We start from the raw sequence: 115,343 nt of genomic DNA, 5'->3' as shown, positions 1-115,343 counted from the left end.
TCAGCGATACCGGAAATAAAGTTCGCCTTTAGTAGCAAGGATCCCCATTAAAGATAGCCAACTTGCCTATTTAAGAATAGGAGTGTCAATTTAAATGATGCGTTCCTAGGCACTACTCTTCTTCTAAAATAGCGTAATAATATTCATCCCACCATTCATTCCCATGTGGTATACACTTCCTGAAATAGCCTTCTCTTCTCATTCCAATCTTCTCCATTACTCGATATGATGGGGTATTTTGTGGCTGACATGTAGCTATAATCCTATGTAATTTCATTTCCTTAAAGCCATATTTCAAAGTAGCTTTTGCTGCTTCAGAAGCATATCCTTTATTGAAATATTTAGGATTGAACACCCAACCAATCTCATATGTATGCTCACCAAAATATTTATGAAAGACTATATGGCCAATCAGAATATCTTTATCAATTAATACTACAGGAAAGTTTTTAGCGTTTTCACCAATGTTTTCATTCACAAAGTTTCTTGTATTTTCTTCAGTAAAGACCCCTTCAGGTATGTATTTCATAACATTGATATCTGATGTATACTCATGAACAGCTTGCCAATCTTTGAACTCAAATTTTCGTATTAATAATCTTTCTGTTTTTATAAACATTTACTTTTCCCCCTCAAAAAATTGCAACTATATTTAAACTCCACTTTCAAGGTGAAAATACGGGCCAAACAAACTATCTTACAGCTTGAATTTAGAAACTTTAGGGGTAATGTTTTGACAAATATATTATATAACAAATATTAACATCCACGGGATTTGTTTTTGAAAATTATGCGAACTAAGAAAGAAAGTAGTTTTTTCTTAGATATTATTGTTAATAACTGATGGTATCATTATATTTCATTCTGCAACTTATTTAGAAAAGCTATGTACATTTTGAAGAAGTTCTTCAATAAGTTTTGTTTTTTCATTTACCTTTGTGGCATATGTGAAATCACCATAACAATATGGATACCTAAAATTATTTTTATTTTCACCACAAGTATACATGGCTGGATTTTGATCAACTTTCATCTTAGAAAATTTTTTGGCCGAATCCTCCGAGTGTTGTTTAACTTCTTGACTAGCAATAAAATCAATATACCCTGGCCCCATATTATAACTTTGAATAATTGTATCTATGCTAACATCTTTGTCCGTTCCATATTTGTACATTTTAGCAAAGTGCTTTACCCCTTGTTTAATGCTCAAGCTTGTCTCTTGAATTTCATTTGGCTTTAATCCAAGTGATTCGGATGACTGCATAGGGTCGTTTCCCTCACCTCTACTCTCTTGATACATAATTCCTAATAAAATTGGTGTTTTCTCTCCTAAATTATATTTTTCTAATTCTTTTTTTAGGGTAGACTCATATTGCAATACACGTTTTTCGGTGGCTTGCGCTTTATTTTGTTGAATATTGGTTTTATGATTAAAATATAGCATTCCAAGTATTGTTCCTAAGCCTAAAATACTAATAAGGAACGCTTTTATAATTTGATTTTTACTTGTATCCTTCATATATTCCTCCTCGTATAAGAAATTCAATTTTTCAAAGGTAATTGGTTATATACAAACTATGTAATGAACACCTATCTCCCGCCCTTTTTAGACTCATACATCAATACTTTAAGGTTTCAAGTTTAATATAAAAATTTAAAGATAAGGTAAAGATAAGATAAAGATAAGATAAAATAAAATAAAAGGTATTTTTAGCGTACTTTAAAAGATATTGCTACAAACGGATATATGGCACAACTTGTTGATATGAATGGATTTAGTGATAATTGAAAGGTTATTGTACAAGTTATTAATTATGGAGATATTATTCCAGAAGATTTAACCTATCTTTTCAATATGCTTTATATAAAAACTACAACATAACATATAATAAAAAACGGCGAACCCTCAACCTAGAAGAATCCACCATCACAAATAAATGATTATTTCACACCTAGTTTTTCTTTTGCTTTCTTCGGGAGCTCGTCTTCCTGCACTTCCTCCCAAGCTGTTACACCTTTTTATCTGAATAATATACACGTAGGAATGCTTCTTTACGAAGATTCTTTTGTGCAATAAATTCTAACTCTTTTTCTTTACCTTCCTTATCAAAACCCGATAATGTATATTCATACTCCTTTCGCGTCACTTTACCATCCATAGATTTTGAAACCCCTCCTTTTCCATCCATGGCAATTTAAACGTAATATTCACCTTTACCAATACAATTGATATCACACCCAACTAAAACACTTGCAAATACAACTTCCTTATTTTTTACGTACCTGTGTATTTTTATCTTTTTACTCACTTTTATTTTTCTTTCTTAACTAACTTATTTAAGATAATCTCATATAAATTAATTAACGAATTAATGCTATTTGCGACATAAAAAAAGAGAGGCGTCTGCCCCCTAATGATTAGGCCTACGCTACCTTCTTTCTTCACCTTCCCATAGAATTTGTTAACATTATCATCCTTCTCCTAACTAAGATCTTTTACTTTTACTAATTTCATATGAGAAATTCCCTTCAAATGTATACACCAAGAATGAGATTTGATAGAAGATACTTGTCTTCATTTTGACTTTTCCAAAATACGAATAATATACCATTCGTTAATAGTCTGATTCGACTTTCCTTATTGAAACTGGAATATTTAGTAAAATGAATTAAACACGCAAATAACTTGATATCGTATCTCATGATTTTTAAGAATGATTCTGTTTTTCATTGTAGTAGTAAAGTTGTTTATCTCATATTGAATTACCTTTCATCTTTCTTACAAGCTCGCAATATTTTTGAAAATACAGTTTATAAAGCCGAGAATTATTATTTTTTGAGAGATAACATTGAGGAGTTTTTCATATGCACTGTACTATACGGTACTAGATTCCCGTACAGATTTCATTTACAATTCATTGTATTTTCTCTACCGTTCACCAAGTTAAAATGGAATAAATTACCTTTTCATTATAAGGGCCCCGATATAACAATGGAACGTGTGCAAGGCCTAACTTTTTACACCATGCAACTGTTGCATCCCACGATAAACATTCATTTTTCTCATTCCATATTGAAAAGACATAAAAATAGGACGTCAGTGCTATATAGTGAATACTATGACAAGCATACACATTTTCACCACATATCCGCCAGCCTTCTGGAATTCTATACCCCATATTAGTGATATGGCTATAAAAGTATAAAAACTATTAACAAAGCATCTTAATGTTTATGAAATGCTTTGTTAATAGTTTCTCTTCTCCCTAATCTCCTGCGAGACTATATTTTTTTATTGAAATTTTCCATATCTTATTTGATTTATTTATTCTGTAACACCAGATTGGGTTACTTTTACATCAGCTGTTACACGAAAACGTAAATGTTTATAGGATTCTTCCCATTCTTGACTGTTCCATTTTCTTACGTGAGTTCTACCAAGCTTTCTAAGTCCTATAGGATCTGTGTCTTTTTTAATAAACCTCTTTATCAATGTAGTTGCTTTTTTTTCTATTTCTTTTTCCATAATTTTTTCTAATTTTTTTATTTCTTTAGGATTATCTAGATTTTTTGTTTTTGTAAATTCTTGAATTTCAGCTTTAACTTGAATATGAGCATTTACGAATGGATGCTTACTATTCCCCTCCATCTTATATTTTGTTCTAGCTTTTATATTCTCTATCGTGGCATAAGTGTTTGAAGAACCAGGTAGTTTGAATTGGTATGTACCTTGTTTAAAATTATCTGTCAACAATTTAAATACAAATAAATCTTTAGGGTTCACTTTATCAACCATTTTACATCTTTTAAAAAGTGCTATTCCATTTAACTCCAACACATTCCCTTTTTTAGATATCATCGGTAAATAGGAATCTCTCGCATCATCATCAAGTTGATTTAAAAACATAAAAAAGTTTGTTTTTGGTTGCGTTCCATTGTTCATATTTTGCTCCAGTAAAGAGGATAGATAAGAAGCAATTTCTTTTTCTTTAGAATAGTTCCCCTTTAATAGTGATTCCCCTTTTACATTTGTAATTGCTAAATAAATTGCATTTCCTACACTAGGATTGCGGTTCAAAGTCTCTAAAATTTCCTGCATTCCCTTTTCAATTATTTTTTCATTAAAAATAATAACACGCAATTGCCCCAACTCTAGAGGTCCAGAAGATTTTTCGGATGCTCTTGCAAGAACTTCTCTACCAGTCTGGCCTGATGCTGAATAGATTTTTGTTTCACCTTCCCCGCCTCCTTTATAAGCTGAAATCGCAAAGGTTCCTTTTAGCTTACCTTCTGCTTCAGTATCATATGCCGCAACTTGAACTAAATCAATGTCATCCACAATTTTTGTTTTAGCACAACCTATTAAGAAGACACCCAATATAAGGAAAAGTATCCAGCGCTTCATATTTATCTCCTTAACTTTATTTTGGCCGTTTGAATTAGCCATAGTACAGGTAGGTATACATATATATATACAAAGCCAATTTGACCTGTCCAAGTATTTAATAAGTTAATTTTATTACGGTTATTCAAGAAAAATGACAAAATAAAGATGAATAGGATGATAACTGGCAAAACATATTTTTGCTTTATTCCCAGTGCCTCTTTTATACCACGACTTACTCCCCATAATGTAAAGGAAACATTCGGTAATATAAAAAAAGCCCAAACAGAAACAATAATGTATTCAAACCGCTCTATAAAGGGAAATTGTATAATTTTAATCATGCTTAAATATGCCCATATCGCGTTCGCAAGTTGCTTTTCACTAAAAAACGCAAGAGTTAAAATCATAAGGTATGTGTAGACAATAGTCGTTACTAAATTTGCATAGTGCGCATATTTTTGAGACGTTCTTGCCTTTTTAATAAATGGATAGTACAACAATAACATTTCAAATCCAAAAAAACTAAACATATTTCCTTTCATTCCTTTCATAATTTCTAGGAATGAATGCTGTGCAATTGGAAATAAATTCTGGAAATCTGCATACTGCAAAGGATAAAAAAATGTGAAGATTAGAATGCTTGGGATAACGATTCCAAAGAAGCCGATTCCGGCAACTACACGAAATCCTCCAGTCACAATGTAATAACATAGACCCAAAAACGCCCCCGCTATAACCCAAGATGAAATTGAAGGAAACATCCAAACATGTACTACTTCGATATAAGTATGTAGTGTTGTTGCACCTAACAATACAATATAGGATAAAAAAATGAAGTTGAGCAATCCACCAATCCATTTTCCAAGTACGTTTTGATTGATTGCAATGATGTCTCCATTGCCCTGATTTAAAATCTGATATATGATCCAAATCATAAGATTAACAGATATTCCAAAAAGTAGCGTGCTAATCCACGCATCATTTCCAACTAATTTTGCACTAATCCTTTCAAAACCAAGCATACCAACTCCCATCTGTATAGTAATAATTAAAAAAAATACCATATATGGAGAGACTTGATACTCAATTGGGATCTGTTTCATAATGCTCCTCCCTGTTAAATTCAATCATCAAAATCATTTCTTGATAGTATTTTATTTTTCTCTACCTCTTCTGGATTAAAGCGAAAACGCTGTTTAGACCTTGAAAAAATAGGACGTCGAAACATCGCTGAGATCGGCATACGTATAATACTGTCTTTCCAATCTGTAGGGCGTGTAGGATAAAAAGGAAACAAATAAGGACGTCTTAATGATTCTGTACGTAATAAACGTGCTAAAAGCAAAGAGCTTGTTAAAACAATTCCTAATAAGCCCAATAGGTGTGCAGATATTATAAAAGGAAAACGAATTACTCGAATTGTATTACCAATACGATATATTGGTGCTGTAAATGAACTAAGAGCTGAAAGTGCAACAATGATAATAAGTACGTTACTTGTAAGACTTGCTTCTACCGATGCTTGTCCAATCACAATACCACCTACTATACCGACAGTTAAACCCACTTTAGTTGGTAAACGTGCCCCCGCTTCTCTCAGTAATTCAATTGTTATTTCTAAAAAAAGTGCTTCAATTAATGGAGGAAAAGGTACTTTACTTCTCGATATGATTAACGTTTCAAGAAGTTCTTTTGGGATAAGCTCGTAATGATATGTTAAGATCGAGACATATAATGGCGTCGTTAAGACAGAAAATATAAAAGCAAAAAGCCTTAATAGACGAAAAAAAGAGGCTATAATCCAAGGCATGGTGTAATCTTCTGTCGTAGAAAAAAAATCAATTAATGTTGTTGGAAGAGTGATGGCATAAGGCGAGCCATCTACAAAAAGTGCAATTTTCCCTTCTGCTAATACAGCTGCCACACGGTCCGGACGTTCTGTATTCAAAAATTGAGGGAATATAGAATTCGGGTTGTCTGCAATTAACTGCATCAAATAAGTACTATCCAAAACATGGTCTGTTTTTATTTGACTTACCCTTTTTATAATTTCTTGTAGATTTTGATCATTTACAATTCCCTCAATAAATACAATCGCAACAGTTGTGTTAGAGAGAGATCCTACTTTCAATTCTTTCATTTGTAAATAAGGTGTTGGAAGCTTTCTACGTACTAAATTTAAATTTACATCTAAATCTTCGACAAATGCGATTTGCGGACCCACAATATTATATTCAATTTCAGCTTTTGTAATATCCCTTTTTTCTTTCTTTGACACATTTACTAACAAACAATTTAATTTATCTGTATCGAACTGAATAAGTATATAGCCATTTAAAATACTATCCTGAATATCTTCCATTTGATTTGTTATTTTTGAATTCTCAAAAGGTAAGACAGAGTGAATATCTTGTAACGAATCGAAGCTCTTCTCTTTTATATAAGTCAAAACCTCTTCATGAAATATATTTACATCGATTAATGTTCTAAAATATGAAATGACTATAGAGGAATTATTAGAAGCAATTTCCAACGTTATAAAATCTTTAGATTTTTTTAGTAATTGCATTAATTCCTGCAAAGATTTTATAGAGTGAACAGGTACTTTTTCATGTGGTTTCAATTGATAATACCCTTCCTTTCAAAAAGAACCTATATATAGTTTTTAGAAATTTCTATTTTAAAAATGAGGGATATTTATATGTCAATATGCTCATTAAAAATAATTCCTTTTTAACTAACTTAACCAAAATTAGTTAAAAAATGTATTACAAGTAAAAAATTGAAATGTCTCCAAGAAAAATTACAATATTAAAAACATCCTTTCTTTTGGTTCTAAAGAAAGGATGTTTTTATAACAGGTTTTTTCAAGTGTCTATTCTATAGGGTACATTTACCAGTATTCTTCTCTTTATTATTTCATTAAGTAACATTAGCATTACATTTTGTATGGTTTCTTAAAAAATTTCAGTAAAAAGAATATATTAATTTTGAAGTGTACAAATAGGTAGCGTGACTTCAACTATAGTCCCCTTATTCACTTCACTCTCAATAAATACCTTTCCCTGATGTGTTTCAATGATTTTATAACAGATCATTAACCCTAAGCCAATCCCCTCTTCTTTAATACTATAAAAAGGTTCTCCGAGGTATGGTATACGTTCTTTTGGAATCCCACACCCTTGATCGATAAAACGAATACTTACTTGATTATTATCAAGTATATTTAATTGAATGAGAATTTCTCCTCCCATCGGCATAGATTCAATTGCATTTTTTAATATATTAACAAATACTTGCTTTAATTGATTTCCTTCACATGAAATCAATGGAATACCAGGGTTAAGATCGATTCTAAATTTTATATTATGCATCATTGCTTGAGGTTGTAGTAGCATTAAAACTTGATCCATTAGCACACTAATGTTATTAGGTTGCATTTTTACCACCTGTGGTTTGGCTACCGCCATAAATTCAGTTGTAATGCTCTCTATACGCTCAATCTCTGATGATACTATATTAATATAACCCTGATTATTCTCACTTTCCGTTGATTTTAGTAATTGCATGAACCCTTTCATTGCAGTTAATGGATTATTAATCTCATGAGCCATTACAGTCGCTAATTGTCCTACAACAGCAAGTTTTTCAGATTTTCGTAATAATTCTTCTGTTTTTAGCCGTTCAGTGATATCACGAGAAATACTTAGGAAAACTTTTTTACCATTTAAGTTAAAAACACGAACACTAAACTCAGTTGTTATTACTTTTCCTGTTGGAAAAACATATTCATCTTGCAAAGTGAAGGAAGTTTGTCCTTTTTTAATTTTTTCTAATAACCTTACGATCATTTGAGAATCTTGTGGTACTATATTTGAAAATGATAATGAGAGCAACTCTTCTCTACTATATCCAAACCTTCTACACCCAACAGGGTTTACCTCAATAAATCGACTTGGAGCATTCTCTTCATTCAGCTCTACTACATATACCGCATCAGTTGCTTGTTCGATTAGTGCACGGTACTTCATTTCACTATCTCTTAATTGCTGGTGTAATCGATGTCGTTCTCTTTCTGCTTGTTTTCTTTCAGAGATGTCTCTACATATTGCTGATAAAGCTATCACATTTCCTCTTACATCTAGTATAGGGGAAACTGTCAGACTAACATCAAGAAGACTCCCATCACTCCTTTGTCTAACAGTTTCTAATCTAGTAACCACAGATTCTCCTGTTAGAATTTTCTGAATATTTCTAAGCGATTCTTCCATTAAAAAATCTGGTACACAAGGTAATCTCTTACCTATGATTTCTTGTGATGACCACCCAAATATCTTTTCATAAGCTTTATTCGCTTGTAAAATATGCCCTTCTCGATCAGAAATGGTAATAGCATCTAGATTGTGCTTTATAAATGATTCCAATAATTCTTTGGTAGCGCTTAATTCTGATTCTACCTTTTTCCTTTCGGTTATATCAACTGTAGAACCAACAACTTCAATAACTTGTCCATTTCGTTTAATCGGCCTAAGCGCAATAAGAATAATAGTTTTATCATTTGGCCAAGGTAATTCAAATATAATTTCTTTTCCTTCCCATGCCTGAAGATAGTACTTCATCAATTGTGGAACTAAATGTGGAGGAACAATAGAAGCATCAATAGTACGTAAGCTTTTTCCTACCACCTGTTCAGAATAAAACCCGTTTTGATAATAAAACTGTCCATCACATAAAGTGTGTATAAAGTGCTTACCCACTTTTTTAAATTTAAAAATTCCTCCTTGAAGCTCATGTACGGTATCTGCAAGTTCTTGCTTCGATTTTTTTAATTCTCGATTCATTTTAGATAAGTCCTGTGTTAAATGATACAATCTCTGGTAGGCTTCCATAAGAAATAGCCCAATTAAAAGTCCTAACGCTATATATAATAGGCCTCCTGTGTAAAGTAATGTAGTATTAAATAATACGCCAACTAACCACTTTATTCCAATAAAAACAGAAAAATATAACGATGCACTTTTAAAAGGATGTAGTTTTTTAAAATAAGTTTTAAAAGTAGAAAATAGAATCCCCATACCTAAATAAGCAATCACAGGAGGTTCCCAATACCCTCCAGTGTAAAAGATGCGCATTACAATTATGCTAATTAACGTAATCCAACCAGCAATACGACCAAAGTAAATAAAAGATAGAATAAGAGGAACAACTCGAAGATCGTAGGAAAATCCCATGTATGGAAAAGAAAAGAACATTAACGTAACTGCAATAATCCCTCCATAGAGCTTTTCGAAATATCGACTAGAATTAATTGTAAACACTTGAATAAATATTGCTGCGCTAACTAATAAAGAAAAAATAGAAAGGTTGATGAAATAATCTTTAATAATCATGTAATGTCCCTCCTTGCATTAAGTGTATTCGACAAAAAAGCTAAAAATCCTACAAATTGTATAAACAGTTCAAATGCATAAATTTTAAACTAGGATAAAATCTGGAAAAGTAAATAAGGAGCACAGCAGATGAGATATTTTAATGAAAAATAGTTCAAAAAAGATAATAGTAACCGTTGACTACTATTATCTTTTTTCTTTAAGTTATCGTAATACGTATGAAATTCTAAGGGACGTGGTATGTCATTTCATCAAACAATGATTATATGCTGAGTCATGAATATAGAAACTTCAACAGTAATTTTTGAAAAATAACATAAAAAACAAAACTATCTTTGAAAATGAAAAAAATCTATATAAATGTCAACTAATCTATGTACAAAAACGTTCACTTAATTTTGCATAAAGTCACTCCACTTAGGAAGCTAAGTAGTTCTTCAAGGTCGATAAGAACACCTGTAGATGCTTCAGGATAACTACATAATTGTATGAGTAATGTACTTGAAACCTTTCGGTAAAACCATACACATAATACAACTAACTCCTTGGTTCAATATTTACTTTTTCGCTGAACAAATTCTTTTTCTTGAGCAAAATATTCTAGGATATAAGGAGATTTTTCAATTAACTTGGTGTCTAGTTTATTCTCCAGCTCCAATTACTTCGTTACTTTCAGATTCAGTTCATTATATTTTGTACTTTGTCTTTATACACAACATATTCTTTACCATCCACTACTGCTACTACCGCAAATTCATCATTTGGATTGAATGAAAGCCAATCAGCCCACATGTTAGTATTAGCCCCTCCACTCCACATATTATGAACAGTGTTTTTAGTTAAATTCATAACTTTATAAGACGCATTTGGCGCATTTGTTCCAGTCTTTATTTCAAAAGTGTATGCGTTATGAATTTTTTTATAAAAGTAAAAAACGTTTGATGGACGAAGCTGATTCAAAAAATCCTGTTCTTTTTTCTCTGCAATTTTTATCCCTTCTTGCAAAGTGACAACATCTGTTTTTAATGTTTTCCAACTGTTTTTCGCTGCATTCAAGCTGGGGGTTAAGAATTTATATTTATTTTGATCAGCTTTTTGATCAGCTTTATCAATATGTCCCAGTACACCCGAATATTGAGAATCTAAATCCTCCCATTGCGTAGACATATAAGTAAGAGCAGTGATAGCACTATCAAGCATACTATGCATATCACTAATATTATGAAATGCAACTCCAACTACACGATTCAATGTTATTTTATAATCTACAGTCTGACGTAATTTTGCTAATTCAGGTTCTAGCCAACCTAACTTACCTCTTGCATCACCTATCATTATGCCACCAGCAATCAAGGTTGGAATAAAGGGGATTTTCACCATGTCTAAGCCCTTAGATTCTATGTCTTTCTGATATTTTACTTGTCCTAAAAGGTCCTCTAGACGCTTTTGGTCAGCCTCTACATCAGCACCTTGGTTTTTTAAAATCGATTGCAATGTCTCTTTATGACTTCCAAATGTTCTAACATCTTCTCCAATAGCATTTTTTAATTGAATTAATTCTTCTTTTAATGCTTTTGCAGACTTTTGATTTTGTTGAATTCCTCCCTGTAAATCTGTGATCCCTTTTTTTAAAGTATCTCCATTTCCAGTATTGATCGCCTCTACTAATGTTTCATAATAATTTTCAAATTTTGTATCGTATTCTATAATGCCTGTCAATGTATCAAAAAGCTGTTTTTTTACTTGTGTATTCCATGTAACAGCATGTGCTCTTGCATTCTTTTGATCTTGTACAATTTTACTAGGTAAATCTGCATTTCCATTAATAGTTATTCCTTCAAAACTCACATCTGGATTATTAATTAGCAAATAAGAATATTCATTCATAGCTTTTGCAAATAAACCAGCATCTTGCAAAGCTTTTTTCATCTGTTCTTCATTTGCTGAAAGAGATATATTTTCATTGTTCGTTTGTTCAATTTCAATTGCAAAAGTTTCTAGTGGTATGACTGCATAAGTAGTTGTTATAGTTAAAAACGCTGATATAGCGAGTAGTTTATTAGGGATTTTTTTCATCATTTCGTATTCCTCCTATATAAGGCATGGTTTCAAGTTCTAATCTTATTAAAAAGCGATGTCTTTCAAAATGATTTCTACATCTTTTATCAATATCGTTTGAACTTTCTTTAGCAGCCTTCAAATCATTAAGTATTAAAGAAAATGTATATAATCTACTTCAAATTAACCGATTCTGTTACAAATTTAAAAAAAGCAATTAAACTACAAGGTTATTTTTTATTCGAATCATACTTATATATAATTGAAAGGCGAAGTCTTTAATGAGACTCCGCCTTTCTGTTATATAAGGATTTATTAATTATTACTTTTCTGTTTAACAGTGTAATCATAGACTTTCTATGTTTTAGTTCACTTTACAACAGAATTAATATTTCCCTATTTTTGTGGAGTAACAGTTTCCACTTTTAATTCCTTTATTCCTTCTTTTAATGTAACAGCATCTGTTCGTAATGTTTTCCAACTGTCTTTCGCTGCATTTAAATTAGGTTTTAAGAATTTAAATTTATTTTGATCGGCTTTTTGAGCTGCATTCTCAATATGCCCTAGAACGCCCGAATATTGAGAATCTAAATCATGCCACTGCGTGGACATATAAGTAAGAGCGTTAATAGCATCATCAAGGGCCTTGTGCATTTCATTAATATTACTGTAAGCAACTCCAACTACACGATTTAAGGTTACTTTATAATCCACGGTCTGACGTAATTCTGCTAATAAAGGCTCTAACTTACCTAAATTATCCCTTGCTACTCCCACTATAATACCGCCAATTATTGGTAGACCCAAAATAGCGCCCTTCATTACATTAAACCCATCAGATTCTAATTGTTTATAATAGTTTACTGATCCTAATACTTCTTCTAGACGCTTTTGATCGGCATCAACATCTGCACCTTGATTTTTTAAAATTGACTGCAAGAGCTCTTTATTACTTCCAAATGCTCTAACATCGTGTCCAATAGAGTCTCTTAATTTAGTTAATTCTTCTATTAGTTGTTGTGCATACTTTTGATTTTGTTGAATTTCACCTCGTAAATCTGTAATCCCTTCTTTTAAAGTTTCTCCATCCCCTGTATTAATCGCCTCTATCATTGTTTCATAATAATTATCAAATGTTGTATCGTATTCAACAATACCATTCAATGTATCTAAAAGCTGTTTTTTTACTTTCGTATCCCAAGTAACGGCATGTGCCCTTGCATTCTTTTGATCTTGTACGATTCTACCAGGTAAATCTACATATCCATTAATGGTAATTCCCTCAAAATTCACATCAGGATTCTTAATTAACATATAAGAATAGGCATTCATAGATTTTGCAAATAATCCAGCCTTTTGCAAGGTCTCTTTCATTCTCGCTTCATTTGCAGAAAGAGCCGTATCTCCATTGTTCGTTTGTTCAATTTCACTTGCAAAAGTTGTTACTGGTGAAACTACATTAGCAGTTGTAATAGTTAATAGCGTCGATACAGCGAGTAATTTGTAAGGGATTTTTTTTATCATTTCATTTTCCTCCAATTTAGGTTTTAAATTTCAGTTCTACTCCTGTTTAAAAGCAATATCTTTTGAAATGAATTCTGCATCTTTATGAATATCATTCCAACTTTCTTTAGCGGCTTTTAAATCATCTGGTATTAAAGAGAATTTGTGGTCTTGCATAGAATCGATATTATCCAGTAAATCTGTATAATTTGCGCCCATTGTATTCCATTGCTTTTGAATATTTGTTAGAGACAATATCGCTTGATCTACAGTCTGATATAAATATGCCAATGTTTCTTTCGCGTTAGTAAGTGAAAGAACTGCTTGATTAGCACGATCTGCTTTCATACTTAATTCTCCGATTTTGTTAGAAATTTCATTATAGGAGTCCATATGCTTAGATGCTGTGACACCAGCCGCAGTTCCTAGACCGATACCAGCTGCACCAAGAGCCGAGAGTCCACCAACAACAGCCGGTGTTGCTGTACCGCCAGTTACAACAATAACTACCGCTCCTCCAATAGCTGCAATAACTAAAATAGCTGCTCCCAATCCACCACCAATTGACCATGCTAATACATCATCAAAATGTTTTTTCTGAGTAGAACGAAGTTGCTCAATTTCAGCTTGAAGTTGTGGAATCGTTGCCTGTTGACCTGCTAATATTGCAGTTAATCCACCTTTCCCATCTGGACCACCAACATTATTTTTAAAATCTGTAGAATTTTGATATAGTTTTCCTTTGAAGTCTTGTAGCATCTTAATCACATCTGTAACTTCTTTTGAATTTGTATTGATTGTAGTAATTAAATCATTTATACCCTCTTTTAGACCTGCCTTATCTTTCTTTTGTACAGTTTCTACTAATGTGTCGTAATAATTTTGAAATTGTTCATCGTAATTTACAATATTACGAGCAGTTTTTTGAATCTGTGGCTTCGCTGTATCTAACCAGTAATTCGCATTGATTCGTGACAGCTCTTGATTAAGGTGAATATTTTTGAGCAACTCTCCCCCCTCTGACCCTAAATCGATATTAGATAAATTTACATTTGGTTGCTTAATCATTGTTTTTGCATATAAATCCATTACTAGAATATGAGACCCTGTTTCAGCCAATGCTTTCTTCAGTCCTTCGGGTCCTAATGCATAATTGCCTACTTTTTGTTCTTGAGCGGTCGTTTCTTGTGCAAATGCATGAATAGTGTTACCGGTAGTAGCAGTTATAACAGTTGCTAATGTAGCTAAAGTTAGTACTTTGAATGGAAATTTTTTCATGACTATTCTCCTTCTTTCGCTAAATGCTTATAATCTTTATGAATTCCCCAAAAACGCAATATTAAAATTTATATACTTGTTCTTCAAGGTAACTTATTACATTTTTTAATTGTCTTAATGTATCTTTTTGAGACTGCTCGTTAGTTGTATCAACATTAGTAGATAATTTTGTAATGCTATTTTTTATTAGATTTAAATCTTCTTTATAGCGCTTTAGTAGATCCAGTTCTACATCTACTTGATTTGCAAACGTATGCAAATCATTTTGTGTAAGAAGAAGCATTGATTTTTGTAAATCAGCTATTGATAGTTTCGTTGTTAAATCATATATTTTTTGATTTTGTTTCTCTAAATCATCTAAATATGCTCGCTGTTCTGCTGTTAATTTATTTACTTCAGCAAAAACACCAAATGTTTTCTTAATCTTTTCGGTATCAATGACCTTCATCAGGTCATACTCTTGTGTTTTTGCTGCGGCTGCGGCTGCTATTTCACCTTGTTTGCTTTTCTCAATTGCTTCACGAGCTGCTTTTTTTGCTGATTCAATCTCTAGAGCAGTTTTACCTTGTTCTGTCGCTTCTTGCGCCGCTTTTTTCTCCGCTTCTAGAATAGAGTTGTTAATTTCTTTTCCTTTGTTATACGCTGCCACCCCTGCTTGAGCAGCTGGTTCAATAATTTCTTTTGAAAGACTATAAACTTCTTTGAATATAGCAAATCCCTGTTCATTTAAAGCCCCTGGTATTAATGCAATTTGCTGTAAATCATTTTGAATTGCTTTTTTGGTATTTAATATTTCATTTTTTAACTGATCTATTTTTCCTGTTCCATCTGTACTTAGTATGCCTTGCGCAGTTGCCACATTAGTATCAAAATCTTTTAATTTTTTATCAAGCTGTAATTTAAGATCTGTTAATTCATTGATTTGTCGTTGCGCATTTTCTTGATTCGTCATAGCCATTTCTTGAAGTACTTCAAGTCTATCCGAAAACCCTTCTCTATCTTCTTTATTGTCTACAAACGATTTTAATGTCGGGTAATAACTATTAAATTTTGTTACAAATCCTTTACTTTTTGAATTTAATAGAATTAACTGTGGATAGAGTTCCGATGACCATTCCTTCATATCTTGTTTGATTAGGAATTGATTGGTATTTAAAGCTGGGACTTCCTCTAGCTGTACATTAGGACTCATTAAAGATTGATCAATATACGTTTGGATTAATTTAGATTGCGCACCTAATTTTCGTAATGATGAAGAAATATCCATGTTTTCTTGTTGAGTTTCTGCTTGAACGATTGGTGTTGCGAGAGTATTGATAGGAATAGTTGCTCCAGTTACAATGGATGTTATTAAAAATCCTGTCATTATTTTAGTTTTCATTCCGTACACTCCTTTACCATTGTTTTTATAACTTAATTCATATAACTTGTACGACCGCTCTCTTTGTAAACTGGAGAAGAAGGAGAAATCTTTCAGATACGTTAATATCGTTGTTTTTTACTTCTAATAGGATGTAAGGATTTTATTTATCTCTCATTTCGATACTCTATTTTTTAAAATATAAATAACAAAAATTTATTAACTATATTTGAATCAGGCACCCTATGAGTAGTAAATTATTAATTCTTTCCTAAAGTTGCGGTTTAACTTACAGAATCGTGAGGATCAATAAACCAATGCTTACAGTTAATCTTGTCATAACATTGTTTAATTTCAATTTGATAATATCCCTCTTAGTTTTGTCAGCAAACTCCTTACTAGACAACAAAAGGTGAAATTATACTGTACATTGCTTATACTTTTATTGCGGAATAACTTCACTTTTGTTATGCAGAAACTTAGAACAAGTTTATTACCAATTTGATTCTTGACCTCTCATAAACAAAAAGACTATTCAGAAAAATATCCCCAACATAATGTTACTTATAACTTCACTATAATTCCTATTAGCGTAACCTTCTCCTTTCTGTCTGGTCATACCAGTTATGTTGTTCATTAAAACATTAAATTTTTAATGCGTAAATAGAAAAATTTTGTCGATTATGCTCGATAATTTACTGCTAAATAAAAATATGAACCGAAAAAAATTATATAAATATAGTTATTTGTAAATTTCATTTCTGTAATTGTAATGATTACAAATTAATGTGTATACGGTTAAAAATAACTATTTTAGCTCAACCAAGAAATTTTATTTTAGAAAAAATACTTATAGAATAATATAATAGGTTTTTTTATACTTTTTTACCTTTATTTAGTTATGTATAATTGCATAAAATGTAGATATATTTAGTAATATATGTTATATTATTGATTTTTTTCACGAGATATCCTAATATAAACATTAATAAATATCCAATATGAAGATATTAGTCTATAAACTTATCATCGTTATAAACATAGGTTTTAAATCACAAAAAAGCTGCAAAACTTCCTTGGAACACTTTGCAGCCTTCTGTATTTTTATTTCCTTTAGCAAAATAACGGTTAGTGTATTTTTTCAAATTAACAATATGGTACAAAGATTTCCATTGAGCTTTTGCTCACATATGTGTTTATTAAATCTTCAAGAGCTATTTGTTTGAGCTGACGTCAGACTAGTGTTTATCTAAAATAAAACTATACCTATAAATTCAGCACATGATTGTTATAAAAATTGAAACTGTTCCGCTAACAAGATAATATCAGGTTAATCTCATACGTCTATTTGAATACAAGTTCTTTTTCTAGACAAATCACAAACTCTTTCTAGCGTAATAAGTTCAGTATTTTCATCTTTTGGGATACTTACACCCATGTTTAAGTCTTTACATTGGAGACAGTAGATAACAAGCTTATATTACTGTATATTTTTCACGGTACTGCCTAGGAGTCATACTAGTGATTTTTTTGAAAACTCTTATAAAATAACTTTGGTCATTAAAGTTAAGCCAAGCACAGATATCTGATAACGAATAAGTAGTGAGTGTTAATAATTTCTTTGCTTCTTCCACTCGTTCCCTTTGAATATATTCGCTTAAAGTAATTCCCATTTCTTTTTTAAATAGTTTAGACAGATAAGTAGGCGTAATTTCTAAATGATTAGCAAGTTCATTCAGAGATATTCCATCGTAAACATTTTTATTAATATGTTTTATACATGTAGTAACCGCGTAAGAATACTTTTTTGCATTGTATTCTTTCACACGATCTGCAAAGGTACGTAAAGCATCCCCTGACAATCGCTTTACAGATTCTACATTATCTAATTGTTCCAGGGTTTGTATATATAAAATACTATGAGCAAAAGCAATATCTGGTGGCAGGTTTCCTTCTATTGCATATCGAGTGGCTAAGGTAATCGCAATAATTCCAAGGTTTTTTTGATTCCTGAGCGGATCCTCTATTAGCATAAGTTCAACATCTTCTTGTGAAACCGCATACATATACTGTATTAACTTTTTTTTATTTCCTTCTTTAATAGTCGAAAAGAAATCATTTACTAATGCCATATTGTGCGTTTTAGGTTTGTTTTGTCGGCGTTTTAAAATATATAAATCCGGTTTCACAATTTTATTAGGAACTTCCTCTAGTACTTTATTTTTTTCCAAGACAATATCTACATCTAACTTTTCATTGAAAATCATGTAATGTAATAAAATTCCCATATCAATTAATGTAGTTTTTTTAATCTCAGATAAACACTGATAATAGGCAAGTCTTTCTTGAATGTTATCATTTGATTTAAATTCTTTCTGAAATTTTATGATCATATCATCTGAATCTTTTGGATGTATAGTAGGACCGATTATAATAGTCCCTTTAATATCATCATGATTTTCTATATGAATTAGAACAAAATTTTCAAGATAGTTGTTACTTCGGAAAAGTGGCAAGTTAAAGGGATCGTTTTCTTGATAAATATCAGTAAGATGTTCTTCTTTTGAAGAATAAAAAGGACTACAAACATTATCAGATGTAGAATGATATAAAATTTTTCTGTCTGCAGATAAAATATGTACAGGGGCATTAAATGCTTTATGTGCAAGATCACATAAGTGTTGTATATCGATAGAAGTATTCATTACATTCTCCTTTATAGATCCATAAAATATATTCTGTTATATATAATTCACGACAAATAATACTATAAAATATCAAATTAGTACAATTCACAACAAAATATTACTATATCTTTTTTATAAAAATCATATATTATTTAATTGTAGTTAGCATCTAAATATCAGAGTAGATAAGTAAACGAAATAAGCTAAGTTCTTTTCTTAATTCTACAAGATATAATTATTGAACTTGAGAAAACAGTGAAGTACTACAAAATACAGTGGTAGTCAATGCGAGGACCAAGCTGGAAAAAGATTTAAAATAAAGCGAAAGTAACAGGAGATACTGTACCACCGCAAGAAACAACAGTCAAAGTTCCAATTCAATCATTTATACAAATTGAATTCAAAAAATAAATACTGCTAATTTAAATATGAAACTGAAAAACTATTTTGCTCCAAATTTTAGAAAAAGATAATAAAGAAGTCGTGAAATCGGAAAAAGATGAAAGCGATACGGCTATTTTTGAAACACTATGTTTTGAAAAGTACAAGGTGGAGGAAATTCAAGTGCTCAATTAAACATTTAATTGAGAGAAAGGTCTTTTCATCAACTAAAAATAAAAATAAAAAACGAATGGAATATTCAAAAAATGACACTATATTACTGGTCGTAACATTAGTTTTACTTTCCACAAAAGAGGAAAAAATATAGAGACTTTACAAATACTAAGAATAGCAAACTAGATAGTTTTATTACCACATCACATAAAGTGAAACTTTAATCAGTGGGGGTTTTGTTCATCCCCCACTGATTATTAGCCCACACCAATCGGGCTTTTACGGGCAGTAAGACTCCCACCTAACTTCTTTGCTTCCGCTGAATTTTGAGGTGGGGTCTTACTGCCCGGCAAATAGCGAGATAAACTTATTAATAATTTCCAAATACAATAGTTGTTAATCAACAAAAAACTTCAATAACCAAGGTGCACAGTAAATTGACCTCAAATCAATAATTACTACAATATCAGGTTTTGCTTATTCTATAAAAAAGAAATATCACTTAAAAACTATTCCTTTATATCGATTTAGACATAAAACATTTTATTATATCGGCTTAAGTATTATGGAATTAAAATTACAAATAACATCAAAACCCTTTTAAGGGCTTATACATCGTTCGTATCGAATTTATCACCTTTCGATACCTATGTCATTAACACAACTAAAAAAGATTATTACAAAGGAATCTGAGAGGTTTTTTCAATTTCGAAATTTATTTTTTGTAAATTAAAGGAAAAATAATCCGTATATATACGGATTATTTTCTTAGTGTAATCTGTATTGACCTGTTAACTGTTTTTCAGCCATTCAAACTAAGCGTTTTGTAATCTCTCCACCGATTCGAACCATTTGCAGATGATGTGATGTATCAGGTCCCAGTGTGACTCTTAGTTCAAAAGCAATTTCATACTTCATTTGCTCAATAGTACTTGTAGTAGCAGAAATAAGAATTTCATTTGTATTACTTTCGTATCTTTGAATATTTATAAATAACATGTGCCTAATTATGCTATTTACGTATGAGTAACCTAATTTCTTCTAGTATTTTTATGGGAACCCTTTCCCTCCCCTTATTCCACCAATTAAATTTGAAACACAAATGTACATTGCATTCAATATAACAATAAAAGCTACAAAAGCAACGAATTAAGTACTTTAAAGTTAAGTGTTTAAGCTTGAAGTACTTAATTCTTTTTCCAGATAAAGCATACATTATATCTTGATGCTTTATTGTCCTCTTATAATTATGTGGTATCGGGAATTTATTTCGGTGTTCTTTCATTATAATTAAAGTTTGAAGCTCTATGCTCAATACTTTTGCGAGAACATGATAGTTATATCCATTGTTTAACAGAGAAATTATGTCATAAAACATAGTTTTTCCGCCTACTAATTTTACTAATCTATTCTTTAACTCATCCCTTTTTTCTTTAGCTTCATTAATTTCTAACAACATGGATTTTTTATTTGTTTGCTTAATGTATTGAGTATATAACTCTGGGAATTCTTTTTGGACTTCTTTGTTTAATACTGGTTTATATTTAATCATATAAGTAACTTGTAACAATGAGCGTTTTAACAAACTATCTTCAATGAGATACGCTACTTTATTAAATAAATGTACATATTCCTTAATATTGGAATAACTATTAAAATGAGCTAATACTCTACTTTTTATACTAAAAGCCTTGCCTACATAAATAATATTGTCATTATAATCTTTAATGAAATAAATACCACTATCAGATTTTTTCAATTTATTATCCAATTCTTCTATACTCATAAAATGCAATTCACTCATACTTCTCTCTCCTTAGCGGTTTTAAATCGTAAAAAACAAGCAAGGTTTCTAAAAAAGTACTTAGCTGCCCTAGCATCTCTTATTTTATCTCTTGCTAAATGTCAAAAAACTGTTTCTATGTTACTCAACTATCAATATGATTATTAATAAAATTTTCGATCGTTATTATCTCGCAATTTTATCATGTAATTTCGAGATCGTTTCCTCATTTAAATTACTGTGTTTTATCGAATAAAGGAAATATATTACTACCCCAATAGTAATCCAAATACTAAAGTACACCCATGTCCTTAACGGTAAATTTAGCATTAAAAACACACAGCATACAATTGCAACGCATGGTAATACAGGTACAAAAGGTACCATAAATCCACGTTTTAAATTTGGGTGTGATTTACGAAGGATAATAACTGATAGACAAACTAACGCAAACGTCACCAAACTACCGATATTAACTAAATTAACTAATTCTTTCAAATCAATAAACCCAGCTATTATAGAGCTCCCAATTCCTGCCAATCCAGTTATAAAAGTGGGTGCTCCAGTTTTCTTATTAACTTTCGCAAATGATTTCGGTAACAATCCATCACGACTCATTGCAAAGAATACTCGTGTTGCCGCATACATATTGGAAAAAATAACAGCCATAAGGCCAATTACAGCACCTGCAGCAATTGCACCAGCGACTTTTCCTTGTCCTACAACTTCCATTACATAAGCCATTGCCTCAGGGACATTTAATTCTTTATAGGAAACCATTCCTGTCATAACAAGGCATACCATAACATAAATAATTGTACATATGATTAATGATGCAATAATACCGATCGGAAGATTACGTTTCGGGTCTTTTACTTCTTCTGCTGAAGTTGCTAATATATCAAAACCCGTAAAAGCGAATAAAATAGCTGCTCCACCCGTAAAGACTCCACTTAAACCGTATGGTGCAATTGGTATCCAGTTCATTGGTTTTACATAGAATATACCAACCGTAATAAACAACAAAATCATTCCAATTTTAATCGATACCATTGTATTATTGATTCGTTTACTTTCCCTCGTACCACGGGATAACATCCATGCTAATATCAATGTAATGATTACCGCTGGTAGATTCACAATACCACCATGCGAAGGAATCGTTACTAGAGCTTTAGGTATCTCTAATCCAAATCCCTTTATTAAATTGTGGAAATAGCCTGTCCATCCAGCAGCGACAGCCGCTGTTGCCACGATATATATTAACAGCAATGACCAACCTACTAGATGAGCAACAAACTCACCAATTGTTGCATATGAGTACGTATATACACTACCAGACGCCGGGAGTGTAGAAGCAATTTCCGCGTAACATAATGCTATAAATCCACATATAATTGCCGCAAGTATAAATGAAAAAACAACTGCTGGACCAGCATTTCTTGCTGCTACTAATCCAGTTAACACAAGAACACCCGTTCCAACTATCGAGCCTACCCCTAACATAATTAAATCAAATGCTCCTAATGTTTTCGTTAAAGTCTTGCTTTGATTATGCTCTAACAATTGTGTAACGGATTTCTTTTTTAGTAAATTACTCATATTTTCTGTATCCCCTTTAAAATAAGGTTTGTTCTTCTCGTTAGTGTTGTATATAAATTTACTTAGTTATTAACTAGCCTCATAATATTTCTTTTACATTAAATAGATTTGAAATATTATATAAATTCGCTTCTCACTTACTAGTTAAACTAGACATTTCCATAGATTTTTGCGTACAACGTTTCATAGCTGAAATGATAGCTGTTCTTAAACCTTTTTCTTCTAGCGTTACTACAGCTTCTATCGTCGTTCCACCTGGAGAACAAACCATATCCTTCAATTCACCTGGATGTATTCCTGTTTCCAATACCATTTTTGCAGAACCTAATACAGCCTGAGCCGCAAATTTATAAGCTTGTTTTCTCGGCATACCGCCAAGTACAGCAGCATCTGCCATGGCTTCTATAAACATATACACATATGCTGGAGAAGAACCACTAATAGATGTAACAACATCCATTAGTTTTTCATTTATGACCTCCGTCTGGCCGAAAATATTAAATATGTTCAGTACCTCTTTTATATCTTTTTCTGTAACCATTTCATTAAAACATAACGCAGACATTCCTTCTCCAACAAGTGCCGGTGTATTAGGCATTACTCTAACAACTTTCAACTTTCTACCAAATTCATTCTCAGTGCTCTTAATACTTTTTCCTGCAGCAATAGTTACAACGATTACATCATTTTTTATTTGATCTTTTATTTGGTTAATTACCGATGAGTATAAATCTGGTTTGATTGATAAAATTAAAATGTCAGCGCTGTTAGCGACTTCATTGTTGTTAGTAGTTATAGTTATGCCATATTCATTACTAGCATTTTTTAAATTAATGACATTTAAATCTGAACAAATTATTTGATCTGGAGAAACTATATTTTTTTTAATCATCCTACCTATCATAGCAATACCCATGTTTCCACATCCGATAAAACCTATTTGTTTATTCATAATAATTTGCTCTTGCTCCTTCTACTCTAAATTTTATTGATTTTGAAATTATTATTCTAAATAAGGGCTATTACAATTACTTGGTTTATCAATAGAATTTCAAAATTCTCCTTCCTATATAGAGCTTACATATACCTCTAATAACTTCTTTGCTTTCGCTGAATTTTGAGGTGTGAGTCTTACTGCCCGGCAAATAGCGGGATAAAATCATTTCTTTAATCTATAATAAGAAGGACATAAAAAAACAAAAAGTTACAAAAATTTTCAAATTAAAACTTTTATAACTTTTTGTTTTGATTCAAATATAATTTCAATTAAGGTATCTCATCGTTTTAAACTTGACGCTCCATAATCTTGTATAGTTACATTTATATGATATTTAATCGGTACTTTACTAAATGTTTGATCCCAATCTTTTTTGACTTTCTCCCATGTTCTCGGGTGTTTAATTCTTAATTGGTTGCCAAAACCCGCAATATCGACTTGATATTCTTTTTGTATTTTTTTTGTAACATGATGTACTAAGTGCTTTACTTCTTTTTCAATAGCTTTTTCTTCCTTTTTTAAAAATTCATTTTCAAAATCTTTTCCTGATTGCATCCAATTTTCAGACAAACGCCCTACTGATTCAATGTTTACATCAAAGGAAATATTATTTCCGTTAACATGTGGTATGATTTTGCTTTTTATTGACTTTATTTCGTATATAATGAGTTTCTTTGATTCTTTATCAAAAGTTTTTACCACACCACCATTCCTTTTTCCGTTTATCCATACTACTCCTTCCAATTCCTGTTCATTTAAAAAGCCCATCAACTTTTTTGTCTTCCCTTTAATTACAGCAGCTCCTGCAAATTTTGTTTCCCCTTTTATCGAGATTACATTTTGCAAAAGAAAACTGGACCCTGACCGCATCTTTCCTTCCAATTTAGCGAGCGATACAGGAGGTAAAATCCTTGTTGTTCTATTTCTATTATCTGCAATTCCAGACAAACGAAATGCTGGAATTTCTCCTTTTTTGTTTGATTCCAGTACCTCCTTCGCTAGCCCCTTGCTAATTAAGAGCATACAGCTAAGCCGAACTTCATTGTCACGGAGATACTGTTCAAGTAATTGTTCTAAACTGTATGTACGTACAAGACTATCACTAATAACAATGTTTTTTAAATGTGGGCTGAACATTGTGCTCTCTCTTTTCAATGAAAACTCACGAACAATTTGATGAATGGAATCACCTGTCTCAGAAACATTAATATAACGTTTTTGTTGTCCATTTCCTTTACTTTGTGCTTGCGAACTAACAATTTGATAAGTAGCTGTTATAAGATTTCTTTTAGGATAACCTCCTTCCTCATCCTCTTTCTCAATTGTTGAATCCTTCCCTTTATCTAGTGCTATACCTGCAGTTAAACTCAACTCTTCTACTTCTTTACTGCTCCAACATCCTGTTAAAAATAGAAGCAAAAGCGTCCATAACAAAGCAAAATAGAACCGCATATAATTAAATTTATTTTTCACACTACTCCTCCTTTTAATCGCGTAATAATAAGAAGAAGCAGTGGCAGTAAACCAAATAAAAATAAAGCAGCATTACCGAGCATATCCCCCAATTTAAGCAAGTCATTTATATTTTTCGAAGTCATAGCAATGATGTAAATGATTGGAATCAAAGCAAAAATAAACGGATGAATACTCTTTTTAAAGAGTTGCGCTAATCCTAATGCAGCTGCATAATAACTAATCGTATAGGTAGCAAATATTTGCATAATCCATATTACAAGCAGTAAAGATTCAAAACGTTCAAATATCAATCCAGAAATTTCAAAACTGCGCATAAGGTCAATTGTCGGCCATGTTCTTGTTACAACCCCATCAATTGATAATGCACCAATGACCATTACAACAGTTATTACATAAAAGATTAACGGAATAGAAATTCCAACTAAAATAGCTTTTACTGCTTTATTTCGTTGTTCCATAAATACCAAAAGAATTAACATAATTTCAGGACCTGTATATGCGAGAGACGTTGTTTTTATCCCATCTAATACTGGTTTAATTCCCAAACCTAATACGGGACGGAGATTATCTATCTCGAATATTCCGATGCTCATAAAGGAAATGATTAAAAAAATAAAAACAGTAATAGGAAATATTATTTCAAACATCCGTGCAATTGAATTAATACCACTCATAATCAAATAGAGACCTATCCACATAAAAGGCATAACAATAGCCCATGTGGGGGTTCCTTCGAGCAAAAAAAAGCTTATTACTTCTGCCATTGAACGAATTTGAAATGCTGAAGTTGTAAGAAAATACCCTATAATAAGAAAACTAAGCAACCTGCCTATCCATTTCCCTACAATATCTTGACTGTATTGGTAAAATGTTTTTTCTGGAAACTGCTGACTTAATTTGACCATAATTACTCCTGAAACCATTGCCAGTATTCCACCTAATATCACACTTATCCATACATCTGGTGTTTTCACTTTTTCCACAGATGCTCTAGGCAGAGTGAGAATTCCTGTCCCAAGTATGTAATTTACAATAATAACAACTGCCTGTGAAGTTGTTATTCGGTCTTTAAGTTTAGTAATCACTGAAGGCCACTTCCTTTCGTCATCAGCTACCTTTTGCGGATATTTTTTTTGGTATGCATTATTTTTGGTCGACGTCTCATTATTTTTAATGGCATGCGAACCATAAAATCTTTCCAGTCACTGAATCGATATGGAACAGCAGGACTGGTATAAGGAACGCCAAAACTTTTCAGTTTCACTAAATGACTGCAAAGTAAAAGAAAGAAGAGAATAACTCCATACAAACCAAATATCGCAGCACAAAACATAGCTACAAAACGAAGAATGCGTAACGTAATTCCTACACTATATTGTGGAATAGTAAAAGAAGAAATAGCTGTTACCGCAACAACGATAACCATTATTGGACTAACAATTCCTGCTTCTACGGCAGCCTGACCAATTATTAAACCGCCCACAATTCCCATTGCAGGTCCAATTGGTTTAGGCAGACGTAAACCTGCTTCTCGCAAAACTTCGATAGCTACTTCCATAATTAACGCTTCTATTAAAGCGGGAAAAGGAACTCCTTCTCGCGATCCGATAATAGAAATAGCGAGCTTAGTGGGAATTAATCCTGGATGAAATGAAATAAAAGAAATATACAGTGCTGGAGCAAATAATGAAACAAAAGCTGTCATGAAGCGTAATAAGCGGAGAAGCGTACCAGGAAGCCACCTTTCATAATAATCTTCTGGTGATTGCAGCAGCATACTAAATGTAACTGGAGCAATTAAAACAAATGGTGTTCCATCTAACAAAATAGCTACTCGACCTTCCATTAAAGCACTAATAACACGATCAGGTCGTTCTGTATTTTGAATCTGTGGAAAAGGACTTAGATAATTATCTTCAATGAGTTGCTCTATATAACCAGATTCGAGTACACTGTCTATGTCAATTTTCTGAATTCTGTTTTTTACTTCATCCACCAATTCTGTACTAGCAAGATCTCTAATAAATGCGACAACTAACTCTTTCTTTGCACGTTCTCCTACTGGTAGCTTTACTAATGATAAACTCTCATCCGCACAATGTCGTCGCAAAAGTGAGGTATTATCACTTAATACTTCAGTAAAACCGACCCGTGGCCCTCTGACTAATGCCTCCGATACTGGTTCTTCAATGTTTCGTTTATTTGCTTTTGTTGTACCAAGAATAAACACATCTGCTAAACCATCAATTAAAAGAGCTGTTGAACCTATCAATACTTTGGGTATTAAATCTTTTATGTAATGGACTTCTGCTACTTCACTAATTGTAAGAACTTTATTTTTAATATATTCTTTTGAAACAGTCCCCTCCACATAAGAAGATTCATTTTTATATTCATCAGAAAAATCATCCATTAGTAATTTCATAATATGTTTGTCAATTATCTCTTTATCTGATAGGCCATCAACAAAAACGATCCCAGCCTGAATATCTGTGCGTCCAATATTAAACTTCCGAAAGCGAACATCAGAATTATGTCCGATTTGTTGCTTTATAAGTTCTAAGTTAGAGGCAAAATCATTTGTGAAATGAACGATTGCATTTTGAGAAGGTTTATGCTCTTGTTTCGTTTTACTTTGAATATTATTTTTTTTCACTTGTTTGTCTCTTGACTTCCACCAACTCATTCTTCCCACTCTTTCTCTGACATACGAACCCAATGAAAAACTCTTGAGATAGTATACGGAATTAAAAACAAGATAAAAGCTTGTACAAAGACTTTCCAATCTGGAAGATAAGAAGTAATTATGTTCCACATTTTTATCACCCAATTTATATACTCTGCTAGGATTGAGATTTCTAAAAAACGATATGTACTTAATAAAAAATAACGATAAGATTAAAGAGCAGAAAAGCGAGACATTATGCTTGTTTAGTACCAATAACCTAATTAGTATAAAAACATTTCTGACCTAAAATACCATTTCCAATTATAATTTGTTAAATATTATCTCCTTTTCCGTTATTTATATGCCCGCATTTGAATTTCAAATAATATAAGGATCAATGATATTTCCTCTTAAAGAAAAAAAGATGCTAGAAGATAGCATCTTTTTTTAAATTCAACTTACTATGTATTTATATTTTATTGTGAAAATACTCGTTTTTTTAATGAATATTAATGTTTAAAAAAATAAAAAATACATATTCTTTTGTTCTAAGTTCATACACTTCTACCAAATCGATACGGAATTTTCTGATTTTAAAACTAATATGAAATAAAGGAGAATAAAAAGAAAAACTATTATCAATCTATCAATTGAAAATAATACTTAGCAAGAGTTTATCATCTTAACTCCAAGTGTATTCGTTTTGCTTCAAAATAAAGAACTTGAATAAATTTTTTCGTATCAATACGAGCAGGTAATGTTGGTTCATTATTCAATTCTGTCATCTTTCTCCTTACGGTAGTAAAATCAAAAAATCTAGAAGCATAATTTTCGAACTTCGGGTTTAAAAAATCAGTAAGTCCAAGGGATGCTAAATGGTTTAATGATTGATAAATTGCTCTCCGAATCCGTTGTTTGGAAGCTTCTATGAACCTTTTTAATTCGGCATCTTCAGCTGAATCCCCAAGTTTTTTTTGAGCCAAATTCATAAAAATCTCTTTTAGTGAGGGAAAGCCTTGTTCCAACGTGTTATCTTGTTCATATTTATATAAATAATCTAGCATATCCATTAAATCTTTACTTCCACTTTCACTGGCTATTCCTAATTCAGACAAAAGAAAATGAATGGAATTTTGAAAATGATTAAAAGTATTTAAATGTTTTTCATTACGGTATTTTTCTTGCGCACTTGAATTACTATCCAATTTTAGTACCATATTAAGCGATTCTTGAATGTTTTTTATTGATTTTTCCAAACGAATTCGTTCAATGACTTTCCGAACAACTGTTAATACTTCAATCCGGTTAATTGGCTTAATAATATAGTATTCAACACCAAGCGAATAAGCTTCAGCAATTAATTCTTTTGATTCTACTTGAGAGACCATGATGATTTTCCCTTTAAACGAAGGGTTTATTTGACGGATTGTTTTTATTCCATCTTGAATCGGCATTAACAAATCGATAAATAAAATGTCTATATTTTTAAGGATTAGCATTTGTTGCTCTAAAGATAAACCATCCTCAGCTTCACCTATAACCTCCCCAAGATCTTCATCCTCGATAATTTGAGCCAACATTGAGCGAACCGCTTTTTCATCATCTACTATATAAAAATACATAGAATCACCCTTTCGAAATTATATGATCAATCCCTAATCTAATTATAAAAATTGATCCTTTTCCTTCGGTTCTGTCCTCAAGCGTAACATCACCTTCAAGTTGTTCGACCATTTCTTTAACATACGATAATCCGATACCTGTCGATGGATTGCCTAAATCATCATATTTAGAAGTAAACCCAGGCTCAAAAATTGAATCTTTATATTTTGAAGAAATACCAGGACCATTATCGCCTATTTGAAATTCAACAAAATGGTGGTCTTTATTAATGTCAATTGTGATGGTTCCCATACCTTGGATAGCTTCTACAGCGTTTGTAACGATATTATTTATAATAGATAAGATTGTGTAAATATGATAATGAGGATGCACACCATCAATTTTATACACAAATTGGATGTCTTTCTCTAGCAACCGTGCATATTTCGTATTTGCCCGTATAATGATATTTACTAGTTCATGTACAGACATATAATCTGTAAAACTTTCATCAGAAATTAGTTTTGAAAGCCCCGCAAAAATACGTTGGTTATCCTTTTTAACGTCATGGACCTCACCAGCAATTTGTAATGCCTGTTGCCTTAAATCCCCAAACTGAAAATCCATCTGTTTGTGCTCAAAAGAGTCTAAGGTTTTATATAAATCATAGGATTTTTTTGTTATATTCTCAGCATCTTGTAATGTTTTTTTTAAATGAACAGCATCTTCATATAAATTAGAGATGAGCATGAGCATGTGTTCATTTTGTTTCTTTATGTGTCTCTCCCTTGATTGCGCTTCATACAATTTCATCATATTGAAAAAGCTTAGAACTATAAAACTATGGGAACATGCGATAACAATGATCTCATTTATTGCCTCGGATGTGATTGATGTTTTTAATACGAAATATTGAATCATTAATTCCACACAGTCTGACAGTATTTCAATCATGCAACCAATAAAACCAATCATTAGTGGTTGATGATAAAAACGTTTAATTTTTGCTAAATGAAAGAGATACGAATAAGTAAAATAAAAGAAAAAACTAGGATAGTGAGTATGAAAAGCGGCTAGCCAATCCATATTTCCCTTTATAATGACATCCATTGAGATACGAAATACTACAACGACTATCGCTGTTAAAAAACCCGGTAAAAATGCTGGAATTCTTCGAAACAATAACAAAAAAAAGAAAAATGTTGGTGCACCAAAGCTCATTCTAAATGTTTCATTTAAAGGAAATGACTTTATTTCACCTACTAAGGGTACTGTAAGTATCATTAAAACGAGAATATAGATGTCTTTTTTTACTAAATTACTAAGATTCAAAATAATCACTTCTCACTTTCGCCTAACAGTCAGTATACAAACCTATTTGCATTAATACAATACTTACTCTATTTTTTTCAAAAACTGATAAATAAGATATAAACGAAAGTATTATAGATTGTGAGTATTCATTACACCCTTCTACTTTAGAAAGATACTTTATAACTCAAAAATGTTCAGACACAATATAAGGTCTGAACACTTTTGGAATCGTTCTTACACCAAAATATCTGTGCTCCTTTTTAAAATATACTTAAATCCCATTCTTTTGCAATATGTTCTAACAACATAATTCCTGGTAAACTATTCCCATATTCATCAATGGCCGGTCCGTAAATACCAATACCACATCCATCTTGGAACGATAAATCCTTCCTAGATTTTGAGGGAACAAGTGTCATAATTCCGCCGGATACCCCACTCTTAGCTGGTAATCCAATGAAAGCAGCAAATTTTCCAGAAGCGTTGTACATTCCACAAGTAAGCATTAAAGCTTTTGTTAACCTAGCTACTTCTTTAGGGAGCACTTGTTCTTTGCGAATAGGATGATATCCATCATGTGCTAGTATAAGCCCTATTAAGGCAATATCTTCAGTATTTATTTCAATCGAACATTGTTTTAAGTAAACCTCTAGTGTCTCCTCCACATCTGATTCTAGAAAACCATTCTCCTTTAAATAGTATGCTAATGCTCTATTACGATGAGCGGTTTCCCATTCTGATTGAAATACTACTTCATTAATAGCGGGACGCTTCTCTATCATTTTTTCAATTAATACGTATAGAGATTCTAATTTTTCTTGCACCGATGTCCCTGGCAAAAGTGAAGCTATCGTAATCGCTCCAGCATTGATCATAGGATTAAAAGGTTTTCCTGGTTTATGTATCTCTAAACGAATAATTGAATTAAAGGCATCTCCAGTTGGCTCTACGTCAACTCGTTCTAATACATAAGAAATACCACGACTTAAACAAGCGGCTATAAAACCGATTACTTTTGATATACTTTGTAATGTGAAAGGTATCTCCCAATCTCCTGATTTTATCATTGTTCCATCTGGCTTTACTATACAAATACCTAACTGCGATACATTTATTTCCCCCAGAGCGGGAATATAACTGGCGCTTCGTCCCTTAGCTGCATACGCTCGATAATGAGCTACCCATTGATCTAAGCAAACTTTTTCTTGCCCCTCAACTTGAACGCTAGATTCCTTTATCATTTAATCATATTCCCCCGTACTATTAACTTTATATAGAATGATTTTTTCTTTACTATAATCAATACTATTTGCACTAGAACCAAGAAAAATATTCAGACATATTGCAGTCTGAATATCCTTCTTATTACACACTTTTCTTTTTTGAAGTTTTCTCATAACTATCCCAACATTCAATATTTTCAAGCCCTTTAATGTTTTCTTTATAAAAAATAGGATCTTTACCAGCTTTTTTCTGGTTTATATAATCTTGTAACGCCGCAAATGCTACTTTTGAAAGTAAGGTAATAGCAATTAAATTAATAATAACCATAAAGCCCATAAATAAGTCCGCTAAATCCCATACAATTTGAATCTTTGCAACAGAACCAAATACAATCATAGCCAACACACTTATTCTGTATATCATTAACCACACTTTACTTGTATGTAAGAAGCGAATGTTTGTTTCACCATAATAATAGTTGCCAATTAACGCACCAAATCCAAATAAAAAAACAAAGATAGCAAGACAACCCGATGCCCAAGAACCGATGTGTTCACTTAATGCTGCTTGTGTAAGTGCAATACCATTTAACCCCGGTTGTTTATATGCATCAGACAGCAAAATAATAAAGGCAGTGCTAGTACAAATGATCAGTGTATCCGTTAATACACCAAATGCTTGAATCAGTCCTTGTTTCACCGGATGACTTGTTGTTGCTGTTGCGGCAACGTTTGGTGCACTTCCCATACCAGCTTCATTTGAGAATAAACCGCGTTTAACTCCATTCATAAGTGCTGCACCAATTGAACCGCCTGCTATTTGTTTAAAACCAAATGCGTTTTGAACAATAAGAGAAAGAACTTCCGGCATTTTTGATATGTTGGTAACTACAACAAATAATGCAACTCCAATGTATAATACCGCTAAAAATACCACCTTGTATTCAGCCATCTTTGCAATACGTTGTACACCACCAAAAATAATCGCAGCGAAAGCAATGGCCATGATTATCCCAACTGTTAGACGATCTGTACCAAATGAGTTTTGAAAAGCAATTGTAACTGTATTTGATTGTACTGAATTGAATACAAGACCAAAAGTAATTGTGATTAAAATAGAGAATAATACTCCCATCCAACGTTTATTCAACCCTTTTTCCATATAATAGGATGGACCACCACGGAAACCAGTTTTATCTTTTACTTTATATATCTGTGCTAATGTGCTTTCGACAAAACTGGATGCTGAGCTAATAATAGAAATAATCCACATCCAAAATACAGCTCCAGGACCACCTAATGCAATTGCAATCGCAATTCCTGTGATATTCCCTGTTCCAACGCGGGCTGCCATACCAATACAAAACGCTTGAAAAGGAGAGATTTGATCTTTAGAACCACTTTTCCCCTCCATTAATACACGGACCATCTCTTTTAACATTCGAAACTGTACAAAATTCAATTTAAATGTAAAATAAATTCCGCAAATAACAAGCATAATAATTAACAATTTAGACCATAAAAAATCATTTGTTGATCCGACTAAGTCTAAAAAAAGCCTTTCCATATCATCACTCCATGCCAAATTTTGTATATCATAATCTATATAAAATCACCTATATTTCCTGGTATAAATACCTCTTTTATATTCAAATACAACAAGGATAAAAATTTTCTATATTAATCGGATTGGCCTGTTTAAGCAAACATCACAACATGTAACCGTAAAACTGAAATTTTGAAGTACTTAACGCTTATACAAACGGATGCTCTACCCCTTTCTGCAAACTAATATTTTTATCCACTAACATTGTTGTACTATTATGTTTGTTTCGTTTACCGGTGATTTAAATCATAATAATCAATAGTGGTTAAGTGTTTTTTTGTTAATTGTCTCAAGAACATGGAAATATCTCCTTTCTCACTACTAATCTCAAAAATAGGCTAGGTAAAAACTTCGCGAAAAATCTATAAAGCGCTTTCACTATTCAACTAAGAAAACCTTGTCTTTAATTTATAATTAAAAGTACAGAATGTTACGAAAAAGTACAGATTTTTATAAAAACAAAAAATATTTTAAGTTTTTTTCATCTAAAAAACACTGAGATTTTGTGAATTTTATACAGTATCCAAACGTCGCAGATTCCGTTCTACCTAGCCTTTGACAAGCCTCTATTTTCTTCATAAAAACATGCATACTTTTCTCTTTTAGAAGTTCATATAAAGGATTTGAAATCAAGAATCAACGAAATATTATAAGAATATTTAAAAAATAAAACATTTAATTTATTTATGGTATCATACAAAAAACATTTGTTTTCTCAATTAATCCCCCTAGTGGGATTCCTCTATATTGCACATATTTACAACATTACAGACACTTAGCAAAAAAGGATTTTGTTGAAGGGATGAAACATTACAAAACTCTTATTTAGGACCTTATGTCATCCTCTTTTCTAGCAATATCGAGTTATCCCAAAAAACGTATATTTACTAACATAGATTACAGGTGGTGTATTGTGAAAGAAATAGTATTCGTTCAAAATAAAAAAAGACTCCTTATGAAATTCGAATTTTTAAAAAAGGATTTAGTACTTACCATTTCACTAATATTAGCAATTGTAAGCTGCTTAATACATTCGCCAAGGTTCGAATATATTAACTTTGAAGTGTTAATTAGCTTATTTAATCTAATGGTGGCCATTAAAGCCTTGGAACAGCTAAAGATATTAGACAAACTTGCCGTTGCGATTTTAAATAAATGCAATAACAGCAGGTCAATATCTATTATTCTAATTTTGTTATGCTTTATTTGCTCCATGGTTGTAACAAATGATGTCGCCCTCCTCACTTTTGTACCAATAACACTTGTCATTAGTAAAAAAACACAAATGAACATGATGGATACAATCATCTTGCAGACAATTGCGGCAAACATCGGTAGTAGCTTGATGCCTATGGGAAACCCACAAAATTTATACCTATATTCTTACTATGGAATTAAGCTCATCCCATTTTTAGGTTCAATCCTGCTTTTAGCTGTACTTGGAATTAGTTTGTTATTTATATTTACTCAAAAACTTCAAAAAACAGATTTAAAAATAGAACTACCTGTAATTACCGTGAAAAATCGAAAAAAAGCTACCATCTGGATTTTGATACTTATCACTATCATTGCATCTATTTTTGGTGTCATTGATTATTACATTGCGCTAATAGTCACATTGATAGCAGCATTTACGTTAGATAGAAACTTACTATTTAAGATCGATTACTTTCTTCTAATAACCTTTGTCGGTTTTTTTATTTTTATCGGAAACATTTCCCATTCGGATGCGCTGGAGACATTTGCTCGCGCTAATTTAAGAGGAGATACTTCAGTCTTCTTTAGTTCCATATTTTTGAGTCAATTGATTAGCAATTTTCCTACTTCAATTCTTCTATCAAACTTTACTTCTGATTGGAAAGCTTTATTACTAGGAGTAAATATTGGAGGGCTTGGAACAATTATCGCATCTTTAGCCAGTGTAATCTCCTATAAACTATTCATTCAGGCCAATGTTAAAGAGAGTAAGGCGTATTTAATTAAATTTAGCATTTACAACTTTTTATTTTTAATCATACTTACATGTATACAATACTTTATTTTTAAATTTCTATAACTTTAAAAAGTGATTACTACTAGAATAATAAAAACCAAAACTTTCTCAACATTAAATTGGGAAAGTTTTGGTTTTAAAGTATATAATACTTACAATTAGCATTATAAGCAAGATCCACAAATTGCATCAATTAACTCACCAGTTATCCAACGACTGTCTGATGATCAAAGAAAATCTCTAAAAACTAGTTGATAATCTTTTAGAATTAAACTTTCCTATAATACTATTTGCTATTTCTTCAATATTTTCATTTAGAAAGAAATGATTACCTTCAAAAGAATGAAAAGTACACGTTTTACTTGTGTATCGTTCCCATTTTATTACTTGATCATATGTAGTAAATTCATCATTTTCCCCATTAAATATAAGAAAATCAATATCACATGGTTGTGTATTTTTGTCATGAATATACGTCTCAACGATTTTAAAATCTGCTCTTAGAATAGGGAGAAAAATCTTCATTAATTCTTCTGATTGCAGTACCCCAGATGGTGTACCTCCCATTGCAATAACTTCTCTTTTAAATTGTTCGTTAGAAAGATTATGTCGGATGTTTTTTATTTTACTATTTGGATGATTTCTACCGGATAAGACAAGAAATTTAGGCAATACGCTTTTAGAATCTTGTATTTTTCTAGCTACTTCATAGGCAATCAAACTTCCCATACTATGCCCAAATAAAATATATGGCGAATCATCTATCTGCATAACGATATTATTATAGACATCATTTACCGCTTCTTCCATACTTCCGTACAAACTTTCTTCAATTCTATATCCTCTACCAGCTAACTCTATCGGGACTACCTCAATATATGGATTAAAGTAATTTTTCCATTTTGCGTAACTAAACGCGGATCCCCCAGCATGTGGAAAGCAAAAAAGTTTAGTCTTCTGCATTGATTTTCTCCTTACTTTCAAATTTGTATATAGTTTGGAAAATTGCATAAATGTCTTTAATTATTATCTCTTGCGGAAATTCATCCCTTGTTGCACAAGCAGATACCTTATAATTTGGCTCAATGTTATATTGTCTAAAGTAAAAGTTTTGAGGTATATACTTATATGAAATTAAAGTTGGTGACTCTTTTTTTATAGAGAATGAATTTAACGGGATATAAAGCCCTTTTCCAATCGTTTTTATATAACTTTCTTTTAATGTCCATAAATCATAAAAATAATTAATTTGTTCATCAGAATTTATATTAGATATATCATAAAATTCTTCCTCTGAAAAAAATTCATTTGCTAATTTAAGAGCCTCTATCTCTGAAATCTTTTCTATATCAATACCCACATTAAAATTAGCAGTAGTACAAACCACCCATTCTCCTGAATGTGACAGATTAAAATGAAAGTCAGAAAAGTTTTCAACAAAAGGTTTTCCATACTCATTATATATAAATCTAATTTCTTCATTATTAATTTTATACTTTTGGCAGATTAGAGATCGGATTAGTAAATCTCCTATCAGGGTCCTATTAATGTCGCATGAATTTAATAAACGCTTCATTCGTTCTTTCTTCTCATTTGAAACTAAGTTACTAAGTTGCTTAAACAAATGACTTTCAATATTCTTTGGTATTTTCACAGCTTGAATTTGTATGATAAATCACGTCCTTTTTTAAAGAATTACTTCATATATGAACGTTACATAAATTCAAATTCACATTACTAAATTGCATATACAATAGGAAAGGTGCATATTTACATATCAATGAAAATATGCACCTTTCCTCAGTAATATCATCAGGCATTCGCTTCTATTACAAAGATTTCTATGTCTCTACCAATTACTTTTTACATTATCCCCTTAAAAAGTAATGCTCTTAATATATTCATTATTCCCTACACTTGATATGCATGCAGGTATTGGTCTCCCCTTTTCGTTCATTGCGTTGCATCTTTTGCGCTCTCTACTTTTCAGTTAATGAAAGGGATGTTTCTTTTATCTCTTCAAATTCATTTAATAGGTACTTAGCTATCTTTTCAACTGCGGGGAAGTCTACTATTTCCTCATGTGATCCAGGGACAGAATACTTATTTACTCTTCCTTTTAATAAAGGTCCCCAATCTGTAAACAACTCTTTTCCTTCCTCAGCACTAAAGTAGAGAACTTCTCCAGAGTATGGTATTAAATCATGCTCTGCCATTATATTCAGGCATTTCCTATGAGCATTGATAACTTGCTTCAAATTGATAAGATCTGCATCAGGCGGGAGTACTCCTTCCATAATTAATCGCTCTACAAGCATATCTTGTTTATGGAAGAGGCCTTCTTCCTGCTCAGTAAAATCTCTAGGAATGAAATGCTCATATATATATGAGAGCATATCCTCCGTTGTTTTATAGTCCTGCTCTGAAGGTACTTTAGTATCCATTAGTATCAACAACTCAACTTCCTCACCTTGACTCCTTAGTACAGTTGCGATTTCATAAGCAATCGCACCGCCTAAAGACCATCCTCCAAGACGATATGGACCTTCTGGCTGAACACGTTTTATTTCTTCGATGTAAAGTTGAATTACTTCCGGCAAAGTTAACTCGTCAATTTCTTTCTTTTCTATAAGAGGATTCTGTAAACCATAAAATGAACAATGGCTCTTAAGCAATCTTGCTAGTTGAATGTAACAGAATACATTCCCCATAAACGGATGAACGCAGAAGAAAGGTCTTTTCTCTGATTCTTGTAGTGAAACTAGCGCTGCTACTGATTTCGTCATATCATGCTTATCACGAATAAGGCATGCGATTCCTTCCACTGTTGGATTCTTAATCAATGTAGACACCTTAATCTCTTTTCCAAACTTCTCCCTAATTTTTGAAACTAATTTAATTACAAGGAGAGAGTGTCCTCCTCTATTAAAGAAATCATCATTTACATAAACATCTTCTATCTGTAACACATCCTGCCAGATTTTAATCAACTGATATTCAATTTCATCCCTTGGAATGATTGGTGTAGAGAAGTTATTTTCTCTATGAATAGTTAAATTGTTCAATGCCTTTCGATCAACTTTGCCATTTGTTGTAAGAGGAATCTCGTCTACCTTAATAAAGTGAGCGGGAACCATATAATTTGGTACTTGTGTCTTGAGATACTCACGCCACTCATGCATACTAACATCTCCAACTACATAAGCAACCAATCTCTGCTCTCCTAATTTATCCTCTGTTACCAAAACTACTGCTTCTTTTACCAATGGATGCCTCTCTATACTCGCTTCAATCTCTTCAAGTTCAATACGAAAGCCCCTAATTTTCACTTGATTATCAATTCTTCTCAAGTAATCTAAATTACCATCAGGTAAATAACGAACCAAATCTCCCGTACGATATAAACGTTCTTCTTCATTAAATGGATGACGGATGAATCGCTCTGCTGTTAATTCTGGGCGATTCAAGTATCCTCTCGCTATACCTGCACCCCCAATATATAGCTCACCTGTTACACCAACTGGAACAGGTAACAAATTTTTATCTAATACATAAGTTTGAACGTTCGGCAACGGACGGCCAATTGTTACTCTCTTACTATCTTTTTTGATATGATAGCATGTTGCATCAACCGTACATTCTGTAGGACCGTATACATTATAAAAATCAATTTTTTCTGTCTCTACTAGCTGTTCCCATAATGACGGCATAATTGCTTCACCACCGACTAATATCTTACTTGGTACATGAACATCAGCACTTATTTCTAGCAATCCTCCATCTATAAGTAATTGAAGTAATGAAGGTGTCATATCAAACATTTCCAATTTATTCTCCCTAATATAGGACACAAATTGTTCCGGATTAGTGCGAACTTCACTTGGGATAATATATAAACTTGAACCATAAAGCAACATTTGTAATTGCTGAATAGATACATCAAAGGCAATTGACGCATTCAAACCGACGCGCATATTACTAGGTATGTCATGTGAGAAAACTTCTTTTTGTAAACCATAGGATAGGTTTATTACAGAATGGTGCTGTACTAAAGCCCCCTTTGGATTCCCTGTCGAACCAGAAGTATAGATAACATACGCTAAGTTTTCCCCTGTTACCTCACATATTGGTGAAAGTTTGCTTTCTTGAGAAAGCATTGCTTGGTCCCTATCTAGGCAAACTGTCTTGATGTCTTTAGGTATCCATCCTAGTAATACCTCATTTGTAACTAAAACTTTAATTCCCGTGTCTTGTAAAATATATTGCAGGCGGCTTTCTGGATTCGATGGATCCAATGGAACATAGGCTGCTCCAGCCTTCCAAATTCCCATGAGACCAACAATCATCTCAACTGATCGATCAAAGCAGAGGCCAACTAATGACTCTGTCCCAATTCCACATTTCTGTAAATGATGGGCTAATTGATTAGCTCTTTCATTCAGCTCTCGATATGTTAGTTGCTGTTTTTCATCTACTACTGCCAACGCGTCAGGTGTACGATTTACTTGCTCTTCGAATAGTTGATGAATTACATTTTGACGTGGATAGGATATAGTATTATTATTCCATTCTTCCAATAGCTTTCTTTGTTCAGCTTCCGTAATATATACTAGCTCCGATAGATTTTGATCAATGTTTTTGAGCATTTGCATTAACACTTGGTGTAAATGACCCAGCATTCGTTCAATGGTTACTCTATTAAACTTACTACGGTCATACATTAACTTTAACGATAACTGGATTCCTGGAACTACAGCTAACCCTAATGGGTAGTGGGTTTGTTCTACCCCTTCCAATTCACCAATTTCCAGATTTTCTGAAGACTCCTCTTTCACTGGATAATTTTCAAACACATATAAACTATTGAACAGCGGTATTCCTCTAGGAACTTCACTCCACCCCTGAATCTCTGTCAAAGAAGCATACTCATATTGTCTTCTTTCTATCTCTTCCTCTTGTATCTTCTGCAACCAATCTATTAATTTTATATCATCCATCAATTGAATTCGCGTCGGTGACGTTGTAATGAAAGGACCTACGATGTTTTCAACATCAATAATCTCCGTAGAACGCCCTGAGCTTGTTACACCAAAAACAATGTCATTTTCTCCACTATATCGGCTCATGAGATATGCCCATGCCCCTTGAATTACTGTACTCAAAGTAAGTTTATTGCGTTTCGCCCATCCTTGTAACGCTTGAGTCTGCTCTTCTGATAAATACGTAACCTTCTCTGTGTAACCTTTTTCTTCCTCTTTACTTTCTAAGCCCAGCAAAGTTGGCGCAGTAAAACCTTTTAGCTTCTCTCTCCAGAATTGTTCCGCCTGCTCCTTATCTTGTTCTCTTAACCATTGGATATATTTCTTATATGGTGAGGACTTAGGTAACTTTACAGCTTCTCCATTCATTCTCTTCTGATAGACTGTAAGTAATTCATTAAAGACCAATGGTAAACTCCATCCATCCAGTAAAATATGGTGATGGGTCCAAACAATCCGATATTCTTCCTCACCTTCTTGAATGACTGTTACCCGCATCAATGGTGCTTCATCAAATTGGAAGGCTTGTTTTCGATCTAATGCCAAAAAGACTTTTCTTTTTTCCGCTATCTCTTCACTTGTCATTGTACGCCAGTCTTCTTTGTTCACTTTAAATGGGATATTTTCATACACCACTTGTACAGGTTTTTCAATTTCGTCCCATACAAATGCTGTACGAAAAATTTCATGCCGCTGAATTACAGATTTCCAAGCCTGCTCAAAAGTAGGAATATCCATTTCCCCTTGAATCATAAAACTCAATTGCACTATATACGGTGCAACATGTTCATCCCCTTGATCATGCAATGTGTGGAAGATCATACCTTCTTGCAAAGGTGATAGTGGATATAAATCAGTAATCTGATTTTTCTTTCCACGATGCATTTTATTTAGTACATTTGTCAAACCTTCTTGGCTAAGATTAGCCATTGCAAAATCCGAAATGGTCAGTGCAGATTCTCTATCTGAAGATTGAATCAATCTACTCAGTTGATATAGCATATTCTGTGCAATACTTTGAATCGTTGATTTGGCAAATTGTCCAACATTGTATACCCAAGTGAACTGAAGTTTTCCATCCGTTACAACCCCAATTACATCAATTACATGCGATCGCTTGGAACCGGCAGCATGATCTAAACGCTTAAATTTGTTCTCTGGAATAAACATTGCATCGCTAGAAAACATTTGGTCAAATTGTCCAAGATAGTTAAAACTAATAGACGGTGTATATTGGGAGCTTAATGGCTCACACATTGTTGTGTTCATGTAACGCAACACCCCATAATCAACACCCTTATTAGGAATTTTGCGAACTTGTTCTTTAACTGCTTTTAATGCTGCAATTGGCGTATTAGCATTAGTAATATTTAAATGAACTGGGTAAATACTTGTAAACCATCCCACGGTTCTCGATAAATCAACATCTTCAATAATCTCTTCTCGACCATGTCCCTCTAAATCTACGCTTAATATCGGCTGCCCCGTACATGCTGCTGTAGCTTGTACCAATGCTGCTAATAATACTTCATTGATTTGGACACGGTGAGTGCTTAAAGTCTCTTGCAATAACATACGGGTCTCATTCTCGTTTAACACCACAGTAATTTCCTCAGTTACTGCGCTTACTGGATTACTTATAGTACCATCTACTGGCAGTATAACTACGTCTTGTTCAACCTGCTGCTCCCAGTAATGTAGCACTTCTTTTGATATTCCAGTTTGAGCGTAATGTTGTAATTTCTCCGACCATTCTTTAAAAGATGTACTCTTCATAGGTAATTGAATTTTTTGCCCTTGGACCGCTTGCGTATATGCTGTTTGCAAATCTTCCAATAAAATTCGCCAAGAAACACCATCCACGGCTAAGTGATGAATTGTCCAAAATAATCGACCAGTCTCCTCACCTTCATCAAAATACACCATTCTCATTAAAGGACCATCATGTAAATTCAATCTTTCTTGTGCAACATTAATCTCTTTTTGAATAACTTCATGCCAATCCGCTTCCGGCACTTCGTCTAATGAAATGACAGTCAGCATCAATTGTTCTTCAATTCCTTCATTCCACTGTTCCCAAGTCCCATTAGGTAAACGTTCATATCTTAAACGCAGGGCATCATGATGAAGTAGAAGGTTACGCGCTGCCTTTTCCAGTGATCCTATGTCCAATTTTTCTTTCGTTCTAAAGAACATGGATTGATTCCAATGATGTGGATTAGGATGATTTTGTGCAAAAAACCTTTGCTGAATAGGTGTAAGTATCGTCTCTCCAGTTATAATTCCTTGTTCAGCTTGTACACCTTGTTCTTCTTTGACTACTTGCGCCAACTCAGCAATCGTTTGGTGTTCAAATAGTTGTTTTGGTGTCAACTGTAAACCAGCTTGCTTTGCGCGAGAGACAATCTGGATGCTAAGAATTGAATCTCCACCAATTTCAAAAAAGTTATCATAAATACCAATACGTTTTGAACCTAGCACACGTTCCCAAATGATAGAAAGCTTATGTTCACGTTCATTTCTTGGGGCCGCGTAGCCTTCTTGTATTCCTTGATAATCTGGTATAGGTAACGATTTCCGATCAACCTTTCCATTTATGGTTAGCGGTAATTCTTTCATTTCGACAAAGTAGGAAGGTATCATATGGATTGGCAGTTTTGTTTTAAGATACTCTCGCCATTCTTCTACACTACCTTCGCCCACTACATAAGCTACTAACCTCTTATCTCCCGACTGATTTTCCCTAACTATTACAACTACCTCTTTTACCAAGTCATGCTCTTGTAAAGTCGACTCAATCTCCCCAAGTTCGATTCGAAATCCTCTAATCTTCACTTGATTATCCATTCTTCCTAAGTAGTCTATATTACCATCAGGAAGATATCTCACAAGATCGCCTGTTCTATATAACCTCTCGCCTTCTTTGAATGGATGAGAAATAAATCGTTCGGATGTTAACTCTGGACGATTCAAGTACCCCTTTGCTAGACCTACTCCTCCGATATAAAGTTCCCCCATCACACCAACTGGAACTGGCAACCTATTACTATCTAATACATAAGTTTGGACGTTAGGCAATGGACGCCCAATTGTTACTCTCTTACTATCTTTTTTGATATGATAGCATGTTGCATCAACCGTACATTCTGTAGGACCATATACATTATAAAACTGTATTTTATCAGTCTCTACTAGCTGTTCCCATAATGACGGCATAATTGCTTCACCACCAACCAGTACCTTACTTGGAACATGAACGCCATCACACGTTTCTAACAATCCGGCATCTATAAGTAATTGAAGCAATGAAGGTGTTATATCAAAGATTTCTAACTTGTTCTCCCTAATATAAGCTACAAACTGCTCCGGATCACTTCGTACTTCATTCGGAATAATATACAAACTTGAACCATAAAGCAGCATTTGTAATTGCTGGATAGATGCATCAAAGGCAATTGACGCATTTAAACCGACATGCATGTTAGATGGTATCTCATGTTCGAAAACTTCTTTTTGTAAACCATGCGACAAGTTTAGTACAGAATGATGCTGTATCAAGACACCCTTTGGATTCCCCGTTGATCCTGAAGTATAGATAACATACGCTAAGTTTTCTCCTGTTACTTCACATTTTGGTGAAAGAATGCTTTCTTGTGAAATCATTGCTTGATCCCTATCTAGACAAACTATCTTGATTTCTTTAGGTATCCAGTCTTCCAATGACTCGTTCGTAACTAATACTTGAATTCCAGTGTCCTCCAAAATATATCGTAGACGACTTTCTGGATATGATGGGTCTAATGGAACATAGGCTGCTCCAGCCTTCCAAATCCCCATAATACTAACAATCATCTCAACTGAACGCTCAAAGCAAAGTCCAACCAATGATTCATTCCCAATCCCGCATTGCTGAAGATAGTGGGCCAATTGATTAGCTTTTTCATTCAGCTCTCGATACGTTAACTGCTGTTTTTCATCTACCACTGCTACCGCATCAGGTGTACGATTTACTTGCTCTTTAAACAGCTGATGAATTGTACTTTCCTGTGGATATGCTACAGCATCATTATTCCACTCCTCCAACTGTTTTTGCTGTAATCCTGACAATATAGGCAACTTAGCTAATGCTTTATCAGGATTCTCCACGATTACATTCAACCAGTTCCCAAAATGTTCAGCCATGGATTCAATAGTTAAGCTGTCAAATAAATCAGTTCTATAAACAAAAGTAAGTAATAAACCCTCTTCCACTTCTGCAGCAGTTAAACTTAAATCAAACTTAGCGATAGGAGCATTACTTTCCATTACTTCTATATTTCTTCCATGTAGTTCTGGTAGCTTCTGTCCCGTATTTTGCAAAGTAAACATGGTTTGGAAAATCGGAGAATGGCTTGTATTTCGTTCAGGTTGGATAACCTCTACAATTTTCTCAAACGGAACATCTTGATACTCATACGCCTTCAATGCTTTTATCCGCACTTGAGACAACAACTCTTGAAATGCCGGTGCATTACTTAAATCAGCGCGATAAACCAATGTATTGACAAAGAAACCAATCAGCCCTTCAATTTCTCGATAATTTCGATTTGCAATTGGGCTGCCAACAATAATATCCGTTTGTCCCGTATAACGAGCAAGGAAACTTTGATACGATGCCAATAAGGTCATGAAAAGTGTGGCCCCTTCTTGACGACTTAGTTCGTTTAATTTATCCAGTAATGAGCGCGATAACAAAACATTATGAGTTAATCCATGGTGGGTTTGCACTGGCGGACGCGGACGATCCATTGGCAACATTAAGACTGGTAACTCACCGGATAATTCTTCCTTCCAATACGCAAGTTGTTGATATAGTACTTCATCTTTCAACCATTCTCTTTGCCACTGAGCAAAATCGGCATATTGAACTGGTAGTGGTTCCAGCTCTGCTTGTTTTTCACCAATCGTATTCTCATAAAATGCCATCCATTCTTGAAGCAAGATTTCCATCGACCATCCATCTGAGATAATATGATGCATATTACACAGAAGAACCCATTCTTCTTCTGAAATTCTTATGAGTTTCCCACGGAACAATGGCCCTTTTTCTAAATCAAATGGAGATTCGACTTCAGTTTGAATCCATTGCTCCAACTTTCTTTCTCGCTCCTCTAATGAAAGCTTAGTTAAGTCCATTTGCAGAAGCGGACGGAAAACGTACGGTTGAATCTGCTGCATAGGATGGCCATCCTCTTCATAAAATACAGTCCGCAAAGATTCATGACGCTCTATCAACTGATTCCATCCCAACTCCAATGCCTCAGGTAACCAATTCCCTGTAAGACGGCATGCCATTGGCATATTATAAAGTGCACTATTAGGTGCAAATTGATCAATAAACCATAAGCGCTGTTGGGCATAAGACAGTGGAATATTTCCCCCTCGTTCCATCGGCATCAATGGTGGAATTTCTCGTTTTTCGCTCCCCTTACGTAACTGATCTATTCGTTTCGATAATGCTTCGACCGTTGAATATTCGAACAGTTCACGTACTGGCAATTTGATTTGAAAGACTTCCTGTAAGCGTGAGACCACTTGTGTAGCAAGTAGAGAGTGACCACCGAGCTCAAAGAATGAATCCTGAACATCAATGTCTCTTATTCCTAGCACTTGACTCCACACTGAAGCAATAAGTTCTTCCAGCGGAGTTCTTGGGTATACAGTATTTTCAGCGGATTGTTCACTAAGTATAGGCAATGCCTTCAAATCAAGCTTTCCATTCGGTGTAAGTGGTAAAAATTCCATCTCAATAAAGTTTGTTGGAACCATGTAATTTGGTAAATGTGTTTGTAGATGTTCTCGCCATTCATGGACACTTCCTTCACCAACTACATAAGCTACTAATCTCTTATCACCTTGATTATCCTCTCGTACCAATACAACTGCTTCTTTCACAGAAGAATGTGCCTGCAAAACAGCTTCTATTTCTCCCAATTCAATCCGGAAACCACGAATTTTTACTTGGTCATCTATACGTCCATGGAACTGGAGATTACCATCAGAAAGATAACTTGCTTTGTCTCCTGTATAATAGAGACGTTCTCCTGACTTGAAAGGATGTGGAATAAATTTTTCCTTTGTAAGATCCGGACGATTAGCATATCCACGTGCAAGACTCTTCCCTCCAATATAGAGATCTCCAATTACACCAATTGGTACTAGCTGAAGATGAGAATCTAACACATAAACTTCTGTATTCGCAATCGGTCGACCAATCGATGGCGTACCTGTTGTCACCCCTACAGGTACGTAACAATCTGTAGTAACAACGGTATTTTCCGATGGACCATACTGATTAATTACCGCAAAAGGAATATCGCTAGATGGATACTGCGTTAATTGATCCCCACCAGTAATGATAAAACGAAGATCCATTTTATCTGGCCAAGATAATTTCAAGAGTCTTTCCAGAATAGGCGTAGGTGCAAAACTAGCTGTTATTCGTGAATCAATGAGCCAGTCCCTTAGTGCTTCTGGATTAATTCTCAGTTCCTCTGTTGACAAGTAGAGTGCTGCGCCAGCAGTTAGATACGGCCAAATCTCCTGGACAGCCGAATCAAAAGCAACCCCTGCAATCTGAGTCGCACGATCCTCTGCTGAAATATGATAAACTTCTTGATGCCAAGAAACCATATTCATTAATGAGCGATTTTCAACCATGACACCCTTCGGTTTTCCTGTAGAACCAGAGGTATAAACAATATAGGCTAAGTTCTCTGGATTTATTTGACGTGTAGGTGCGATTACGCTTTCCACTGTTAGTTCTTCTAACCTCACCATTTCGACGTGTGCGAAATGTCCTTCTTGTCCTTCCGCCGTCACTACAAATTGAATTCCTGCATCTTCAATCATGTATTCTAACCTTGATTTTGGATATAACGGATCTAAAACAACATAAGCTCCACCAGCTTTTAAAATGCCTAGTAAACTTGCCATTAGCTCAGCTGACCTCGGAAGATAAACTCCTACCACTGACTCTGGGGCTACTCCCTTTCGCCGTAAAACATTTGCCAACTGATTTGCTTGTGTATCCAGTTCACCATAAGTCCACTGTTTTGTTTGATCAACTACCGCAATCGCATCCGGACGCCTTGCTACTTGCTCCTCAAATCTGTCGCAAATAAGACCCTGATGAGACATTTCCATTACAGTGTCATTCCATGTTTCTAATAACAAAGTACGTTCGGGTTCTGATAGCATGCTCAGGTCATGCAACGGATTTTGTGGGCGATGAGAAACTTCATGTAGCCATTTCTCAAAGTGTCCTGCCATCCGTTCAATAGTAGTAGCATTGAATAAATCCTTATTGTACTCAAAAGTAAAAAGTAATCCCTCTTCCGTCTCAACTGCCATTACACTTAAATCAAACTTTGCAATTGGACTATGGCTTTCTATCATTTCAATACTTCTACTAGATAACACCGGTAACTCTTGTTTCATATTTTGCAAGATGAACATAGTCTGGAAGATTGGCGAATGACTTGTACTTCGCTCCGGTTGCACAACTTCTACAATTTTTTCAAATGGAATATCTTGATATTCATACGCCTTCAATGCCTTTTGACGAACCTGATACAGTACATCTTGAAATGTCGGTCTACCACTCAAATTAGCTCGATAAACCAGTGTGTTAACGAAGAAACCAATTAGTCCTTCAATTTCTCTATAGTTCCGATTCGCAATTGGGCTTCCGACCAGAATATCTTCTTGTCCCGTATAACGAGATAGAAAACTTTGATATGCAGCTAAAAGCGTCATGAAGAGCGTAGCCCCTTCTTTTCGACTAAGTTCATTCAATTTATCATGTAGCGTGCTTGGCAGAACCATAGTGTATGTCGACCCGTGATGAGTTTGTATTGCGGGACGCGGGCGATCCACAGGAAGTTGGAGTACAGGAAGCTCCCCAGACAATTCTTCCCTCCAGTATTGGAGTTGTTGATCAAGCACCTCCTCCTTTAGCCATCCTTTTTGCCACTGAGCAAAGTCGGAATATTGAACCGGTAATGGTTCAAGTTCCGCTACCTTTCCATCCGTTGCTTTCTCATAAAATGCCATCCATTCTTCAAGTAGGATTCCCATTGACCATCCATCTGAAACGATATGATGTAGAGTACAAAGGAGTATCCATTCTTCCTCTCCCACGTGCAAAATACTTGTCCTGATTAATGGACCCTCTGTTAAATCAAATGGCACTTCTGTTTCTTGTTGAATTAAACGTTTAACTTCTTCTTCTTGATCTTCAGAAGAAAGCATAGTTAAATCCGTTTTCGGAATTGATTGAAAAGCATACGGTTCAATTTGCTGTACGGGTTGACCATTCACTTCTTGAAAGACCGTCCGCAGTGATTCATGACGTTCTATTAGTTGATTCCATCCCGTTTCCAATGCTTCAAGTAGCCAATTCCCTGTAAGACGGCATACCATTGGCATATTGTAAAGGGCACTATTAGGTGTAAATTGATCAATAAACCATAAACGTTGTTGGGCATAAGATAGTGGAATAGCTTCTCCTCGTTTCATTGGTATTAGTGGCGGAATCTCTCGTTTTTTATCTCCTTTACGTAACTGTTCTAATCGCTTTGCCAGTGACTCCACCGTTGTATATTCAAATAGTTCACGTACTGGTAATTCGATTTGAAAAATTCCCTGTAAACGTGACACTACTTGAGTAGCTAGTAGTGAATGACCACCGATTTCAAAAAAGGAATCCTGAACACTAATATTTTTTATTCCTAACACTTGGCTCCAAACGGAAACGATGAGCTCCTCCACTGGTGTTCGTGATGAAGTAATATCTTCACTTATGAACTGTTCTTCTAATTCCAATAATGCTTTCCGATTCACTTTACCATTTGGAGTAAGTGGCATACCTTCAATTTGGAAAAAGTATGCCGGAACCATATAATGTGGTAATTGCTTCTTGAGATATTCACGCCACTCCCCAGTATCCCCTTCACCCACTACATAAGCTACTAACTGCTTATCTCCTGGTCGATCTTCCTTCACCAACACGACTGCCTCTTTTACAGATGAGTGATCATGTAAAGCTGCTTCTATTTCTCCCAATTCAATTCGGAATCCTCTAATTTTAACTTGGTTATCTATTCTTCCAATATATTCTAAGTTACGATCATTTATATATCTAACCAAGTCACCCGTTCGATATAATCGTTCCCCGTCCTTAAAGGGATGCGGAATAAAACGTTCAGTAGTTAAATCCGGTCGATTGAAGTAGCCACGTGCTAATCCTACTCCTCCAAGGTAAAGTTCCCCTGCCACACCAATTGGGACCACTTGTTGATATTGATCTAACACATACAACTCTGTATTATCAATCGGACGACCAATCGGAATAAGCATTGGTTCTTTTTCTAAATCACAATCGTAATAAGTCACATCCACAGTTGCTTCAGTAGGACCATACAAGTTAATTAACTTTGTTTGCTGAGCATTGTAAAAGATCCCCTTAAACCGGCGAACCTGTTCAGTGTTTAACGCTTCTCCACTAGTAAAAACTTGAATTAAAGACGATACATCCCTTTTCGAATTATATAATTCCATATAATCTAAGAAAGTAGATAACATCGACGGAACAAAATGCATGGTGGACACACGGTATCGTTCAATATACTCCTCAATCACCGCAGGATCTTTCTCTCCTCCTGGTGGAAGTAAACAAACACGTGCTCCTACAAATGACCACCAAAATAATTCCCAGACAGAAACATCAAACGAAAACGGTGTCTTTTGTAGGATTGTATCCTCCTCAGACAATGGGTATTTTTTCTGCATCCACTGTAGGCGATTTATAACAGAATGATGTTCAATCATTACCCCCTTTGGATTTCCTGTCGAACCCGAAGTGTATATAATATAGGCTAAGTTATTTGCTGTTACTCCACTCACCGGAGCTAAATTACTCTCTTTAGAAATCATTACTTGATCCCGATCTAAACAAATTGCTTGAATATCTTTAGGTAACCAGTCCTGTAGTGCCTCTTTTGTTAACAGCACTTGAATTTGTGAATTCTCCAAAATGTATCTCAGGCGGTTTTCGGGATAACTTGGGTCCAGTGGGACATAAGCCCCACCTGCCTTCAAAATCCCAAAGAGACCGATAATCATATCAGGAGAACGTTCAATACATATACCAACCAATGATTCAGGTCCGATACCTCGTTTTTGTAGAAAATGTGCCAATTGATTCGATTTTTCATTTAGTTCTTGATACGTTAGCTTTCCACCCTCATAAACTACCGCCACTGCATCAGGTGTCCGTGCAACTTGTTGCTCAAATAGCTCATGAATCATACAATCATGACCATAAACTACGTCCGTATCATTCCATTCTTCTAGGAGTTGTTTTTGCTCAGTATCTGATAACATTGACAGCTTTGTATATGATTCATCTGGATGATACGTGATTTCATTTAGCCAGTTCTCAAAATGTCCTGCCATACGTGCAATGGTACTACTATCAAATAAATCCGTGTTGTATTCAAATGAGACGAATAGACCTTCTTCCACTTCATAGGCAGTTAAGCTCAAATCAAATTTAGCAATAGACATATTACTTTCTACCATTTCAATACTTCTATCAGGCAAATCTAGTCGTTCTTGTTTTATATTCTGTAGCGTAAACATGGTCTGAAATATAGGGGAATGACTCATGCTTCGTTCAGGTTGCACAGCTTCTACCACTTTTTCAAATGGTATATCTTGATATTCGTAAGCTTTTAACGCCTTTTTCTTTGTTTGGTTCAAAATCTCCCGAAAGGTAGGGGTGCCACTCAAATCTGATCGATAAACCAACGTATTAACAAAGAAACCAATTAATCCTTCTACTCCCTTATGGTTCCGATTTGCAATCGGGCTACCAACTAGAATATCTTTTTGTCCTGTATAACGAGCAAGAAAGCTCTGGTATGCGGCCATTAAAGTCATAAATAAAGTAGATCCTTCTTGTCGGCTTATATCCTTCAATTGACTAAGCAATTTATAAGGAAAAATCACATGATGCGTAGCCCCAGAGTAAGTCTGCTTAACCGGTCGAGGTCGATCCACTGGCAGTTGTAAGATAGGAAGTTCACCAGACAATTCTTCCTGCCAATACGTAAGCTGACGATTTAGCACATCACCTTGCAACCACTCCTTTTGCCACTTCGCAAAGTCTGCATATTGAATGGATAGTGAACTTAATTTAGCAGGATTTCCGCCCGTTTCTTCTTCATAGAAAGCAAGTAATTCATTCATGAATATACCAATGGACCAAGCATCAGAAATAATATGATGCATCGTACACAGTAATAACCATTCATCCTTCTCTAATTGAACAAGCTGCTTACGAATTAAAGGACCATTCATTAAATCAAATGGTTCTTGCGCTTCTCTCGCAATTAAACTATCTACCTCTTTTTCTTTTACTTCTAGAGGAAGTTGAGAGTAATCCCTTACAGGTAATGCTCTAGGAAGAAATTCGAGAATTTGTTGCACAGGCTGTTCTCCTACTTCTTTAAAAACAGTTCGTAATGATTCATGACGTTCAATGAGTCGATTGAATCCCTTCTCTAATGCTTCAGGTATCCAATTTCCTTTTAGATGCCATACTGTTGGAATATTATATAAAGAACTGTTTGGGTTAAATCTGTCCATAAACCACAAACGTTGTTGCGCATAAGACAACGGGAGTGCTTCTTTATTCTCCTTTTTTTGCATTTGCTTCTGAAGCCATGCTCTCTTCTCAGGAGAAAGTGAACTCAGCTTTGCAAGTAAATCACTTCTCATTTTTTTACCCCTTCCTCAATCAAATTACTCTCGAATATCCCTTGTGCTTCTTCCTCTGATAGCTCCTCTAATTGCTTAAGTAGTTCCAGTAATTCTTCATCATTACTCACTTCTGCTTCTTTTTGAACATAGTCTTGAAGACTTACATTCTCCTTACTATCATTCTGCATTTCTTGATTTTTGTTATCGAGCAATTGATCAATCTGTTCTGCCAATTGCTGCACCGTATGAAACATAAATAAATCATGCAATGGTATCTCGATTCCAAAAGCCTCTTTAAGATTGGAAACAGCTTGCGTAGCGAGTAGTGAATGGCCACCAATTTCAAAAAACGAATCTTGAATTCCGATGTTTTCCATACCTAAAACTTCATGCCATATCGAAACGATTGTTTTTTCCGTGGACGTACGAGGAGCAATATAACCACTTGCTATCTCCTGTCTCTCTGGTGCTGGTAAGGCCTTCCTATCAATTTTCCCATTAGGAGTGAGTGGAAATGCATTTAATCCAACAAAATAGGCTGGGATCATATAATTTGGTAGTTGATCCTTGAGATAATCACGCCACTTTTGAGCATCCCCGCCTCCTACAACATAGGCGATCAAACGTGGATCGCCAGGATAATCTTCCCGCACCATCACAATAGCTTCGTTAACTAATGTATGCCTTTGTAATGTCGCTTCAATTTCTCCTAGTTCAATCCGGAACCCACGAATTTTTACTTGATGATCGATTCGTCCAACATACTCCAAATTTCCATCCGGCAAATACCTTACTAGATCTCCAGTCCGGTATACTCGCTCGTCTTCTTTAAACGGATGCGGTATAAATCGATTTTCCGTTAAGTCAGGGCGTTTTAAATATCCACGCGCTAACCCTGATCCACCAATGTATAGCTCACCAACTACACCAATTGGAACCATTTTTCGTTCAGCACTCAATACATATACTTCTGTATTGAAGATTGGTTTACCGATTGGTGGTACCCTATGCATGACACCCTTTTCTAATTCCATATACGTGGAATACGTAGTATCTTCAGACGGTCCATATAAGTTGAACACCTTCTCAATCGTACTTCTCTCGTATAAATCTTGAACAAGCGGATATGGTAACGGTTCTCCAGCCAAATTTATTACCTTTACTGAAGAAGGAATTGTTTTTGCTCGAACCAGTTCCTTTGCTGCCGATGGCACAGTATTAACCAAAGTCACACCTTTGGTAGACAACTTGTCTAGATGTAGAGCATTTTCAGCGACAATCACCTTACCACCCATCGTTAAGGGAACAAATACTTCAAAAACGGATAAATCAAAAGATAGTGAAGTTGAAGCTAATACTCCCGCTAATTCCTTTCGAGAATACGTGTGATGCGCCCAATGAATCATTGTTACTGTATTCCTGTGCTCAATCATTACTCCCTTTGGATTTCCAGTGGAACCTGAAGTATAGATAATATAGGCTAAGTTATCGCCCGTCACTTCACTCGTGCATACCGTAGTAACTTCTTGTTCTATTTCTGCTCGATTACGATCAATACAAATGACGTTGACGAATGGAGGTATAACCATTTTTTGTTGTAACTTTTCCTGTGTCACCAGTACCTTTATTTGAGCATCTTCTAAAATGTACTGCAGTCGACTTTCCGGATACGCTGGATCAATTGGGACATATGCTCCTCCCGCCTTCATAATTCCTAAGAGACCGACAATCATCTCGGATGAACGTGTAACGCAAATCCCAACTAATGATTCGCATGTTACACCATTTTTTTGCAAATAATGTGCCAACTGATTTGAGCGTTCGTCCAACTCTCGATATGTTAGTTCTTCATCTTCGCACACTACTGCAATTGCTTCTGGTGTTTTTTCCACTTGTTCTTCAAACATTGTATGAATCGTACTATCTTCTATATCTATAACGGCTGATTCATTCCATTCCTCTAGTAGTTGCTTATATTCTACTTTCGATAACATATTCAGTTCTGATAGTATACATTTTGGATGAGAGACAATTTGATTTAACCAATGTTTAAAATGACTTGCCATACGTTCAATGGTTGTATCATTAAACAAATCAGTATTATATTCAAAGGTTAGTGATAATCCTTCTTCCGTCTCAGAAGCAAATAAACTCAAATCAAATTTGGCAACAGAAGCATGGCTTTTCATGAGTTCCATTTGTCTTTCAGATAGCTGAAGAAATTCTTGTTTCGTATTCTGTAAAGTAAACATAGTTTGGAATATTGGTGAATGACTTGTATTCCGTTCAGGTTTTACGGATTCTACCACTTTCTCAAATGGGATGTCCTGATACTCGAATGCTTTTAGCGCTTTTTTTCTTACCTGCGACAATAGTTCTTGGAACGTCGGATTTCCACTGAAATCAGCTCGATAAACTAACGTATTTGCAAAGAATCCTATTAATCCCTCAATCTCTTTCACATTTCGATTAGCGATTGGGCTTCCAACTATAATGTCGTCCTGTCCTGTATAACGAGAAAGGAAGCTTTGATACGCTGCCATCAATGTCATAAATAAAGTGCATCCTTCTTGCAAACTTAAATCTTTGAGCTTTTCCTGTAAGGAATTCGCCACTATTAAGGACTGACTTGCACCACGATGGGTTTGAACTGCAGGTCGAGGACGATCCATCGGTAATTGTAAAACCGGTAGTTCCCCAGATAATTCTTCCTTCCAATATTGAAGATGCTGATTCAAACTCTCCTCTTTTTGCCATTCCTTCTGCCACATGACAAAATCTGCATATTGGATAGATAACTCCTTCAATTCCACTGGTTTTCCGGTTAGTGCTCCTTTATAAAAAGCCATCCATTCTTCAAGTAAGATTCCCATTGACCATCCATCTGAAATAATATGATGCATCGTACAAATGAGAACCCATTCTTCCCTGTCCACTTTCAATATTCGTGTTCGAATCAGAGGACCTTGTCCAAAATGAAATGGTTCCTCCGCCTCGTTTTGAATAAGGCGTTTCATTTCTCTTTCCCTATCTTCCAAAGAAAGATCTGTTAGATTCGTTTGAGGAATATGCCTGAACACATGAGATTGAACCTGTTGAAAAGGTTCACCCTCTTGTTCTAGAATTGTCGTCCTTAATGATTCATGACGCTCCAACAATTGATTCCATCCGACCTCCAATGCTTCAATTGACCATTTACCTGTTAAGCGACACGCTGCATGAATATTGTACATAGCACTATTTGGCATTAATTGATCAATAAACCATAGACGTTTCTGCGCATAGGAAAGTGGGATAACTTCTTCTCGTTTCATAGGTACAAGAGGAGCAACCTTTCGTTTTTTATCTTCCTTTCGTAACTGATCCACTCGTTTCGCCAATGCTTCCACTGTATCGTGCTTGAAAAGTTCACGTAATGGAATTTTAATTTGGAACAGTTCTTGCAATCGAGAGACGATTTGAGTAGCAAGTAGTGAGTGCCCACCACGTTCAAAGAAGGAATCCTGAATGCCAATATTTTCTGTTCCTAACACTTGACTCCAAACCGAGGCAATAAGCTCTTCCGATGGCGTCCGAGGTAGCACATTTAAATCTTCAATAGCTTGCTCATCAGGTGCTGGCAAGGCCTTTCGGTCAATTTTCCCATTCGGAGTAAGCGGAAAATGTTCTAACTCTATAAAGTGCGCTGGAATCATATGATTCGGTAATTGGTTTTGTAAATACTCTCTCCACTCTTCGGTATTTCCATCGCTTATTACATATGCAACCAATCGTTGATCACCTGGACGATCTTCTCTAACTAATACGACAGCCTCTTTAATAAACGAACATTTTTCTAAAGTTGCTTCAATTTCTCCTAGTTCAATCCTAAAACCACGCATTTTGACTTGATGATCCATTCTACCTATAAATTCTATATTTCCATCATTTAGATATCTTACTGAATCTCCTGTTCGATATAGTCGTTCCCCCAATTGAAATGGGTGCGAAATGAATTTTTCAGCAGTAAGATTCTGACGATTTAAGTATCCACGCGCTAAACCAACACCACCAATATATAACTCACCTTCAGTTCCTATTGATTGCAAGCGTTGATTTTGGTCTAATACATATAATTGCGTGTTCTGTATTGGCTTCCCAATAGAAACAAATTCTTGATTAGGCTGAATATCAAATGCATTCACATAAATAGTGGCTTCAGTTGGCCCATAAAAGTTGGTTAATTTCACTTGTCCACTATAATCCCATTTCTGTTGAAAACGTCTAACTAACCCTGAACTTAGTTCTTCTCCACCAGAAAATACATGGCGTACGGACGAACAATTCATGTTCAATTCAATATGATTGAAGTAATCTAAGAAAACAGATAACATCGAAGGTACAAATTGAACTATAGTAACCTGATGTTGTTTAATCACTTCAGCTATAATAGAAGGATCTTTTTCTCCACCTGGAGGTAGGAAAGATACACTTGCACCAACGTGAATGCCCCAAAATAATTCCCAAACAGAGACATCAAATGAGAATGGCGTTTTCTGCAAGACCACATCTTTTTCAGAAAGCGGATATTTATGTTGCATCCATTCTAGATAATTAATTACTGAATGATGCTCAATCATTACTCCCTTTGGATTCCCTGTAGATCCTGAAGTATACATAACATACGCTAAATTTTCTCCTGTTACACCACTTATACATGGGGTTGTTTCTTCTTTTTCAATTGCAGTGTAATCTTTATTCATACAAATCGTTTCTATATTTTCAGATACAAACAAATTTTTAGAATTCTCTTCCGTCACTAGTACTTCGATTCCAGCATCCTCTAATATATATCGAAGTCGACTCTCTGGATAAGTAGGGTCAAGTGGAACATACGCTGCTCCTGATTTTAGAATACCTAATAACGCTATCATCATTTGTAATGAACGTTCCATATATACCCCAACTAGAGACTCTGGGCCTACACCATGCTTTTGTAAATAATGAGCTAACTGATTTGCACGCTTCTCCAACTCTTTATAGGTAATTTGTTCATTTTCGTAACTAGCCGCGATTGCTTCCGGTGTTTTTTTTACTTGCTCCTCAAACATCGTATGAATCATGCCTTCAGCCGAATAATTAACTTGAGTATGATTCCATTCCTCTAGTAACTGTATTTGTTCTTCTTCTGTTAAATGAGTAATTTCAAATAGTTTTGAATCTAGGCTCTTCGTCATCTGAATTAATATTTGCAATAAGTGATTCTGAATCCGATTTATTGCTTCTTCATTAAAATAGCTTCGATCATACATCAACTTTAAAGTAATTTTCTTACCGGGCATTACAATGAGTGTTAAAGGATAATTTGTTTGTTCCGTGCTTTTAACATCTAGTAATCTTAAATCATCATTTCTCTCACCTTGAATTGGATAATTTTCAAACACATACAAGGTATGAAATAAGGAGCAATTTCGCGGAACCTCACTCCAGCCTTGAATATCTATCAACGAATTATACTCATACTGTCTTCGTTCCATTTCTTTCATTTGTATTTTACGAAGCCAATCTACTACTGATGCATTATCCGTTAATCGAATTCTGGTAGGTAATGTGTTAATAAATAGCCCCACCATATTCTCTGCTCCTATTAAATCAGTAGGACGTCCAGCGCTAGTTACGCCAAATACGACGTCACTGTCACCGCTATACCTACTCAGCAAATAAGCCCATGCACCTTGTACTAACGTATTCAACGTTAATCGACTATTTCGTACCCACTTTTGTAAACTCTCAGTAAGTTCCTCAGATACTTGATAAGCAAACTCTCCATAACCCTTCTCTTGTCCTTGATCCTTTCTTTCCATTGCTAATGGAGTGGGTGCATAGAACCCTTTTAATTCTTCTTTCCAAAATTCCTCTGCTTGACTTTGATCTTGTTTATTTATCCATTGAATATATTTTTTATAAGGAAGAGATTTAGGAAGATTCAACAATTCTCCCTTTATCATCTTGAGATAAACTTCCATCACTTCACTAAAGACCAATGACACACTCCATCCATCTAGCAAAATATGATGATGTGTCCAGATAATTCTCGTTTCCTCTTTTGCTTCTTTAATCGCAGTGACTCTCATCAATGGTGCTTCATCCAATAAAAATCCTTTCCTACGATCTGCAGTCAAAAACTGTTGTAATTTCTTCTCCTTCTCCTCATGCGAATAGGTACTCCAATCCTCTTGATGAATAGTAAAAGGAAGACGTTCGTAAACTGCTTGTAGAGGTTTTTCTACTTCTTCCCAAACAAATACTGAGCGCAGAACCTCATGTCGTTGAATAACATATTCCCAAGCTTTTTCAAAAGTAGCAACATCCAATTGCCCCCCGAGCAAGAAACCTACTTGTACAATATAGGAAAAAGAATGTTCATCATCTTGATCGTATAAAGTATGAAACAGTATTCCTTTTTGCAAAGGTGATAAACCATATATATCAATAACGTCTCCCATTTTTACACCCTCTTTTTTGTTAATTTAAGTAATACTTTGCTTAAGCTTTCTTCCGTAAGATCCTCTGCATCAGCAAAATCTGATACCGTAAAAGCAGACTCTGTTGTTGGTTTATTTATAAGTTGACGGAGATGCCTTAACATACCATCTGCTATCACTTGAATTTTTAATTTAGAAAACTGTTCCCTACTATACATCCAAATAAAATGTAACTTTTCATCTTTCACCATTCCGATAACATCAATTAGATGAGACGGTTTGGAATCTGGAGCATGATCTAAAAATGTAAATCCTGTCTCTTGCATAAACAAAGAGTCCCTTGAAAACACCTGATCAAATTGGCCCAAATAGTTAAAGCTTATTGAAGGCTTTTGCTGATAAAACGGAAGTAATCCTTTATTCAAGTAACGTAAAATACCATAGTCAACTCCGCGATTTGGAATTCGACGTAATTGTTCTTTGACAGCCTTTAACCCTTCAATAGGTGTCTGAGTTCCTTGAAAATTGAGATGAACGGGATAAATACTCGTGAACCAGCCCACTGTCCTTGATGAATCAATACCTTCAATCATCTCTTCTCTTCCGTGTCCTTCTAGATGAATAGAAACGGTTTGCTGATTTGTACAATCGACGATAGCTTGTCCTAATGCCGTTAATAGTACCTCATCAATCCTTGTCTTATGAGTGACTAGAACTTCGTGTAACAATGTTTGTGTTTCTTCTATTCCTAAAGTCCTCGTCACTTGATCAATCGATTCTTCTGTTGTTTCTTGTATTGGATAGTCCATTGGAATTTTCATCGTTTCTTTTTCTACTTGTTCATTCCAATAATTTTGTACTTCTTTTGAAATACCCGAATCACTGTATGTCTGGAGTCGTTCAGACCACTCTTTAAAAGATGTACTTTTCGCAGGTAAGCGAACTTCTTGACCTTGTTTCATCTGGTTATATACCACCTGTAAATCTTCCAATAGAATCCTCCATGACACTCCATCTACTACTAAATGATGAATCACCCAGAATATTCGATCATTTCTAGTCAAGTTATCTTCAAAGTACACTACTCTCATTAACGGACCATTAACTAAATTGAAACTAGCTTGATTAATGTTCATCTCTTCTTGTATTATTTTATTCCACTCTTTTTCATTAACTTGATTACGTTTTACAACATGGAGTACTGACAGCTCATCAGTCCCTTCATTTCTCTGCCTCCACGTTCCGTTTGGTAACTGTTCGTACCGGAAACGTAAAGCATCATGATGTTTCAGTAAATTTAATATCGCTCCCTCTAGTAATTTCACATTCAATCTTTCTTTTACTCTTAAAAGCATTGATTGATTCCAATGCTCTGTATGTGGATGTTCTTGCTCGAAGAACCAGCACTGAATTGGAGTAAGAGGCACATCACCTATCACAATTCCCTGCTCCACTTGTACTCCCTGCGTTTCTATAGCCACTTGTGCCAGCTCAGCGATAGTTGGGCATTCAAACATTTGCTTTGGAGTAAGTTTTAACCCCACTTGACTTGCTTGAGATATGATTTGAATACTGAGAATCGAGTCGCCACCAATTTCAAAGAAATTATCATAGATTCCCACCTTTTTAACACCTAATACTCGCTTCCAAATGGTAGTCAGTATCTGTTCGTTACTATTCCGAGGGCCAACACATTCACTATTAATCTGCTTTTCCTCTGGCATAGGTAAGGCCTCACGATCAACTTTACCGTTAGCTGTAAGTGGAATAGCTTCCATCGCCACAAATCCCGAAGGAACCATATAACTTGGTAGTTTCGCTTTAAGATACTCTCTCCACGCATCTACATTTCCATCTCCTACAACATATGCTATTAATCTTTTATCGCCCGGCTGATCTTCTCTTACAATTACAACTGCCTCTTTTACATATGCATATGTATGTAAAGTAGACTCAATTTCCCCAATCTCAATTCGGAAACCACGTATTTTAACCTGATGATCAATTCTTCCACGATAATCTAGATTCCCATCTGGCAAATACCTCGCTAAGTCTCCTGTCCGGTATAATCTTGCTTTCAGATCACTACTAAATGGATGAGATATAAAACGCTCTGCTGTTAATTCAGGTCTATTTAAATACCCACGTGCAAGCCCTGCCCCGCCAATATAAAGTTCACCATCGACACCTATAGGAACAGGTTGTTGATAAGCGTCTAGTATATACACTTCTAAATCGGGAATCCGCTTTCCAATATTACTTCTTGAAGCATGCTGCACATCATCTAGAGTAATTGGATAATATGTAACATGAACTGTAGTTTCTGTAATTCCATACATATTAATTAACTGTGGGTTTTTCTCCCCATACCTTTGAAACCACGGTAACAAGCTAGTAGGTTCTAACGCTTCTCCGCCAAATATGACATAACGCAGCTGCAAATTTTTATTCTTATCTTCTTGTTCACACACTCGTATTAATTGTCGAAATGCGGAAGGTGTCTGATTTAGAACTGTGACTTCTTCCTCCACCAATAATTGATAAAAATCCTTAGGTGATCGACTAATCCAGTACGGAACAACAACTAATTTTCCACCATATAATAATGCTCCCCAAATTTCCCATACTGAGAAATCAAATGCATACGAATGAAAAAGCGTCCAAGTATCTTTTTCATTAAACTGATACCAACAATCCGTCGATTTAAATAACCGAATGACATTGTGATGCTCTATCATAACGCCCTTTGGATTTCCCGTTGATCCCGAAGTATAGATTACATATGCCAGATTTTGGGGACCGACACTAGAAACCGGCAAAGTCTTACTTTCTTTCCCAATCTCATCTTGATCACGATCCAGGCAAATCGACTCAACATTTTCTGGTAACCAGTTCAATTCTTTTAAACTTTCTTGCGTTACGAATAACTGAATGCTAGCATCTTCTAAAATATATTGAAGTCGTTGCTCTGGATATGTTGGATCAAGTGGGACATAAGCCCCACCAGCCTTCAAAATCCCTAAAATACCTACAATCATCTCGTGGGAACGTTCAACGCACAGTCCAACTAAAGTATCAGGTCCTACTCCTTTTTTCTGCAGATAATGAGCTAACTGGTTTGCACGTTCATTAAGCTCCTTATAAGTAATTTTTTCTTTTTCATACGTAACTGCAATAGCATTTGGATAAATCATCGCTTGCCGTTCGAACATTTCATGAATAGTTACTTGAGGCGGGACATCCAGTTTAGGATTGTTGAACTCAACTAAACTTTTTCTTTTATCTTCCTCAGAAATGATTTCTATTTCAGCCACCTTCTGCTTTGGGTTTTCAAAAGTGTTTTCCATTATCGCTAACATCACGTTAAAAAACTGTTTTATCTCTTCCTTAGAAAATAGCTCCTCACGATAATCAATATGTACATGTAAAGAGTCTATATCAATTAGATTTTCAATATGCACTGCAAAATCTTGTACTTCTTCACGGTTTGGAATCCATAGTGAGTCACCACTTTCATCACGATCCCTATAATCAATCGTAGTTCCGAAAAGTCTCACATTACTGTTATTCTCTTTATTAATCCGCTTTAATAACAAATCAAATGGATATTTCTGGTGTCTTAATGATTTACTTTGTTTTCTGGACACTCTACTAATAAATGAAAGTACTTCTTCTTCTGGATCAATATCCATTCTTAAAGGAACTGTACTCACCATCATTCCAATCAATTTTCGTTCCATTTTAGTCATACGGTTGCCGTAAGCCATTCCTAAACCAATATTAAGCGATGAGGTCCACCGATACATGGACAACGAGAAAGCAGCAACAAAAAGGGTGTATAAACTAAATTTGGAATCTTCAGAAAATTTTTCTATCTTTCTCTTCAAATGCTCCGTTAATATAAACGTCTCACGTGATGCTTTGGTACTAACTTGGTACGTATTATAAGGCTTCAATCCAGTCGCAGATGGCAGTGTTTTAAATTCCTCTAACCAGAATTTTTGATCTTTTTGAAAGCGACTACTATTCAAGTATGTTTGTTCATTGGTCAGAAATTGAACATATGAATTTTTAATTTCTCCTTCTTCATTCTCGTTATGCATGTCATAATAATATTTTGCAATCTGCTCAGTAAATATTTGAATTGATAAACCATCCATAATAATATGATGAACATTTCCAAAGACTGCACATTCATTATCGTTTAATTTTATTAAAGCGAAATAGTATAAATTCGAATTAAATAATGTAAACGTTTCTTTTGTTTTCTGCTCAATCCATTCCTCAAGTAAATTTGTATTCTCCACATTACTGAAATCAAAAAACTCAAATTCTTGTTCTTCATGTTTAATAAAATATTGTTTCGGTTCCTGATGCCCATTTTCTTTTAACCTAATGCACAGACCGTCATTTTCACTGATAACGCGATTCACAACTTGGTTTAATTTTGAATAATTCATTTTTCGATGAAGTTTAAATAAAAATCTTAAATTACATATTCCTTTATCAGAATGAATAACTTCTGTATACCATATTCTTCGCTGCGGATGGCTTAATGGATAACATTCCTCATTGGTCATAAAAATCTTCCCTTCAAAAATTATTTGCTCTTATAGGTTCGTGTTTATGTTTACCCCATAAATATTTCTGCATTGAAACTCCAATTACTCCAATAATAACAAGCCCAATCCCTCCATAAACATAGAGTTGAGTTACTCCAAACAAATGCACTAATGGGCCACTCATAGCAGGAGAAATAATTAAAACTGCGTTTGTTAAACTACTTTGAATACCAAATACTCTTCCTACTTGATCTTGATCGGATTCTATTTGTAATATGACTTGATTAGATACAAGCATCAGCCCACTTCCGATACCAGCGATAAAACTAATTAAATAGGCTAAAACGAAGACCGTACCGGGCGTTATCAAACCAATCCCCCCAAAACCAATTCCCATTAAAACCATACCTCCACATACTACCCAGCCATATTGAAATTGTTTTAATTTCTGAGTTAGTAATGCACCAAGTATCCCGCCAAGACCAATAATAGAAATGATATATCCCATTTTACTTTTATCATGTGGGAATAGGCTCTTAAATAAAGTTGGGAATTGTGAGTCTACTAATTGTAATACTGCCATGGCTATTGTAACGAAAATCATGGTTGATAATATTATCCGATTAGATAACACATAACCCCACCCTTGTACCCAAGCGGTCCAAGTACTTTGTTTTTGCTTTTCAACAAATTCTTTCGATATAGTTTCTTTAAATTTTATTGTGGGTATGAGAACTAAGGTAGCTAATAAACAACTTATAGCTCTTATAATGAGGCAGAACTCTGGTTGAAACCAGCTCAGCAACATACCCCCTATAAGTGGGCCTACTATTTTGGTACCCTGCTCTACTATTCCGTTGATACTTACTGCTTTAGTAAGCAAATCCGGGGATACAATCTGTCTTGTTAGTGTTTGCTGTGCAGGATAATAGAAAACAATAAAAATGGAACGAATCATTAATGCCACTAAGAGCCAGTGGATATCTTGTACAAATAAAAGAGCAATCGTTATTAGACCAACCATTAGATTACAGAACATCATAATTGGAATTTTTCTAAAACGATCTGCAATAACACCTGCCCATGAGCCAAAAATAATTCCTGGAAGTGCATATGCAACAGGAATCAATCCAATCATAGTAGGATCTACTTCCCATTCAAACCCAACTATAGTCATAATCGCTAACATATCAATAAAAACACCAAGCATAAGCAATGAATAGGCAGAGAAAACTTGTAAATATACCCTATTTCCTAATAGGCCTTTTGAATCGGTAGTTTTCATAAAAGCAAGCTCCTTAGGTTACTAATATAAACGCTTTTGCGTATAAGGTACCTCTTTATTAAACCAAATTAATCATTATTGACATCTCACCTAAAATTTAACTTCGTCAAAACTTAAACTATTATTTTTTATATCTTTAAAATAGTCAGATAAAATAAAGCGTACCCATTTCTTCATTTTTATATCAACTGTTACAAAATATATCTTTCCCTTACACTAATAACAGCTAAACGTTGCCTTAATATAACCCTTTACAGTCGTTTGCACATTCAATTCACATCCTTTTTAAAGTTGGCTTTTTTCTATCTCAAATACTATCACACAAATATTTCACCTACTATATTCATAAAGTTGAAATATTTGAATCAGAAAATTCGGATAAAAAAACCAAATCCAAAAATCATACCAAACAATTATTTAGTTATATTGCCATTTTATAGATGGCTTTAGCCATAAGGATATCAAAAATTAAGTTTTTTAATTTTATTAACATAATAGTTTAAAGAGGCTATAAATCCTACTAAACAAAAAGATAAATATACAATAAAGTATATTTATCTTTTCTTATCCTACATATTTTCTATGCAAATTAATTCCAATAACTAAAATTGATAATAAAAATATAATACTACCAATTACTAATGTACTCATAACAGAATTGAATAATATAGTATTAATACTTCTGCACCTACTACCTATTTTATTTATTGGATATTTATACTTCAAAAAAATTACACATTATTCACAATTAGGATACATACCCAAAATATGATTTGAATATGTTATTATATTTTAAGATAATATAAAATCAGTTTTTCTATAAGAGAACTTAATTTTTATGTAGTACGAAATTGTTAGTAATACAGTATATATTTTAATTTAGTTATAAAAACGTTTAAAGATCACCTATTTCCATAAGTGATCTTTCTTTGTGATTCTACATTTATGCACTACTGTAGAAATATATCGTAGATACGCTTTGTTTGCTATATGTTTAGTTCTTTCCATTTACTAAAAAACATAGCTTAATACAATTAATACCATATTCGTTACATTGCAAACTATTATTTTGTCTTCTGTACAGGCAAACTACTAAAAATTAATTCAGCAACTTTTACATATCCTTTTGAGTTTGGATGAATTAAATCCTTAGACCAAAGCGTATTGTCATTAACTAAATGATGATTCCAAAAATCAACATGATGAAGCTTATACTCTCTGCTCAATGAACGTATAACTTCATTTGCCTCTAATAATTGTTCTTTTATTACTTGTTTTTTTTCAAAAGCAAAAGGAAGCCTAACTGTAAAATCCGGAAGGTTTGCTATAATAATATCAGCCCCTGCTTTACTTAATGTATCTACCATAAATTCCATATCGTTCTTATATGCATCATGATTCCAACGTCCTTTTAAAACATCGTTTGCCCCTGCAATGAGACTAACCAAATCTGGATTAAAAGTTAGCGCCTTTTCCAATTGCTGCGAGCGAATTTCTTCAGTTACTAACCCACGCTTTGCAAAATTGGCATATTCTACATCGTTTTCACACAGTTGAACAAAATGATCTACCCAGCTTTTTAATGCAATTCCCTCAACTTCATCCCCTATCCCCTCTGTAAAACTATCGCCAATTGCTACAAATCGCTTCCACATATGTATTCCCCCTTTATTATTAACCATATCTATACTATACAATAGCTCACACCGTAATTGTTATTTCTAAGTGGTTTTCGATTTCAATTATATTCCACTTTACTATATTTACATTTAGAATCTAAAATTGACCGATTCCTAAGTATACTTAGGAATCGGTCATATTCATATATTTACTAAAGAAATACAATCTATCTAGGAATTATACTTTTTTCAAAAAATTTGTTGTTCTTTGTTTTGCCCAGTTGATACATTTCTTTTCGATTAAATGATATGAAACTATAGAAAAAAGTAGTGTCATTGCAATGCACAAAGTAAGAAGGAAAAAGATAGGTATCTTTGTATACAAAAGTTTAAATAGTACCATCATGATTGGAAAATGACATAAATAGATACTGTATGAAATTTCTCCTAAATATACAAATACACTCTTATTTAAAAATGCTTTTACTTTTAGGTTACTCATAGCCATTATAATAAATATACTAACCCCCATTACGACACCCCAATCTTTTATTAAGAAAGTTGTATCATTACGGGAAAAACCATAAATTAAAATGGAATATAAATATAGAATAACCCCTAATGTAATAAGAAATCCTTTTTTAATTTTTTTCATATTCCTATATGAGTAGATAAGTTTTTCCTGATACTTAAAAAGTAACATTCCAACCATAAACATAGATGTAAAATGCAGTGTATCAGCATAACCATTATAAAACCCTTCAGCTTTCCCAATATGCAACATATTAAGAACAACACTAATTAATGAAAAGCTCAAAGCAAATAGTATCGTTTTCTTCCAATTCAGTTTATAAAAAAGAAGGAATAACAAAGGAAACACAATAGATATACGCATTTCTTGAGCCAATGACCAAATAACTGGATTATAATTTTCCGTAAAAAAGTTATTAAGAAGCACAAAGTGGTTTAGAATATCTAATTTTGTTATAGACCCTTGCCACCTATCATAGAACCAATCCCGTAATCCTACCACTTCATACGACGAAAATAAAATAAATAAAACAAAGGTAACGATTATCCAAAAATAATAAGGAATATAGATTCTTACAAATCTCTTAATTAAATATCCCCAATAATTTGTTTTTGAATGATAAAGTGCCATAGATAACACAAAACCACTTAGTACATAAAAAACGATAACAGCTTCCCCACCCGCCCATAAAAACCTAAGCGGGGAAAATTTAATAGAATTAGGCAACGATGGTAGCATTAAACAAAAATGTCCAAATACCACAGTAAGTGCCGCTAACCCTCGTATGGAATCTAATTCTTTTATTCTGTTACTCATAAAATGTTCTCCTTGTAAATTGTAAATTTTGCTGTTCATAAAGGCCACTATAAGAATGTAGTGGGAGAATTGTACATATTGTTTCTTTAAATTCCTAATATAAGCAGTACAAAGTTAATTTGACCTCCATTTCTTTATATACATAATTTAAAACAAAATATTTAATACAAAGAAAAGATTTTATTAAATTTTTATAAAGTGAAACATTTAGTTGTATCCTATAAAATTAGCTTTTTACTATATCAATCGCACTATCCCACATACCACTAAAAAAAGATCCTGTTTTACGTATAAAACGTGTAAACCAATTTGCTTGTTCCACATCAGATTTTGTTACAAGGTCTATTTGTAATGATTTACCTGATAAGAACCCAGGATCTGTATTATCTTTAGGCGAGATAATCATTTTGCTAATTGTTACACCTTTTTTAATAGGCGCTTCTTGTTCTTTATTCAATACTTTAAATTCTTTTTTATAAATGTCTTTATTGCCCTTCGGCATTGGAAGTGAAACAGCTTGCTTCGTTTGAACTACTACATCTTTGTCTTTTGCATTTGCCACTCGAACTGTTTCATATCCTTTTATTACTGAATCTTTTCCGTAGACATTCTTCACTTCAAAATTCGCAAATCCATAATCGTATAATTTCTTTGTTTCATCAAAACGTGCCGTATGAGATTTTGCTTTTATCACTACAGAAATTAGGCGCATACCATTTCTTTCTACTGTACCAGTGAAACAATCTCCCGCTTCTGGAGTCGTTCCTGTTTTCAAACCATCTACACCTTCATATTGCTTAATTAAACCTTTTAACATCCAGTTAAAGTTCGCCATATCAATTGGATATTTACCACCCTCTTGGAATGTTTTTTTAGGAATTTTTGCTGTATTTAATATTTGGGGGAAATCTTGAATAAGACGTTGTGCTAAAATTGCACAATCCCTTGCAGACATTTTATTTTTCTCGTCTAGAGTTGTCCCTTCTAGGTGATATCCTTTTAAATCTTGATTTGTTAAGCCTGTAGAGTTTACAAATTTATAATCTTTCATTCCAAACTCTTTCGACTTATCGTTCATCATTTTTACAAAATTAACTTCTTTACCAGCAATCTGTTCAACTAAAGCAATTGTTGCACCATTTGCAGAGTAAATTGCCATTGCCTCATATAACTCTTTTACCGTATAAGAGCCACCATTTTCTAATGGAACGTTTGATAATGAACGATCTTGCGAAATCTTATGTGCATATTCAGAGATTTTAACTTTTTGATCCCATTTAAGTTTTCCTTTATCCACCGCTTCATGAACTAAGTATTCGCTCATCATTTTTGTCATACTAGCAATTGCCAATGATTCATCTACATTTTTTTCATATAAAATTTTTCCGGAATTTGCTTCTATTAAAATTGCTGATCCCGCTTCAACGTCTATAGCAGAAACTGTTTCCGCTGCTGCTCTTCCAAATGTAACGAACATGCTAAAAAATAGTGTAAGCACTGTTACTATTGCAATAAATCTCTTGCAAAACATACCTTTCACTTCTGTTACCTCCAATATCTTTGTACTCAAAAAAGCGTTATTCTAACATAATCTCAAAAAAACAGACAGTGTTCTCAAATTGTATATACATATAAGACATTCGAATCGCTTTCATATAGACCATCTCACCCGACACTTTTAGATGCCCTGATACTTTGTATTCCCACACATATCCCTATTTTTAATCCCCTTATATTTTTCAAAATGATTCGCACTTTCATATTTTTTAGGATTACAATTAATAGACAATCTAGATATTACATTTGTTCCATATTTACAAAAAATAAAGTGAAACTTTAATCAGTGGGGGTCTTACTGCCCGTTAATGCTTTATTAGCTATCAAGGATTTTAATTATTCAATTCAGCTATTTGCTAGACTTATATTAGAGATGAATTTTCTTTAGTCTAAACTATTAGTTTTTTGTAATAAAAAAACTACACCCTATACTGGATGTAGTTTTTCTAACTGATTTATTTATTTTTCACTTTATTTTTATAAAAAGCAAATAATGGTTCGATGGATGGACTAGATAACAGCGGAATTGCCTTCTCAATCAATTTCCTATCCCAATCAAACCAACGCATTTCCATTAACATATTTATTTCTGTATCAGTAAATCGTTTCTTTATTTCCTTAACAGGATTTCCACCAACTATTGTATACGGCGGAACATCTTTACTTACGACAGATCCCGCAGCAACAATTGCCCCTTCACCAATAGTAACGCCAGGCATTATTATAGCATTCATTCCAATCCAAGCATCACTTTTTATGACTGTATCGCCCTTAGGTTCATATGATTGTTCAATTTGCTCAGCAAATGGATATACTGTAATCCATTCTGAGTGATGATTATGGTTACCACCCATTAAAATGACTACTCCACTTGCAATGCAAACATAATTCCCAATAATGAGTTTATCAAGATGCCATCCCATCTGTTCAATTGGATTGAAAAGTGCTTGAGACTTAGCATCCCCCCACAAATACCTTACACAGCCATCTTCAAAATTTTGATGACTATAATAGCCTGAATAATAGGAGTACTCTCCCACTTCAATGAGTGGATTTGTTACTATATCTTTTATATACTGTGTTTCTGACCAATGATTAAATAATGGATACTTCATAACTTTATTCCTCGCTTCTAAGTATTATATATTTTGCTATTTACTTAGAAGCTTACTACGACAGCTACATTTTTTAGCTTTCTCAAACGACGAATCATTATCTTCAAGCCTTTCTTTTATACTAAAAAAAGCATAACGCAATACATTACACTAGTCAAATTGTGTAATTTTGAACACATCTTAAACAGCGTAATACTGCAATAAGAACATGAAAACACTCTAACTTTGATCCAAATAATATTTTGATTACATTTAGTTCATATTTTGTAAAAAAATTTTAATTGCCATGACAAAGCAAACAATAACCACTATTGGTCGTATTAATGACGTCCCTTTTGTAAGCACCATCTTCGCTCCAATATATGATCCTATAATTTGACCAAGCATCATAATCAACCCAATTGTCCAATCGATTTGGCCAAAAATAATAAAATATAACAAAGCGGCGAAATTACTTGTAAAATTCAAGATCTTAGCATTTGCAGTTGCTCTTGTAGCACTATATCCACATAAAAGAATGAATGCTAAAGCAATTAAACTACCTGTTCCTGGGCCGAAGAAGCCATCATAAAATCCAAGGAATGGAGCCACTGTTAACGCAAACAACAACATACTTATTTTTCTCGGTCGATCTTCGTTTGCTATATTTGGAGATAATAGAAAATAAAGACCAATAATAATAAGTAAAAAAGGTAATATCATGATTAGATATTCTGCCCGTATCTGTAAAACAAGCCATCCACCGAAAACGGATCCCAAAAAGGTCATTAAGATGGACAAACGCATATCTTTGAGATTAATTTCTTTCTTCTTAATAAAAATCATTGTTGCCATGAGGGTTCCGCTACTCCCTTGTAGTTTATTAGTTGCTATCGCTACAGAAGGAGACATACCTACTAATAACATTATCGGGATAGTTATCATACCGCCGCCCCCAGCAATTGTATCTATCCATCCTGCTAATACAGCTACTAAAAATAGTAGTATGAGTAATTCAATAGTAAAATCCATACAAAGAATAGGGGCAGGCTTGAGCTATTATAACCCAAACCTCCCCATCGCCCCTCCTCTCTTTAAACTAGTTAATGATATCTGTAAAGTAACTTTCTTTCTGATCACGTAATCGGCTGGAAACGTACTGCCTGCAAACAATTCTTCTTCCGTACTTATTATCTCCAATCGGGATTTTATATTCTTCCTCAGATAACCTTTCCCTACCATGAGTTACATTTGTTTGTTTACCATAGTATGAATTTGGGATAATTAATAAATCTTCAGATGTAAGTGGAACCTTATAAGTAGGCGTTGTTCGTAAGAGTTCTAAAAACATGTCAAATTTCAATTTTTCTTCTTCACTTTCTCCCACATAAATCAATCTATTTTCTGCTCCATTCAAACAAGTTGCAATAATATCACCATTATCATCCAAAAATATAATTTGGTTTATTTCCCCTACAAATCCAGATATTTCACCATCCGCCATTCCTGCGATATGAGCAATAGGCATTTTACTTATCGCCAATATATCATCTTTACTGAAGTGATTTTCTTCAAGATGCTTTTGAAGTAATTTTGGCGTTCCAATATGAGTTTGAGTTTTTAAATTTAACACTCCTTTTAATAAAAGAGCATCAACTCTAGTAAATTTTCCACAAGTAATTTCAGACACTATTCGTTCCACGGATTTATTAAGTCTATTTGATACAATTTCTAAATTTGTATTGAATGTTTTCAATCTTGCTTCAATATCTGATTGGTCTTTCATATCTGTAAACACTGTGGCATCGTTATGTTGATAAAAATTCCCACCACCGGTGCTTGCACCGACATTTCGCAAAACTTCATCGTTGTTCAAAGGGGAAATGAGGTGAAATCTATTTTTCCCTGCATGTTCGGATGGGTGAATTAAAGCATCATAATTAAAAAGTGTGGCAAAAAGCCATGTGACCCATTCTGCATAAAAATATTTTTTCATTCTATCGTCTTCGTCTTCACCATAATTAAAACCTTTGCGATTCTCCCCAGGTAATAGTGTTTCCATAGGATCACATGGAATATTTTTAATAAGAGTAGGTGGTACGTTCCCACCACAATTCGCTACTTTTATCATATGTAGTAGTTTTTTTATGTCTGAATTCGAAGTTTTCTTTGAATAATCAATCAAACAATTAAGCCACTCTCTCGAAAAGCTTGCAGCTATTTCTTGATCACAAGTATACGGATTATGAGTTTTTAATTCATAGTCTATTAGATTCTTGATTTTATCCTTCAATACATTAGGAATGCTAATTTCTTCAATTTCTGTAATCTGCAGTGTTCCTTTATTCATTATAAAACCTCCGTTGTTTTATTTTTTCACACCATATCTTCTATTAAATGAACTACCTACTTCTTTTTTGCTCCTTTGCTTTTCTTCAAAGCTATTAGAACTACCAATTTACAGATAAAAAACGTGGAGTATAAGAGATTTCTTCTTAGTCACATTTCCCCCACGAATCTCCGTTAAATTGGCAAATTTAATTTGAAAATCTGATTCATTTTCATACTTTACTTTCAAACTATGTTTATATGATTTTCAATTCAAGTAAGAGTATTTCATTTTCTAAAGTTTTCCTGAGTTTAAAATCAGAATTTTCAATATAAATATATTGACACTAAAAATATAACACGAAACCAAAAAATGTAAATAAATAGTTTTTTTATAAAAAATAGTCAGACTATTTATGAGTTAATTCGTATTTCATTGAACCAACTACGGCCTCTCAATTTTATTGATAACAATAAAAAGGTCCCCTAAATGGTGATAGAGGACCTTTTTCCAAGTATATTCTATTTTAAATTTCTTACTTACCTTTTATTTTAAAAGATATTGCTGTAACTTCTTTATTAACAGTTCCATGCCGTTTGGACTTACAATAATCTTCCCATTCGCTAACGAAATATTGCTGTCTGAAATATCCCCTGTAAGTGCACAAGCTCTTGGAGATTGATATTTTCGTAAAATAATCTGATCCTCTTCTATAAACATTTCAAGAGAATCTTTTTCTACAATTCCTAAACTCCGTCTTATTTCCATTGGAATAACAATACGCCCCATGCTATCTGCTTTACGAGTAATCCCTCTTGTTTTCATAAAATGCCACCCTTTATTTTTATCTAATATTACGGTACTTATTTTAGCAATAAACAACAATTAGGAATAGTTCGTATTACAGCACTTTTTTTAGGAATAAATACCAATTAGGAATAACTTATGTTAGAATTATTTCTTGTTTATTCTTGATTTTTAATATATTTATCCTTGATCATTTGTATATATTGTTTTCTTTCTGTTAATTCAAATATAAATAATGCCTTTTTTATGTATGTTAAACCAACTTCATTAGAGTGCTGAACTTTTAATAAAATTGCACCTTTTTCAAAGAATAATTCACCTAATAAGTATAAAGTATTCATATTTATGGCTAATTTTATGCCTATTTCACTATACTTTATTGCTTCTTCATATTGATTTGCAAGGTGTAAACATTTTGTTAACGTATGAATGAGTCTTAATTTGATTTCTTTTTCTCTAGGAAATTCTATCTTATTAAAATTAATTAAACTTTGTTTTAATATATTTATACTTTTCTCATACTCTTTATTTTCTGCATGTATTATAGCAATTGAATTCATTATGCTTATTTCTTTTTCTGATAAAAAGTTACTACTACTTAAGGTTTGTTTTAGTGCTCTATTTAAAATGTCAAAAGCATTAATTGTTGCTCCATTTACATAATATATAGCAATCGCTTCATGCCATAATAGAAATTGTTTATCTTCTTTTGATTGGAAATTATTTTCGTTTTTCTCTTTTTTCACTATTTCGTAAAGCTCATTATATTGTTTTTGTTTCACACAATCTCTCATTACATATTTTACATTTTCAATATATTTTATTTTTTTGTTTTTGGTTAGTGCAAATATATAATTTGGATCAATACCAAGTCTTTCAGATAATTGATACAACAATATGCTAGATGGATAAATAATACCTTTTTCTATCTTACTAATTTGACTTTGTGAACATATTCCATGGCATAATTCAGATTGTGACATGTTTTTTTTCTTTCTAAGTTCTTTAATAATAATACCAAGATTGTAGAATTCCATCTTTCCTCCCTCAAATGTAACACTTTATGAGTATAAGAATATTTTCCAACTTTTAATGTAATGTAAAATTAATATAGTTACAATTACTAATTATATGGATTTGTAGTTTCTTTTACAAACTTGTATCACAATACGAGAAATTATTAAAATATGGTTCACTAATAATCAATGGGAGTTTTATTCATGCCCACTGATTATTAGTCCACTCCAGGCAGGCATTTACAGAGAGTCCGACTTCTTTGCCACAGCTAAATTTTGAGGTGGGTATCTTACTGTCCGCAAATAGCGAAATTAAAAGAACTAAATATGATTTTCCACCTTTATTTCTTTTAATAGTTTCTTTTGATTTTTATATAAATCATTTCGAAGGAGCGTATTTTATGAAAAGAATGTTGACCGAAAGAGAGTTAGAAGTGGCTATTTATGTAGCAAAAGGATTTACAGATGTAGAAATTTCAAAAAAAATATATGTTACCCCTCGAAGAATTTCAACGATAATTAATCATATTAAAGAAAAATGGCATATTAATTCTAGAGTAGAATTAGGTATTTTAGTTTATCATTATGGTTTTATAGATGCACCCTTATTTTCAAATAAAGAAAATCATTTATTCGAAAAGGTTGCACAATAATTGACCAAGTATAATGTGGTTCATTTACAAATAAAAACAGAAAAGTCGCTGAACTTTTATTATTTAAGGTAATTCTGTATTCTGAAGGTAATGGGCATGTATGGCTTGCTAAAAGAAAAAATATAGATTGTATTTAGATATTTTAGTAAGACTAATTGTACCAGGAACTTTTAAAAGGTAAAAACATACCTTTAGACAATGTTTCTTCCGTAACAGCAAGTATAGCTTTTAATGTAGAAAATCCATCCATTTTGATTAAGCTTTTTCAAAAAGGGTGGGTTTCTTCAGTTTATAGGAAAGGTATACTTAACTTATAAACTGAAACTTTAATCATTAGAGCTGCCCGTTAATGCAGGATAAAAAATAAAATAAAATAAAATAGGTAAAAATGCCATCGCATCTTTACCTATCCTATAGATAAACAGGTTCTCATAAGAAATAGAAAACTTCCCTAAACACTATAAATATATTATTTTAAATTAATTGGTTGTTGTTGAGTAATACAATGGATCATACCACCATTTTTATAAAGCTCTCTTACATCAACCCCCACCACTTTACGATCAGGATAAAGTTTTTGAATCGTCTCATTTGCTATTTTATCATTAGGGTCATTATAGTTAGGTACTAAGATAACTTGATTCGCTATATAATAATTAATATATGAACCTTTATAATCAAGTTGCTTTCCGTTTTCTAATGTAACATTATTCTTGCTTAGCGGCAGATATACATACTTGTACTTATTACCCTCAGCATCTTTTGCCTGCAACAACTTGTTAATATCTTTATCAGACGTTCCCCATTCAGCTAAATCTTTTTTGTTTAATGTTATAATAGTAGATTTATCGTGGAATTTTGCAAATCCATCAATATGAAAATCAGTAATATCTAAGTTAGGTACTCCATCTAACCAAATAAAATTTGTTACCCCAAGGTCACTAATATATTTTTCAATATATTTTTCTGACAATTTTGCATTTCTATTTTTATTCGTTACAGCACTTCTAGTTAGTAAAGCAGTTCCATTACCATCTAATTCAAATGCGCCACCTTCAAGAACAAATTTATTCCAATCAATTCTTTCAATTCCTAACTGTTTACTAAGATTCTCACGAAGACGAGCATCTTTCTTATATGGTGTTTTCTTTCCCCATCCGTTAAATCCTGGGTCTAATATCTTTAGATTTTTGTCATTATCATAAACAAAAATTGGTCCAGTATCTCTCGCCCATACATCGTCAGTAGGTGCGATAAAGAAATCAATTTTCCCCATATTTACCCCGTGATCTATTAAAACCTCAGTAATTCTTTCTTTTTCTTCTTGATCATATGCAACAATATGAACTTTTTCGCCTTTGCTTAAAGCATTTGTCATTTGAATCCAAATTGGCTCTACTTCTTGCTGATATTTTTGCCCATATGTAAATTCATGAGGCCATTGTAGCCATGTTCCTTCATGTTTGCTTTTTTCATCTGGCATTGTATACTTTCCTACTTGTTTTCGTACCTCTACTTTCTTCATATCTTTTCTTTGCGTTTTTTCAATTTCCTTCGCCTGAACTTTCTCAATCCCTTTCCCTAGAGCATAACCACTGAAAATAGATGTGGTTAGTATAGCACTCATACACAAATTCGTTATTTTTTTCATTTCTTAACCTCCTTTTCTGTCTTACTGTAAACCTTTACATAGTGTGAAGGTCAAGCTTTTCCGTTTGAATTATTTAAATATTTTAAATGTGAAGTGTAATTTGAATCGAACTTTATACAAAACAAGTAAGAATCAACTATTTCTACTATAATCATCATTTTTTCATAAAATCTTACACTCTTTTCTTATGTTATTCTTTTTATACTATGTACTGTATTATTTTCGAAAATAATACAGTACATGAAATTTCATATTAAATACATATTCATTTATTTATTGATTTGTTTATTCAGTTTATATTTAACTATTCAAAAGCAGTTACAATTCTCTCTTTCATTTTCTGTAATACTTCACTGCTCAATACTTTTTGACCAGCAGGAAGTTTTAATATGGCAGCGGCACCTTTACTAAGGTATATTTCTTGATCATTATTTTGATTTACTACCAATATTCCTTGTCCTTCAAATTCGAAATAACTAATATCTTTTGTTTCATTTGTATTATTCTTTATTGCTGTATATAATCCATATAAATCTTTACTTCTATTTTCTCCGCCCGTTCGAATCGGTTCAATATCATTCGCAACAATTAGTCCTTCTGGCTGCTCACCCTTCATAATAAACCACAACTTTTCATTTGTTGGTAATAGTAAATGCTTAAATTCAGAGCTATTTAAAATTTGCTGTGCTGGAATTGTTTCATAGATTGGTAACGAAAATGGAGATGTTATTATTTTTTCAAAGCTTAAATTTTCAGAAGAACTTCCCTTACTATATTGATAATCTTTTAATGCGATCGATTGTACCGATTCACTTTTATTTTTTGATGCATAACTAATTTTACTAGCGAAAATAATAACGGTCATTAAACACATGCACGGTATCACAAGCTTAAGTAGTTTTCCCATTTATGAACCCCCGCTTTTAATATTATTAGTTTGCATGGATATTATAAACAGTTTCACTCCACCAAAAATTATTATTGTTATGGAACGTACTGAAATTATGATTATAATGATCACCATACCAAGGGTCCATATACGTTATATAATCTGTTCCATTTGTCCCTTTATAAAATCCATCAAGTACTACAAAGTGTCCGATGTTAGCTCCATTTTGCCACATAATGAGTGCAATCATCGGCTGATTACTATTAATTTGACTTTTGAACCAATCATACGATTTTGCTCCAGAACTTATAGCTGAGCTAACACCATATCCCGATAATCCATATTGTATTTCACGTGAAGTTGCAGGATTATTATATGATCCACCCTTAACATACCTAACGTACTGATCTTGTGAAGGAGTTTTCCCAAAATAATTTAAAACTGAAACCGAAGTGCCTGCCCAACACCAATTTGATCTTTCTTGTAATATGTTAGGTACAGATAATTTACGATCTATTGATGTATTTGGAGGATTTCCATTAATATACGCTGACGTTACATATACTTTTTTTCCATCTTTAAAATAATAAAACCAACGATTATCTAAATTTCCTGTCCAGTAATCTTTAACCGCTTCACCATACTCCCATCCTTTAAAAGATACTTTTGTATTTCCGGGAATCACATCTACAATATTTGCATTCAAACTTTTTGCCTCTCTAACATTTACATTCAATGGAGCTGTTGTTCCTGTAAATTCAACTTCCTCTGCTATTATTTTCTGAACACCAATAAAACTAAATGTGAAGAACAATAAAAACATACAAACAATAAAATGCTTTCTTCCCTTCATTTCTCCACCCCTTCATCAGTACTAAAAAACATCAACAATTCATCCTTATTAATTGTTCAAGCTTAATATTACATACTAACGAAAAATGACTTCTCATAAAGTGAAACTTTGATCAGTAGTGGTTTTATTCATCCCCCACTGATTGTTAGTTAAACCAATCGGGCTGCTCTGCAAATAGCGGGATAAATTCCAATACAAAAAAGGAGCCTATAAATTTTTATAGGCTCCTTTTTATTTCGTCGTTATTACTTAGCTAATTCTTTTGTACCCTTCATTACATCAATGAAGAATCCCCAGTTATTCACTACAGAAGAGATACTGATATGTTCATCTGGAGTGTGGACGTTAAAAATGTCTGGTCCGAATGAAATTGCATCTAATTCAGGCATTTTTTGAACGAATGCGCTACACTCAATCCCCGCATGCACAGCGAAGATTTCAATTTCTTTATTGTATTTTTCTTGATGCACTTTTTCAAATAAATTACGAATTTGTGAGTTTGGATTGTATGGCCATTCTGGATACTCTGACTCTATTTCAAATGTAGCACCAACTAATTCAGCAATATATTTGATTTCTTCTGCAACATGTTGTTTTAAACTACTTACAGAACTTCGCACTTCGTTACGTAATTTAATTTCATCTTGCAACGTTTCAATAACGCCTAAATTTGTTGAGCTTTCTACAAGACCTTTAATATCCATGCTCATACTTTGAATGCCATTTGGAATTAAGAATAATGATGAAATAAGCTGCTTTTGTGTCTCTTTAGCGAATACTTTTTCAACTTTTTCATCCAATTTTGTCAGTGTAACATGAACATCTGGATCAACAGCACGCATTTCTTCTTGTAATACACGTGTCCATGATTCTAGTTTTTCTTCTACTTGTCCTACATCTTCTGTACGAATTAAAATTGTAGCTACACTTTCACGCGGAATTGCATTCGTTTTTAATCCGCCGTGAACTTCACTTATGTTAAACTCCGTATGTGCTGATAAATCACGTAATACTCGTCCTAATACTTTGTTCGCATTACCGCGTTGTTTATCAATTTCCATACCAGAATGTCCGCCTTTTAGACCACCAACATATAGACGGTATGCATCCATATTCGCTGGCGTTTCATCCCAAATTACGGGAATTGTTTCAACAGCTTTCGCACCACCTGCACTACTTACAAGTAATTTATGATCTTCTTCAGAATCAATATTTATAAATATCTTTCCTTCAAAATGATTTGGATCAATAGCAAAAGCCCCGCCCATTGTCGTTTCTTCTTCAGTAGTGATAACGACTTCAAGTGCTGGATGCGTAATTTCTTTTGAATCTAATAAAGCTAATGCATACGCAACTGCAATACCATTATCAGCACCTAAAGTTGTTTGATTTGCATATAACATATCCCCAATGATTCTTAATTCAATTGGATCTTTTTCAAAATCATGTACTGTTGCTTGATTTTTTTCGCAAACCATATCCATATGACCTTGAATAATAATAGCTGGTACATTTTCATAACCAGCTGTTGCTTCTTTTTTAATAATGACATTTAATGCTTCATCTTGAATGACTTCTAAGTTACGCTCTTTTGCAAAGCCCACTAAATAATCACTAATTTCCTTTTCATTACCTGATCCTCTAGGAATCTTTGAAATTTCTGCAAAATGATAAAATACAGGGTGCTTTGTTAATTGTTCTAAAGTAGAATACATTTTTCAAGCTCCTTTCAAAATGAAAAAATAGTATGTAAGTCTTTTATCATTATACCATGATTCATTATTTTACCTTTCTTTTAACTTTTATTGTTCATTTTATGTAAAACACTCTTACAACATTGTAAGGGCATTGTAATCTATATCGATTTTTCTCATTTAATAATAGCCGTATACTTTTTAAAGAAACACATTAAAGGAGATAAAGAAAATGAAAAAGTTTTTAGCAATTATTACACTATGTTTATTATTTTCTAGTTTTACTATTGGCTGTGAGAGAGCGTCACTAAATAGAATTGGCAAAGATGTATATTACATGCAGATAAAAGGCGAAGGAACTATCGAAAAGGTAGATGGTAGAAACTTACGAAACTATACGCTGCCCGCATATGATGAAGATGGCGTCAAAAAACAAATTACATTTAGAAGTACAAAAAAAGAAAACAATCATAAATTAAATGCAGACGCGTTTTTACGCCTTTATGTAGATCAAGATGATAATAATAAAAATGAAATATCATCAATTGAAGTAAAGTCCTATGAAGAGATTCAGAAAGCAGATTTGCCTGAAAAAATAAGAGAAAAGTTTACTATTAAATAAAAAAACAAAAGAAAATGCTCTATGCATTTTCTTTTTTTCTTTTCACCTGTATATATTTTGAACTACTATTATTCATCAGTTTCTCTAACCGATTTATATTCTCCGTTAATGCACCTTTCACAAGAGAGAAATCTGTATTGGATTCTTCTTTTTTTTCTTTAAAAAACGAAGACTTTTGTACATTGACTTCAGCCATCTCTTCTCCCCCTTTTCAAAAAGATACAACCTTTTATTTATATTATATAGCAAATGTAGAAAGAGTGTACACTTATGATTTTCTTTTTAATTCTTCTAATTCTTCTACTTGCTGCAACGTATCCCCTTTTATTAAAGAGAAATCTGTTGTATCTTCAACTCCTATCTCACATTATCTCTTTTTTATTTTTGTTAATTATTATAAAATTAACAACATTAATCTACTACTACTTAATAATATTTGATATTATTAAGTAGTAAATTAATGGAATTATCATCTAATATATTTTTGGTTAAAATAATTTTTCATACAAGGAGGTTAACCATATTGAATATTATCGTGACTCCAGAATTATTAGAATGTTCAGCCGAAAAATTCAAAAGTGCTCAAGAACAAGCACAAGTACAATTTACCAACCTTCGAAAAGATATCTCATATCTTGAATCAATTTGGTATGGTTCTACCAAAGAAAAGTTTTATTATGATTTTCAACAATCTATCCAAGTAATGAATAAATATATTCATTACCTTCAGCAGATTGAAACTCAACTAAAAAGGGCAGCCGAAAAATTCAGAAAAGTAGATGATGAAACAGGAGCTGAGTTATCCACAAATAATGGGAGTTTACTCGATTCTCTCAAAAAGGGATTGATGACCGCATTATCTCCCACCGTTAAATTAGGTATAATGGCAGGTGTATTAAATGTTATTCCAAACAAAAAAAGAAATGATTTAGTAGATATCGTCACTCGTAAATGGGTTAATGGTAAGGCGGGAGAATTATGGAATAAATTAATTCCCTTGAAAGACTTTTCAACATTAGAAAAAACCGCTGCATCATTAGGAAAATTAGATAAATCTCTTCCTAAAAATAGTATTAAAGAATCTAATATTTCTAAGCATATTATAAAAAATATGAAACCCTTTGGTATAGCTTCCATTACCCTTACTACATTAGGTGAAGTAAATTCATTAACATCAGCCATACAAAGTGATTTTAAAAAATATGATGGCTCTCAAGCTGGTGTTAATATTGCTATGGATACAGTTTATTCTACAGGAAAGGTAGTTGGAAATTTAGCTTCAACTTATGCAGGTGGAGTAGCGGGTGCTGAAGCGGGTGCATTAGCTGGCTCATTCATTTTCCCTCCAGTTGGTACAGCTGTTGGTGCAATTGCAGGTGGCATTATTGGTTCTACTGTTGGTGGCACCGCATTCAATGAATTGGCAGATAAATTTGTACCTCGTCAAAAGTTTAAAGAGAGTATTTCAAGTTTTACAGATAGCTTCACTAATTTTTTAAAATAAATTAAAAATCAATTGAAGAAATGAGGTAAAAAAAGTCTCTAATTAGACTTTTTATGAGCTATGAATAAAAAACAAATTGTTTCCATAGAGGAATTAGCATTTCTAATGAACTCTATAGAAAATCAACCTTATGCAAAAGAATTACTAAGTCTTATCTATGATGAACTAGAGAAAGCAGATGTCGAAAAAATATTATTAACTGCAGCGCATTCCCTATTTGCTAGAGGATTATTAAACTTTAATCAACAAACTAAAGAAATGCAATTACAACCGGGTATAAAGAAATTATTCAGCACTATGTGTAATCCGCACCTTTCATTATTACTTCAAAAATTCGATTTTACAAACGAAACAACGATTACTGCTAACATTTATATTGATAACACTTCAAACGTTACATATCAGAGTTTAGATGGTATTATACATGAAATCGAAGAGATTTCAGACGATAGATTATTTTTAGAATCTAAAAATTTATTACAGCTAGGATTTCAAGAAGAGGAAAAAGAAAGTAACATTGTAGGAACTCTCCCAAACCACATCGTACAAAATATCGAAAAGTTATTCCCATTGTCTATTCAAGAAGGGAACACAATGTTAATCGAGAATGGATTTAATTCCTTATATGCTGAAAATTTTATAAGGGATTTAAAAACAACGCAGTCGATTTACACTATTATGCGTCTAGATACAACAGAAAAGAATGAGGTTATTTCTGACAATGGATTCTTTGTTATTGAATCACCAAACACTCAATGGCTATTAACTCAAAATATAATAAATGATTCCTTTGATATAACCTATTTAACCAAAAATCTTTTCGAAAATGAAATAGCAAAACTAATAAAACATTAATCCTCTAAGACGGGAGTATATTTATATTGAATAAACATCAGAATTCTAACAAAAAAAAGGAAGGTCTTTTCGAAAATAGGATATTACCTATCATCACTGTTCTTTCAGGTGTAATTCTACTAGTGTACAAAGGGTTAGAATTTATTTCAAAGTATATACTACTTTTAATCTTATTTGCCCTAATTATTGCTTCTTTATACTTATTGTTTATGCGAGAAATAGTTGGTGCTGCTATTGGATTTATTTTTGCAGCTCTTGGATATTATATGTATAAAATTATTTTTAAACAAAAAAAGAAATAGCGGATAAACAAATCATAAAGATGTAATTTAAAAGAGAATGCTTTTACGCATTCTCTTTTAAATTACCCTCTTTTATATACTTATATGGGATCGCCTCTATAAGTTTTTCTAATCCATTTACATTTTGAGTTAATGCACCTTTCACAAGAGAGAAATCTGTATTGGATTCTTCTTTTTTTTCTTTAAAAAACGAAGACTTTTGTACATTGACTTCAGCCATCTCTTCTCCCCCTTTTCAAAAAGATACAACCTTTTATTTATATTATATAGCAAATGTAGAAAGAGTGTACACTTATAATTTTCTTTTTAATTCTTCTTCTAATTCTTCTACTTGCTGCAACGTATCCCCTTTTATTAAAGAGAAATCTGTTGTATCTTCGTTACCTTCTTTAAAAAAATCATTGTCATAATCTTTTACCACTACAATCACCTCTACATGCTAGTGTAGGAATGATTGTCCAATTTTATTCAACTTTGTCGGATTTTGTTTTTAATTTATGTATAGAAGAAAAGGACAGAAAAAGATTCTGTCCTTATTTACTAAAATAACTATGATGTATTGTTAAATTATATACATTTTCAAAATCCCGATCTTGCAGGTTATTTTTCTTTCCATCAATAACAATGAAAACGTCACTTACTATTTTTGCTGGTATAATCCCGACATTTTCTACTTGCACCGCTTTCTGCTCATTCAATTGCTCGATATGTTCTAACGGAACGATAATACTAAATTGCGAGCGAATACCACGAAAGTTTGTATTTAACTCTTTCGCGGCTTCAAAAACAACAATTTTCGCGCCAATCTTTTCCCCATATGAATCTAAAAATGCATTTAAGCTCTTTGTATATTCCTCTTCCGTATGCCATTCCATCGTACCGAATACTGATGGATTAACATTTTGAATAATTGTCGTGTATATTTCTCCTCTCGCTTTAGATGCAATTAATGATCGTTTTATTGATTGAACTGTCTTGCCAATATCACTAAATTTCGCACCCCATATTTCTGAAATATTAGGTGTTAAAATGAACGCAATATCAACAAAAATAACCATCGCAGTAAACATCAAAAGATTTTTCCAGAGGGTTAAATCGATTCCTTTTATCATGAAATACACAGTGACAGATATGATAAACAAACCATACCAAGTCTTTCTAATACGTTGCTTTTTCTCCTCGTACAACTCCTCATTTTTCCAAAAAAAGAAAACAAGGACTACAAAGACAATCGCTAAAACAAATAAGCCAATTCGAATGTTAGAGATCATTAATCACATCACCCTCCATTCAAAAACTACTCACGATATCATTACATGCGCAAGTTGCTCTCTTTATGACAAAAGACGTGGACAAGCTTCTAAAATTAGCTACATCGCATATATATTAGAAGGTACCACGTCTTTTATCCTGCTATTTGTGGGCAATAAGACCCCCACTGATTAAAGTTTTACTTTACCATGAGTCTATATTGTATATGTAGACAAGCATTCATTTCAAATTTTCGTATTAAAAAGAAATATGTTTCGGAATTTCCCCTTCAGGTACTTCTCCATCCATACTTAAATAATAATGACGAATCGGACGTAAGTTTTCGTCTAATTCATAAACAAGCGGAATGCTAGTGGGAATATTTAATGAAACTACACCATCACTTGAAAGGTTGTCTAAATATTTTACTAGCGAGCGAATTGTGTTACCGTGTGATGAAATAATTACTTTATTACCACTTTTTAATGTCGGCGCAATTTCTGAATGCCAATAAGTAAGTACTCTCTTCTCCGTATCCTCTAAACATTCAGTTAATGGAAATTCACCTTTTTTGAGTGTTTTATATCTTGGATCATTCGCTTCATATCGAGGATCGTCTTCAGTAAGAGCCGGTGGTCTTACATCAACACTTCTTCTCCAAATATGAACTTGCTCCTCACCATATTTTTGTGCAGTTTCATCTTTATTCAGCCCTTGCAATGTACCATAATGTCTTTCATTTAGCTTCCAAGATTTATGTATTGGGACCCAAGTAAGATCCATCTCATGAAGTACAATCCATAACGTCCGAATTGCGCGTTTTAATACAGATGTATAAGCCACATCAAAAGTATATCCGTTTTTCTTTAATATTGCTCCTGCTTCTCTCGCTTCACTTAATCCATTCTCTGATAGATCAACATCTGTCCATCCAGTAAAGCGATTTTCAAGATTCCATAAGCTTTGTCCGTGACGAATAAGTACAAGTTTTATCATTATAATTCCCCTTTCGGAAATGTGAATTTTATTGTTCCATTGCGTACACGTATAAAGTATCTAGTAATGTATCTTTTTATCCATTCACTCTATGACCAAATCATAGTTGCCAAATGTATGGATAAAATTTGTTCTTTTTCAAACGATAAAAACAGAAGTTTTTTCATTATTTTTGATCGACTGGTAGTTCACGTTTCGTTATCCAAGCATCAAAACCTGATCGGCTATTTGCCATTTCATTCATAACTTGGTGCCAATTGTCCTCACATGATTCACCAAATTTTGAAAAAATAGCACCCATTTGTTGTCTTTGTACATCACTCAGTTTTTTCTCTAAATCTGTACCTTTTTCTGTTAAAGATAACTGTTTCACACGTCGATCATGCATAGCTTCATTACTCTCAATTAAGCCCTTTTCCACAAGTTGACGTAGCGGTCCGTGGAGAGCTTGTTTACTTATTTCTAATAGTGATAATAACTCATTTACACTTATCCCTGGAAAACGTGCGATAAAAAATAAAATTCGATGATGTACTCGTTGAATGCCATATTCTTTTATAATTTCATCTGGCTTTTCAGTAAATGTTTTATATGCAAAATAAAATAATGCTAATGCCTCATTCATCTGTTCTTCTTTATGTTGTGTCATCTACTTTCCCCCTGTATGTAAATTATACCACAATCTAGTAATGAATATTTTAATCAACGCATTAGAACTTATTTAGTCTATTGAAACATTCATTGCATAATTAGGAGATGATTCATTTGAAAAAACAATATACTGTAAGTACATATTTATTGGATAGACTACATGAATTAGGAATTGAACATATATTTGGGGTTCCTGGTGATTATAATCTTGCCTTTTTAGATGATGTGGTAGCACATGAAAATTTAAAGTGGATTGGCAATTGTAACGAATTAAATGCTGCATATGCAGCAGATGGGTACGCTCGCATAAAAGGAATCGCTGCTCTTATTACTACTTTCGGAGTTGGAGAATTAAGCGCTATTAACGGTATTGCTGGCTCATATGCGGAAAACGTGCCAGTTATAAAAATCACGGGTACGCCACCAACAAAAGTAATGGAAAATGGAGCAATCGTCCATCATACGTTAGGAGATGGAAAGTTCGATCACTTTTCCAATATGTATCGAGAAATCACTGTGGCACAAACAAATGTAAAACCTGAGCATGCTGCTGAGGAAATTGACCGTGTTTTACGCGCAAGTTGGAATGAAAAACGCCCGGTTCATATTAATTTGCCGATTGATGTATATAATAAACCAATTAATAAACCTACAGAACCAATTTTATATAAACCGATTTTAAGTAATAAAGAAGCGTTGGATAAAATGCTACTACATGCCACTTCAATAATAAATAACGCCAAAAAACCTGTAATTTTAGCTGATTTTGAAGTAGATCGATTTCACGCTAAAGAAAATTTACATCAATTTGTAGAAAAAACTGGGTTTCCCATCGCGACGTTAAGTATGGGAAAAGGAATATTCCCAGAAAAACACCCTCAATTTATAGGGATTTATACTGGTGATGTAAGTTCTCCGTACTTGAGAAAAAGAATTGATGAATCTGATTGTATTATTAGTATTGGTGTGAAGTTAACTGATACTATTACAGGCGGCTTCACACAAGGTTTTACAAAAGAACAAGTTATAGAAATCCATCCCTACACTGTGAAAATTATAGATAAAAAATACGGTCCAGTTGTAATGCAGGATGTTTTACAACATTTAAGTGATTCAATTGCGCATCGTAATAAAGATACTCTTGAAATTAAGCCATTTATTTCAGCACCATCACCTTTTACTGAAGAGTTCAATCCAAAAGCACAAATGGTCACACAAAAGCGTTTTTGGCAGCAAATGTACCATTTCTTACAAGAAAACGACATCTTAATTGTAGAACAAGGAACACCTTTCTTTGGTAGTGCTGCTATCCCTCTACCTAAAAACACTGCATATGTAGGACAACCGTTATGGGGATCTATCGGATATACATTGCCCGCTCTACTTGGTACACAGCTCGCCAATTTAGCACGGCGCAACATTTTAATTATTGGTGATGGTTCTTTCCAAGTAACTGCCCAAGAGTTATCAACTATACTACGTCAAAATTTAAAACCGATTATATTTTTAATCAATAACAACGGATACACTGTTGAACGTGCCATTCACGGCCAAAACCAACCTTATAATGATATACAAATGTGGAATTACAATAAACTATCAATGGTATTTGGGTCAGAAGAAAAAAGTCTAACATTTAAAGTAGAAAATGAAGCAGAATTAGCAGAAGTCTTAACAAATATAACTTTTAATAAGAATCAACTTATCTTTATTGAAGTTATAATGAGCCAAAGCGATCAACCTGAATTGTTAGCTAAACTCGGGAAAAGATTTGGTCAGCAAAATTCTTAATATAAAAGCATAACCTAATTATACAATTGGTAGTGTAAAACTTGTTTTGAGAATAGTTTCGACACTCAAAATACATAAGGAAAAGGATGGAAAGCACCATCCTTTTCTATTTTAAGAGCATTCTTCGACTAACGCCCCGTATGACAAGCAAAAATTCTTAATCCATCTTTAACTTTATAGCTTTTGTCGCAATAAATGTTTTAATATGCTTATCTAATATCCTTGTCCCACCAAAATCATCCTCATAGAAACCTGTTATAGCAAAACCAGCTTCAATTTGGCCTTGAATTTGGTCTTCTAAAGTATGCGCATATTCTATTGTTTGATTTGAATCGATGTAATCTTGAACTTCATCCTCTGGTAAATAATCCAATGTTGATGAAGGAATTGAATGTTTAACATCAAGAATACCTTTTTGTTCTTGGTTATCATCAAAGATCCATAGTAACGGATTTGTAAATCCAGCAATAAGAATACCTTTATTCTTTAAAACCCTAGAAACTTCATTCCATACAAGATGAACATCTTTTACAAACAAATTAGAAACAGGATTTATAACAATATCAAAATATTCATCCTCAAAATCACCAAGGTCTGACATATCTCCTTGTACGGTTTTTAAAGTCAAACCATCCCGTTTTGCTACCTTTTCATCTTGTTCCAATTGCTTCTTAGATATATCAGTAACTGTTACATCTGCTCCAGCAGCAGCTAGAACTGGTGCTTGTTGTCCGCCACCTGATGCTAAGCAAAGTATCTTTAATCTATCTAATGACTTTGGAAACCACTCTCTAGGAACTGATTTTTCCGTAGTGACTGTAATCTCCCATTCACCTGATTTGCTTTTCTCAATAACCTCGCTACTTACAGGCTGCGTGTATCTAGAACCTTCTTCAACCTTCTTATCCCATGCATTACTGTTTTGTTGTGTAGTATCCATTGCGATTAGTCCTCCTAGCGATCTAGTTGTATTCAATGTGTAAGCTTAATGCTTTCCTTTTTCTATTAACCTGCCTAATAGTTCATACATAGTTGTCTATATTTACATTAACAGATAAATGCAAAAATTACTAAAAAAATTCTAAAAAGACAAAAAATTACACATCTATTCCATTCATTTAAACTAATCGTAGAATTGTTAAGTTTTAAACAACTCACTTCCACATAAAAAAAGCATTCCAAACCTGTTGACAGTTGGAACGCTTTTTTATGTTATTTAGTTTTTCAAGCTTTTAACTAAATCCATTAAACAAATAAGCTATGCTTTTTCTTTTTTATTCAGCAAGAGTTAACTGCCAAGATACACCATACTTATCATTTAACCAGCCAAACTTTTTACTAAACGGATAAGAACCTAAAGGCATGAGAATTGCTCCATCCTGCGCTAGTTTATGAAAGACCGTTTCAATTTCTTCTTCTGTCTCACAAGTTACATAAAGAGACATAGCTGGAGTGAATGTAAAATTATGATTTACATAACTATCAATACACATAAACTCTTGGCCATTTAGCGTAAAAGTTGCATGAATTACAGTTCCCTCTTTACCAGGTCCATTTTCATCGTAGCGAGAAATACTTACAATTTCCGATTGATCAAATAGCGACGTATAAAAATTCATTGCTTCTTCAGCTTTGCCTTCAAACATTAAAAACGTAGTAATTTTTTGATTTGCGTTACTCATATGGAGACAGCCCCTTGTTATATATTTATGTAAAACATAAGTCGGCCAAAAAACCGAACGTACATTCCTATGAGTGTATTGTCCATAAAAACGATGAGTTTGTCAATTATCTACTTTCTTATTTCTTCTTAAATAATGCTGTCCAAAGAAATGATTCTCCAAACATTTCATTCGGTTGTTTTATTTGTTTCATCCTTCTAATCTCAATTACCTCAAATTCTTTAAATATCTCTCTTAACTTTTCTTCCGAGTATGCAAGACCACCTTGTAGACTCCATTCTCTATATACGTCCCAATCTGTTATTTCTGATCCATTTCGCTCATCTAAATCGCCTGCCGCAAAACATGTTAATCCAAAATAACCACCCGATTTTAATGAGTTTTTAATTAAATCCACATAATTTATTCTTCTATGCGGTGGAATGTGATGCAAACAGCCCGAATCATATACAAAATCAAATTCGTTTTGAACCTCTAAATTAAAAATTGAATCACAAATAAAATGAATTCCTATTCCTTTTTCTAATGCCCTCTCTTTTGCCCAGTTAATGCCTTCTACAGATAAATCCACTGCTGTTACATCAAATCCTTCATTCGCTAGATAAATTGCATTTCTACCCGGACCACATCCAAGTTCTAATACTTTCCCTTTTAAAACTCTCTCTTTTTGTATATAAGAAACTAGATTCTCATCTGGAACATTTTCAAAAAACGGAACATCCTTTTCTCTATTCTCATAAAACTCATTCCAAAAGGGTTCAGCAGGTCTTAATAATGAATCAAGCATTTTTAAAATATCTTCTTGTGTGTGTAACGTTTCACTTTTCATTTGTACCCTCCATATTTCAATAGTCAGAAAATCATTATATAACTATCCGAACATTCGTACAAATTAAAGCTCCACATTTTATTTTTTCTTTATTTTTTAATTACTTTAAATACGGTAAATGAAATTATAAACTTTACTCTTATGGTGCAAATGCATACCAACCTAATCTTAAAATACAAAAAGAGCCACAAATTTTGTGACTCCTTCTGCATTAATAATTGTATCAGGATTTTTTATTATATATATCGATTTCTCTATTAACAAACGATATAACTCTTCATCCCAATTACCACTTCATACTTTAACGACCACGTCTTTGCTGACCTTGCTTTGTACTACCTTTTTTATTACTTGGCTTATTAAATGATCGGTTATTTTCATTTCTAGAACTATTTCTCGAACTATTTCTTGAATCACTTCTCGAGCTATTTCTCGAATCACGTCTTGATTCACTTCTTGAACCTTCGCGGCTATCTCTTTGACGATTTTGACCTGATTTCTTCGGAGCCGGCTTTGGTACCGGTTTTCCATTTTCATCTACACGTTTTATCTTCGGTTGTTCGATTATTTCTCTTTGTATTGGTGCACCAAGCGTTTTTTCAATTTCTTCTAAATGTTTTTCATCTTTCGCTGCAACGAACGTAATTGCAAGACCTGATCCACCTGCACGTCCTGTTCGGCCAATGCGGTGAATGTAACTTTCTACATCTTCAGGGATATCAAAATTAAATACGTGCGTTACACCATCTACATCAAGTCCACGAGCTGCTACATCCGTTGCGATTAAGTACTGAATTTTAGCTTCGCGGAAACTCTTCATAACTCTTTCACGTTTCGCTTGAGGTATATCACCATGAAGTTCAGCACAATTATAACCTAGTCCTTTTAAATTATCATAAAGCTTACTTGCTCTAACCTTTGTACGACAGAAAATAACTGCTAAAAATGGCTGATCACGATCCATAACAAAACGAAGTGCATCTGGCTTTGCACGATCTGTTGTCTCAATGACACGCTGTTCAATTGTATCTACCGTTACTTCTTCACTTTGTACTTGAATCATTTGCGGCTCATCCATATAACGTTTCGCCAATTTTTTAATATCTTTTGGCATCGTTGCTGAGAATAACATCGTTTGTTTACTACCAGGTGTCTCATCTAAAATATCTTCAATATCATATAAGAAACCGAAATAAAGCATTTGATCCGCTTCATCTAGTACAATCGTTGAAAGATTACTTAAATCAATTGTTTCACGTCGTATATGATCTAATAATCGTCCTGGTGTCGCTACAACAATATGTGTATTACCTTTTAATTTTCTCAATTGTTGTGCTACATCTTGTCCGCCATATATCGCTAGTACATTAATATCTTCTCTTTGAACAAGCATTTTTTTAATTTCAGTTGTAATTTGCAGGGCTAATTCCCTTGTTGGTGCAACAATTAAAGCCTGAACATCACTAGACGCTGGATCGATTTTTTCTAAAATCGGTAACACGAATGCTAACGTTTTACCCGTTCCTGTTTTCGCCTGCCCAATAATATCTTTACCTGACAGAATAACAGGAATTGCCTTCTCTTGAATTGGTGTTGCTTCTGTAATTCCATTTTCACGTAATGTATGATTAAAAGTTTCACTAATTCCTAATTCTAAAAAGTTTTTCAAATAGACCACTTCTTTTCCTTATTTTTCACATTAGCTTTCATTGTACCATTTGTTTCGCCAAATATGAAAAATAAAAAAATTCTTATCTTCTTTTTTTATATTCATCCTGTACTAGATGAACAAATTCTTTTTGCTTTTTCTCAGATTTTATTAATGCTTCCATTACTACAATGAAGATATTAATGGGATTTTTAAAATCACTGTTTCACCAGTTCAAAACAAATTAGGCTTCTATGTACCTAGTGGAGCTAAGTTCTACAGCTTAAAAAATAATATAAAAGCATTATATAATCCTCATTTTGATTCAGCATATGAGCTTATCTTTCAGCAGAATGGTTTTCAATATACAATTGCAATTGGTAACAAACGCTATATACAAGGTAAATATAACGTAAAGGATTTAATTCAAATTGCAGAATCTATGAATTAAAAAACCAATCTTTTCTATATCAAAAAGATTGGTTTTTTATTATTTTATACAGTAAGCTTTCCTCCATGATAGCAATAATACTGTGCTGCTTTAAGACTTTTAATACTATTTAAAGACTGTTCCGCCCTTTCTATATCTAAACAAAAATTCGGATTAGCTATAACTAATTCTCGATTCTCTTGAACCGCTGCATCTCCTGTAATTACACAGTCTAAATTCGGAAAATATAATGAAATATGCCCCGAGGTATGTCCTGGCGTTGCCACTACTTGACATTCATTATTCAAAATCATTTGACCATCATGTACTTTTTCATCGACGGAAATATGTTTTATATTTTTTAACTGTTGTATAAACCATTTGCCAAATTCTTTTTCTTCATTTGGCATACGTTCTAACATTTCTTCAGCTTGAACTAACCTCTCTGATTTTATATCACCATTAATATAGTTAGATTCAATTTCACTAGCAATAACATTAATATTTGGATATTTCACTTTAAAATCATATACAGCCCCTATATGATCGTCATCATAATGGGTAATAATTATATTCTTTAAGTTTTTCATCTCATATCCATGTTTTAATATTGCATTTTCAATTAAAGGTAAAAAACTTGGATATCCTGTATCAACTAACGTTAATTCATTATGTAATATAATTAAACTTGGATAAATACATTGTTTTTGCCCGTTAAATTCGAATTCAATTGGTAGTTCTATTATTTTCATTTTTCTTCCCCCATACCGCTTATAAAATGCATAATAATAACTAAATCACCCACATACATCTTACAATATATATAATATGTAACGGAACACTGTGAATCGTTTCATAATCCAAATTATATTATTTTGAACAGGTATTCCCCTATTTTTATGGAAATATATAATTAAGAAAAACAATAAAATTGATTAATCTCTCACTTCTTTGTCCATCCTTTTAAAAAATCTATGTTTTTGTAAAAGGAGTGTTTATATGGAGAAACAGACACTTTGGAAAAAGTTCAAAAAAAGCTCTGTAAACCTCGGTAAATCCAGCGTATATGAAAGTATTATTTTATTCTACACAATGAAAAAGAAAGAATTACCTACTAAAGCAAAATTCATAATATTAGCCGCTTTATCTTATTACGTATTAACAATCGATTTCATTCCAGATATAGCTGCTATTATTGGGATTGGCTTATTAGATGATGTTTTAGCAATCGCTGTAGCGCATAAATACGTTATGAGACACGCAGATGCTGAAATTCGAGAGAAGAGCAAAGTAAAGATGGAGTCATTATTTACTTCAGCACAAGCATAATTAAACTATCTAGTCATTTACCATGAGAGCATTGCAGAATAAATTCCTAAACAGTAAAAGAATTTCTCTTAGTCCTCAAACCGTAAACAAATAGGGTGTCAGCACTTATTCCTAAGTTCTGGCACCCTTTTATTTGTTCTTATTTCTATCTGTTATACAGTTGCATGTGTCCCCTTATACAAAACTGCTATTGCCGCGACTATAAGGATCACACCCATAAAAGCAGGTGCCGCATGACCAAGTGATACATAGATTTGTCCTCCAATAATAGGACCAATCATTCTTGCTAAAGCTTGAATAGATTGGCTTCCACCTTGAATCCTTCCTTGTTCACTAGAACTAACAGACTTTGAAAGCATCCCGTTGAATGAAGGCCCGAAAATTGAATCCCCAAAACCATACATCAGCATTCCTACGATAAGTAGTGGATAGAGTGAAAACAAAGCTGATGCCGCAATAAAACTGTATCCTATAATCTCCGAAACCATCCCAAGAATTGCTATTTGTTTATCACTAAGCTGGATCAAAAGCTTTGGCATGATAAAACTTTGTGAAAAGATGTCTTGAAAGCCCAAAATTGAAAACATAAGTCCGATTAATGCAGGTTTCCAACTGAAAGTATCCATTGTAAATTGCGTGAAAATTGCTTGTAAAGATCCGTTAGGTATCCAAAGTAAAAACGCTGAGACAAGTAACCATTTTAAACTTTTCATGGAAAGTATGTTTGCTAGCTGTGCAAAAGGATTTAACCTTACAAAAGTAATCTCTTTCAACCTATTATTTTTTTCAAGACTCTCAGGCATATATTTGATCCCATATACAACATTTATTAACGTTATGATTGCACCAAAATACATAGGTACAGTATCACCAAACTTGGCAAGTCCCCCCCCAATGGTTGGACCAATGATAGTTCCCGCACCTACAACTGCACTCACCCATCCAAAGTATTTCGTTCTCTGCTCTTTTGGAATGATGTCTGCAAAGTATGCGAAGATAGTACTTATGCTCCCGCCTGTTATTCCTTCTATTATGCGTCCAGCAAATAGTACCCATAAAGCTCCTCCTATTCCAAAAACTAAGTACCCAATTGCAGAACCAAATAAGCATATTAAAAGTAATGGACGACGGCCATACTTATCGCTTAAAGCCCCGAGTACTGGGGCAGCTAAAAACACGCAAGCCGCATATACGGAAGTTAGTAGTGTTACAACTAATGCTTGTTCTTCCGGATTACTTATATATGGCTGTACTAAGAATGGGACTACAGGCATGATGATACTGAAACCTATACCACAAAGAAATACAGAAATAAGTCCGAATAGTAAAGCATGTTTATCTATGCTTTTTTCAGTTTCCCTTTCATTTTTTGATCTAAATATAGACATTTAACTTCTCTCCTTAAAATACTTTGTTGCTTCGTCAACAAAATAATAACTCCGTTTTGTTGATTAGTCAACAAAAATGACATAATAAAAAAACAGCCTATTCGCATTAGAGAGGGCTGCCATTTCATTATTAAAATGTATTACGATTTAATATGTATACCTTGTTTCTTTATTTCTGCATCCAAATGTCTACTATACTTTTCCACGAAACTAATTATACTGTCGAATTCTTCTTCAGTTACTTGCTCAAATACAGCTTTATCCCGCTCTTGAAACTCTTTGTGCAGATCTTCATGGATTTTATAAATTTCTTTCCCTTCTTCCGTAAGCCTAAAATAAATTTCTTTCTTATTTTCTGACTTTTGGTAGCTTTCAATAAGGCCTTTTTGTATGAGCTTCTTAGTCATTCTACTTATAGCACCGCGAGTCACATAAAAAGCCTCTGCGAGTTGTGTCACGTTAGAATCTGCATTGTTTTCAATATATTCAATGCAGTGAACTTCAGAAGACTTAAAACCTTTAAGACCTTCTTCCATCTTATCTTTATTAAGCCAAACCAGCTTATTATATAATTCCCTGAAACCGTTCATGACCTGTTCTTCTTTATTCATGACCTGCCCTCCTCACCGCTCATTAGCACATTAAAACTATTATATTAAATTTCTGCTCATGTTTCGACAATATTGAAATAATTATTGTAACATTCAAGATATGTGTAAAAATTGGCGCTTAAATAAAACCATTCATTAAACAGTAAATTTATTGCTACTTACAGTAAACGGTAGACAAAAAGTAAGAGCTAAGATTATTTCTCTTAGCTCTTCTTTCATAAAACTATTTCACTTCATTAGCGACAAAAAAGTGCTCACATACACTTGATATACGCTGTAAGTCTACGTTCCCACCAGATATAACCGCTACTACTTTTTTTCCTTTTATATAGCTATCAACTTTTCCTGCAAGAAGTGCAGCAGTTGCTAATGCACCTGCACCTTCTACAACAGCTTTCCCACGTTGTAATAAATCTTTCATCGCTACTTCCAGTTCTTTTTCTGATACAGTTACAATATCATCTACTAATTCTTTTACAATTTCAAATGTTAATTCCCCTGGTATTTTAACAGCGCAACCATCTGCAATAGTAGGCGCCTCATAATGTTCTACAATTGCTCCTTTATCGTAAGATGCCTTCATTCCATGAACATTATCTGCTTGGACACCAATTATATTAATCGATGGATTAAAAGATTTTAATGCTACAGAAATACCAGAAATAATTCCGCCTCCACCTATTGGTACAATGACAGTATCTACATCCCACATATCATCAAGAATATCTAATCCAATTGTACCTTGACCAGCCATTACCTCTACATCATCATATGGATGTAAGTATGTCTCACCTGTTTCCCTTATAATTTCTTCACATTTTGCCTTTGCATCATCAAAGGTTTCACCATGTAAAATCACTTCAGATCCATATCCTCTAGTTGCTTCAACTTTTGCCTGAGGTGCAGAAATTGGCATAACAATTTTACTCTTAATACCGAGTAAATGAGCAGATAATGCAACTCCTTGTGCATGATTACCTGCTGAACATGCAATTACACCTCTTTCTTTTTCTTGACCCGTGAGCCGCGACATTTTATTAAATGCGCCACGAAATTTAAAAGAACCCGTTAATTGCATATTTTCTAATTTCAAATGAATTTCTCCCCCCGTTTTACTAGTCAAGTAAAACGATTTTACTAATGGCGTTTTACGAGCATTTCTATCTAGAATCTTGTGAGCTTTTTTAATATCGTCTATATGTAATGGTAGTTTTCTAGTTATCATACTTACACCTCTTCCACTGTTCTATTCCTAAGTTTTCGTAAGTCGTAGCTCCTTTATACGAAAAGAAAAAGTCTTTATATATGTACCCCACTCTGAAATAAACACATTTGCAAACAATTTAACATCCTCTTCACATCACGTTCTTTATAATGATTTAAACATGCAATTTGGATCCAATTATTCTTTTGTAAATAAGATGACTCATAATGAACGATGTATCCTTGTAATGCTAATGCATCGCCTACTACTTTAGAAGAATGATCTTCGCTCAATACAATAGTAAGTATAATTGGCGCGGCATGTTCTTTAGGTGAAACAAGCTTTAAGCTCATATCAGTAATAACTTCTTCAACATAATCGTATGTCTCTTTAATTTTTACAAATGCCTTTTCATCTTCAAATCTCTTCAACGCTTCTTGCAATGCATAAATTAAATTCCATGATTGTGAGTATGGAATGCTTTCATTTTCTTCATACATACCAATGTCCATATAAGCCGGCACAGCCTCGTTTATTTTTACAATGTGGTTATGAAAAATGAAAGAAATTCCTGTATATGATTTAATCGCTTTACCGCTAACACCACTTGCAAAATACACATCCTTCAAGTCTATTGGTATTGCTCCAATTGAGCTTATGCAATCTACACATAGTTTCATTTGATTCTCGTTACAAAGAGTATTTAGCTCGTTTAAATCGTTTAACATTCCAGTAGATGTTTCATGATGAACAAACCAAAGCCATTCATAATTTCCGGTTGTCATTATTTCTTCTAATTCGTTATAAATAAACGGCTCTCCCATTTCCTTTTTATACGTATCAAAATGTAATTGTGCTCGTTTTGCATGCCCAACTAATCTATTTCCAAATTCTCCATTTGTTAATACTAGTCCTTTCCCTTTTAAAGAACGTAGTTGCAAAGCAATTGCATCATTTGCTAACGTCCCTGTTCCTAACATAAGCTGTACATGTTTTGCTTTTGTCATGTGAAGTAACCGTTTTTTCACATTGTCCATCGTCACTTGAAATGACTTAGAGCGATGCGAAATAGGCCGCGTAGAAAATGCCTTTCGAACATTCTCTTCAATATCTACTGGACCAGGTAAAAACGTGTATTCTTTAGTCATAATACTTCCAACACTCGATTCTTCAAACATAGCAGGGGTAACATACATTGGCTGGAAGGCTGCTTCTTCTGTACCAACTAACGTATGGAAAGATTTGAATCCCATTTGCTCATATAAAGCTAGTTCACGTGTTGTTGCAGAAATGAGTGCCAATTCATATCCATTTAGAAGCAAATAACGATGTAGAAAACGAATTAATCCTAATAACGCTCTTCCATTCCTATATTCACGTTCTACTGAAAGTAAACGAATTTCATACACTTTTTCTCCATGCTCTTGCAAATAAATATCTAAATTTGAAATTTTATAATCTAACGAGAATGGTCGTTTTCCCCGCACCGCGACCATACCTACTAATCTATCCTCATCTAAACAAATTAAATATGTATTTTCTTCATGAAACCGATCTATACGAAACCGGTCTTTCGTTTCTTCATGTTGCGGAATCTCTTCTACAAAAGTTTTATAATTCAATTTATGTATACTTTCAAATTCCCAATCTTGATCAGCAACTTTATAAATTAACCCCATGCCTTATCTCCTTTATCTATTTAATAAAAAATGATAAGTGGAGATTATCCCCACTTATTAAACATTCATTTTATTCTCGATTTACATATAGAATAAGTACAATAATCATTCCACTTAAAATAGTCGTAACAATAGAATAAGAATAAAAAATCATACAAATTGGTAAACAAGCAATCGTAATTAGTCCTGGCTTCGTAAATCCTTTAAATATTAAATAAAATACAATAAAAATGCCTATGAGGGTAAGCGCTATCAAATAATCAAATGCGATTAATCCTCCAATAAATGTTGAAATACCTTTACCGCCCTTACCTTTAAATAAAACTGGGTAAATATGTCCAATAATAACGGCCAATAATGTTAACATTACGAATGTAGGATCTTCAAAAAGATATTTTGCAACAGTAACAACGATTGCCCCTTTAATCGCATCACCTAAAAATGTAGCGATGAAATACCCTTTTCCATATACGCGCCCCATATTTCTTGCACCAGGATTTCCGCTTCCTTCACCCCTAATATCAACGTTATGTCTCAATTTTGTTACTATATAAGCGGTCAAGATGTTTCCAATTAAATAAGAAGCCATCAAATATAAAAACTGCATACTATTAATCATGTAATCATTCACTTTCTACATGGGATTACATATACAATATTCAATTACTACGTATATTGTACGTTTTAACATACATCCCTTTATACATTTTAACATCATATTTTTACAAATCATACAAAAATTCTCATACGCTATTTTTAAAAATATATATCCCTCATTAAATAATATGTTCCTTTCACTGCCATTTCTGCTTGTGATACAAATACAATTTCTTTAATACTTTCTTCACAGCATTTCTTAAATGCAGCAAATATTTCAGGAACTAAACGCAATATACTGCCACTTACTGCAATTGGAGTTGAGCGCTTAAATTGCATCTTGTTATAAACATCTACCGTAATTCTTGCTAATTCCTTTCCAGCTCGCATTATAATTTCATGCGCATAATCATTGCCATTTCTCGCTGCCTGAATAACTAATGGCGCGATTGCTGCAATTTTATCTTTAGAAGAAGTATATACTAAGCTTTTTATATGAGACGGTGTCAACAGTTGAAACTGACTTTGAATATTCAAACTCAATGGACAAAGACTGATTCCTTGATCGAATTGAATTGCCATTTTCTTTAAAGCTTGTAATGCAATCCAATATCCGCTCCCCTCATCACCTAAAATATGTCCCCATCCACCGCTATACTCATACACTTCTCCTTTCTTTCCGATACAAATTGCCCCTGTACCACCTATAGTTAATATTCCATCCTTACCTTTTAAAGCAGCTGCATGCGCAATCATTGCATCATTAAAAATTTCAATTTCTGTTCCGTATTTCTTTTTTAAACGTAATGTTAATTCATTTGTATTCGCGCCACTTATGCCGGCTAACCCTAAACAAACACAAACGCAATGCCCATTTATTAAACTCTTCTGGCATTGATCAATTGCTTCCATAATATGCAAAAGTGCCTCATCAAAATCTATTAATACATTTCCAAATCTGCTCATACCTCTTACAACTTCATTTCCATTTTGATCAAATGCAATTGCCTCTGTCTTCGTTCCCCCGCCATCTACTCCGATCATATACTTCATATGTTCGCCTCATTTTCATTTACATATTGGAGGGAATGTTACATTCCCTAAAACCACGGAATTCTTAGCACCTGTTGCGCTCGGCACATTACTCGGATTACGATAATACGTTTCGTTTGCTAAAACCGCAAAGGCGATCGCTTCTTTCGCCGCTGAGGAATAGCCTAAATTTTCTTGAATAAATATTTTGCATTTTTCTTCCTTTAATCCAAATCGTATCATTTCAACAAGTGTACGATTATAACTTCCGCCCCCGCCTAATATTACTTCATCGATTTCATAATACGGAAAAATAAATTCCTGATAATGATGAACAATTGAACTTGCTGTAAACATCGTGACAGTTGCCAATATATTTTCTCTACTATGCTTTTCAAATCGATTCAATAATTCAGTCACAAACGCTTCTCCAAACTGTTCTCTACCTGTTGATTTCGGTGGATTTATTTTCAAAAATGGGTGGTTCATACAATATGTCAAAATTTCTTCTACAACTACCCCCTGTTTTGCAATCTTACCATTTTGATCATATGACAACTGAAATAACCTTTGGCATACTTCATCCATTACCATATTACCTGGACCTGTATCAAATGCTATAACGCTCTTCTCACTTAGTTGACTTGGTATTACAGTCACATTACCAATCCCGCCGATATTTTGTAGTAGTCTATTTTTAGTTTGGTGACGATATAAAATAATCTCTGAATATGGTACAAGTGGTGCACCTTGTCCTCCAGCTGCCATATCCATCGTTCGAAAATTGGAAATAACTGTCGTATTCGTTTCATACGCTATTACTGCTGGTTCCCCAATTTGCAAAGTTGAAGAAAGAATATTACCTTCTTGCTTTGGCTGATGATAAATCGTTTGTCCGTGAGAGCCTATTAAATCTAATTGTCTCAAAGGAAAATTGGCCTCTTTACAAACTTCCTTTACAGCATTGGCGAAGCATAAACCAAGTTTAAAATTTAAACTACATATAAGTTGGACATTCGAAGTTTCAATTGATAACGCTTGTTGGATCTCATTTTTCATATCATTACAAAATGGAACAGTAGTAAAATGGATGAGTTCGATTTTAGAATCTACACCACTTCCTTCTATATGAACGAGCGCTACATCTATTCCATCTAATGAAGTACCAGACATTACCCCTGCAATATACATAACGTGCATGACCTCCTATTTACTAAAAAACAATCATGTAAGTAACGAACGTACAACCAATCGAAAACAATATAAATCTAAAAAACAACTGAGCTTTCGATGCAAACGATCCATCAATGAAAGAAACAACTACCGTAAGCAAAACGCTTGCCGCAATACTTGTAACGAGCCACATACTATGCATTTGTGATAGATTTAGCATGCCTAATAAAGGGACAAAAAGTAAATTTGCACAAATCACTCCAAATAATAATAAAAATACGCCTTTATAACTAAATTTTATATTCATTCTATTTCCCCCTTTCTAGTTTTAATGTGAAAGAAGTGATAGACAAAAAGTCTATCACTCAAAATAACAGCGTGCAGATTAAGGATTAACAGATTCCCCGTCACCATTCGTTTCAATTTCAAGCATATTTTTGTCGTACATTTTAAAGAATGGTAAATAAATAAGGAACGATATTGCTATATTTATAAAAACTAATACAATCGCACGCCAATCTCCACCTGTTGCTAAATATGCACCAATTGGAGCAGGTAATGTCCATGGCGGCATAATATGCGTTGGTGTTACAAATCCCATCGCAGTTGCTGAATATGCAACAGTTGCTGTTACAAGTGGTGTAATGATAAATGGGATAATTAAAATTGGATTTAGTACAATCGGTAATCCGAATATGACTGGTTCATTAATATTAAAAATACCCGGAACAATACAAGTTCTTGATAATGCTTTCGAATATTTCGATCGACCAAATATAATCATAGCTAATACAAGCCCTAACGTCGCACCAGAACCGCCAATCCATATAAACCATTGATATAACGGCTCTGGTGAAATAAATGGCAACTGATCTGCTCCACTAGCAACTGCTTCACCATTTTTCCCTAGGTATACTTCCCATAATGGCCGAGCAACAGTTCCAACAACCGACACACCATGGATTCCGAATGACCAAAAAAACGTAATTAAAAACACTGGAATCATTACACCGAAGTAACTATCCCCAGCTTTTACTAATGGTGCTGCTAATTTATCAACAACATGGTGTAAATCAATGCTAAAAACGACAGTTACTAGACTCATTATAATAATAACGAATGCAGCAGGTATAAGTGCTTCAAACGAACGCGACACAGATGGCGGTACTTGTTCTGGCATTTTAATCATTACATTTTTCTTCTTACAAAATCTTAAAATCTCTACGGATAAAATAGAAACAATCATCGTCACAAATAATCCATGACCTCCGAGATTTGTCATCGGAAGCATGAACCCTTTTTTATCAATTAACTCAGGCGTTAATGTTAAAAGTAGTGAACATACCGCAAGCTGTGCTCCTGATAAAGCATCTAATTTATAACTTTTCGCTAAATTATATCCTATTCCAAATGCTATATATAAGGACATAATAAACATAGTTAAACGATATGGTATCAATATACTTGTTTGATTCTTTAATGCCCAAACCGATATGAAACTATCTTTCGGCAGTGGTGGAAATGCTACTATTAAAAAGAAGCTTCCTACTATAATAAATGGTAACGCCGAAATAACTCCATCACGGATTGCTTGTAGATGCCTCTGCTCAGAAAGCCTTGCCATCGGGCCAGATAAGTTTTTATCAAGAAACGTGACAAACTTATTCATAACGCTTCCCCCTAACTGATTAATTCATTTACAGTTTTTAATAAAGTCGGGCCTCCAAGTGGCGTGTATGCTTGCGGTGGAATGATGCCACACGGAATAGATTCCTCCTCTGCAAATTTTTTTACAGAATCAAATCGGTGTCTTATTTGAGGTGCCACCATTACGACATCCCAGCCATTCTTTACTTCTTCCTCTACCTCATTCGTTCCAATTGCATGCACTTCCATGTTCACACCATTTTTCTCCGCTTCTTTTTTTAAAGCGTTTACAACAATTGCACTGGACATTCCTCCAGAACAGACGAACAAAACCTTCATTTATTAATCCTCCTATACTTATAATTTATTACCCTTCAAATGAAAGGAAGTTTCACTTTACTAACAAGCATATGAAGTAGTAAATGAATTTAGTTATAATGAAAGTAAATTTCATTAAAAATATTTTTCCTATTAAATTAATGTTTCAATATGCAATTTTCTCTATTGCAAGGTCAACCTTGCCTCAGATATTATTTTAAATAATCATATGATAGGGAGGCGTATAAATGATCGTTAAACGTTTATTAATGATATGTTGTATCGTTATCTTGTTCATCCCTTTCTCTTTCATTCCCCCTCACTCTACTTATGCTGAAGTAAATACTACGTACAAAAAACATGAATTACGTGCTGTATGGATCGCATCAGTTCTGAATATTGATTGGCCATCAAAAACTGGCTTACCTATTGAAAAACAGAAGCAAGAATTTATAAGGTTATTAGACAATGTAAAAAGCACTGGTATGAATACAGTTGTTGTACAAATTAAACCAACCGCTGATGCTTTCTATCCTTCAAATTACGGTCCTTGGTCTGAATACATTACGGGTACACAAGGAAAAGATCCTGGTTATGACCCGCTCGCATTTATGATTGAAGAAGCTCATAAAAGAAATATAGAATTCCACGCTTGGATTAATCCATACCGAATAACGATGAATCACACCGATATAAATCGATTATCAAACTATCACCCTGCAAGGCAACATCCCAATTGGGTTGTCCCTTATGGCGGAAAGTTATATTACAATCCCGGTATTCCAGAAGTGAAAAAATTTATAACAGAAGGTGCTTTAGAAATCGTACAAAATTACGATATTGATGCGCTGCATATGGATGATTATTTTTATCCATATAAAGTAGCCGGTGAAGAATTTCCAGATCAGAAAACGTACGAAACATATAATAACGGTAGATTTACAAATATAGAAGATTGGCGACGTAACAATGTAAATGAACTTGTAAAAGATTTAAATAATGCTATAAAACAAGAAAAATCATATGTAAAGTTTGGCATTAGTCCGTTCGGCGTATGGAGAAATATAGCTGACGATCCGACTGGCTCTAACACAACCGCAGGCCAAAGAAACTATGATGACCTTTATGCTGACACACGTGAGTGGATACAAAAAGGATATATTGACTACATTACACCGCAAATATATTGGAATATAGGTTTCACGCCAGCTTCATATGACATATTAGTAGATTGGTGGGTTAAAGAAACAAATAACAAACCGATTCACCTATACATTGGTCAAGCGGCCTATAAAATTAATAATAACTCCGTCCCTGCTTGGTCTGATCCAGAAGAATATCCAAGACAAATTGCATTAAACCGGCTATATCCTGAAATCAAAGGTAGTATGCATTTTAGCTTAAAAGATATTAATAACAATCCACTTGGAGTTAAAGATAGACTCTCAAAAGACATATATAAACACCCTGCATTAATCCCGCCTATGCCTTGGATTGATCATAATCCACCAAAACAACCGACTTTAAAAGGTGCTATTCCAAGAAATGAAGGTATTGCAATTGGCATCATTGACAATAGAGATAATGATTCTGCTTATTACGCTATTTACCGCGCGAATGGGAAAAATGAAGTGGATATACAAAACCCAAAAAATTTACTTACTACTGTAAGAAAAACAAAACTTGGAGAAATTTATGTAGATAAAACCGCTATTTCTGGAGAAACGTATACGTATGTCGTAACTGCAGTTGATCGATTGCATAATGAAAGTGTGGCTTCTAGTCATACTACCGTTAGAGCAAAATAAAACCTCATAAAAAAAGCGCCTTAAAGCTGTGATATTTAGCTTTTAAGGCGCTTTTTGTTATTTATTCTTAAACTTCTCAGTCGCTGCTCTCATCTTCACATTTAAATCGTGATCAATCGAGTCGCGAATATCTCGCTCTACTACTTCCATTTCTTTTTTGAAATTTTCCAAGTAGATCTTCAGTTCTTCTTCCTTCTCTGGTCTTTGTGAAGGTGGTAATTGTACTACCAACGATAACATGGCCGTTAAATCTTTCATTAAGAATGTTTCAAGTTTATGTTGTTGTTCAAACATGCGTTGCTCTTGATAGTACGGAAGTGCATTTAATACTGAAATTGTAATATCATCAACCGTTCTTTGTAATGAAGGATTTATTGAGCGTTTATACGCTTGAATTGCATTTAATGCGTCTGGATAACGGTCATAAAAATACAATTTGTAAAATGATAAGTCTGTCGGTTTTACAGTTTGCTGCGTTTCTTGTCTTAAGAAATCTTTCACTTTCATCGCAGCCACATCAATATCTTCATTCGTAAGCTTTTTCGTAGTTTTTGCCATTACATGCACTTTTTTCTGCTTTTCTTTCGGTAACATCGAGAAGACTTGCTCTCTCGTACGTTGACCTGATGTACAAAATAGAGTATTTAATGTATTTTGTTCTTTCTTTCCTTCGGTGCGAATCCAGCGATAAAACAGTGGATGTTGTGTAAATTCTTGTAGAAACGGTATTGATTTGTTTGATATCTTATCTAGAGAATCTTGCGCTCTTTTATATGGCTTCGTCCATGAAAAATACAGTTTCCGCCCGAAGTATACGACTAAAACAACGACAGTAAATGCTATTAAAAGCAATGTACCGAGTAGTAATAGTACTGTTTGAATGAAACTCATTTGTTCACCTCCTCTAATAATCAGTTATTTCCTTGGACGCTGAATGAGTTTCTGCTTCATCTCATCATTAAATGTGTCTAGTTCAATAACGAACTTCTTACTTGACTCAATAATACGTTCTGAAGATTTTTCAGATGCTTCAATTGCAGCGAACACATTTTGGAATGATTCACGTAATTTATCCATGCTAATAGCAGGGTTTTCAAGCAATTTCGTCGTTTCTTCTGTATTTTGTTTTAACGCTTGAGAATTACTTAATACCATCGATTCAATTGCTTCATTCGTCGCATTTACTGCATCAATTGTTTTCCGTTGATTCGTTAATGCAAGCTGAATAGCAGCTGAAACTGTTACAACGTTTTGCGTCATCGTAATCGCATTACGTATTGCCTCTGTTAATTTTTCGTTATTTTTCTTAATGATGTCTACAGAAGCTATAGATTGTAATAATACACTTTTCGCTTGCTGCATATTACGTGTACGTACAAGTATCTTTTCTAATGCATCGTTAATTAACGGAATATCCCTTTGACGCTCTGGGTTTTGTTTCTCAGCTTCAAGCATGCCAGCAAGCTTTTTCCCTAAGTATACTTGTTTATCAAGAGCATGAATTTTATCGTGCGATTGTTCTTTTAACATTTCAAGACCAACTGTATCCTCTTGTAAGTTATCACGACCAATTAGAAGGGATCTAATAATTTCCTCGATTTGTTTATCTATAGATTGGTATTTATGCACGTATGTTTCAAGTGGATTTTTCTTGAATACTTTAAACATTATTTTCTTCATACCACTTGCTTTAAGTGAATTGGGATCAAGCTCTGATACCACTTTTCGTAATTCTAACAATGTATTTGGAATTTCTTCATTTTTCCCATTCATCATCGCTGTTACAGGGCGTTTTAAAGCTGATAACGTTTGTCCTGCTGCTTGTTGCTCTTTATCCCCTAAATCTCCTAGCTGAGACAATACTTTTGATAAATCTGTATTTTGCTCGCTATTTAACTTTTGTACATAAAGATCCGCTTCTTTATTTAGTTCCTCTAATTCTGCATCTTTTATAACTGTATCAACTACTACTTCTACATTATTATCTTTCACAATGGATACAGGTTCTTTTTTCTCGAGTTCAGTCAACAAAATCGCTCCTTTATTTATATGTGCGAATTTATATGCACTATATTTCATCAATTATATCGTATTTCATATACATTCTGACTGCTTGAAATCGACTTTTTTAGAAATGCCTGTTTATGCAGTCATTCCCTGTTTCTTACTATAAGTATACCTGTAATCAACATAATTTTCCTCAGACTTAAGACCTAGAGAACAACATGCTGAAGGCGGATTCTTCATATATTTCCTAAATAATTTACGTTCTTTCAATCGTGCTACACTCAATCTTTTGACATTCACCTGTTTTCAATGTGATAATTCTATTACACTCACTTCTATTTATTTTTGCGAGCTACAAATGCTCCCTTTTGAAACGCTAATAACACCGTTTCAAACGTATCATCTTCTTCAATCATTTTTATAAACTCATCTAATTCACTCGCATGAGAAGTTGCATTATCAACAACAAGAAAACCTTTTGGTTGTAACATACGTTTTATATGCTCAAACCACCACATGTATTGCGTGCGCTCTGAATCTAGGAAAATAAAATCAAATGAATGATCTAATTGCGAATCTAAAAATGCCCCGGCTTCTTGATTATGAATATCGATTCTTTGTAACAGGTTTGCCTTTTCAAAATTGACAAGTGCCTCTCCAACTCGTTCTGAAGAAAGCTCTACAGTTGTTACATTTCCATTTGTTTCTTCTACCGCATTAGCTAACCACAATGTAGAATAACCATTAGAAGTTCCAATTTCCAAGATATTTTTTGCATTACACCCTTTTACTAAAATTGATAAAAATTGCCCCATCTCACGAGAAACATTCCGTAATTTTTCTTCCCTTGTTTTTTTATTTCGATCATGCTCTTCTCCATATTGTTCAAGTTGCAATAATAATGAATCTACTGTATCCATTCTTTTCATCGCCTTTCCAAGCAATATGATGAAAAAGCTCTTGCTGCCCGTCTACTTTTTATTATATGCGAAACAAAAACCTTTTTCCTGTTATATGACAAAGATTTATAATTTTTTATAGCATATTGTTTCGTTTTTTGGTAAAGTTAATTTCTACGTGCAATTATTCCATTCATATTATTTCATATTAAAATTGCAGTTATTAAATTATATAAACCCCATTTAAATGAATCGGTATTTCAAATTCAATTAAGCGCCCTTTTCGGACGCATTTTCTTTGTTTATATATTTCCAGAAGAAAGGATGCTTACAAATGAACGTGATTAGCTTAGATGCTGCTCGAAAACGAAAGCAGCATAAAAAATTAATGATTACTATACCGATTATTACACGTATTTATGAAGAAGACGGGGAAATTAAATTTGAGGTAGCGGGCGAAAAAGATGTACCTCTTGAAATGTTAGAAAAATAATAAAAAACGCATTTCTGAAGAAATGCGCTTTTTTATATTTTTACATTTAAATGCATAAGTTTTTCAGGATTAACCATCATATAAATATTTGAAATTTTCTCATCCTCAAATGCAAACGAAAGAACATACGTTACTTTATTATTTATTGTAACTATAACTCCTGGTATACCATTTACCATTTTGAAATCAACAGTGTACTCTTCTGTCAATCGTTGTGCAATCCCAAAGAACAAACGTATAATTCGATCCGCAGAATAAATCGGATTAATCGCAGTCGTAACTTTACCACCACCATCAGCTTTGAGTATAGCATCTGTTTTTAATACTTCTAACATACCTTCCGCATCCCCACACTGTAATGATGATACAAACTTTTCAACATAAGAAGCCATTTTCTCCGTGCTTAATTTTGATTGCTTCGGTTTCTCCAAAATGCTTTTTCTTGCACGTTGAAAGATCTTCCTGCAGTTCACACTACTCTTATCAACAATTGAAGCTATTTCTTCGTATTCATAACTGAAAACCTCTCTTAATATGAAAACAATCCTTTCTACCTCAGATAGTTGTTGTAAAAGTAATAAATATGCGGTGGAAAGGGATTCTTTCATTATAAATGACTTTGATGGCTCATCACTCTCGTCTACAAGTGGCTCTGGTAACCACATCCCTACATACACGTTACGTTTATGCGCTGCCGATCGTAATTTATCAATTGAACGATTTGTCGCCATCTTACATAAATATGCTTTCATATTTTCTATAGATTGAGGATCTTCTATATTATTTAGCGAGATAAATACATCCTGAACGATATCCTCAGCATCCATAACACTCCCAAGGATTCTGTATGCTAACGAAAATAATAATGGTTGATACGCTTCATATAACTGCTCCGTTTCCATGATGAACTGCCTCACTTTCATATTGCTTTAAAATGTGTAACGCTGCTCGTTTCCCGCTTGCTACCGCAGCATCAGCTAATATTTCATCATGCCCTGCCCAATCTCCTGCAACATAAACACCTGGCATTTCAGGTATATTAGGACCCGGCTTTTCAACACGGTCAATATGAGGAAAATCATGTACTACTGTTATTTTCGGTAAATATTGCTGTGCAACAACTTCTCTTTTCCAATTTGGATGTAACAACTCCATCGTACTTTCCAACTGTTCTTTATCTTCATGAATATGATTCATCTCTAGCATAGGATTATGGTACTTAATTAGACTCACTGCAATTGATCCATCTTCACTTAATTTAGCTGCTCTCGATTGATTTGTGAAAAATATAGGTTGATCTAATCCTAATACAAATTGATGTGTAGGATTGGGTAATTGTCTCAAGCCAATATCTAATGCAGCAACAGTAACCGGTACCGATTGTTCATTCCATCTATGCAAATTTGTTCCTTCTGCACCTTTTATTATTTTACAAGCCTCTTTTGGCGGAGTCGTCACGATGACTGTATCTACTGCAAAAACCTCATCATCAACACAATGTATTCTTTGTTTATCTTCATAATGCTCTATTTCCAAAACATGCTTTTTAGCCAAAAATTTTACCCCGACATCATTCGCTAAATCTCTTAATTTTGTTATTATCGTCTCCCAACCACCATCTACATAAAGCACTCCTTCTTTTATAGAAAGCTGTATTTGCTTTAGTACAGATGATGCTAATTGTATTGTAGGAGCAAACGTATATGTTGTTGTCCGGCATAGCGCATAAAATATATTACGAACCATTGGATCTTTTATTTCATTTTCTGCCCATGTAGTTAGACTCATTTTCGGAACTTCTCCTACATCTAAATTTCCTAAACGAATCATAAGACGTGAGAATTGTACTTTTGCAGACCACGAAAGTAGTGGTGTTGATAAAATTGAGCGAAAATCTGTTGGGATGGTGAATATATCCCCTTTCCATATTCCATGTGCTTTTGTAGATGGTATTCCACCTGGAAGATTCAAACCGAGCTCATTAAAAGTTATAAACGCTGCCCCGCCTCTATATAAAGCATGTGCACCAAGATTCATGCAGATTCCATTTTTATTTATAGTCATCCCTCGGCCACCGAATTGACTGGATTTTTCTAATACAATCACTTTCTTTCCAGCTTTCGCTAAATATATAGATGCTGTTAATCCAGCAAGCCCACCGCCAACAATTGCTACATCAAATGTATTCATAATAAAATCCCTCCTTATCGTTCTACATACAAGACGAACGATTAAGGAGGGATGTGACATGAAAATAAATTTTTATTACCCTACTTTATTTCATTACTTTTTAATTCGGTCATATTGCATACGAAATAACTCAATTGCAAATGGAATATCCTCTTCACTCTTTATATAATAACTGATCCATCCTGATTCAGGTAATACGTGATGTGGTTTTACCAATCCTTGCTTCACTAATTCATCTCGCTTTAACTTCGGAAATGGTAAATCAGCTAATTTATCACCATGAAGATGGCCAAGTTCTTTCTTACCATAATTTATTTCAATACCACCAAATCGATGCGGTTTTTCAGAAACACCCGCCCAGCTGAGTACTTCATTTCTAATCATTTCACTAAATGACATGAACATTCACTCCTTATAAATGATTGATGTACTTTTAAATTAACATTTTCATTACTTTTTTCCATCAATCCAAAGTATGAATGGGAATACGAATATAGTTTAATCTTTATACTTTATTCTTTATGGAATAAGTGAATTTATTAAGCTACCGACAACAGCACAAAACAAAGACTAGACACATATCCTAATTTTGTAACCTAACTTACCTATAGAAAGGCGGGTAATACAATTGACTGCCAACATCGACTATACCTCCCCCTCAACCAATTTTACTTATGATGTAAATAAAAGTAATTTTTTTCGGAAAGATGCCCAAAATTATATAAATGTACTTGGTATTAAACAATTAAACACTTTAGAAAATACTTCTTTATTAGATATTTATTTAAGTACAGGAAATGTTGTAGAACCACATATTCATCAAAATGCAGCTGAACTTGTTTATTGTATTTCAGGGTCTGCTGTTGTTTCTTTACTTAATCCATTTACGAATCAAATATTAAACTTACCGATAAAACCGGGGCAAGTTGCCAACATTCCACAAGCGTGGTGGCATTATGAAATTGCTACAGCTGATAATACTCATTTATTAGCTATTTTCAATGCCCCAGCGCCAGAAGTTATTTTCGGTTCTGATATTTTAAGATTAACTCCTGCTCATATGATGGCCCATACTTACTGCCTCAATGAACAACAATGGAAACAAGCGGTTTCTCCTATTCAATCAACTACTGTTATTGGCCCTCCGGCAAACTGCAATCAAAACCGTGGAATGAAAAATTACCCAACCCAACCCCTCCCTCAACAACATAATCCGTATCCCCAAGATTCTTATTACTTTCCTCTTTACTGGGGCTATTAATTTGTAAATTTTTAAAAGAATCATCATTTATCTCCTAGGAAAATACCGAGGAGATTTTTTTATTGTACGTTCTCTTCCTATTAATAATAGTAACAATTGATAGTGTACATACATATAATATTTATATATTAAATTGGAGGTGATAGTACTATGAGTAATTATAACTATCGAAAAAACTACTCTTATAATAAAAATAGTAGCTCTTCAGCATCCTCTCAATCTTCCAATTCTCAATCTTCCAATTCCCAATCGCAAAGAGACTTAGCCGAGCAAGGCTATGTAAAGAAAAAAGGATGTAACTGTAATAAAAATAAATAGTTTATTTTATGGATGAATTCTTTTTTAAAAGAATTCATCTTTTTTTGCTGATCGGAAATTTTTAAAGTTACATAACTTATGCCTTAAATGAGAAAGGGTAAATTATACTTTTTTATACGAACTTAATAAAGAGTAATTGTTCAATTGATTTATTACTTATTTCCTCAAAAAATATAGTCCTTCCTAAATTTATTAGGAAGGACTATATACAAACCCCTGTTTAATTTCCTACTAAACATTGTAACAAATTAAACGATATTAATACCTGCACTTACAAATCCAGCAACTGCAGCTATTGGACTTGCTGCTGTTAATGAAACATACAGTAGTATTTTATCTCCAGCCGCTACTGGAATAGCTTCAGCAATGATTCCTGATGCTGTAGAACCAATCGCTATTGCGGCAAATGCTGGTGTTAATAAAAGAGGTGCGCCTTGTACTGTAAACGTATTGCTTGCTGCAGGTGCAGTTAATATTTGTATTTGCACTTGAACAGGTGATAATGGAGCTAAAGCAGCTGTTGCACTAAAGAAACCAGCTAATGACGTAATAACCCCTGCGCGTGGTGCTACAAATGCATAATCACCTACACCTAATGCTAATGTGATACTTGTTCCACCAGTTAAAGCTACACCAGGCTGACTAAATCCAAATCCAAGAAGAGTTCCTGTATTAGCTATTAACGCGTTAACTAACGCAGATGGTGTTGTACCTGAAGCAAATGGAATAATAGCTCCGCCACCAGTTGCTCCTGTTGCACCAGTTAAGCCTGTTGCACCAGTTAAACCTGTTGCCCCCGTTGGACCTGTTGCTCCTGTTGGACCTGTTGCTCCTGTTGGACCTGTTGCTCCTGTTGCTCCTGTTAGGCCTGTTGCTCCTGTTACTCCTGATGGACCTGTTGATCCTGTTGCTCCTGTTGGGCCTGTTGCTCCTGTTGGACCTGTCGCTCCCGTTGGACCTGTTGCTCCTGTTGCTCCAGTTGATCCTGTTACTCCTGCTCCTGTTGGACCTGTTGCTCCTGTTGCTCCTGTTGCTCCTGTTGCTCCTGTTGCTCCTGTTGCTCCGCCTCCTGGACCTGTTGGACCTGTTGGACCTGTTGGGCCGCCTCCTGGAGTAGCACCAATTAATTGAGTTAATAAGTTTAATAAAAGTTGTAAGCTTGCAGGGTCAATAATTAAAGAGAAGAAGAATGGTGCAAGAGCACTGTAGAATTGTTGTAATAAAGAAAGTAATTGACTTAGATTTGGGTTAGGAGATTGTAGTAAATTAATAATACTTTGAATTAATTGTTTTAAGAAATTCCCTTCTGGAGAAGGTGCTAATTCATTTAGTAAGTTCAATAGTTGAGTAAACAAATTGAGTAAAGCTAATCTGTTTGCATCACTTGGATTTGCAAAAAACGCTGCAATAGCCGAAATTAAAGAGTTTAGTAAAGTAATTAATCTACCTAATTGCTCACTAGTAATTGGAACTGTTTGTGGATTGTTACAGCAATCTGGAGTGAAAACAATCGGATTATTGCAGTGGTTATGACCGAAACAATTATTACTTGTCATTTATGTCCTCCTTACTTGTTTTATATTTGAGTTTTTCCTATTATAAGGATCATAAAGTTGTAAAAGAGTATGTGTTATATATTGACTTAAAATAGGAAACATGAAATATAATTAAACTTGCAAACGCTATTTAATTATGTTCATGACTCACATATTAATTATATGTTTTTAATAATTGACTGCTTAGATTAAATACCTAAACTTAAGAGTTTATTTTATTTTTCCACGTTTATCTCTTAGGTTTAAATACACATATTAATTTGAATATACTCAACAATTAACAGTGCCATTTTTTTCATATAAATATACCTTATTTCTTTACTAAGATTGTGTTCTCTTTTTTAAACATGAAGCCGTTTGTATTATAGAGAACTCTCATATACTATGTTGCAAAATTCATTTTATATTTTATTCCAATACACTATGAAAAGGATTGAAGTTAAAATTCCTATCATTCAACCATTTATAACAGCTAGAAATTGAATGTACCTTCACTTAATTTTAACTATTCAAATATAAAACAAAAAGGACAGATTCCTTTTCATTAAGGAACTGTCCTTTTAATTAATAATGATAAATTGTAATATAATTGAAGATCCTTGCGATGGTGGTTGCGTATCCAATAAAGTTAATTTACCAGCACTCACTTCATATAATGGTTGTGGTTGCAGTATTCCGTTAACAAACAAATTAATATAAGAAACTTCACTAGGAGACAAAATATTCGTTGTACCATATTGAGGTATCCCGTCAGCATCTGTATATATAAGTTTCTCTCCATCTGCAAAAGTGTAATATAACAAATTGGTTGTGGTTATAGGACCAATGCCCCCAGTAGGACCTGTTGCTCCAGTTACTCCTGTCGGTCCCGTTATTCCGGTTGCTCCCGTTATTCCGGTTGCTCCCGTTGCTCCGGTTAGCCCGGTTACTCCGGTTGCTCCCGTTATTCCGGTTGCTCCCGTCGCTCCGGTTAGCCCGGTTACTCCGGTTGCTCCCGTTATTCCGGTTGCTCCCGTTGCTCCGGGCGGTCCTGTTACTCCAGTCGGCCCCGTTATTCCAGTCGGGCCTGTTGCTCCGGTTGCTCCTGTTATTCCGGGCGGTCCCGTTATTCCAGTCGGGCCTGTT

General features: G+C 33.7%; 80 protein-coding genes and 7 pseudogenes. 14 read left to right on the top strand and 73 right to left on the bottom strand.

The annotated features are described in order from the left end of the window. Positions 1 to 112: 112 nt before the first annotated feature. Both BM089_RS08375 and BM089_RS08370 read right to left on the bottom strand, forming a co-directional pair. Positions 113 to 619, bottom strand: a complete 507-nt coding sequence (locus tag BM089_RS08375) for a GNAT family N-acetyltransferase (protein WP_000470143.1) — start codon at positions 617 to 619, stop codon at positions 113 to 115. A 252-nt stretch (positions 620 to 871) separates the two neighbouring features. Next, positions 872 to 1,519, bottom strand: a complete 648-nt coding sequence (locus tag BM089_RS08370; protein ID WP_000655741.1) for a lysozyme family protein — start codon at positions 1,517 to 1,519, stop codon at positions 872 to 874. A 234-nt stretch (positions 1,520 to 1,753) separates the two neighbouring features. On the opposite strand from BM089_RS08370, the pseudogene BM089_RS31460 reads away from it, so the two are divergent. Further along, positions 1,754 to 1,864: pseudogene (locus BM089_RS31460) on the top strand (vancomycin resistance histidine kinase VanS); the annotation flags it as partial. Between the two features lie 77 nt (positions 1,865 to 1,941). On the opposite strand, the pseudogene BM089_RS08365 reads toward BM089_RS31460, so the two are convergent. The 12 genes and pseudogenes from BM089_RS08365 to BM089_RS08315 form a co-directional block, all read right to left on the bottom strand. Next, positions 1,942 to 2,189, bottom strand: a pseudogene (locus BM089_RS08365) (YxeA family protein). A gap of 768 nt (positions 2,190 to 2,957) precedes the next feature. After that, positions 2,958 to 3,182: pseudogene (locus BM089_RS08360) on the bottom strand (RNA ligase family protein); the annotation flags it as partial. 143 nt (positions 3,183 to 3,325) lie between these two features. After that, positions 3,326 to 4,405 carry a Ger(x)C family spore germination protein gene (locus BM089_RS08355; RefSeq protein WP_000832858.1) on the bottom strand — a complete coding sequence of 360 codons (1,080 nt, stop codon included), beginning with the start codon at positions 4,403 to 4,405 and terminating at the stop codon, positions 3,326 to 3,328. A 2-nt stretch (positions 4,406 to 4,407) separates the two neighbouring features. Further along, on the bottom strand, positions 4,408 to 5,490 hold the full coding sequence (locus tag BM089_RS08350) for a GerAB/ArcD/ProY family transporter (RefSeq protein WP_000809705.1): 1,083 nt from the start codon (positions 5,488 to 5,490) through the stop codon (positions 4,408 to 4,410). A gap of 20 nt (positions 5,491 to 5,510) precedes the next feature. Then, positions 5,511 to 7,010 carry a spore germination protein gene (locus BM089_RS08345; protein WP_000802303.1) on the bottom strand — a complete coding sequence of 500 codons (1,500 nt, stop codon included), beginning with the start codon at positions 7,008 to 7,010 and terminating at the stop codon, positions 5,511 to 5,513. A 361-nt stretch (positions 7,011 to 7,371) separates the two neighbouring features. Beyond that, complete coding sequence (locus BM089_RS08340) at positions 7,372 to 9,777, bottom strand: PAS domain S-box protein (RefSeq protein WP_000584292.1); 2,406 nt, start codon at positions 9,775 to 9,777, stop codon at positions 7,372 to 7,374. A gap of 445 nt (positions 9,778 to 10,222) precedes the next feature. Further along, positions 10,223 to 10,435: pseudogene (locus BM089_RS31455) on the bottom strand (hypothetical protein); the annotation flags it as partial. 20 nt (positions 10,436 to 10,455) lie between these two features. Then, positions 10,456 to 11,856: a hemolysin BL regulatory component HblB gene (gene hblA / locus BM089_RS08335; protein WP_000976148.1), complete on the bottom strand. Its 1,401-nt coding sequence runs from the start codon at positions 11,854 to 11,856 to the stop codon at positions 10,456 to 10,458. Positions 11,857 to 12,231: 375 nt separating this feature from the next. Further along, positions 12,232 to 13,359 carry a hemolysin BL binding component B gene (gene hblB, locus BM089_RS08330; RefSeq protein WP_000591969.1) on the bottom strand — a complete coding sequence of 376 codons (1,128 nt, stop codon included), beginning with the start codon at positions 13,357 to 13,359 and terminating at the stop codon, positions 12,232 to 12,234. 36 nt (positions 13,360 to 13,395) lie between these two features. Next, positions 13,396 to 14,616 carry a hemolytic enterotoxin HBL lytic component L1 gene (gene hblD / locus BM089_RS08325; protein WP_000714435.1) on the bottom strand — a complete coding sequence of 407 codons (1,221 nt, stop codon included), beginning with the start codon at positions 14,614 to 14,616 and terminating at the stop codon, positions 13,396 to 13,398. 61 nt (positions 14,617 to 14,677) lie between these two features. Next, on the bottom strand, positions 14,678 to 15,997 hold the full coding sequence (gene hblC / locus BM089_RS08320; protein WP_000850229.1) for a hemolytic enterotoxin HBL lytic component L2: 1,320 nt from the start codon (positions 15,995 to 15,997) through the stop codon (positions 14,678 to 14,680). 1,454 nt (positions 15,998 to 17,451) lie between these two features. Then, positions 17,452 to 18,681, bottom strand: a complete 1,230-nt coding sequence (locus tag BM089_RS08315; protein WP_001097913.1) for a helix-turn-helix domain-containing protein — start codon at positions 18,679 to 18,681, stop codon at positions 17,452 to 17,454. A gap of 429 nt (positions 18,682 to 19,110) precedes the next feature. Between BM089_RS08315 and BM089_RS08305 the strand changes: the two genes are divergently transcribed. Next, complete coding sequence (locus tag BM089_RS08305; protein ID WP_071714849.1) at positions 19,111 to 19,239, top strand: peptidase; 129 nt, start codon at positions 19,111 to 19,113, stop codon at positions 19,237 to 19,239. Positions 19,240 to 20,028: 789 nt separating this feature from the next. On the opposite strand, the gene BM089_RS08300 is transcribed toward BM089_RS08305, so the two are convergent. The 11 genes and pseudogenes from BM089_RS08300 to BM089_RS08245 form a co-directional block, all read right to left on the bottom strand. Beyond that, entirely contained in the window at positions 20,029 to 20,217 is a 189-nt protein-coding gene (locus tag BM089_RS08300) for an alpha/beta-type small acid-soluble spore protein (RefSeq protein WP_000897404.1), read from the bottom strand. A 165-nt stretch (positions 20,218 to 20,382) separates the two neighbouring features. Continuing rightward, a pseudogene (locus tag BM089_RS08295) lies at positions 20,383 to 21,022 on the bottom strand (nucleotide excision repair endonuclease). A 165-nt stretch (positions 21,023 to 21,187) separates the two neighbouring features. Continuing rightward, positions 21,188 to 22,603, bottom strand: a complete 1,416-nt coding sequence (locus BM089_RS08290; RefSeq protein WP_000067460.1) for an amino acid permease — start codon at positions 22,601 to 22,603, stop codon at positions 21,188 to 21,190. Positions 22,604 to 22,736: 133 nt separating this feature from the next. Continuing rightward, entirely contained in the window at positions 22,737 to 23,555 is an 819-nt protein-coding gene (gene proC, locus BM089_RS08285; RefSeq protein ID WP_001041313.1) for a pyrroline-5-carboxylate reductase, read from the bottom strand. Positions 23,556 to 23,879: 324 nt separating this feature from the next. After that, positions 23,880 to 25,073 carry a Ger(x)C family spore germination protein gene (locus BM089_RS08280; RefSeq protein WP_000790793.1) on the bottom strand — a complete coding sequence of 398 codons (1,194 nt, stop codon included), beginning with the start codon at positions 25,071 to 25,073 and terminating at the stop codon, positions 23,880 to 23,882. Further along, a complete protein-coding gene (locus BM089_RS08275; RefSeq protein ID WP_000628928.1) occupies positions 25,070 to 26,161 on the bottom strand; it encodes a spore germination protein in 1,092 nt (363 codons plus the stop codon). The genes BM089_RS08280 and BM089_RS08275 overlap by 4 nt, the downstream gene beginning before the upstream one ends. A 26-nt stretch (positions 26,162 to 26,187) precedes the next feature. Next, positions 26,188 to 27,762, bottom strand: coding sequence for a spore germination protein (locus BM089_RS08270; RefSeq protein WP_000119223.1), 1,575 nt, complete (start codon positions 27,760 to 27,762; stop codon positions 26,188 to 26,190). 659 nt (positions 27,763 to 28,421) lie between these two features. Continuing rightward, positions 28,422 to 29,366: a response regulator gene (locus BM089_RS08260; protein ID WP_000274080.1), complete on the bottom strand. Its 945-nt coding sequence runs from the start codon at positions 29,364 to 29,366 to the stop codon at positions 28,422 to 28,424. Between the two features lie 4 nt (positions 29,367 to 29,370). Continuing rightward, positions 29,371 to 30,687, bottom strand: a complete 1,317-nt coding sequence (locus BM089_RS08255; RefSeq protein ID WP_000584793.1) for a sensor histidine kinase — start codon at positions 30,685 to 30,687, stop codon at positions 29,371 to 29,373. 233 nt (positions 30,688 to 30,920) lie between these two features. Continuing rightward, positions 30,921 to 31,901 (bottom strand): glutaminase GlsA, encoded by a 981-nt coding sequence (glsA, locus tag BM089_RS08250; protein WP_090976618.1) that lies wholly within the window; start codon positions 31,899 to 31,901, stop codon positions 30,921 to 30,923. A gap of 124 nt (positions 31,902 to 32,025) precedes the next feature. Beyond that, the gene (locus BM089_RS08245; RefSeq protein WP_090976616.1) at positions 32,026 to 33,450 is read right to left on the bottom strand and encodes an alanine/glycine:cation symporter family protein; all 1,425 of its coding nucleotides are present in this window, start codon (positions 33,448 to 33,450) and stop codon (positions 32,026 to 32,028) included. Positions 33,451 to 34,402: 952 nt separating this feature from the next. Here BM089_RS08245 and BM089_RS08240 point away from each other — a divergent pair. Further along, the gene (locus tag BM089_RS08240) at positions 34,403 to 35,545 is read left to right on the top strand and encodes an anion transporter (protein ID WP_061661049.1); all 1,143 of its coding nucleotides are present in this window, start codon (positions 34,403 to 34,405) and stop codon (positions 35,543 to 35,545) included. A 101-nt stretch (positions 35,546 to 35,646) separates the two neighbouring features. Here the strand turns inward: BM089_RS08240 and BM089_RS31880 are convergent. The 15 genes and pseudogenes from BM089_RS31880 to BM089_RS08165 form a co-directional block, all read right to left on the bottom strand. Continuing rightward, positions 35,647 to 35,718: pseudogene (locus tag BM089_RS31880) on the bottom strand (short-chain dehydrogenase); the annotation flags it as partial. Between the two features lie 4 nt (positions 35,719 to 35,722). Beyond that, positions 35,723 to 36,445, bottom strand: a complete 723-nt coding sequence (locus BM089_RS08235) for a thioesterase II family protein (protein WP_090976614.1) — start codon at positions 36,443 to 36,445, stop codon at positions 35,723 to 35,725. Then, positions 36,432 to 37,058 (bottom strand): 4'-phosphopantetheinyl transferase family protein, encoded by a 627-nt coding sequence (locus tag BM089_RS08230; RefSeq protein WP_175495685.1) that lies wholly within the window; start codon positions 37,056 to 37,058, stop codon positions 36,432 to 36,434. The genes BM089_RS08235 and BM089_RS08230 overlap by 14 nt, the downstream gene beginning before the upstream one ends. A gap of 403 nt (positions 37,059 to 37,461) precedes the next feature. Beyond that, positions 37,462 to 52,344, bottom strand: coding sequence for a non-ribosomal peptide synthetase (locus BM089_RS08225; protein ID WP_139213232.1), 14,883 nt, complete (start codon positions 52,342 to 52,344; stop codon positions 37,462 to 37,464). Next, the gene (locus BM089_RS08215; RefSeq protein ID WP_090976608.1) at positions 52,341 to 58,811 is read right to left on the bottom strand and encodes a non-ribosomal peptide synthetase; all 6,471 of its coding nucleotides are present in this window, start codon (positions 58,809 to 58,811) and stop codon (positions 52,341 to 52,343) included. Before BM089_RS08215 ends, BM089_RS08225 begins: the two co-directional genes overlap by 4 nt. A 2-nt stretch (positions 58,812 to 58,813) precedes the next feature. Next, positions 58,814 to 63,370 (bottom strand): non-ribosomal peptide synthetase, encoded by a 4,557-nt coding sequence (locus BM089_RS08210; protein WP_090976606.1) that lies wholly within the window; start codon positions 63,368 to 63,370, stop codon positions 58,814 to 58,816. Positions 63,371 to 63,383: 13 nt separating this feature from the next. Continuing rightward, the gene (locus tag BM089_RS08205; protein WP_000858616.1) at positions 63,384 to 64,637 is read right to left on the bottom strand and encodes an MFS transporter; all 1,254 of its coding nucleotides are present in this window, start codon (positions 64,635 to 64,637) and stop codon (positions 63,384 to 63,386) included. Between the two features lie 1,064 nt (positions 64,638 to 65,701). After that, entirely contained in the window at positions 65,702 to 66,292 is a 591-nt protein-coding gene (locus BM089_RS08200) for an SGNH/GDSL hydrolase family protein (protein WP_139213231.1), read from the bottom strand. A 202-nt stretch (positions 66,293 to 66,494) separates the two neighbouring features. Further along, the gene (locus BM089_RS08195) at positions 66,495 to 67,643 is read right to left on the bottom strand and encodes an acyltransferase family protein (protein ID WP_090976599.1); all 1,149 of its coding nucleotides are present in this window, start codon (positions 67,641 to 67,643) and stop codon (positions 66,495 to 66,497) included. Positions 67,644 to 67,830: 187 nt separating this feature from the next. Next, complete coding sequence (locus tag BM089_RS08190) at positions 67,831 to 69,144, bottom strand: D-alanyl-D-alanine carboxypeptidase family protein (RefSeq protein ID WP_000677652.1); 1,314 nt, start codon at positions 69,142 to 69,144, stop codon at positions 67,831 to 67,833. A gap of 472 nt (positions 69,145 to 69,616) precedes the next feature. Then, positions 69,617 to 70,276 carry a CatB-related O-acetyltransferase gene (locus tag BM089_RS08185; protein ID WP_090976597.1) on the bottom strand — a complete coding sequence of 220 codons (660 nt, stop codon included), beginning with the start codon at positions 70,274 to 70,276 and terminating at the stop codon, positions 69,617 to 69,619. Between the two features lie 252 nt (positions 70,277 to 70,528). Beyond that, entirely contained in the window at positions 70,529 to 71,287 is a 759-nt protein-coding gene (locus BM089_RS08180) for a TSUP family transporter (protein WP_000347984.1), read from the bottom strand. A gap of 67 nt (positions 71,288 to 71,354) precedes the next feature. Next, positions 71,355 to 72,605, bottom strand: coding sequence for a hypothetical protein (locus BM089_RS08175; RefSeq protein WP_090976595.1), 1,251 nt, complete (start codon positions 72,603 to 72,605; stop codon positions 71,355 to 71,357). 525 nt (positions 72,606 to 73,130) lie between these two features. Then, the gene (locus tag BM089_RS08170; RefSeq protein WP_016512834.1) at positions 73,131 to 73,409 is read right to left on the bottom strand and encodes an AbrB/MazE/SpoVT family DNA-binding domain-containing protein; all 279 of its coding nucleotides are present in this window, start codon (positions 73,407 to 73,409) and stop codon (positions 73,131 to 73,133) included. A 140-nt stretch (positions 73,410 to 73,549) separates the two neighbouring features. After that, positions 73,550 to 74,428: a helix-turn-helix domain-containing protein gene (locus tag BM089_RS08165; protein ID WP_090976593.1), complete on the bottom strand. Its 879-nt coding sequence runs from the start codon at positions 74,426 to 74,428 to the stop codon at positions 73,550 to 73,552. Positions 74,429 to 74,808: 380 nt separating this feature from the next. Here BM089_RS08165 and BM089_RS08160 point away from each other — a divergent pair, with 380 nt between their 5' ends. Continuing rightward, a complete protein-coding gene (locus BM089_RS08160) occupies positions 74,809 to 75,060 on the top strand; it encodes a response regulator transcription factor (protein WP_000827555.1) in 252 nt (83 codons plus the stop codon). A gap of 469 nt (positions 75,061 to 75,529) precedes the next feature. On the opposite strand, the gene BM089_RS08155 is transcribed toward BM089_RS08160, so the two are convergent. The 4 genes from BM089_RS08155 to pepD form a co-directional block, all read right to left on the bottom strand. After that, complete coding sequence (locus BM089_RS08155) at positions 75,530 to 76,711, bottom strand: agmatine deiminase family protein (protein WP_061661054.1); 1,182 nt, start codon at positions 76,709 to 76,711, stop codon at positions 75,530 to 75,532. Between the two features lie 304 nt (positions 76,712 to 77,015). After that, positions 77,016 to 77,618: a hypothetical protein gene (locus tag BM089_RS08150; RefSeq protein WP_090976591.1), complete on the bottom strand. Its 603-nt coding sequence runs from the start codon at positions 77,616 to 77,618 to the stop codon at positions 77,016 to 77,018. A 25-nt stretch (positions 77,619 to 77,643) separates the two neighbouring features. Further along, positions 77,644 to 78,453 carry a C39 family peptidase gene (locus tag BM089_RS08145; protein ID WP_053564490.1) on the bottom strand — a complete coding sequence of 270 codons (810 nt, stop codon included), beginning with the start codon at positions 78,451 to 78,453 and terminating at the stop codon, positions 77,644 to 77,646. A 245-nt stretch (positions 78,454 to 78,698) separates the two neighbouring features. Beyond that, entirely contained in the window at positions 78,699 to 80,168 is a 1,470-nt protein-coding gene (gene pepD, locus BM089_RS08140; protein WP_000287547.1) for a beta-Ala-His dipeptidase, read from the bottom strand. A gap of 211 nt (positions 80,169 to 80,379) precedes the next feature. Here pepD and BM089_RS08135 point away from each other — a divergent pair, with 211 nt between their 5' ends. Then, the gene (locus tag BM089_RS08135) at positions 80,380 to 80,769 is read left to right on the top strand and encodes a YxeA family protein (RefSeq protein ID WP_000713869.1); all 390 of its coding nucleotides are present in this window, start codon (positions 80,380 to 80,382) and stop codon (positions 80,767 to 80,769) included. Positions 80,770 to 80,788: 19 nt separating this feature from the next. On the opposite strand, the gene spoIISB (BM089_RS08130) is transcribed toward BM089_RS08135, so the two are convergent. Continuing rightward, positions 80,789 to 80,965, bottom strand: coding sequence for a stage II sporulation protein SB (gene spoIISB / locus BM089_RS08130; protein ID WP_088024060.1), 177 nt, complete (start codon positions 80,963 to 80,965; stop codon positions 80,789 to 80,791). Between the two features lie 327 nt (positions 80,966 to 81,292). Between spoIISB (BM089_RS08130) and BM089_RS08120 the strand changes: the two genes are divergently transcribed. From BM089_RS08120 to BM089_RS08110, 3 genes are read left to right on the top strand one after another with little or no spacing between them, the layout of a single operon-like run. Beyond that, positions 81,293 to 82,273: a WXG100 family type VII secretion target gene (locus tag BM089_RS08120; RefSeq protein ID WP_090976589.1), complete on the top strand. Its 981-nt coding sequence runs from the start codon at positions 81,293 to 81,295 to the stop codon at positions 82,271 to 82,273. Positions 82,274 to 82,333: 60 nt separating this feature from the next. Further along, entirely contained in the window at positions 82,334 to 83,128 is a 795-nt protein-coding gene (locus BM089_RS31020; RefSeq protein ID WP_175495678.1) for a hypothetical protein, read from the top strand. 26 nt (positions 83,129 to 83,154) lie between these two features. Then, positions 83,155 to 83,430, top strand: a complete 276-nt coding sequence (locus tag BM089_RS08110; RefSeq protein ID WP_090976587.1) for a hypothetical protein — start codon at positions 83,155 to 83,157, stop codon at positions 83,428 to 83,430. A 43-nt stretch (positions 83,431 to 83,473) separates the two neighbouring features. Here BM089_RS08110 and spoIISB (BM089_RS31015) read toward each other — a convergent pair whose 3' ends face one another. From spoIISB (BM089_RS31015) to BM089_RS08080, 5 genes are all read right to left on the bottom strand, one after another. Continuing rightward, positions 83,474 to 83,650, bottom strand: coding sequence for a stage II sporulation protein SB (spoIISB, locus tag BM089_RS31015; RefSeq protein ID WP_090976585.1), 177 nt, complete (start codon positions 83,648 to 83,650; stop codon positions 83,474 to 83,476). Between the two features lie 72 nt (positions 83,651 to 83,722). Then, a complete protein-coding gene (locus BM089_RS08100; RefSeq protein WP_139213230.1) occupies positions 83,723 to 83,851 on the bottom strand; it encodes a D-alanyl-D-alanine carboxypeptidase in 129 nt (42 codons plus the stop codon). 112 nt (positions 83,852 to 83,963) lie between these two features. Then, entirely contained in the window at positions 83,964 to 84,701 is a 738-nt protein-coding gene (locus tag BM089_RS08095) for a type II toxin-antitoxin system SpoIISA family toxin (RefSeq protein WP_053564491.1), read from the bottom strand. Between the two features lie 238 nt (positions 84,702 to 84,939). Continuing rightward, entirely contained in the window at positions 84,940 to 85,677 is a 738-nt protein-coding gene (gene gpmA, locus BM089_RS08085) for a 2,3-diphosphoglycerate-dependent phosphoglycerate mutase (protein WP_090976580.1), read from the bottom strand. Positions 85,678 to 85,843: 166 nt separating this feature from the next. Beyond that, complete coding sequence (locus tag BM089_RS08080; RefSeq protein WP_000191889.1) at positions 85,844 to 86,326, bottom strand: MarR family winged helix-turn-helix transcriptional regulator; 483 nt, start codon at positions 86,324 to 86,326, stop codon at positions 85,844 to 85,846. 107 nt (positions 86,327 to 86,433) lie between these two features. Between BM089_RS08080 and BM089_RS08075 the strand changes: the two genes are divergently transcribed. Beyond that, complete coding sequence (locus tag BM089_RS08075; RefSeq protein ID WP_090976578.1) at positions 86,434 to 88,119, top strand: alpha-keto acid decarboxylase family protein; 1,686 nt, start codon at positions 86,434 to 86,436, stop codon at positions 88,117 to 88,119. A 157-nt stretch (positions 88,120 to 88,276) separates the two neighbouring features. On the opposite strand, the gene BM089_RS08070 is transcribed toward BM089_RS08075, so the two are convergent. The 4 genes from BM089_RS08070 to BM089_RS08055 form a co-directional block, all read right to left on the bottom strand. Next, positions 88,277 to 89,059 (bottom strand): class I SAM-dependent methyltransferase, encoded by a 783-nt coding sequence (locus tag BM089_RS08070; RefSeq protein WP_090976576.1) that lies wholly within the window; start codon positions 89,057 to 89,059, stop codon positions 88,277 to 88,279. Between the two features lie 334 nt (positions 89,060 to 89,393). Beyond that, entirely contained in the window at positions 89,394 to 89,801 is a 408-nt protein-coding gene (locus BM089_RS08065; protein ID WP_000063589.1) for a VOC family protein, read from the bottom strand. 118 nt (positions 89,802 to 89,919) lie between these two features. After that, a complete protein-coding gene (locus tag BM089_RS08060; protein ID WP_090976574.1) occupies positions 89,920 to 90,630 on the bottom strand; it encodes a class I SAM-dependent methyltransferase in 711 nt (236 codons plus the stop codon). A 301-nt stretch (positions 90,631 to 90,931) separates the two neighbouring features. Continuing rightward, on the bottom strand, positions 90,932 to 92,308 hold the full coding sequence (locus tag BM089_RS08055; RefSeq protein WP_090976572.1) for a DEAD/DEAH box helicase: 1,377 nt from the start codon (positions 92,306 to 92,308) through the stop codon (positions 90,932 to 90,934). Positions 92,309 to 92,462: 154 nt separating this feature from the next. On the opposite strand from BM089_RS08055, the pseudogene BM089_RS31450 reads away from it, so the two are divergent. After that, positions 92,463 to 92,729 (top strand): annotated as a pseudogene (locus BM089_RS31450) (hypothetical protein); the annotation flags it as partial. A 44-nt stretch (positions 92,730 to 92,773) separates the two neighbouring features. Here BM089_RS31450 and BM089_RS08045 read toward each other — a convergent pair. Further along, entirely contained in the window at positions 92,774 to 93,460 is a 687-nt protein-coding gene (locus BM089_RS08045) for an MBL fold metallo-hydrolase (protein ID WP_089170985.1), read from the bottom strand. 247 nt (positions 93,461 to 93,707) lie between these two features. Between BM089_RS08045 and BM089_RS08040 the strand changes: the two genes are divergently transcribed. Next, on the top strand, positions 93,708 to 94,037 hold the full coding sequence (locus BM089_RS08040) for a YkvA family protein (protein WP_000415089.1): 330 nt from the start codon (positions 93,708 to 93,710) through the stop codon (positions 94,035 to 94,037). A 152-nt stretch (positions 94,038 to 94,189) separates the two neighbouring features. Here the strand turns inward: BM089_RS08040 and BM089_RS08035 are convergent, their stop codons facing one another. From BM089_RS08035 to BM089_RS07990, 10 genes are all read right to left on the bottom strand, one after another. Then, on the bottom strand, positions 94,190 to 95,425 hold the full coding sequence (locus tag BM089_RS08035; protein WP_090976570.1) for an MFS transporter: 1,236 nt from the start codon (positions 95,423 to 95,425) through the stop codon (positions 94,190 to 94,192). Between the two features lie 140 nt (positions 95,426 to 95,565). Then, entirely contained in the window at positions 95,566 to 96,036 is a 471-nt protein-coding gene (locus BM089_RS08030; RefSeq protein ID WP_001030897.1) for a MarR family transcriptional regulator, read from the bottom strand. A 223-nt stretch (positions 96,037 to 96,259) separates the two neighbouring features. Beyond that, entirely contained in the window at positions 96,260 to 97,261 is a 1,002-nt protein-coding gene (tdcB, locus tag BM089_RS08025) for a bifunctional threonine ammonia-lyase/L-serine ammonia-lyase TdcB (RefSeq protein ID WP_090976568.1), read from the bottom strand. A 74-nt stretch (positions 97,262 to 97,335) separates the two neighbouring features. Beyond that, positions 97,336 to 98,919: an aminotransferase class V-fold PLP-dependent enzyme gene (locus BM089_RS08020; RefSeq protein ID WP_090976565.1), complete on the bottom strand. Its 1,584-nt coding sequence runs from the start codon at positions 98,917 to 98,919 to the stop codon at positions 97,336 to 97,338. A gap of 70 nt (positions 98,920 to 98,989) precedes the next feature. After that, entirely contained in the window at positions 98,990 to 99,538 is a 549-nt protein-coding gene (plsY, locus tag BM089_RS08015) for a glycerol-3-phosphate 1-O-acyltransferase PlsY (protein WP_000610838.1), read from the bottom strand. Between the two features lie 137 nt (positions 99,539 to 99,675). After that, on the bottom strand, positions 99,676 to 100,569 hold the full coding sequence (locus BM089_RS08010; RefSeq protein WP_000876626.1) for a BadF/BadG/BcrA/BcrD ATPase family protein: 894 nt from the start codon (positions 100,567 to 100,569) through the stop codon (positions 99,676 to 99,678). Positions 100,570 to 100,584: 15 nt separating this feature from the next. Beyond that, positions 100,585 to 101,739 (bottom strand): anhydro-N-acetylmuramic acid kinase AnmK, encoded by a 1,155-nt coding sequence (anmK, locus tag BM089_RS08005; protein ID WP_044307164.1) that lies wholly within the window; start codon positions 101,737 to 101,739, stop codon positions 100,585 to 100,587. Positions 101,740 to 101,761: 22 nt separating this feature from the next. Beyond that, positions 101,762 to 102,028: a hypothetical protein gene (locus BM089_RS08000; protein ID WP_090976563.1), complete on the bottom strand. Its 267-nt coding sequence runs from the start codon at positions 102,026 to 102,028 to the stop codon at positions 101,762 to 101,764. 78 nt (positions 102,029 to 102,106) lie between these two features. Beyond that, a complete protein-coding gene (locus tag BM089_RS07995; protein ID WP_090976561.1) occupies positions 102,107 to 103,390 on the bottom strand; it encodes a PTS sugar transporter subunit IIC in 1,284 nt (427 codons plus the stop codon). A gap of 11 nt (positions 103,391 to 103,401) precedes the next feature. Continuing rightward, on the bottom strand, positions 103,402 to 103,707 hold the full coding sequence (locus BM089_RS07990) for a PTS sugar transporter subunit IIB (protein ID WP_000865907.1): 306 nt from the start codon (positions 103,705 to 103,707) through the stop codon (positions 103,402 to 103,404). A 227-nt stretch (positions 103,708 to 103,934) separates the two neighbouring features. On the opposite strand from BM089_RS07990, the gene BM089_RS07985 reads away from it, so the two are divergent. Continuing rightward, positions 103,935 to 105,494 carry a glycoside hydrolase family 10-like protein gene (locus BM089_RS07985; protein WP_090976559.1) on the top strand — a complete coding sequence of 520 codons (1,560 nt, stop codon included), beginning with the start codon at positions 103,935 to 103,937 and terminating at the stop codon, positions 105,492 to 105,494. 57 nt (positions 105,495 to 105,551) lie between these two features. Here the strand turns inward: BM089_RS07985 and BM089_RS07980 are convergent, their stop codons facing one another. The 3 genes from BM089_RS07980 to BM089_RS07970 form a co-directional block, all read right to left on the bottom strand. Continuing rightward, positions 105,552 to 106,385 (bottom strand): DUF3974 domain-containing protein, encoded by an 834-nt coding sequence (locus BM089_RS07980; protein ID WP_000008373.1) that lies wholly within the window; start codon positions 106,383 to 106,385, stop codon positions 105,552 to 105,554. A 24-nt stretch (positions 106,386 to 106,409) separates the two neighbouring features. After that, positions 106,410 to 107,522 carry a toxic anion resistance protein gene (locus tag BM089_RS07975; protein WP_000137396.1) on the bottom strand — a complete coding sequence of 371 codons (1,113 nt, stop codon included), beginning with the start codon at positions 107,520 to 107,522 and terminating at the stop codon, positions 106,410 to 106,412. Positions 107,523 to 107,836: 314 nt separating this feature from the next. Next, the gene (locus BM089_RS07970; protein ID WP_002094007.1) at positions 107,837 to 108,430 is read right to left on the bottom strand and encodes an O-methyltransferase; all 594 of its coding nucleotides are present in this window, start codon (positions 108,428 to 108,430) and stop codon (positions 107,837 to 107,839) included. Between the two features lie 304 nt (positions 108,431 to 108,734). On the opposite strand from BM089_RS07970, the gene BM089_RS31010 reads away from it, so the two are divergent. Further along, on the top strand, positions 108,735 to 108,893 hold the full coding sequence (locus tag BM089_RS31010) for a hypothetical protein (RefSeq protein WP_001100984.1): 159 nt from the start codon (positions 108,735 to 108,737) through the stop codon (positions 108,891 to 108,893). A 32-nt stretch (positions 108,894 to 108,925) separates the two neighbouring features. Here the strand turns inward: BM089_RS31010 and BM089_RS07960 are convergent, their stop codons facing one another. From BM089_RS07960 to BM089_RS07950, 3 genes are all read right to left on the bottom strand, one after another. Then, positions 108,926 to 109,795, bottom strand: a complete 870-nt coding sequence (locus BM089_RS07960) for a sigma-70 family RNA polymerase sigma factor (RefSeq protein ID WP_000447145.1) — start codon at positions 109,793 to 109,795, stop codon at positions 108,926 to 108,928. Next, on the bottom strand, positions 109,773 to 111,083 hold the full coding sequence (locus BM089_RS07955; RefSeq protein ID WP_090976556.1) for a phytoene desaturase family protein: 1,311 nt from the start codon (positions 111,081 to 111,083) through the stop codon (positions 109,773 to 109,775). The genes BM089_RS07960 and BM089_RS07955 overlap by 23 nt, the downstream gene beginning before the upstream one ends. A 93-nt stretch (positions 111,084 to 111,176) precedes the next feature. After that, complete coding sequence (locus tag BM089_RS07950; protein WP_000010317.1) at positions 111,177 to 111,482, bottom strand: luciferase domain-containing protein; 306 nt, start codon at positions 111,480 to 111,482, stop codon at positions 111,177 to 111,179. Positions 111,483 to 111,711: 229 nt separating this feature from the next. On the opposite strand from BM089_RS07950, the gene BM089_RS07945 reads away from it, so the two are divergent. Then, a complete protein-coding gene (locus BM089_RS07945) occupies positions 111,712 to 112,344 on the top strand; it encodes a cupin domain-containing protein (protein ID WP_000126322.1) in 633 nt (210 codons plus the stop codon). Positions 112,345 to 112,910: 566 nt separating this feature from the next. Here BM089_RS07945 and BM089_RS07940 read toward each other — a convergent pair. Both BM089_RS07940 and BM089_RS07935 read right to left on the bottom strand, forming a co-directional pair. Continuing rightward, on the bottom strand, positions 112,911 to 114,218 hold the full coding sequence (locus BM089_RS07940) for an exosporium glycoprotein BclB-related protein (RefSeq protein ID WP_090976554.1): 1,308 nt from the start codon (positions 114,216 to 114,218) through the stop codon (positions 112,911 to 112,913). Positions 114,219 to 114,778: 560 nt separating this feature from the next. Further along, on the bottom strand, positions 114,779 to 115,343 hold a 565-nt coding region (locus tag BM089_RS07935), incomplete at its 5' end, for a DUF4183 domain-containing protein (protein ID WP_090976730.1).

Origin of the sequence: Bacillus sp. 5mfcol3.1, from assembly GCF_900114335.1 — a bacterium.
Classification (GTDB): domain Bacteria; phylum Bacillota; class Bacilli; order Bacillales; family Bacillaceae_G; genus Bacillus_A; species Bacillus_A thuringiensis_S.
The sequence above is the reverse complement of the archived record's forward strand: the minus strand, read 5'-3'. Positions and strand labels throughout refer to the sequence as shown.

Excerpts from the sequence above, each read along its gene's own strand:
- BM089_RS08375 (WP_000470143.1), bottom strand. The coding sequence starts at position 619 with ATGTTTATAAAAACAGAAAGATTATTAATACGAAAATTTGAGTTCAAA.
- BM089_RS08370 (WP_000655741.1), bottom strand. The coding sequence starts at position 1,519 with ATGAAGGATACAAGTAAAAATCAAATTATAAAAGCGTTCCTTATTAGT.
- BM089_RS08355 (WP_000832858.1), bottom strand. The coding sequence starts at position 4,405 with ATGAAGCGCTGGATACTTTTCCTTATATTGGGTGTCTTCTTAATAGGT.
- BM089_RS08350 (WP_000809705.1), bottom strand. The coding sequence starts at position 5,490 with ATGAAACAGATCCCAATTGAGTATCAAGTCTCTCCATATATGGTATTT.
- BM089_RS08340 (WP_000584292.1), bottom strand. The coding sequence starts at position 9,777 with ATGATTATTAAAGATTATTTCATCAACCTTTCTATTTTTTCTTTATTA.
- hblA (WP_000976148.1), bottom strand. The coding sequence starts at position 11,856 with ATGATGAAAAAAATCCCTAATAAACTACTCGCTATATCAGCGTTTTTA.
- hblB (WP_000591969.1), bottom strand. The coding sequence starts at position 13,359 with ATGATAAAAAAAATCCCTTACAAATTACTCGCTGTATCGACGCTATTA.
- hblD (WP_000714435.1), bottom strand. The coding sequence starts at position 14,616 with ATGAAAAAATTTCCATTCAAAGTACTAACTTTAGCTACATTAGCAACT.
- hblC (WP_000850229.1), bottom strand. The coding sequence starts at position 15,997 with ATGAAAACTAAAATAATGACAGGATTTTTAATAACATCCATTGTAACT.
- BM089_RS08315 (WP_001097913.1), bottom strand. The coding sequence starts at position 18,681 with ATGAATACTTCTATCGATATACAACACTTATGTGATCTTGCACATAAA.
- BM089_RS08300 (WP_000897404.1), bottom strand. The coding sequence starts at position 20,217 with ATGTTATTTATAAATATTCAAAGATACGAAAGTAATACAAATGAAATT.
- BM089_RS08290 (WP_000067460.1), bottom strand. The coding sequence starts at position 22,603 with ATGAGTAATTTACTAAAAAAGAAATCCGTTACACAATTGTTAGAGCAT.
- proC (WP_001041313.1), bottom strand. The coding sequence starts at position 23,555 with ATGAATAAACAAATAGGTTTTATCGGATGTGGAAACATGGGTATTGCT.
- BM089_RS08270 (WP_000119223.1), bottom strand. The coding sequence starts at position 27,762 with ATGAGTTGGTGGAAGTCAAGAGACAAACAAGTGAAAAAAAATAATATT.
- BM089_RS08260 (WP_000274080.1), bottom strand. The coding sequence starts at position 29,366 with ATGTATTTTTATATAGTAGATGATGAAAAAGCGGTTCGCTCAATGTTG.
- glsA (WP_090976618.1), bottom strand. The coding sequence starts at position 31,901 with ATGATAAAGGAATCTAGCGTTCAAGTTGAGGGGCAAGAAAAAGTTTGC.
- BM089_RS08245 (WP_090976616.1), bottom strand. The coding sequence starts at position 33,450 with ATGGAAAGGCTTTTTTTAGACTTAGTCGGATCAACAAATGATTTTTTA.
- BM089_RS08235 (WP_090976614.1), bottom strand. The coding sequence starts at position 36,445 with ATGCAGAAGACTAAACTTTTTTGCTTTCCACATGCTGGGGGATCCGCG.
- BM089_RS08230 (WP_175495685.1), bottom strand. The coding sequence starts at position 37,058 with ATGAAGCGTTTATTAAATTCATGCGACATTAATAGGACCCTGATAGGA.
- BM089_RS08225 (WP_139213232.1), bottom strand. The coding sequence starts at position 52,344 with ATGAGAAGTGATTTACTTGCAAAGCTGAGTTCACTTTCTCCTGAGAAG.
- BM089_RS08215 (WP_090976608.1), bottom strand. The coding sequence starts at position 58,811 with ATGGGAGACGTTATTGATATATATGGTTTATCACCTTTGCAAAAAGGA.
- BM089_RS08210 (WP_090976606.1), bottom strand. The coding sequence starts at position 63,370 with ATGACCAATGAGGAATGTTATCCATTAAGCCATCCGCAGCGAAGAATA.
- BM089_RS08205 (WP_000858616.1), bottom strand. The coding sequence starts at position 64,637 with ATGAAAACTACCGATTCAAAAGGCCTATTAGGAAATAGGGTATATTTA.
- BM089_RS08200 (WP_139213231.1), bottom strand. The coding sequence starts at position 66,292 with ATGTGGAAGCGATTTGTAGCAATTGGCGATAGTTTTACAGAGGGGATA.
- BM089_RS08195 (WP_090976599.1), bottom strand. The coding sequence starts at position 67,643 with ATGAACAGCAAAATTTACAATTTACAAGGAGAACATTTTATGAGTAAC.
- BM089_RS08185 (WP_090976597.1), bottom strand. The coding sequence starts at position 70,276 with ATGAAGTATCCATTATTTAATCATTGGTCAGAAACACAGTATATAAAA.
- BM089_RS08180 (WP_000347984.1), bottom strand. The coding sequence starts at position 71,287 with ATGGATTTTACTATTGAATTACTCATACTACTATTTTTAGTAGCTGTA.
- BM089_RS08175 (WP_090976595.1), bottom strand. The coding sequence starts at position 72,605 with ATGAATAAAGGAACACTGCAGATTACAGAAATTGAAGAAATTAGCATT.
- BM089_RS08170 (WP_016512834.1), bottom strand. The coding sequence starts at position 73,409 with ATGAAAACAAGAGGGATTACTCGTAAAGCAGATAGCATGGGGCGTATT.
- BM089_RS08165 (WP_090976593.1), bottom strand. The coding sequence starts at position 74,428 with ATGGAATTCTACAATCTTGGTATTATTATTAAAGAACTTAGAAAGAAA.
- BM089_RS08160 (WP_000827555.1), top strand. The coding sequence starts at position 74,809 with ATGAAAAGAATGTTGACCGAAAGAGAGTTAGAAGTGGCTATTTATGTA.
- BM089_RS08155 (WP_061661054.1), bottom strand. The coding sequence starts at position 76,711 with ATGAAAAAAATAACGAATTTGTGTATGAGTGCTATACTAACCACATCT.
- BM089_RS08150 (WP_090976591.1), bottom strand. The coding sequence starts at position 77,618 with ATGGGAAAACTACTTAAGCTTGTGATACCGTGCATGTGTTTAATGACC.
- BM089_RS08145 (WP_053564490.1), bottom strand. The coding sequence starts at position 78,453 with ATGAAGGGAAGAAAGCATTTTATTGTTTGTATGTTTTTATTGTTCTTC.
- pepD (WP_000287547.1), bottom strand. The coding sequence starts at position 80,168 with ATGTATTCTACTTTAGAACAATTAACAAAGCACCCTGTATTTTATCAT.
- BM089_RS08135 (WP_000713869.1), top strand. The coding sequence starts at position 80,380 with ATGAAAAAGTTTTTAGCAATTATTACACTATGTTTATTATTTTCTAGT.
- spoIISB (WP_088024060.1), bottom strand. The coding sequence starts at position 80,965 with ATGGCTGAAGTCAATGTACAAAAGTCTTCGTTTTTTAAAGAAAAAAAA.
- BM089_RS31020 (WP_175495678.1), top strand. The coding sequence starts at position 82,334 with ATGAATAAAAAACAAATTGTTTCCATAGAGGAATTAGCATTTCTAATG.
- spoIISB (WP_090976585.1), bottom strand. The coding sequence starts at position 83,650 with ATGGCTGAAGTCAATGTACAAAAGTCTTCGTTTTTTAAAGAAAAAAAA.
- BM089_RS08095 (WP_053564491.1), bottom strand. The coding sequence starts at position 84,701 with ATGATCTCTAACATTCGAATTGGCTTATTTGTTTTAGCGATTGTCTTT.
- gpmA (WP_090976580.1), bottom strand. The coding sequence starts at position 85,677 with ATGATAAAACTTGTACTTATTCGTCACGGACAAAGCTTATGGAATCTT.
- BM089_RS08080 (WP_000191889.1), bottom strand. The coding sequence starts at position 86,326 with ATGACACAACATAAAGAAGAACAGATGAATGAGGCATTAGCATTATTT.
- BM089_RS08075 (WP_090976578.1), top strand. The coding sequence starts at position 86,434 with ATGATTCATTTGAAAAAACAATATACTGTAAGTACATATTTATTGGAT.
- BM089_RS08070 (WP_090976576.1), bottom strand. The coding sequence starts at position 89,059 with ATGGATACTACACAACAAAACAGTAATGCATGGGATAAGAAGGTTGAA.
- BM089_RS08065 (WP_000063589.1), bottom strand. The coding sequence starts at position 89,801 with ATGAGTAACGCAAATCAAAAAATTACTACGTTTTTAATGTTTGAAGGC.
- BM089_RS08060 (WP_090976574.1), bottom strand. The coding sequence starts at position 90,630 with ATGAAAAGTGAAACGTTACACACACAAGAAGATATTTTAAAAATGCTT.
- BM089_RS08045 (WP_089170985.1), bottom strand. The coding sequence starts at position 93,460 with ATGAAAATAATAGAACTACCAATTGAATTCGAATTTAACGGGCAAAAA.
- BM089_RS08040 (WP_000415089.1), top strand. The coding sequence starts at position 93,708 with ATGGAGAAACAGACACTTTGGAAAAAGTTCAAAAAAAGCTCTGTAAAC.
- BM089_RS08035 (WP_090976570.1), bottom strand. The coding sequence starts at position 95,425 with ATGTCTATATTTAGATCAAAAAATGAAAGGGAAACTGAAAAAAGCATA.
- BM089_RS08030 (WP_001030897.1), bottom strand. The coding sequence starts at position 96,036 with ATGAATAAAGAAGAACAGGTCATGAACGGTTTCAGGGAATTATATAAT.
- tdcB (WP_090976568.1), bottom strand. The coding sequence starts at position 97,261 with ATGATAACTAGAAAACTACCATTACATATAGACGATATTAAAAAAGCT.
- BM089_RS08020 (WP_090976565.1), bottom strand. The coding sequence starts at position 98,919 with ATGGGGTTAATTTATAAAGTTGCTGATCAAGATTGGGAATTTGAAAGT.
- plsY (WP_000610838.1), bottom strand. The coding sequence starts at position 99,538 with ATGATTAATAGTATGCAGTTTTTATATTTGATGGCTTCTTATTTAATT.
- BM089_RS08010 (WP_000876626.1), bottom strand. The coding sequence starts at position 100,569 with ATGAAGTATATGATCGGAGTAGATGGCGGGGGAACGAAGACAGAGGCA.
- anmK (WP_044307164.1), bottom strand. The coding sequence starts at position 101,739 with ATGTATATTGCAGGGGTAATGTCTGGTACTTCATTAGATGGAATAGAT.
- BM089_RS08000 (WP_090976563.1), bottom strand. The coding sequence starts at position 102,028 with ATGAATATAAAATTTAGTTATAAAGGCGTATTTTTATTATTATTTGGA.
- BM089_RS07995 (WP_090976561.1), bottom strand. The coding sequence starts at position 103,390 with ATGAATAAGTTTGTCACGTTTCTTGATAAAAACTTATCTGGCCCGATG.
- BM089_RS07990 (WP_000865907.1), bottom strand. The coding sequence starts at position 103,707 with ATGAAGGTTTTGTTCGTCTGTTCTGGAGGAATGTCCAGTGCAATTGTT.
- BM089_RS07985 (WP_090976559.1), top strand. The coding sequence starts at position 103,935 with ATGATCGTTAAACGTTTATTAATGATATGTTGTATCGTTATCTTGTTC.
- BM089_RS07980 (WP_000008373.1), bottom strand. The coding sequence starts at position 106,385 with ATGAGTTTCATTCAAACAGTACTATTACTACTCGGTACATTGCTTTTA.
- BM089_RS07970 (WP_002094007.1), bottom strand. The coding sequence starts at position 108,430 with ATGAAAAGAATGGATACAGTAGATTCATTATTATTGCAACTTGAACAA.
- BM089_RS31010 (WP_001100984.1), top strand. The coding sequence starts at position 108,735 with ATGAACGTGATTAGCTTAGATGCTGCTCGAAAACGAAAGCAGCATAAA.
- BM089_RS07960 (WP_000447145.1), bottom strand. The coding sequence starts at position 109,795 with ATGGAAACGGAGCAGTTATATGAAGCGTATCAACCATTATTATTTTCG.
- BM089_RS07955 (WP_090976556.1), bottom strand. The coding sequence starts at position 111,083 with ATGAATACATTTGATGTAGCAATTGTTGGCGGTGGGCTTGCTGGATTA.
- BM089_RS07950 (WP_000010317.1), bottom strand. The coding sequence starts at position 111,482 with ATGTCATTTAGTGAAATGATTAGAAATGAAGTACTCAGCTGGGCGGGT.
- BM089_RS07940 (WP_090976554.1), bottom strand. The coding sequence starts at position 114,218 with ATGACAAGTAATAATTGTTTCGGTCATAACCACTGCAATAATCCGATT.